The sequence below is a fragment of the Dactylosporangium sp. NPDC006015 genome (assembly GCF_040614215.1).
GTDB lineage: Bacteria > Actinomycetota > Actinomycetes > Mycobacteriales > Micromonosporaceae > Dactylosporangium > Dactylosporangium maewongense.
The window spans coordinates 57,672-169,932 of record NZ_JBEXUD010000006.1 but is presented as its reverse complement, the minus strand read 5'-3'; the positions used below and the strand labels follow the sequence as shown (position 1 = coordinate 169,932).

108 protein-coding genes and 2 pseudogenes (1 of these 110 running past the window's edge) are annotated in these 112,261 nt (G+C 73.1%); 43 read left to right on the top strand and 67 right to left on the bottom strand.

Annotation, left to right across the window (positions count from 1 at the left end; all coding sequences use genetic code 11):
* Positions 1–556, bottom strand: partial view of a hypothetical protein gene (locus ABZ321_RS13190; protein WP_354891039.1) — the 5' end (the start) only. 599 nt of this gene lie to the left of the window's left edge; only the first 556 of its 1,155 coding nucleotides appear in the window; the start codon lies at positions 554–556; its stop codon lies beyond the left edge, outside the window.
* A gap of 105 nt (positions 557–661) precedes the next feature.
* Complete coding sequence (locus tag ABZ321_RS13185) at positions 662–844, bottom strand: hypothetical protein (protein ID WP_344504802.1); 183 nt, start codon at positions 842–844, stop codon at positions 662–664.
* 66 nt (positions 845–910) lie between these two features.
* Between ABZ321_RS13185 and ABZ321_RS13180 the strand changes: the two genes are divergently transcribed.
* Positions 911–1,369, top strand: coding sequence for a MarR family transcriptional regulator (locus ABZ321_RS13180; protein WP_354891038.1), 459 nt, complete (start codon positions 911–913; stop codon positions 1,367–1,369).
* Positions 1,370–1,397: 28 nt separating this feature from the next.
* On the opposite strand, the gene ABZ321_RS13175 is transcribed toward ABZ321_RS13180, so the two are convergent.
* The 4 genes and pseudogenes from ABZ321_RS13175 to ABZ321_RS13160 all read right to left on the bottom strand — a co-directional run bounded on the left by ABZ321_RS13175 (position 1,398) and on the right by ABZ321_RS13160 (position 5,132).
* On the bottom strand, positions 1,398–3,251 hold the full coding sequence (locus ABZ321_RS13175) for a carbohydrate-binding domain-containing protein (RefSeq protein WP_354891037.1): 1,854 nt from the start codon (positions 3,249–3,251) through the stop codon (positions 1,398–1,400).
* Between the two features lie 194 nt (positions 3,252–3,445).
* Positions 3,446–3,757, bottom strand: a pseudogene (locus ABZ321_RS13170) (VTC domain-containing protein); the annotation flags it as partial.
* 5 nt (positions 3,758–3,762) lie between these two features.
* The gene (locus ABZ321_RS13165) at positions 3,763–4,359 is read right to left on the bottom strand and encodes a DUF4956 domain-containing protein (RefSeq protein ID WP_354891036.1); all 597 of its coding nucleotides are present in this window, start codon (positions 4,357–4,359) and stop codon (positions 3,763–3,765) included.
* Between the two features lie 17 nt (positions 4,360–4,376).
* Positions 4,377–5,132, bottom strand: coding sequence for a GtrA family protein (locus ABZ321_RS13160; protein ID WP_354891035.1), 756 nt, complete (start codon positions 5,130–5,132; stop codon positions 4,377–4,379).
* Positions 5,133–5,611: 479 nt separating this feature from the next.
* Between ABZ321_RS13160 and ABZ321_RS13155 the strand changes: the two genes are divergently transcribed.
* A complete protein-coding gene (locus tag ABZ321_RS13155) occupies positions 5,612–7,012 on the top strand; it encodes a DUF1996 domain-containing protein (RefSeq protein WP_354891034.1) in 1,401 nt (466 codons plus the stop codon).
* 104 nt (positions 7,013–7,116) lie between these two features.
* On the opposite strand, the gene ABZ321_RS13150 is transcribed toward ABZ321_RS13155, so the two are convergent.
* The 3 genes from ABZ321_RS13150 to ABZ321_RS13140 all read right to left on the bottom strand — a co-directional run bounded on the left by ABZ321_RS13150 (position 7,117) and on the right by ABZ321_RS13140 (position 10,948).
* A complete protein-coding gene (locus tag ABZ321_RS13150) occupies positions 7,117–8,697 on the bottom strand; it encodes a beta-1,3-glucanase family protein (protein WP_344504796.1) in 1,581 nt (526 codons plus the stop codon).
* Between the two features lie 191 nt (positions 8,698–8,888).
* The gene (locus ABZ321_RS13145; protein ID WP_354891033.1) at positions 8,889–9,950 is read right to left on the bottom strand and encodes a GGDEF domain-containing protein; all 1,062 of its coding nucleotides are present in this window, start codon (positions 9,948–9,950) and stop codon (positions 8,889–8,891) included.
* 179 nt (positions 9,951–10,129) lie between these two features.
* Positions 10,130–10,948, bottom strand: coding sequence for a PIG-L family deacetylase (locus tag ABZ321_RS13140; protein ID WP_344504794.1), 819 nt, complete (start codon positions 10,946–10,948; stop codon positions 10,130–10,132).
* A 59-nt stretch (positions 10,949–11,007) separates the two neighbouring features.
* Here ABZ321_RS13140 and ABZ321_RS13135 point away from each other — a divergent pair, with 59 nt between their 5' ends.
* Both ABZ321_RS13135 and ABZ321_RS13130 read left to right on the top strand, forming a co-directional pair.
* Positions 11,008–12,129: a glycosyltransferase family 4 protein gene (locus ABZ321_RS13135; protein ID WP_344504793.1), complete on the top strand. Its 1,122-nt coding sequence runs from the start codon at positions 11,008–11,010 to the stop codon at positions 12,127–12,129.
* Positions 12,130–12,214: 85 nt separating this feature from the next.
* Positions 12,215–12,919, top strand: a pseudogene (locus ABZ321_RS13130) (phosphatase PAP2 family protein); the annotation flags it as partial.
* Between the two features lie 462 nt (positions 12,920–13,381).
* Here ABZ321_RS13130 and ABZ321_RS13125 read toward each other — a convergent pair.
* Complete coding sequence (locus ABZ321_RS13125; RefSeq protein WP_354891032.1) at positions 13,382–14,452, bottom strand: lysylphosphatidylglycerol synthase transmembrane domain-containing protein; 1,071 nt, start codon at positions 14,450–14,452, stop codon at positions 13,382–13,384.
* Positions 14,453–14,632: 180 nt separating this feature from the next.
* Positions 14,633–15,433: a TIGR02452 family protein gene (locus ABZ321_RS13120; protein WP_344504791.1), complete on the bottom strand. Its 801-nt coding sequence runs from the start codon at positions 15,431–15,433 to the stop codon at positions 14,633–14,635.
* 93 nt (positions 15,434–15,526) lie between these two features.
* Here ABZ321_RS13120 and ABZ321_RS13115 point away from each other — a divergent pair, with 93 nt between their 5' ends.
* The 4 genes from ABZ321_RS13115 to ABZ321_RS13100 all read left to right on the top strand — a co-directional run bounded on the left by ABZ321_RS13115 (position 15,527) and on the right by ABZ321_RS13100 (position 17,888).
* Positions 15,527–15,778, top strand: a complete 252-nt coding sequence (locus ABZ321_RS13115; protein ID WP_344504815.1) for a DUF6343 family protein — start codon at positions 15,527–15,529, stop codon at positions 15,776–15,778.
* A gap of 278 nt (positions 15,779–16,056) precedes the next feature.
* On the top strand, positions 16,057–16,620 hold the full coding sequence (locus tag ABZ321_RS13110) for a hypothetical protein (protein WP_354891031.1): 564 nt from the start codon (positions 16,057–16,059) through the stop codon (positions 16,618–16,620).
* Positions 16,621–16,895: 275 nt separating this feature from the next.
* On the top strand, positions 16,896–17,639 hold the full coding sequence (locus ABZ321_RS13105; protein ID WP_354891030.1) for a class F sortase: 744 nt from the start codon (positions 16,896–16,898) through the stop codon (positions 17,637–17,639).
* 24 nt (positions 17,640–17,663) lie between these two features.
* Positions 17,664–17,888, top strand: a complete 225-nt coding sequence (locus ABZ321_RS13100; protein ID WP_354891029.1) for a hypothetical protein — start codon at positions 17,664–17,666, stop codon at positions 17,886–17,888.
* 1 nt (position 17,889) lies between these two features.
* Here the strand turns inward: ABZ321_RS13100 and ABZ321_RS13095 are convergent, their stop codons facing one another.
* Positions 17,890–18,834: an EcsC family protein gene (locus ABZ321_RS13095; RefSeq protein WP_354891028.1), complete on the bottom strand. Its 945-nt coding sequence runs from the start codon at positions 18,832–18,834 to the stop codon at positions 17,890–17,892.
* An 86-nt stretch (positions 18,835–18,920) separates the two neighbouring features.
* Positions 18,921–19,382 carry a MarR family transcriptional regulator gene (locus tag ABZ321_RS13090; protein ID WP_344504786.1) on the bottom strand — a complete coding sequence of 154 codons (462 nt, stop codon included), beginning with the start codon at positions 19,380–19,382 and terminating at the stop codon, positions 18,921–18,923.
* Between the two features lie 74 nt (positions 19,383–19,456).
* On the opposite strand from ABZ321_RS13090, the gene ABZ321_RS13085 reads away from it, so the two are divergent.
* Positions 19,457–20,716 carry an NAD(P)/FAD-dependent oxidoreductase gene (locus ABZ321_RS13085; RefSeq protein ID WP_354891027.1) on the top strand — a complete coding sequence of 420 codons (1,260 nt, stop codon included), beginning with the start codon at positions 19,457–19,459 and terminating at the stop codon, positions 20,714–20,716.
* A 41-nt stretch (positions 20,717–20,757) separates the two neighbouring features.
* Positions 20,758–21,879, top strand: a complete 1,122-nt coding sequence (locus ABZ321_RS13080; RefSeq protein ID WP_354891026.1) for a serine hydrolase domain-containing protein — start codon at positions 20,758–20,760, stop codon at positions 21,877–21,879.
* A 16-nt stretch (positions 21,880–21,895) separates the two neighbouring features.
* Here ABZ321_RS13080 and ABZ321_RS13075 read toward each other — a convergent pair whose 3' ends face one another.
* Genes ABZ321_RS13075 through ABZ321_RS13065 form a run of 3 tightly spaced genes read right to left on the bottom strand, consistent with a single transcriptional unit; the run spans position 21,896 to position 24,267 of the window.
* Positions 21,896–22,627, bottom strand: coding sequence for an SDR family oxidoreductase (locus ABZ321_RS13075; protein WP_354891025.1), 732 nt, complete (start codon positions 22,625–22,627; stop codon positions 21,896–21,898).
* A 9-nt stretch (positions 22,628–22,636) separates the two neighbouring features.
* Positions 22,637–23,563 carry a glutathione S-transferase C-terminal domain-containing protein gene (locus tag ABZ321_RS13070; RefSeq protein ID WP_344504783.1) on the bottom strand — a complete coding sequence of 309 codons (927 nt, stop codon included), beginning with the start codon at positions 23,561–23,563 and terminating at the stop codon, positions 22,637–22,639.
* 5 nt (positions 23,564–23,568) lie between these two features.
* Positions 23,569–24,267: an SDR family oxidoreductase gene (locus ABZ321_RS13065; protein WP_344504782.1), complete on the bottom strand. Its 699-nt coding sequence runs from the start codon at positions 24,265–24,267 to the stop codon at positions 23,569–23,571.
* Between the two features lie 85 nt (positions 24,268–24,352).
* Here ABZ321_RS13065 and ABZ321_RS13060 point away from each other — a divergent pair, with 85 nt between their 5' ends.
* Genes ABZ321_RS13060 through ABZ321_RS13050 form a run of 3 tightly spaced genes read left to right on the top strand, consistent with a single transcriptional unit; the run spans position 24,353 to position 26,109 of the window.
* Positions 24,353–24,952, top strand: a complete 600-nt coding sequence (locus tag ABZ321_RS13060) for a TetR/AcrR family transcriptional regulator (protein ID WP_354891024.1) — start codon at positions 24,353–24,355, stop codon at positions 24,950–24,952.
* Positions 24,949–25,284 (top strand): DUF1330 domain-containing protein, encoded by a 336-nt coding sequence (locus tag ABZ321_RS13055; protein WP_344504780.1) that lies wholly within the window; start codon positions 24,949–24,951, stop codon positions 25,282–25,284. The genes ABZ321_RS13060 and ABZ321_RS13055 overlap by 4 nt, the downstream gene beginning before the upstream one ends.
* Before the next feature lie 30 nt (positions 25,285–25,314).
* Positions 25,315–26,109, top strand: coding sequence for an SAM-dependent methyltransferase (locus ABZ321_RS13050; protein ID WP_344504813.1), 795 nt, complete (start codon positions 25,315–25,317; stop codon positions 26,107–26,109).
* 67 nt (positions 26,110–26,176) lie between these two features.
* On the opposite strand, the gene ABZ321_RS13045 is transcribed toward ABZ321_RS13050, so the two are convergent.
* The 4 genes from ABZ321_RS13045 to ABZ321_RS13030 all read right to left on the bottom strand — a co-directional run bounded on the left by ABZ321_RS13045 (position 26,177) and on the right by ABZ321_RS13030 (position 28,698).
* Complete coding sequence (locus tag ABZ321_RS13045) at positions 26,177–26,383, bottom strand: hypothetical protein (RefSeq protein ID WP_354891023.1); 207 nt, start codon at positions 26,381–26,383, stop codon at positions 26,177–26,179.
* 77 nt (positions 26,384–26,460) lie between these two features.
* Positions 26,461–27,687: an Ig-like domain-containing protein gene (locus ABZ321_RS13040; RefSeq protein ID WP_354891022.1), complete on the bottom strand. Its 1,227-nt coding sequence runs from the start codon at positions 27,685–27,687 to the stop codon at positions 26,461–26,463.
* A gap of 87 nt (positions 27,688–27,774) precedes the next feature.
* Positions 27,775–28,131, bottom strand: coding sequence for a DUF427 domain-containing protein (locus ABZ321_RS13035; protein ID WP_344504777.1), 357 nt, complete (start codon positions 28,129–28,131; stop codon positions 27,775–27,777).
* Positions 28,132–28,152: 21 nt separating this feature from the next.
* Positions 28,153–28,698, bottom strand: coding sequence for a TetR/AcrR family transcriptional regulator (locus ABZ321_RS13030; protein ID WP_344504776.1), 546 nt, complete (start codon positions 28,696–28,698; stop codon positions 28,153–28,155).
* Positions 28,699–28,791: 93 nt separating this feature from the next.
* Between ABZ321_RS13030 and ABZ321_RS13025 the strand changes: the two genes are divergently transcribed.
* The 5 genes from ABZ321_RS13025 to ABZ321_RS13005 all read left to right on the top strand — a co-directional run bounded on the left by ABZ321_RS13025 (position 28,792) and on the right by ABZ321_RS13005 (position 32,723).
* A complete protein-coding gene (locus ABZ321_RS13025) occupies positions 28,792–29,997 on the top strand; it encodes an MFS transporter (RefSeq protein ID WP_354891021.1) in 1,206 nt (401 codons plus the stop codon).
* Between the two features lie 95 nt (positions 29,998–30,092).
* A complete protein-coding gene (locus tag ABZ321_RS13020; protein ID WP_344504774.1) occupies positions 30,093–30,284 on the top strand; it encodes a hypothetical protein in 192 nt (63 codons plus the stop codon).
* 17 nt (positions 30,285–30,301) lie between these two features.
* On the top strand, positions 30,302–30,970 hold the full coding sequence (locus ABZ321_RS13015; protein ID WP_354891020.1) for a VOC family protein: 669 nt from the start codon (positions 30,302–30,304) through the stop codon (positions 30,968–30,970).
* On the top strand, positions 30,970–31,770 hold the full coding sequence (locus tag ABZ321_RS13010; protein WP_354891019.1) for an alpha/beta hydrolase: 801 nt from the start codon (positions 30,970–30,972) through the stop codon (positions 31,768–31,770). Before ABZ321_RS13015 ends, ABZ321_RS13010 begins: the two co-directional genes overlap by 1 nt.
* Positions 31,767–32,723 carry a hypothetical protein gene (locus ABZ321_RS13005; RefSeq protein ID WP_354891018.1) on the top strand — a complete coding sequence of 319 codons (957 nt, stop codon included), beginning with the start codon at positions 31,767–31,769 and terminating at the stop codon, positions 32,721–32,723. The genes ABZ321_RS13010 and ABZ321_RS13005 overlap by 4 nt, the downstream gene beginning before the upstream one ends.
* Here the strand turns inward: ABZ321_RS13005 and ABZ321_RS13000 are convergent.
* Positions 32,683–33,651 (bottom strand): NAD(P)-dependent oxidoreductase, encoded by a 969-nt coding sequence (locus ABZ321_RS13000; protein WP_354891017.1) that lies wholly within the window; start codon positions 33,649–33,651, stop codon positions 32,683–32,685. The genes ABZ321_RS13005 and ABZ321_RS13000 overlap by 41 nt on opposite strands.
* Positions 33,648–34,940, bottom strand: a complete 1,293-nt coding sequence (locus ABZ321_RS12995) for an enolase C-terminal domain-like protein (protein ID WP_344504769.1) — start codon at positions 34,938–34,940, stop codon at positions 33,648–33,650. Before ABZ321_RS12995 ends, ABZ321_RS13000 begins: the two co-directional genes overlap by 4 nt.
* A gap of 63 nt (positions 34,941–35,003) precedes the next feature.
* Between ABZ321_RS12995 and ABZ321_RS12990 the strand changes: the two genes are divergently transcribed.
* Positions 35,004–35,900 (top strand): ROK family protein, encoded by an 897-nt coding sequence (locus ABZ321_RS12990; protein WP_344504768.1) that lies wholly within the window; start codon positions 35,004–35,006, stop codon positions 35,898–35,900.
* Here the strand turns inward: ABZ321_RS12990 and ABZ321_RS12985 are convergent.
* Complete coding sequence (locus tag ABZ321_RS12985; protein ID WP_354891160.1) at positions 35,894–36,487, bottom strand: DUF4291 domain-containing protein; 594 nt, start codon at positions 36,485–36,487, stop codon at positions 35,894–35,896. The two genes, ABZ321_RS12990 and ABZ321_RS12985, sit on opposite strands and share 7 nt — an antisense overlap.
* Between ABZ321_RS12985 and ABZ321_RS12980 the strand changes: the two genes are divergently transcribed.
* Positions 36,481–36,804 (top strand): MazG nucleotide pyrophosphohydrolase domain-containing protein, encoded by a 324-nt coding sequence (locus tag ABZ321_RS12980; protein WP_354891016.1) that lies wholly within the window; start codon positions 36,481–36,483, stop codon positions 36,802–36,804. The genes ABZ321_RS12985 and ABZ321_RS12980 overlap by 7 nt on opposite strands.
* 480 nt (positions 36,805–37,284) lie before the next feature.
* Here the strand turns inward: ABZ321_RS12980 and ABZ321_RS12975 are convergent, their stop codons facing one another.
* On the bottom strand, positions 37,285–38,307 hold the full coding sequence (locus tag ABZ321_RS12975; RefSeq protein WP_354891015.1) for a LacI family DNA-binding transcriptional regulator: 1,023 nt from the start codon (positions 38,305–38,307) through the stop codon (positions 37,285–37,287).
* Between the two features lie 157 nt (positions 38,308–38,464).
* Here ABZ321_RS12975 and ABZ321_RS12970 point away from each other — a divergent pair, with 157 nt between their 5' ends.
* The 7 genes from ABZ321_RS12970 to ABZ321_RS12940 are packed head-to-tail and all read left to right on the top strand — an operon-like array spanning position 38,465 to position 45,082.
* Positions 38,465–39,787, top strand: coding sequence for an extracellular solute-binding protein (locus tag ABZ321_RS12970; RefSeq protein WP_344504764.1), 1,323 nt, complete (start codon positions 38,465–38,467; stop codon positions 39,785–39,787).
* Between the two features lie 4 nt (positions 39,788–39,791).
* Positions 39,792–40,715: a sugar ABC transporter permease gene (locus ABZ321_RS12965; RefSeq protein WP_344504763.1), complete on the top strand. Its 924-nt coding sequence runs from the start codon at positions 39,792–39,794 to the stop codon at positions 40,713–40,715.
* Positions 40,705–41,562 (top strand): carbohydrate ABC transporter permease, encoded by an 858-nt coding sequence (locus tag ABZ321_RS12960; RefSeq protein ID WP_354891014.1) that lies wholly within the window; start codon positions 40,705–40,707, stop codon positions 41,560–41,562. The genes ABZ321_RS12965 and ABZ321_RS12960 overlap by 11 nt, the downstream gene beginning before the upstream one ends.
* Positions 41,559–42,671, top strand: coding sequence for a Gfo/Idh/MocA family oxidoreductase (locus tag ABZ321_RS12955; RefSeq protein ID WP_354891013.1), 1,113 nt, complete (start codon positions 41,559–41,561; stop codon positions 42,669–42,671). The genes ABZ321_RS12960 and ABZ321_RS12955 overlap by 4 nt, the downstream gene beginning before the upstream one ends.
* Complete coding sequence (locus ABZ321_RS12950) at positions 42,668–43,504, top strand: sugar phosphate isomerase/epimerase (protein WP_344504759.1); 837 nt, start codon at positions 42,668–42,670, stop codon at positions 43,502–43,504. The genes ABZ321_RS12955 and ABZ321_RS12950 overlap by 4 nt, the downstream gene beginning before the upstream one ends.
* A gap of 31 nt (positions 43,505–43,535) precedes the next feature.
* Positions 43,536–44,090, top strand: coding sequence for a sigma-70 family RNA polymerase sigma factor (locus ABZ321_RS12945; RefSeq protein WP_344504758.1), 555 nt, complete (start codon positions 43,536–43,538; stop codon positions 44,088–44,090).
* Positions 44,087–45,082, top strand: a complete 996-nt coding sequence (locus ABZ321_RS12940; protein WP_344504757.1) for a hypothetical protein — start codon at positions 44,087–44,089, stop codon at positions 45,080–45,082. The genes ABZ321_RS12945 and ABZ321_RS12940 overlap by 4 nt, the downstream gene beginning before the upstream one ends.
* Here the strand turns inward: ABZ321_RS12940 and ABZ321_RS12935 are convergent.
* Entirely contained in the window at positions 45,051–45,755 is a 705-nt protein-coding gene (locus ABZ321_RS12935) for a copper homeostasis protein CutC (protein ID WP_354891012.1), read from the bottom strand. The genes ABZ321_RS12940 and ABZ321_RS12935 overlap by 32 nt on opposite strands.
* Before the next feature lie 102 nt (positions 45,756–45,857).
* Between ABZ321_RS12935 and ABZ321_RS12930 the strand changes: the two genes are divergently transcribed.
* Together ABZ321_RS12930 and ABZ321_RS12925 are read left to right on the top strand one after the other, a co-directional pair.
* The gene (locus tag ABZ321_RS12930; protein ID WP_344504755.1) at positions 45,858–46,847 is read left to right on the top strand and encodes a LacI family DNA-binding transcriptional regulator; all 990 of its coding nucleotides are present in this window, start codon (positions 45,858–45,860) and stop codon (positions 46,845–46,847) included.
* Between the two features lie 28 nt (positions 46,848–46,875).
* Positions 46,876–47,787 (top strand): fatty acid desaturase, encoded by a 912-nt coding sequence (locus ABZ321_RS12925; RefSeq protein ID WP_354891011.1) that lies wholly within the window; start codon positions 46,876–46,878, stop codon positions 47,785–47,787.
* Between the two features lie 3 nt (positions 47,788–47,790).
* Here the strand turns inward: ABZ321_RS12925 and ABZ321_RS12920 are convergent, their stop codons facing one another.
* The 11 genes from ABZ321_RS12920 to ABZ321_RS12870 form a co-directional block, all read right to left on the bottom strand.
* Entirely contained in the window at positions 47,791–48,738 is a 948-nt protein-coding gene (locus ABZ321_RS12920) for a DUF916 domain-containing protein (protein WP_344504752.1), read from the bottom strand.
* 72 nt (positions 48,739–48,810) lie between these two features.
* A complete protein-coding gene (locus ABZ321_RS12915; protein WP_344504751.1) occupies positions 48,811–50,019 on the bottom strand; it encodes an Ig-like domain repeat protein in 1,209 nt (402 codons plus the stop codon).
* A 143-nt stretch (positions 50,020–50,162) separates the two neighbouring features.
* Entirely contained in the window at positions 50,163–50,927 is a 765-nt protein-coding gene (locus ABZ321_RS12910; protein WP_354891159.1) for a phosphate ABC transporter ATP-binding protein, read from the bottom strand.
* Between the two features lie 79 nt (positions 50,928–51,006).
* Positions 51,007–52,056, bottom strand: coding sequence for a sortase (locus ABZ321_RS12905; protein WP_354891010.1), 1,050 nt, complete (start codon positions 52,054–52,056; stop codon positions 51,007–51,009).
* Positions 52,053–52,760: a hypothetical protein gene (locus ABZ321_RS12900; protein ID WP_354891009.1), complete on the bottom strand. Its 708-nt coding sequence runs from the start codon at positions 52,758–52,760 to the stop codon at positions 52,053–52,055. Before ABZ321_RS12900 ends, ABZ321_RS12905 begins: the two co-directional genes overlap by 4 nt.
* An 83-nt stretch (positions 52,761–52,843) precedes the next feature.
* Positions 52,844–53,938, bottom strand: coding sequence for a hypothetical protein (locus tag ABZ321_RS12895; RefSeq protein ID WP_354891008.1), 1,095 nt, complete (start codon positions 53,936–53,938; stop codon positions 52,844–52,846).
* A 104-nt stretch (positions 53,939–54,042) separates the two neighbouring features.
* Positions 54,043–56,685 carry a hypothetical protein gene (locus ABZ321_RS12890; RefSeq protein ID WP_354891007.1) on the bottom strand — a complete coding sequence of 881 codons (2,643 nt, stop codon included), beginning with the start codon at positions 56,683–56,685 and terminating at the stop codon, positions 54,043–54,045.
* Positions 56,682–58,277: a phosphate ABC transporter substrate-binding protein PstS gene (gene pstS, locus ABZ321_RS12885; RefSeq protein WP_354891006.1), complete on the bottom strand. Its 1,596-nt coding sequence runs from the start codon at positions 58,275–58,277 to the stop codon at positions 56,682–56,684. The genes ABZ321_RS12890 and pstS overlap by 4 nt, the downstream gene beginning before the upstream one ends.
* The gene (gene pstA, locus ABZ321_RS12880) at positions 58,267–59,790 is read right to left on the bottom strand and encodes a phosphate ABC transporter permease PstA (RefSeq protein ID WP_354891005.1); all 1,524 of its coding nucleotides are present in this window, start codon (positions 59,788–59,790) and stop codon (positions 58,267–58,269) included. Before pstA ends, pstS begins: the two co-directional genes overlap by 11 nt.
* On the bottom strand, positions 59,787–60,809 hold the full coding sequence (gene pstC / locus ABZ321_RS12875; protein WP_344504742.1) for a phosphate ABC transporter permease subunit PstC: 1,023 nt from the start codon (positions 60,807–60,809) through the stop codon (positions 59,787–59,789). The genes pstA and pstC overlap by 4 nt, the downstream gene beginning before the upstream one ends.
* A complete protein-coding gene (locus tag ABZ321_RS12870) occupies positions 60,806–61,357 on the bottom strand; it encodes a hypothetical protein (RefSeq protein ID WP_354891004.1) in 552 nt (183 codons plus the stop codon). Before ABZ321_RS12870 ends, pstC begins: the two co-directional genes overlap by 4 nt.
* Positions 61,358–61,579: 222 nt before the next feature.
* On the opposite strand from ABZ321_RS12870, the gene ABZ321_RS12865 reads away from it, so the two are divergent.
* Positions 61,580–62,299 (top strand): peptidylprolyl isomerase, encoded by a 720-nt coding sequence (locus tag ABZ321_RS12865; protein WP_354891003.1) that lies wholly within the window; start codon positions 61,580–61,582, stop codon positions 62,297–62,299.
* Positions 62,300–62,308: 9 nt separating this feature from the next.
* Positions 62,309–62,692: a VOC family protein gene (locus ABZ321_RS12860; protein ID WP_354891002.1), complete on the top strand. Its 384-nt coding sequence runs from the start codon at positions 62,309–62,311 to the stop codon at positions 62,690–62,692.
* Between the two features lie 233 nt (positions 62,693–62,925).
* Here the strand turns inward: ABZ321_RS12860 and zwf are convergent, their stop codons facing one another.
* A complete protein-coding gene (zwf, locus tag ABZ321_RS12855; RefSeq protein ID WP_344504737.1) occupies positions 62,926–64,446 on the bottom strand; it encodes a glucose-6-phosphate dehydrogenase in 1,521 nt (506 codons plus the stop codon).
* A 298-nt stretch (positions 64,447–64,744) separates the two neighbouring features.
* Between zwf and ABZ321_RS12850 the strand changes: the two genes are divergently transcribed.
* A complete protein-coding gene (locus ABZ321_RS12850; RefSeq protein ID WP_344504736.1) occupies positions 64,745–65,203 on the top strand; it encodes a hypothetical protein in 459 nt (152 codons plus the stop codon).
* A 36-nt stretch (positions 65,204–65,239) separates the two neighbouring features.
* Here the strand turns inward: ABZ321_RS12850 and ABZ321_RS12845 are convergent, their stop codons facing one another.
* The 3 genes from ABZ321_RS12845 to ABZ321_RS12835 all read right to left on the bottom strand — a co-directional run bounded on the left by ABZ321_RS12845 (position 65,240) and on the right by ABZ321_RS12835 (position 71,370).
* Positions 65,240–66,136: an acyl-CoA desaturase gene (locus tag ABZ321_RS12845; RefSeq protein WP_354891158.1), complete on the bottom strand. Its 897-nt coding sequence runs from the start codon at positions 66,134–66,136 to the stop codon at positions 65,240–65,242.
* Between the two features lie 97 nt (positions 66,137–66,233).
* The gene (locus ABZ321_RS12840) at positions 66,234–67,580 is read right to left on the bottom strand and encodes an FAD-binding oxidoreductase (RefSeq protein ID WP_354891001.1); all 1,347 of its coding nucleotides are present in this window, start codon (positions 67,578–67,580) and stop codon (positions 66,234–66,236) included.
* 58 nt (positions 67,581–67,638) lie between these two features.
* The gene (locus ABZ321_RS12835; protein WP_354891000.1) at positions 67,639–71,370 is read right to left on the bottom strand and encodes a BTAD domain-containing putative transcriptional regulator; all 3,732 of its coding nucleotides are present in this window, start codon (positions 71,368–71,370) and stop codon (positions 67,639–67,641) included.
* Positions 71,371–71,496: 126 nt separating this feature from the next.
* Between ABZ321_RS12835 and ABZ321_RS12830 the strand changes: the two genes are divergently transcribed.
* The 5 genes from ABZ321_RS12830 to ABZ321_RS12810 all read left to right on the top strand — a co-directional run bounded on the left by ABZ321_RS12830 (position 71,497) and on the right by ABZ321_RS12810 (position 75,567).
* Positions 71,497–71,865 carry an Mth938-like domain-containing protein gene (locus tag ABZ321_RS12830; protein ID WP_344504729.1) on the top strand — a complete coding sequence of 123 codons (369 nt, stop codon included), beginning with the start codon at positions 71,497–71,499 and terminating at the stop codon, positions 71,863–71,865.
* Between the two features lie 43 nt (positions 71,866–71,908).
* Complete coding sequence (locus ABZ321_RS12825) at positions 71,909–72,406, top strand: shikimate kinase (protein ID WP_354890999.1); 498 nt, start codon at positions 71,909–71,911, stop codon at positions 72,404–72,406.
* Positions 72,407–72,444: 38 nt separating this feature from the next.
* A complete protein-coding gene (locus tag ABZ321_RS12820) occupies positions 72,445–73,743 on the top strand; it encodes a hypothetical protein (RefSeq protein ID WP_354890998.1) in 1,299 nt (432 codons plus the stop codon).
* A gap of 112 nt (positions 73,744–73,855) precedes the next feature.
* Positions 73,856–74,944 carry an LLM class flavin-dependent oxidoreductase gene (locus ABZ321_RS12815; protein WP_354890997.1) on the top strand — a complete coding sequence of 363 codons (1,089 nt, stop codon included), beginning with the start codon at positions 73,856–73,858 and terminating at the stop codon, positions 74,942–74,944.
* Positions 74,941–75,567, top strand: a complete 627-nt coding sequence (locus tag ABZ321_RS12810) for an FMN reductase (RefSeq protein ID WP_344504725.1) — start codon at positions 74,941–74,943, stop codon at positions 75,565–75,567. Before ABZ321_RS12815 ends, ABZ321_RS12810 begins: the two co-directional genes overlap by 4 nt.
* Before the next feature lie 153 nt (positions 75,568–75,720).
* Here ABZ321_RS12810 and ABZ321_RS12805 read toward each other — a convergent pair whose 3' ends face one another.
* The 3 genes from ABZ321_RS12805 to ABZ321_RS12795 all read right to left on the bottom strand — a co-directional run bounded on the left by ABZ321_RS12805 (position 75,721) and on the right by ABZ321_RS12795 (position 78,999).
* Complete coding sequence (locus ABZ321_RS12805) at positions 75,721–76,782, bottom strand: hypothetical protein (RefSeq protein WP_354890996.1); 1,062 nt, start codon at positions 76,780–76,782, stop codon at positions 75,721–75,723.
* Positions 76,783–76,808: 26 nt separating this feature from the next.
* On the bottom strand, positions 76,809–77,699 hold the full coding sequence (locus tag ABZ321_RS12800; RefSeq protein ID WP_354890995.1) for a hypothetical protein: 891 nt from the start codon (positions 77,697–77,699) through the stop codon (positions 76,809–76,811).
* Positions 77,700–77,883: 184 nt separating this feature from the next.
* Entirely contained in the window at positions 77,884–78,999 is a 1,116-nt protein-coding gene (locus tag ABZ321_RS12795; protein WP_344504722.1) for an SPFH domain-containing protein, read from the bottom strand.
* Between the two features lie 79 nt (positions 79,000–79,078).
* On the opposite strand from ABZ321_RS12795, the gene ABZ321_RS12790 reads away from it, so the two are divergent.
* The gene (locus ABZ321_RS12790) at positions 79,079–79,759 is read left to right on the top strand and encodes an NUDIX domain-containing protein (RefSeq protein ID WP_354890994.1); all 681 of its coding nucleotides are present in this window, start codon (positions 79,079–79,081) and stop codon (positions 79,757–79,759) included.
* Here ABZ321_RS12790 and ABZ321_RS12785 read toward each other — a convergent pair.
* From ABZ321_RS12785 to ABZ321_RS12740, 10 genes are all read right to left on the bottom strand, one after another.
* Positions 79,738–80,523 (bottom strand): ABC-2 family transporter protein, encoded by a 786-nt coding sequence (locus ABZ321_RS12785; RefSeq protein ID WP_344504720.1) that lies wholly within the window; start codon positions 80,521–80,523, stop codon positions 79,738–79,740. The genes ABZ321_RS12790 and ABZ321_RS12785 overlap by 22 nt on opposite strands.
* A 1-nt stretch (position 80,524) precedes the next feature.
* On the bottom strand, positions 80,525–81,310 hold the full coding sequence (locus ABZ321_RS12780; protein WP_354890993.1) for an ABC-2 family transporter protein: 786 nt from the start codon (positions 81,308–81,310) through the stop codon (positions 80,525–80,527).
* The gene (locus ABZ321_RS12775; RefSeq protein WP_354890992.1) at positions 81,307–82,311 is read right to left on the bottom strand and encodes an ATP-binding cassette domain-containing protein; all 1,005 of its coding nucleotides are present in this window, start codon (positions 82,309–82,311) and stop codon (positions 81,307–81,309) included. Before ABZ321_RS12775 ends, ABZ321_RS12780 begins: the two co-directional genes overlap by 4 nt.
* A gap of 99 nt (positions 82,312–82,410) precedes the next feature.
* Positions 82,411–83,082 (bottom strand): transglutaminase family protein, encoded by a 672-nt coding sequence (locus ABZ321_RS12770; RefSeq protein ID WP_354890991.1) that lies wholly within the window; start codon positions 83,080–83,082, stop codon positions 82,411–82,413.
* Positions 83,079–84,236, bottom strand: coding sequence for an acyl-CoA dehydrogenase family protein (locus ABZ321_RS12765; RefSeq protein ID WP_354890990.1), 1,158 nt, complete (start codon positions 84,234–84,236; stop codon positions 83,079–83,081). The genes ABZ321_RS12770 and ABZ321_RS12765 overlap by 4 nt, the downstream gene beginning before the upstream one ends.
* A gap of 1 nt (position 84,237) precedes the next feature.
* Positions 84,238–84,612, bottom strand: a complete 375-nt coding sequence (locus ABZ321_RS12760; RefSeq protein ID WP_344504715.1) for an ectoine synthase — start codon at positions 84,610–84,612, stop codon at positions 84,238–84,240.
* 4 nt (positions 84,613–84,616) lie between these two features.
* Positions 84,617–84,898, bottom strand: a complete 282-nt coding sequence (locus ABZ321_RS12755) for a hypothetical protein (protein ID WP_344504714.1) — start codon at positions 84,896–84,898, stop codon at positions 84,617–84,619.
* Positions 84,895–86,364, bottom strand: coding sequence for an AMP-binding protein (locus ABZ321_RS12750; protein WP_354890989.1), 1,470 nt, complete (start codon positions 86,362–86,364; stop codon positions 84,895–84,897). Before ABZ321_RS12750 ends, ABZ321_RS12755 begins: the two co-directional genes overlap by 4 nt.
* Positions 86,361–87,362, bottom strand: a complete 1,002-nt coding sequence (locus ABZ321_RS12745) for a DMT family transporter (protein ID WP_354890988.1) — start codon at positions 87,360–87,362, stop codon at positions 86,361–86,363. Before ABZ321_RS12745 ends, ABZ321_RS12750 begins: the two co-directional genes overlap by 4 nt.
* Positions 87,359–88,726: a TrpB-like pyridoxal phosphate-dependent enzyme gene (locus ABZ321_RS12740; RefSeq protein ID WP_344504711.1), complete on the bottom strand. Its 1,368-nt coding sequence runs from the start codon at positions 88,724–88,726 to the stop codon at positions 87,359–87,361. Before ABZ321_RS12740 ends, ABZ321_RS12745 begins: the two co-directional genes overlap by 4 nt.
* Positions 88,727–88,904: 178 nt before the next feature.
* Between ABZ321_RS12740 and ABZ321_RS12735 the strand changes: the two genes are divergently transcribed.
* The gene (locus ABZ321_RS12735) at positions 88,905–89,393 is read left to right on the top strand and encodes a GNAT family N-acetyltransferase (RefSeq protein ID WP_344504709.1); all 489 of its coding nucleotides are present in this window, start codon (positions 88,905–88,907) and stop codon (positions 89,391–89,393) included.
* Positions 89,394–89,565: 172 nt separating this feature from the next.
* Here ABZ321_RS12735 and ABZ321_RS12730 read toward each other — a convergent pair whose 3' ends face one another.
* Together ABZ321_RS12730 and ABZ321_RS12725 are read right to left on the bottom strand one after the other, a co-directional pair.
* Positions 89,566–91,809, bottom strand: a complete 2,244-nt coding sequence (locus ABZ321_RS12730; protein ID WP_354890987.1) for a HEAT repeat domain-containing protein — start codon at positions 91,807–91,809, stop codon at positions 89,566–89,568.
* Between the two features lie 8 nt (positions 91,810–91,817).
* On the bottom strand, positions 91,818–93,110 hold the full coding sequence (locus ABZ321_RS12725; RefSeq protein ID WP_354890986.1) for an FAD-binding oxidoreductase: 1,293 nt from the start codon (positions 93,108–93,110) through the stop codon (positions 91,818–91,820).
* Between the two features lie 46 nt (positions 93,111–93,156).
* Here ABZ321_RS12725 and ABZ321_RS12720 point away from each other — a divergent pair, with 46 nt between their 5' ends.
* A complete protein-coding gene (locus ABZ321_RS12720; RefSeq protein ID WP_344504706.1) occupies positions 93,157–94,542 on the top strand; it encodes a PLP-dependent aminotransferase family protein in 1,386 nt (461 codons plus the stop codon).
* 13 nt (positions 94,543–94,555) lie between these two features.
* Here the strand turns inward: ABZ321_RS12720 and ABZ321_RS12715 are convergent, their stop codons facing one another.
* From ABZ321_RS12715 to ABZ321_RS12685, 7 genes are all read right to left on the bottom strand, one after another.
* The gene (locus tag ABZ321_RS12715) at positions 94,556–95,596 is read right to left on the bottom strand and encodes a LacI family DNA-binding transcriptional regulator (protein ID WP_344504705.1); all 1,041 of its coding nucleotides are present in this window, start codon (positions 95,594–95,596) and stop codon (positions 94,556–94,558) included.
* A gap of 96 nt (positions 95,597–95,692) precedes the next feature.
* A complete protein-coding gene (locus ABZ321_RS12710; RefSeq protein ID WP_354890985.1) occupies positions 95,693–96,994 on the bottom strand; it encodes a DUF1996 domain-containing protein in 1,302 nt (433 codons plus the stop codon).
* Positions 96,991–99,099, bottom strand: a complete 2,109-nt coding sequence (locus tag ABZ321_RS12705; RefSeq protein ID WP_344504703.1) for a discoidin domain-containing protein — start codon at positions 99,097–99,099, stop codon at positions 96,991–96,993. The genes ABZ321_RS12710 and ABZ321_RS12705 overlap by 4 nt, the downstream gene beginning before the upstream one ends.
* A gap of 291 nt (positions 99,100–99,390) precedes the next feature.
* The gene (locus tag ABZ321_RS12700; RefSeq protein WP_344504702.1) at positions 99,391–99,951 is read right to left on the bottom strand and encodes a GNAT family N-acetyltransferase; all 561 of its coding nucleotides are present in this window, start codon (positions 99,949–99,951) and stop codon (positions 99,391–99,393) included.
* A complete protein-coding gene (locus tag ABZ321_RS12695) occupies positions 99,948–100,793 on the bottom strand; it encodes a hypothetical protein (RefSeq protein WP_354890984.1) in 846 nt (281 codons plus the stop codon). The genes ABZ321_RS12700 and ABZ321_RS12695 overlap by 4 nt, the downstream gene beginning before the upstream one ends.
* Complete coding sequence (locus tag ABZ321_RS12690; protein WP_344504700.1) at positions 100,790–101,290, bottom strand: SigE family RNA polymerase sigma factor; 501 nt, start codon at positions 101,288–101,290, stop codon at positions 100,790–100,792. Before ABZ321_RS12690 ends, ABZ321_RS12695 begins: the two co-directional genes overlap by 4 nt.
* Before the next feature lie 31 nt (positions 101,291–101,321).
* The gene (locus tag ABZ321_RS12685; protein ID WP_354890983.1) at positions 101,322–101,702 is read right to left on the bottom strand and encodes a MerR family transcriptional regulator; all 381 of its coding nucleotides are present in this window, start codon (positions 101,700–101,702) and stop codon (positions 101,322–101,324) included.
* A gap of 62 nt (positions 101,703–101,764) precedes the next feature.
* Between ABZ321_RS12685 and ABZ321_RS12680 the strand changes: the two genes are divergently transcribed.
* Together ABZ321_RS12680 and ABZ321_RS12675 are read left to right on the top strand one after the other, a co-directional pair.
* The gene (locus tag ABZ321_RS12680; protein ID WP_354890982.1) at positions 101,765–103,078 is read left to right on the top strand and encodes an MFS transporter; all 1,314 of its coding nucleotides are present in this window, start codon (positions 101,765–101,767) and stop codon (positions 103,076–103,078) included.
* 10 nt (positions 103,079–103,088) lie between these two features.
* A complete protein-coding gene (locus tag ABZ321_RS12675) occupies positions 103,089–104,333 on the top strand; it encodes a PQQ-binding-like beta-propeller repeat protein (protein ID WP_354890981.1) in 1,245 nt (414 codons plus the stop codon).
* A 6-nt stretch (positions 104,334–104,339) separates the two neighbouring features.
* On the opposite strand, the gene ABZ321_RS12670 is transcribed toward ABZ321_RS12675, so the two are convergent.
* The 5 genes from ABZ321_RS12670 to ABZ321_RS12650 all read right to left on the bottom strand — a co-directional run bounded on the left by ABZ321_RS12670 (position 104,340) and on the right by ABZ321_RS12650 (position 111,587).
* Positions 104,340–105,008: a hypothetical protein gene (locus ABZ321_RS12670; protein ID WP_344504696.1), complete on the bottom strand. Its 669-nt coding sequence runs from the start codon at positions 105,006–105,008 to the stop codon at positions 104,340–104,342.
* A gap of 195 nt (positions 105,009–105,203) precedes the next feature.
* Complete coding sequence (locus ABZ321_RS12665; protein ID WP_354890980.1) at positions 105,204–107,888, bottom strand: glycoside hydrolase family 3 N-terminal domain-containing protein; 2,685 nt, start codon at positions 107,886–107,888, stop codon at positions 105,204–105,206.
* 192 nt (positions 107,889–108,080) lie between these two features.
* Positions 108,081–109,406, bottom strand: coding sequence for a pectate lyase (locus ABZ321_RS12660; RefSeq protein ID WP_354890979.1), 1,326 nt, complete (start codon positions 109,404–109,406; stop codon positions 108,081–108,083).
* 98 nt (positions 109,407–109,504) lie between these two features.
* On the bottom strand, positions 109,505–110,611 hold the full coding sequence (locus tag ABZ321_RS12655) for an LCP family protein (RefSeq protein WP_354890978.1): 1,107 nt from the start codon (positions 110,609–110,611) through the stop codon (positions 109,505–109,507).
* A 31-nt stretch (positions 110,612–110,642) separates the two neighbouring features.
* Positions 110,643–111,587, bottom strand: coding sequence for a sulfotransferase (locus tag ABZ321_RS12650; protein ID WP_354890977.1), 945 nt, complete (start codon positions 111,585–111,587; stop codon positions 110,643–110,645).
* A gap of 97 nt (positions 111,588–111,684) precedes the next feature.
* On the opposite strand from ABZ321_RS12650, the gene ABZ321_RS12645 reads away from it, so the two are divergent.
* Positions 111,685–112,110, top strand: a complete 426-nt coding sequence (locus ABZ321_RS12645; protein ID WP_344504691.1) for a hypothetical protein — start codon at positions 111,685–111,687, stop codon at positions 112,108–112,110.
* Positions 112,111–112,261 lie beyond the last annotated feature (151 nt).

Below are 112,261 nucleotides of genomic sequence, written 5' to 3'. Positions count from 1 at the left end.
GCCAGGCCGCGCCGGCGGTCGATCCGGCGGACGCGGGGGTGAAGCGGGTCCCGCCGGTCATCCGTACAACGGCGATGATGGCGCCGGCGAGCACCAGCACCGCGACGATCACGGTCAGCGGGACGCCGGCGCGGGACCGCTGCGGCGCCGCGTAGAGCCCGCGCGGCGGACCCGGCGCCGGGGACAGCGAGACGGGCGGCCCGGAGACCGGCGCCCCAGGGACCGGCATGCCGTACGGCGGCCCTGAGTCCGGCGAGCCGGAGACCGGTGGGTCGGAGATCAGTTGGTCCGGGGTCAGTGGGCCGGAGATCGGTGGCCATGAGGCCGGCACGGCGGCGTCCTGGGCGTCCTGGGACGGCGACCAGGCGACCGGCGGCCACGAGACGTGCGGCGGGGGCAGCGGCGGCAGGCCGTGGGCGTCCGGGATCGGACGCGGCTCAGGCGCGGCGACGGCCGGCTCGGGGTTGGGCGGTGCGGGCCTCATCGAGAAGCCGCAGTTCGCGCACCGGATCGCGGCGGCGTCGTTGCCCGGAAAGGCGCAGATCGGGCACGTCATGCCACCGAGCGTATTGACGGGCACACGGCCGGCGACACCTCCGTCGGGGCCGACTCGACTGCCGACGGTCGGGTGCGGGTGGCCGTCAGGACGCACCCATTCGTGTCACGACTGCCCCTCGGCGCGGCGTGCGGCGGCCTCCTTCTGCCGGGCGCGAAGCTGCTTGTACTGCTCACGGGCCTCGGGGTGCCAGCCCTGGATGGCGCCCTCCACGGTCGCCGGGCCGAAGATCTTGAAGAAGAACTCGCCGAACCGATCTTTCGGTGTGCGCTGCGACCGCTTGAACATGCCCGAGACCCAATCGCTTGGTGTGCCAATAGTTGGTGTACCAATCGTCAGTGTACACTCGATCTCGTGACCGACAACCTCGAGGATCCGCTCGCCCTGGAGCGCCAGGTGTGCTTCGCCCTGGCGGTGGCCTCGCGCAACGTCATCGCGCTCTACCGGCCGCTGCTGGAGCCGATGGGCCTGACCCACCCGCAGTATCTGGTGATGCTGGCGCTGTGGCAGCGGGCGCCGCTGTCGGTCAAGGAGCTCAGCGGCCTGCTCCAGCTCGACCCGGGCACGCTGTCGCCGCTGCTGAAGCGGCTCGAGGCGGCCGGGCTGATCAGCCGGCAGCGGGCGCGCGACGACGAGCGGCTCCTCGCGGTCACGCTGACCGCCGAGGGGCAGGAGCTGCGGCGGCAGGCGGAGCTGATCCCGCCGGCCGTGTTCGCCCGGCTCGGCATGCCCCTCGACGACCTGCTCCAGCTGCACGCCGCGCTCACCAAGGTCATCGAGGTCACCCAGAAGGAAGGGCCGGACGCCTCCTGAAGCGGAGCGCGCCCGGCCTGCCGCCCGCCTAGCGGCCGCCCATACCCCCGCCGGCCGGTGCCTGACCGGCGGTGACCGCCACGGCCAGGGTGGCCGAGCCGAGCGTGCCGCCCTGGGCGAGGCCGCCGGTGGAGGTGCCGGTCGAGGTCCCGCCGGTGTAGATCTTGTACTGGCTGCCGCCGGCGATCCCGGGTGCGGAGTAGACGAGGTTCTGGGTCGCCTTCGACGTGACGAACGTGGCGACCACCTTCCCCGAGCCGTCGACGACCTGGACGGCGGTGCCGGCGGCGACGGTGCCCGTGAAGGTCGCCGACAGCCAGCCCTGCGGGGAGTCGGTGCCGGGCGCGACCACCATGCCGGAGCTGCCGGCCGCGGCGAGGACGCCGCCGCTGATCGTGAAGCTGCCGTTGACGTCGAGGGCGCCGTTGCCGCGCTGGGTGGGGCCGTTGACGACGAGCGTGCCGCCGGTCATGGTCGCGGTGCCGTTGGAGTCGAACCCGTCGCCGCCGGCGTCGATGACGAGGGTGCCGCCGGTGATCGTGGCCGTGAAGTCGCCGACCTCCTCCCCACCGCCGCCGCCACCGAAGCCCCCGCCGCCGCCCTGCCGCCCGCCGGGCCCGCCCTGCGCACCCGTGCCGCCGCCAGACGAGTCGCCGCCGGATGAGCTGCTGGAGGAGCCCGAGGCGTTGAGGCCGTCGTCGCTGGAGGTGACCGACACGTCGCCGCCGTTGACGGTGATGTGCGCCGACTCGAGGCCCTCGTAGGACTTCGCGACCTTCACCGTGCCCTTGTCGATGACGAGGGCCGTCTCGCCGTGCACGCCGTCGTCGCCCGCGGACAGGGTGAGCGTGACGCCGTTGAGGTGCACGGCGCCGTCGCTGTGCACCGCGTCGTCGGCGGCGTCGACGGTCGCGGTGCCGCCCTCCAGCACGCTGATCACGCCCGACTTCAGGCCCTTGACGGACGTGTCGCCGGCCTTCGCGGCGCTGCCGCCGCCCGCGGTGACCGTGATCGTGCCGCCGGTCTGGACCAGGTCGGTGGTGGCGTCGACCCCGTCGCCTCCGGCCGTGACCCGCAGCGTGCCGCCGCGCACGGCGACGTAGCCGGCGTCGGCCTTCTCGGCGTTGTCGGCCTTGAGCCCGTCGCCGCCGGCCCGCACGGTGATCGTGCCGCCGGTGACGACGAGGTAGTCCTTGCCGCGGATGCCGTCGTCCACGGCGTCGACGGTGACGGTGCCGCCGGCGATGACCAGCCCGTCCTTGCCGGTGATCGCGTCGTTGCCCTTGCCGTGCACGGTCAGCGCGCCGGACCCGGCGATCGTCAGGTCCGCGGCGCTGTACAGGGCGGCGTTGACGTCGGCGTCGTCCGCGTACGTGGTGGCGTCCGACAGCGTGTTGGTGCTGCCGTCGGCGAGGATGACGACGACCTGCCCGGCCGCCGTCGCCGCGATCGCCGCGCCGCCGGAGTTGCTGATCGTGGCGCCGTCGAGGACGAGCTTGACGGTGGCGTCGCCCGCGTCGACGACGATCTGCCCGTCGGCGAGGGTGCCGGTGATCCGGTACGTGCCGCCCGCGGTGATCGTCACCTTCCCGCCGTCGACGGTGACGCCCTTGTTCGCGGCGACGGAGGCCGACGAGCCCGACAGCGTGATCGTGACCGCGTCGGAGGCGCTCCAGGCTGTGTCGGATTGATGGACGGCGGTGTTCGCGGCGAGGACCGCGGCCGCGCTCTGGGTGGCGTCGGCGGTCGCGGCCGCGGCGGCCGTCGACTGGGTGGTGCCACCCGACCCGGCCGAGGAGCCGGAGGAGCCGCAACCGGCGAGGGCGGCGGTGGCGAGGACGGCGGACGCGACGGCGGCCAGTACACGGGAACGGATGCGCATCTCAGGACTCCCGGGTGGAAGGGGCGGAAGGGAAGTGCCGGCGCAGCGTCTGCGTCCAGCGGTTCGCGGGCAGTTCCGGCCGCAGCGCGGCGAGGCCGGTGGCGTACTTGGACATCGGGCAGGACCCCGCCGGTGTACGGCGCCCGCTCCTTCACCGTGGTGCCGCGTGGCCCGCGGGTCTTCACCTCGACGAACCGCCCGCCGGTGTCCACGTAGGTGCGGACCCGCACCTTGAAGCGGCGGCGCCGGCGGTGCGCGGCGGCGAGGTAGCTGTCCAGGCCGGGCGTGTCGAAGTAGTCGGAGCGGTAGCCGAACCGGCGCCGGCCGCCGATGTCGAGGACCTTGGCGGTGCCGGCGAGGCGGCGCAGCACCCCGGGGAGCCGGTCGGCGGGCAGGAGGTACTTGCGGTCGACCCGGGTCTGCAGCGACGCCTGCCGCACGAGCTCGTCCAGGCCGATCGGGTCGAGGTGGTCAGTGCCGTGGTCAAGGACGTCGGTGCCGAGCATCGTGGTCACACCGTCACCCGCTCGACGTTCCGCTCGACGTTCGGCGCGGCGCCGGACGCAGTGCCGGTGACGTACCGGACCTCGACGAGCGTCGTGTCGTTGACCAGGTCGACGTGGCGGACGGTCAGGTTGACCACCCGGCCGCCGAGCCGGCCCTCCAGGTGGGCCCGCAGCGCGGTCTCGTCGGTGTGGGCGCGGTCCAGGTGCATGGTCTGCTGGCGGTACCGGCCGAACAGCCGCGGATGGTCGGCGACGAACAGCCCGCCGATGACGAGCGCCATCAGCCCGGCGGTGAGCCAGCCGACCGTGGGGCTGAGCCCGGCGAGCAGGCCGAGCGCAAGGGCGGCGAAGTAGTAGGCGATCTCGTGCTGGGCGATCTCGTTGGAGCGCAGCCGGATGATCGACAGAACCCCGAACAGGCCGAGGCCGAGGCCCGCGCCGACCGACGACGAGCCGAGCACCATCGAGGTGGCGAGGACGCCGAGGTTCACCCCCAGGAACGCCACGACGAGGTCCCGGCGGTGGTGGCGGGGAAAGTACACCCCGAAGGTCAGTACGGCGATGGCGACCAGGTCGACACCGATGATCATCAAGTCGTCCACGGGAGATCCTTCATCCTTCAGTTCGTGACGCGTTCATCAAGCCGGGCGGGTCTGTGCGCCACCTGTGAGGGCGCTGTGCTGCGGCTCCCGAACACGAACCGCTGCTGCGTGACGTAGCTGACGGCGAACAGCACCGCCTCGGTGGCCACCTTCGCGGGCAGCAGCGGCAGGCCGGCCCGCACGAGCGTGGCGAGCACCAGGTAGTTGGCGACCGCGAGGACGGCGACCAGCGTCCAGTACCGGCGAGCCGCCACGGGAAGGGAGGACCGCCCGCCGCCGAAGACGAGACACCGGTTGACCGCGAAGTTGGTGGTGGAGCTGACCGCCCGGGCGGCGAGCACCGACGGCAGCAGCGCGCCGGTCGCCGCGTGCAGCGCGAACAGCACCGCCGCGTCCACCACCCCGGCCAGCATCGACGACCCGGCGAACCTGAGCAGCGGCGCGTACACGCGGGCCGAGTCGACGAGCGGGCGGAAGTGCGACGACGCGTTGCGCTCTAGGTAGGACGACGCGTTGCGCTCCAGGTAGACGGTCGCGATCGGCACCTGGTCGACCGGGTGGCCGTCGCGGGCGGCGAGCAGCAGGGCGCGCATCTCGTAGTCGAACCGCTCCCCCGGCACCTCCCGCAGCCACCCGAGCAGCTCCCGCGGGTAGCCGCGCAGGCCGGTCTGCGTGTCCTGGACCCGGCTGCCGGTGACGGCCGCGAAGCACACCCTGGTCAGCGCGTTGCCGACCCGGCTGCGCAGCGGCACCGGCCCGGTGAACCACCGCACGCCGAGGGTCGTCCGCCGCGTCCGCCGTACGTGCGCCGCGACCCGCAGGACGTCCTCGCGAACACCGCGTCGTTGTCCGCGGCGATCCGCGACGTGTTCTCCACGATGTTCGTCCCGGATACGGACCGAACGTGTGCCGACCTTCCGCGTTCGCTGCGACCCCGCTGTGTCTGTCGTCCCTGCGACCGGAAGCGCCGCTCCTTCGCAAGGACGCGCTGTGGAGAGCGCTCCCTCGACACCGAGGTGAGGGGTGGTCGCGGCGCGTGGGCGGTCACACACGCGTACGGGCTGCGGGAAAGCGGATTCTTGGAGAGCGCTCTCCCATTTGTCGGAATCCATTGACACCGATCCCGTACGAGGTTCACTGTGAAACCACAGAGAGCGCTCTCTTGCAAGATCATTCGCTGGGCCCGCTGCCACAGGCCCGGTGCCGGCCGGGCCCCGCCCCCGGCCGTTCCCGCAGAACCGGAGGACCCGTCATGTCCCGTAGTGCCCTCGCGGGCAGAACGCGGCTGCGCACCTTGGTGCTCGGTGCCGCGCTCACCGCGCTGGTCGGCACGTTCCTCACCGCCCAGGCCCTGCAGTCCGCCGACGCCGCCGAGACCCCGCTGTCACAGGGCCGGCCGGCGACGGCGTCCTCGACCGAGAACGGGGGCACCCCCGCCTCCAACGCGGTCGACGGCAACACCACCACCCGGTGGTCGAGCGCGTTCAGCGACCCGCAGTGGCTGCAGGTCGACCTGGGCGCGACCGCCACGATCACCAAGGTCGTGCTCAACTGGGAGGCCGCCTACGCGCGCGGCTTCACCATCCAGACGTCCGCGAACGGCACCTCGTGGACGACGATCAACACCACCACCAACGGCACGGGCGGCGTGCAGACGCTCACCGTGAACGGATCCGGCCGGTACGTGCGGCTGAACACCACGGTCCGCGCCACGCAGTACGGGGTGTCGCTGTTCGAGTTCCAGGTGTTCGGCACCGGCGGGGTCCAGCCCACGCCGACCGGCAGCGCGTCGTCCGGCGCCGGCTGGATCAAGATGGACCAGGCGAAGTGGGCCGCGCAGCTCGCGCAGTTCAACGCGATGACCATGCACCCGGCGCCCGCCAACGCCGTGCGGGTCTCGGAGTTCAACGCCGCGTGCACCTACAGCCACTCGTTCAAGGACGACCCGATCGTCTTCCCCGGCCTGCCGGGCGCGTCGCACATGCACAGCTTCCTGGGCAACCGCGGTACCAACGCCAACACCACCACCGAGTCGCTGCTGGCGAACACGTCGTCGAGCTGCGGCCCGGCGCTCGACCACTCCGCCTACTGGATCCCGACGCTGTACGAGCGGGGCGTGGCAATCGAGCCGCGCGGCGTGACCGTGTACTACGGCTCGCGCCTGCAGGACCCGACGAAGACGGTGCCGTTCCCGCAGGGCTTCCGGATGATCGCCGGTGACGCCAAGCGGCAGGTGGCGACCCCGTCCGGCGCGCCGGGCCAGTTCTGGTGCGCGGGTCCGGGCGGCGAGATCGGGCGCAGCGCCGACGGCAACTGGCCGATCTGCGCGCAGACCGCCAACCTCACCTTCCAGCTCGTCTTCCAGGACTGCTGGGACGGGATCAACCTGGACAGCCCCGACCACAAGTCGCACGTGTCGACCAACCTGGTCAACGGGCAGTGCGGCGGGGCGTTCCCGGTCGCGATCCCGAACGTCTCCTTCGTCATCGACTACAACACGCACGGCAGCGCGGACGGCTACACCCTCGCGTCGGGCATGGCGTCGTCGATGCACGGCGACAACTTCTTCGCCTGGGACAACGTGGCCCTCGGCCAGCGGGTGAAGGACTGCATCGTCCAGAAGGCCAAGTGCAACACCGCCGGCACGTTCTGACGACCGTCCGGCGACACTGACGTTCCACGGGTGAGAGACGTGGTCTCGGCTGGCGGGCCGGGACCACGTTCCCCCTGTCAGGTGCGCGCGGCTACGCGGAGGACCTAGCCCCGGCGCCACTTCTGGTTGGAGCTGCCGGTGCACGTCCACTGGATGAGCTTCGCGCCGTCGGCGCTGTTGAAGGACTGGATGTCCAGGCACTTGCCGGACTGCAGGTTCACGATGTCGCCCGCGGCGTTGAGCGTGAAGCGCTGCGCGCCGGTGCCGTTGCAGGTCCAGATCTGGATCTTCGCGTCGTTGGCGAGGGACCCGGCCGCGACGTCCATGCACTTGCCGCCGGCCTGGATGGTGTCGCCGACGAACGTCCAGTTCTGCGCGCCGGTGCCGTTGCAGGTCCACATCTGCAGCTGGTTGCCGTCGGTGAAGTTCGACGACGGCACGTCGACGCACTTGTTGTTCATGTTGCTGATGATGCGGTTGCCGGTCGGCTGCGGGTTGCCGCCGCCGGTGAACGAGGTGAGCACGATGCCGGCCGCCCGCGGGTCGCCGTCGTGCACGAGGGACTCGAAGGCGCCCACGTCGTCGAAGGGGAAGGCGTACGCCTTGCCGTCGACCATGTTCGCGTGAATGATCTTGGCGTACTGGTTGGTCGGGTTGTTCTTGTAGAAGTCCGCCGCGTTGGTGCTGGGCTGGGTGTCGATGGTGCCGAGCGTGCCGCGGTTGAGCGCGGCGCACAGCGTGCGGGAGATCGGCCCGACGACGAGGTCGTTGGGCGCGGCGAGGCGGCCGGCGCAGCCCCACACGTCGGCGCTCGTCGGCCGCTGGAACGACGCGACCTGCTGGCCGGCGGAGTTGGTGAAGTTCATGGTCGTGCCGGAGACCCGCCCGAAGTACTTCGTGTTCGGCTGGTCGCCGAAGGGCACCACGGTGAGGGTCTTCGACGCGTAGGCGCCCCACGCCGAGTTGATGTAGGAGTCGAGGTACGTGGAGCTGAGCCCGCCCGCCTCGGCCGCCTTGCCCGGGGCGAGGACGCGCAGCACGGTGCCGTCGCCGCGGGTGTAGATCGAGCCGCCCCAGCCGGCCTGGTTCCGGATGCCGTTGATGACGGCGTCGCGGCCGCCGGCGACGAGGTCACCGGTCCGCTTCGTCGCGCCCGTGGCGCCGGTGACGGTCACGGCGTGCGGCACCGCGAACATGTCGACCTGCGAGCTGTTGAGCCACAGGCCGGAGTCGTTGTAGGTGAACTCGCTCCAGTCGAAGAGGATGTCGCGGTTGGAGTCCCCGCCCGCCCACGGCGCGGGCTGCACGAGCCCGTCCGGGGTGAGGTAGAAGTTGATCCGCTGGCCGAGGGAGAAGTACACCCGGCCGGACAGCCCGCGCGGGATCTGGATGACCTTCGAGCCGCCGTTGCCGGGGCCCGCGATCGACACGTCGGGAGCCGGGGTCGGCGGGAGGCCGCCCGCCGGCCAGTTGTTGAACGTGCCGGCCGAGTTGACGTAGCCGAGCCGCCCGGTGCTCAGGTTGACGCCGAGCACGTAGAGGTAGACGGCGTCGCCGCGTCCGGTCGAGTTGGTGACGGTCATGGGCAGCAGGTTGGGCCCGATCGCCTGCGCGGCGGTGCCGGCCGTCAATATGGCCGGTACCGCCAGCAGGAGGGTTGCGGCTGCGCGCAGCAGCCTTCTCATGGTGCGCAAGGTGGCTCCTCGGTTCCGCTGGACAGCCCCGGTCGCGCCCGGTGGCGGCCGGGCAGGGCCGTCGCGACGTTGGGTTCGCCATGCGCCCAGTACCGAATCTGTGAAGATTCTTAACTGAGAGCGCTCTCACAGCATCGGGTCGAGATCGGAACATGTCAATAGTCGCGGGACTGGCCGGGTGGCTACCTGTTCGGGACGTGCGACCGCCGGCGCGGGGTGGCCTCCACGGTCGAGACCCGGTCCCGGCCGCGGACCTTCGCGTCGTACAGGGCGCGGTCGGCGGCGGCGAGCAGCGCCTCCGCCTCCGTGGCGCCGGACCGGGTGGACGCGAGGCCGATGCTCAGCGTCGGCAGCCCGTCGGGCAGGTCGGTGATCCCGGCGACCGCGGCCCGCACCGCCGCCGCGATGCGCCGCGCCACCGGCACGCCACCCTCGACGATCACGGCGAACTCGTCGCCGCCGAGCCGGGCCGCGACGGCACCGTCCGCGGCCGCGTCGCGCAGCGCCGCGGCGACCTGGACCAGGACGGTGTCGCCGGTCGCGTGCCCCCACGTGTCGTTGATGGTCTTGAAGTGGTCGACGTCGACGATGAGCAGGCAGTGCTCGGCGGCGGTCGTCCGGGCCGCGTCCAGCGCGGTGGCGAGGTCACGGTCGAACGCCCGTCGGTTGGGCAGGCCGGTCAGCGGGTCGGTGGTCGCCTGCCGCTCCAGCATCGTGACGAGCGCTTCCTCGCGGCTGCGCAGCTTCGTCACCACGACCGTCAGCACGCAGTACGCGGTGACGAGGGCCGCGACGTCGGTGAGCCCGACCCCCACCGGCTGCAGCGTGAACGTCACCGCGGCGTCGGTCACGCTCGCCGCGGCGAGCAGCGCGTACGCCACGTCCTTGCGCAGGAACGTCGCGGCGTAGATGAGCGGCCACAGATAGTACAGGTGTCCGCTGACGCTCACGTCCTCGGTGGCGAGATTCAGCCCACCGATGATCGCTACGCCGAGTATCGGCACAGCGACCCAGAACGGCTCCGGAACCCGCTGCGGAACCAGCCGGCAGCACGCCCCGGCGAAGATCATCGCGCCCGCGGTGATCACCGTCGCGACGATGCCCGCGGCGCTGCCGGCGAAGCCGGGGACCAGCAATGCGCAGGTCCCGACCACCGCGCCGCCGAGCATGAGGAAGTACGCGACGGCGCGCGTCGCGGCCGCCCTGTCCCGGGCGAGGATCATCGACCGGCGCGGTTCCCCCACCCCGGCAGATTCGGCATCCGGGCCCCGCATCTGAGCACAACGTGACGATCAGGGGGTGTGCCTACCCCCTGCGTCGGCTGCGGACCACCTACAATTCCCCAGCGGTTCGCTGATCGTTGGGTTGCGGACGCAAGGGGCGATCGACGATCGGGGGCGCATTGCCTGCTCGGGGAAACGGGTCACCTGCCGTCCCGCAGACCGGCGAACACGTCGTCGATCAGGGGACGGCCGGGTGCCCGGCCGTGCTGGACGAACCACTCGCGCCCCATCAGCAACCGGAACAGCGGCCGCGGCAGCTTCTGCAGGATCTCCAGCGTGCGCCGTCCGGTGTCGGCGCCGGCCTGACTGGCGTGCGCGGCCATCGACGCGCGCTTGGCCGGGGCGTAGCGGCGCACGTCGACACGGTGCGTGATGCGCTCCGGGTCGGCGAAGGTGCCGGCGAAGCGCGCCGGGTGGAAGTCCGCCGGCACGCCCGGCAGCCAGTGCACGGCGCGCAGCACCCGCTGGAGCAGCCGCCGGTCGACCGTCGCCTCCAGCACCACCGGCGTCCCGGCGAGCTGCGCCGCGAGGGTCCCGACCCGGTGCACCTGCACGTGGTCGGGGTGGCCGTAGCCGCCGGCCGGGTCGTAGACGGTCAGCACGTCCGCGCGCTCCTCCGCCAGCAGCGCGGCCAGCCGCCCGGCCGCCTCCCGGGGGTCCGCGTCGGCGAACGCGCCGGCCGCCCCGGACGGCGCGTCGGCCATCCCGGAGTCCTCGTAGTCGAGGCACTCGACCCGGGCACAGCCGAGCGCCTCCGCCGACGCGTGCAGCTCGGCCAGGCGGCGCCGCGCGAGGGGCCCCTCCGCGAGCACCGCCGAGGACGCCAGCCCGGCCCCTCCGGCGGTGGCGACGACGAGGACCACGCGGTGCCCCTCCGCGGCGGCCCGGGCGAGGGTCCCGGCGGTCAGCAGCGCCTCGTCGTCGGGATGCGCATGAAACGACACCATCGTGTACGGCACCGGCCAATGCTCCCATCTCTCCCGGGACGTCGGCCGTCACCACCTCGGAGCCGCAGTTCATGAGAATCGCGCACGTCACCGACTTCTACCTTCCCCGTCTCGGCGGCATCGAGATGCACGTGCACGACCTGGCCCTCCGTCAGCAGGCGGCCGGCCACGACGTCGAGATCGTCACCACTACGCCCGGCACCTCCGCGGACGACGGTGAGCTGCGGGTGCACCGGCTGTCGGAGCGGCTCTTCGTGCTGCCCGCCGAGGTGCGCCCCGGCGTGCTGCGGGCGGGCCGTTCGCTGCTGCTGTCCGGCCGGTACGACGTGCTGCACGTCCACGCCGGGCCGGCCTCGCCGCTCGCCTTCGCCGCCGCCGGGCTCGCCGAGCACGTCCCGACGGTCGTGACGATCCACTCGCTGCTGTCACACCTGGAGTACGCGTTCCGGGCCCTCGACGGCGCCGCCGGCTGGTCGCGCTGGCCGGCCGTGTGGACGGCGGTCAGCGACGTCGCCGCGGAGCCCCTGCGGCGCCTGGTGTGGCCCGCGCAGGTGCACGTGCTGCCCAACGGCATCGACGCCGACCGGTGGCGGATCCAGCCGCACCCCACCGACCCGCGGGGCGTGCTGGTCGTCGCCGTGATGCGCCTGGCCGCCCGCAAGCGCCCGCTGCAGCTGCTGCGGATGCTGCGCCGGGCCCGGCTGGCGCTGCCCGGGACGACCGGCCTGCGGGCGGTGATCGCCGGCGACGGCCCGCGCCGCCCGGCGATGGAGCGCTACCTGCGCCGCCACGGAATGGCCGGATGGGTGAGCCTGCCCGGTAGGCTGTCCCGGTCGCAGATCAGGTCGCTGTTCGCGCAGGCCGACCTGTTCGTCGCGCCGGCGATCCTGGAGTCCTTCGGGATCGCGGCGCTGGAGGCCCGGTGCGCCGGGCTTCCCGTGGTCGCGCGGGCCGAGGGCGGAATCGGCCATTTCATCACCGATGGCAGGGAGGGTGTCTTGGTCGACAGCGACGCCGCGATGGCCGACGCGATCGCCGCGCTCGCCACCGATCCGGAGCGGCGCGGCCGTATCGCCGCGCACAACCTGGCGACGTCGCCACCGGTCGCGTGGCCGGACGTCCTCGCCCGGACCACCAGCATGTACGACCTGGCCGCCGCGGCGCACCACGCTCCGATCGGCGCGCGCGCGTGACCGGGCCGGAGCGCAGCGGAGTGCCCGGTCACCATTGGCACAGTGCCGGGTCGCGCCGACTCCGGAGCGCAGCGGAGGCGGCGGCGTGACCCTGAACCCCGTTACCGAACGTCCCACCACCGCTCCGGTCACCCGGCGGCGCCGCCCCAACATCCTGGGCGAGCTGCTGATCGTGGTGCTGCTGGTCAAGGTGTACGACCTGATCCGCTCCCTGGCCGCGGTCCGGGAGGCGCCCGCGCACCGGCACGGCGCCGAGGTGCTCTCGATCGAGCGGCTCCTGCACCTGGACTGGGAGCTGGCCGCCAACCGGTGGCTGACCGACCACCCGCCGCTCGCCCTGGCCGCGGTGTACTGGTACCAGTTCGCCCACATCGGCGTGGCGCTCGCGGCGCTCATCTGGTGCTACATCGCCGGGCCGGAGCTGTACCGGCCGATGCGCAACGCCCTGGTCATCACCAACGTGACCGGGATGACCGTCTTCTACCTGCTGCCGGTCATGCCGCCGCGGCTGATGCCCGGCGGCGGCTACGTCGACACGATCCGCGAGGCCGGCTTCAGCCTCGACCACGGCGGCCAGGTGCCCGCCGACCAGTACGCGGCGATGCCGTCGCTGCACCTGGCGTGGGCGGTCTGGACCGCGAGCGTCGCGGCGGCGCTCCTGGCGGCCCGCGGGCTGCACAGGTGGCGGGCGCTGTGCTACCTGTACCCCACGACCACCGGCGTCGTCGTGGTCGTCACCGCCAACCACTGGGTCCTCGACGTCGTCGCCGGGGTCGCCGTCGGGCTGGCCGCGGTCGCGCTCGCCCCGGCGCTGCCGCCGTTGCCGGACCGGCTCACCACCTGGCCGTCGCGCGTCTGGCGGTCGTGGCGCGGCGGTTCGCCGTCCGGCACGCCGTCCTTGCGCGGCGGGTCGACGTCCGGTGCGCCGGAATCCGTGTCGTTGCGCGCCGGCGCGCCGTCTGGCACACCGGACTCCACGTCGTTGCGCGGCGGGTCGACGCCCGGTGCGCCGGACCGGGCGCCGTCGTGGCGTGGCGCGTCGCCGGACTCCGCGGCGCCGGAGCGGGCACCGTGGCGGCACGAACCGTCGGACGCGGCGCATGACCGGACATCGCGGCACGCAGCGCCCGACCGGACGCCGTCGCGGCGGGACGCGTCGTCAGACTCCGCGGCACCGGGGCGGACACCGTGGCGGCACGAACCGTCGGACTCCGCGGCGCACGACCGGGCAGCGGCGCGGTCGGTCCCGGTGTCAGATGATGCGGCGGCGCAGCAGGACCGCCAGGACGAAGGCACTGGGCAGCAGCGGCACCCACACCGTGATCAGGCGATACCCCACCACCGCACCGAGCGCGACCGCGGAGGAGACGCCGATCGCGGTCAGGCCGGCCAGCATGGCGACGTCGAGCGCGCCGATGCCGCCGGGTGACGGCACGAACGCCGACAGCGTCGACACCACCAGGTAGAGCACGACGGCCGTGCCGACCGTCACCGCCACGCCCAGGCTGCGCAGCACCGCGTACAGGATGATTGCGTGCAGCAGGGGCGTGGAGAACGACCCGAGCCAGAGGGCGGCGGCCCGGTAGGGGTCGCGCAGCACGCCCCAGAGGCGGCGCAGCTCCTCGCCGACCCTGCGCCCCGCCCCGGCCGCCCGCTCCGCCATCCGGCGGCGCCACGCCGGGCGCACGGCGGCCGCGAGGCCCGCCGCGAGCGCCAGACCGCAGACGGCGAGCAGGATCCAGCCGGCCGGCCCGGCGGCCCGCGCCACGGAGTCGCGCCACGACCCGGGCACGTGGATGCCGCGGGCGAGCGACGGGCTGATCGCGACGGCCACCACGAGCAGCAGCGTGTGCGTGACCGCGCCGACGAGCGTGTTGAGCCCGACGGATCCGACCGCGGCGCCCGGGCCGAGACCGTGCTTGCGCAGGAACCGGATGTTGATGCCCATCCCGCCCGAACCGGCCGGCAGCACGTGATTGGCGAACGATGCCGCCACCTGTACCGCCAGCAGCCGGCCGACCGGCGGCCGCAGCGACATCGAGCCGATCTGCGTCACCGTGCCGGCCACCCAGATCGACGCGGTGCCGAGGGCGGCGACGACCAGCCAGGCGCTGTTGGCCCGGGCAAGCCCGGCGGCGCCGGCGCTGACGGTCGACCAGTGCGTGACGCCGAGCACCACCACGGTGACCGCGACGGCGATCGCGAGCAGCATCCGGGGCAGCGACGAGCCCAGCACGCTGCTCTTGCCGGTCTCCTCGGTGGCCTCGGCCGCCTCGGTCGCCACGGTGTCCGGCGCGGCGTCCTCGCAGGCTGCCTGGTTCACGCTCATTCCGCTCCTACCGCTCGTGCGACCGACGGAACATACCTGACGGGCCCCTGGGCGTGAATCGGCCCAATTCCTGCATTGCGCCTGATCCGGGCGCCAATTCTACAGATGGCCCGTTGCTGCCCACGGTCGCGGACCGACCCGCACCGGCCTGGTGAACGCATGGCAACTCCCCTGCTACCCGCCGAAGACGGCCGCGAAGGCCGCGCGGACCGGGGAGCCGCTGACCCGGTCGTACACGGCGAAGACCACCTCGTCGAACCGGTCGACCTCACCGAGCGCGGCGGCGAACGCCCCGGCCACGTCGGCCGGCTCGTTGCGGAACACCCCGCAGCCCCAGCCGCCGAGGATCAGCCTGCGGTGACCGTACGCGGCCGCGACCGCGAGGACGCGACGGGCCCGGCGGTGCAGGATCGCCGGGACGTCGCCGGCGTCGCCCGGCTGGTTGCGCAGGATCGCGCCCAGGTTCGGCGCGGCGGAGGTCAGGAACGCGGCGCGGTGCGGCACGTCGAGCAGCCGGCCCTTGTCGTCGCGGAACACCGGCACGCCCGGCGAGTGGATGACCCGGTCGCTGTAGCGCAGGTCCCGCTGCTCGCGGTGGAACGCGTAGAACTCGGGCGCCGCCCGCAGGCACGGGTACAGCGCCGAGGCGCGGGCCAGGCTCTCCTCCTGCGCGACCGCGCCGCCGAGGAAGCCGCCACCCGGGTTCTTCGCCGACGCGAACACCAGGCACGCCACGTCGTCGCCCAACCTTCTGGCGGCGGCCAGCGTCGACTCGCCCGTGACCGCGATGCTCGCCTTCGTGGGCCCGCCCTGCGGCGGCGGCAGGGTCTCGTCCGGCAGGTACAGCGTCGTCCCGGCGACGGCGGCCCGCACCGCCGGGCCGATGTCCACGACGCCGCCGGCCTCGGTGCGGTACTCCCCCGCCTCGGCGATCGCGACGGTCTGCCGGGCGATCTCCCGCAGCCTCCCGCTCATGCCGCGGGCCTCTGACCATGTGTTGGCACCCGGCCACGGTACCGGCCGGGCGCCAGCCGGTTGGGCCGCTCCGGAGACGGGTACGTGACTGGTATGCCTCTCGACGCGCAACCGCCGCGGCGGAGGGGGACCGTTGGGCACCCCTACAGCCCGCTGAACCTGCGCCTGGTGCTGGCCACGTTCGGCCTCGTCACCTCGATCGCCTTCGCGGTGCTGCTCTTCCGCGCCCACCTGCCACTGCCCGCGTGGGCGTTCGTGGTCCTCGCCGCAGTCGCCGCTGTCGACCTCGTCGTCGTGCAGCTCCGCCGCCGGGCCCGCGGCGGCCACCACTCGCTCTTCGAATAGCCCCGGTTGATCCATCGACGCCGCGGGCATAGGTGAGCCATGCCATGGATCGTGTGGGTGCTGGTGGGTGCCGTGTCGCTGCGCGCCGGGATCGGGCTCCTGGTGCTGTGGGACCGCCGCGCCGCGGCCGCGCGCCGCTCCCCCACCGCAACCGGCTGACCTCGGGCGCGGCTCGCCCACCTTCGGGCGACAGGTGCTATCGACCGGCGGTTATGCCACGCTGACGGTTGGGTACCACCCACCACACGCCCGGCGACGCCGCACGGAGGGATGGCTCGATGTCCACACCCGTGAGGCGATCACACGCCCGGCGCCCCCTCGCCGAGCGCCGCATGGTGGCCGCGGTCCTCGCGGTCGCGCTGCTGGTCCTGTTGGTGCTGCTGCTGTCGTACTGCGTGGCGAACCGCACCAACCGCAACGGCGCCGCCCCGGGCACCACCCCGACCGCGTCCCACACCGCCTCCCCGCCCGCCCCCACCCGAACCGGTTCCCCGACAGGCACGAGCGGCGCAGGCAGCACCTCGACGACCGCGGGCGGCAGCTCCAAGGCCCCCGGCGGCGCGACGGGCGGCGCGACCGGCAACGCAACGGGCGGCGCGACCGGCAGCTCGGCAGGTGCGGCGAGCGGCAACTCGGCGGGCGTGACAGGCAACTCGACGGCCACCGCCACCGGTGCCGGCTCGACAGGCGCCCCCGCAACTCCCAGCGGCGCCCCCGGAACAGGCGGCGGCGGAGGCCTCGGCATGCGCAACCCTCTTCTCGCCGGCACGGGCATAGCCCTGCTCCTCATCGCCGCGGCCCTGACCGTCTTCCGCCTCCGCCCGGCTTCCGGCTGGCGCTGATGCACCCCGAACCACCCACCACCCCGACGGATGCCACCGCCCCACCCCGGATAAGTCCGGGCGCCAGCGCCGGACCTATCCGACATTTCGGATTTGTCCGGGGAGGGAAGACGGAGAAGGCATCCGCCGCGCAGAACGGAAAGGCGGAGAAGGCATCCGCCGCGCAGAACGGGAAGGAAGAGAGCCCCGCCACCCAGGACAGCGCGAAGGACGGCACCGCAGCGGAGGGCGCTGTAGGGCGGGTTGTCGGGCGGGGGCGGGAGCGGTGGGCAGCGATGGAGGACCGGCGGCGGAGGCGGGTCCTCGACGTCGTGACCGCTGTCTGTGCCGTGGCCGGGCTCGCGCTCGTGATCGTCGGGGCGGCGCCGGCGGAGGAGCCGCAGCGTCGCACCGAGCAGGCCGCCGCGGCAGCCGATCAGGAAGTGCTCGGGCCACCCGGGCCCCGCGTGTCCGTCCGAGCGACGGCCGCGGCCTCCAACACCACCACCGGCGCCGCGTCTGGCTCCTCACCAGCCCCCGGGACAGGGGCAGGCGGGGGCGGCACGGCGGTGGGGATGGGGTTCTCGGTGCCCGTACACCTCGAGATCCCGGCGATCGGGGTCAGCACGGCGCTCATGGGGCTCGGGCTCAACCCTGACGGGACGATCGAGGTGCCGCCGCTGCGGGCCAAGGCGCCGGCGGGGTGGTACCGGCAGCTCGCCGCGCCCGGGGAGGTCGGGCCGGCGGTGGTCCTCGGGCACGTCGACACGAGGAGTGACGGGCCGGCGGTGTTCTACCGGTTGCGGGACCTGCGGCCGGGCGACGAGGTCAGCGTGCGCAGGGCCGACGGGCGCACGGCGGTGTTCGGGGTGGACCGGGTCGAGGAGTATGCGAAGGCGCAGTTCCCGTCCGACGAGGTCTACGGCGCGGTCGACCGGCCGGTGCTCCGGCTCATCACGTGCGGTGGGACGTTCGATCGGCTGCGGCGGTCGTACCGTGGCAACGTCGTCGTCTTCGCGACGCTGCGCCGGGCCGGGTGAGGGCGTGACCGTAGGGTCTGCAGGATGTTCGCGACGATGTTCGTGGCCGCGCTCGTCGCGGTGGTCTACTGCGTCCTGATCGCCCGGCACCTGATGGTGGCCAAAGCGGAGCGCGGTGGGCAAAAGCACGACGTCGAGGCCGCGGCGGCCCGGGAACTGCTGGACGGCACGATGACCAGGGCCGAGTACCGCGCGACGATGGAGTCCGTCGCGCGGCAGGCGGGGCACCTGATCAGGGTGCCGGAGTGAGTCAGATGCGCTTCGGGGCGGGCGGCAGCTGCATCGGCGGGCGTTGCATCGGCAGCGCCGGGCGGCCGTAGAGCTCGATCGCCTTCTTCGCGAGGGCCTTCGTCGCGCCCGCGTTGGCGAAGCTGCCGAGGATGATGGCGGCGCCGGGGACGATCTTCGCGAAGATGCGCTTCGCGGCCTTGACGCCGGCCATCTGGGCGAGCTTGAGGCCGAGGGTCAGCAGCATCTGGTTGATCGGCCGGCGCTTGTCCGGCAGCAGCGCCCCGATGCCCTCCCGGCCGCGCGCGACCTGCAGCGCGGTGCGGGCCGTCTGCGTGTACTTGTGCACGCCCTGCAGGACGAGCAGCTCGGTGGCCCGTTCGGGGTCGGCCGGGTCGTGCCCGTACGCGACGGCGATGAGCAGCACCATCTTCGCCTGCGTCCAGGCGAGCACGCCGACGTCGAGCACCGCCCCGGCCAGCCCCACGGCGCCGGAGACCGCCCCGGAGAGCCGGGCGTGGTTGGTGTACCGGTATGCCACCATGCTCGCGATGGCCTCCGGCGGGGCGCCCGGGTTCTGGGCGCGCAGCTTCTGCAGTTCGAGGACCATCTTCGGCCCGATCCTGGTGACGGCCTCGAGCGCGAGGTGCTCCGGCGCGTACTCGGGGTCGGCCCGCATCTTCTGCCACAGCCCCGGTGGCGGCCCGTCGTCGACACCGTCGGGCGACGGCTGCGAGGGCTGCGGCCCGGGACCCTCGTCGCCGGGCACCCACGGCGGACCCGGGTCGACCATCGGCGCCCGCGGCGGCCCGCCGTCGTCATCGATCCCCGCTGCGCCACCAGCAGAAGCCGCGGAAGCCACGAAAGGCGCGGAAGGCGCGGCGTTGGACGCCCAGATCGGGGCAGGGGGAACGGCTTGCGAGGCGCCGTCGGCGTGGTCGGGGGTCTGCGGCGGCACGTCGGTCACACGAAGACTGTAGGAGATCCACGCAAACAGCGCGCGGACCGATATCCGACCGCACCCGCGCCGCTACCAGCGTCCGCGCCCGCGGGTCACTCCGCGAGCCGGGCCGCGTGCCGGTGCTGTTGTTCGGTGGCGAACGACATGAACTCGACCATGTGGCGCAGCGTCGCGTCGTCGTACCGGGCGAGGTGCTCCTGCCCCTCGGCCACGATCGGGCCATAGATCTCCGCGACGACCCGGTGCGCGTGCGGCGTCGGGTGGACGGTGACCCGGCGGCGGTCGGCGGAGTCGCGCTCGCGGGTCACGTACCCGGCGCGCTCGAGCCGGTCGATCGCCGTCGTCACGCCGCCCGTGGTGAGCCCGGCGGCGGCCGCGAGCTCCCCCGGGCTGAGCGGTGACGGCGCGAACAGCAGCTCCAGGCAGCGCGTGTCGGTCCGGTTCAGCCCGAGCCGGTCGGCGACGCGCTGGTCGAGCACGTCGACAGCGCGCTGGTACGCCTGCATGACCTGGCCCAGCTCGGCGAGCAGATCGGCGCGTGCGGTCGTTCCCACTTGCCGATCGTACGGGATCCCTCGTACGCTAAGACACTAGAAAATCTAGCTACTCGACAATCAAGGAGTATCGGATGCGCGTGATCGTGATCGGTGGCGGCACCGGCGGCATGTGCCTCGCGCACGGCCTCCGGCGGGCAGGGGTGGACGTGCGGGTCTTCGAGCGCCACCGGACGCGGACCGACGGGCTGCACGGCTACCGGGTCGGCATCGACCCCGACGGCAGCCGGGCGCTGAAGGCGTGCCTGCCCCCCGACGTGTACGACCTGTTCGTCCGCACCTGCGCGCGACCGCCGGAGACGTTCGCGTTCCTGGACGAGCGGCTGCGCCGCACGCTCACCGTGCCGCTGCGGACACCCACCGACGACGTCAACGACGAGAAGTCCGTCAGCCGGATGACGCTGCGGCAGGTCCTCTACACGGGCATGACCGACGTCGTCCGCTTCGGCAGCGACTTCACCCACTATGAACAGACCGAAACCGAAATAACGGCATATTTCGCTGACGGCAGCTCGGTCACCGGCGACCTGCTCGTCGGCGCCGACGGGACCAACTCGCGGGTGCGCGCCCAGAAGCTGCCGCACGCCCGCGTCGAGGACTCCGGCGTCGTGGCGATCGGCGGGAAGGTGCCGCTCACCGGCGAGACGCGGGCGCTGCTGCCCGAGGGCGTGTTCCCCGGCATCGGCCTGGTCCTCGCCCCGCGGGGCATGGCCTGCATCCTGCACGTCATGGAGTTCCCGTGGGGCCCCGGCGGCGGCTCGCCCGTGCCCGGCGACCCGACGGTCGACCACGTCAACTGGGGCGTCTCCGCGCACCGCGACCGCTTCCCCGCGGACGTCACCGGCCTCGACGGCCCGCGGCTGATCGCGCAGACCCTCGCCATGACCCCGCGGTGGAGCCCGGCGCTGCGGCGGCTCTTCACGCTCACCGACCCCGCCACCTGCTTCCCGATCAACATCCGCACGTCGGTGCCGGTGCCGGCGTGGCCGACCGACCGCGTCACGCTGCTCGGCGACGCCATCCACACCATGACCCCCGGCCAGGGTGTCGGCGCCAACACCGCGCTGCGCGACGCCCACAACCTCGTGCGGGCATTGACCTCCGGAAGCCGTTCGCCGCAGGTGTACGAGCGGCAGATGCTCGACTACGGCTTCGCCGCCGTGGCCGCCTCGAAGGCCCGCACCGGCGGCGACCAGCTGGTCCACCGGCCGGTGATCGGGCGGCTGGCCCTGGCCGGCCAGCGGGCGTTCCTGCGGACCACCGACCGGGTCCCGGCGCTGAAACGGAGGTTCGAGGCTTCGCTGTACACCACCCGCGGCGGCGACAGGGAGTAATTCGGGGCGCGTGCCGTCGGGGCGCCGGTAGGGTGCGGCGCGTGACAGACATCGTGCGGGGCAGCGTCGCACCCGGGTTCGAGGCGGTCCGGTCGGCGTTCGAGGACCTGTTCAGCTCGGGCGCGGAGACCGGCGCGTCGGTCGCGGCCCACGTGGGCGGCGCACTCGTCGTCGACCTGTGGGGCGGCTGGGCCGACACGGCGAGGACCCGCCCGTGGGAGCCCGGCACGCTGTCGACCGTGTTCTCCGCCGGCAAGCCGGTCGCCGCGATGGCCGTGCTGCGCAGGATCGCCGACGGCAGGATCGACCTGGACGCGCCGATCGCGACGTACTGGAAGGCGTTCCCCCACCCGTCCGCCACCGTCCGCCACGCCCTGTCCCACCAGGCGGGCCTGCCCGCGGCCCGCTCGGCCGCCACCGCTCCCCTACCGCCGGCCGGCGGCGACCCGCACCCCGGTTCCGCCGCCTTCCCCCTTCCGAACATTTCCGAAATTCTCGACAGCTCCCGGTTCGCGGCGGCGATCGCGGCCACGCCGCTGGAGTGGGAGCCGGGGACGGCGTTCGGGGAGCACGCCCTCACGTACGGCACCATCCTCGGCGAGATCCTCCTCGGCGCCACCGGCGAGACGGTCGGCGAGGTCGTGCGCACGTTCGGCCTCGACGTCCACTTCGGACTGTCCACCGCGGACGGCGCCCGCTGCGCCGAGGTCGAGCACGCCACCCCCGACTGGCCCGAGCGCCAGCTGTCCGGCCACGGCGAGCTCTGGTCCCGCGCGCTCGGCCCGGTCGAGCTGCTCGCCACCGACGTCGTCAACGGCCCACTCTGGCGCACCGGCGAGCTGCCCGCCGTCAACTGCCACGCGACCGCCCGCGGCCTCGCCGCCTTCTACGAGGCCCTGCCCCGCCTGCTGCCCGCACCGCTGCTCACCGAGGCGCTCGGCCCCCAGGCGGTCGGCGTCGACCGGCTCCTGGAGGAGGACGCGACCTGGACCCTCGGCTGGCGCCGCGACGGCTCCTGGTTCGGCATGGGCGGCATCGGCGGCTCCTCCGCCGGGCACGACGAGTCGCTGGGCTACAGCCTCGCGTACGTCACCCGCCGCCTCGGCGACCACGGCCGCGGCGACACCATGTACGACACCCTCGAGGCCATCCTCCGCGGGTAGCCCCCGCGAAGGGGCGTCAGCGGCCGCCGGCGACGCGGATCGTGGTGCCGGTGGCGTACGACGCGGCGTCGCTGAGCAGCCAGGCGATCGCCTCGGCGATCTCGGCGGGCTCGCCGGGGCGGCCGAGCGGGAGGTTCGGGCCGGCCTTCTCCGCGCGGTCCGGGTCGCCCGAGACGGCGTGCATCTCGGTGCGGATGATGCCGGGGGCGACGCCGTTGACGCGGATACCGGCCGGGCCGAGCTCCTTCGCCAGGCCGACGGTCAGCGTGTCGACGGCGGCCTTGGTGGCGGCGTAGTGGATGTACTCGCCGGGGCTGCCCAGCGTGGCGGCGCCCGAGGAGACGTTGACGATCGCGCCGCCGCGGGGCAGGACGCGGGCGGCCTCGCGGGCGCACAGGAAGGCGCCGACGAAGTTGACGTCGACGACGCGGCGCAGGTCGGCGGTGCGCAGGTCGGCGAACGGGCCCATCGGGGACGTGACGGCGGCGTTGTTCACCAGGCCGGTGACCGGGCCGAGCTCGGCGGCGGCGGTCGCGAAGAGCCGGGCCACGTCCTCCTCCACCGACGTGTCGACCTGCACGGCGACCGCGTGGCCGCCGGCGGCCGCCACGGCGGAGACCACGGAGGCGGCCGAGGCGGCGGACTGCTGGTACCCGACGGCGATCCGGTGCCCGTCCGCGGCGAGCCGGACGGCGGTGGCGGCGCCGATGCCCCTGCTGCCGCCCGTGATGATGGTGATCTTCTCCACCACGGCAGCTTAGGCGAGCGAGGCCCGGGTGTGGGGCAGCCGCCAGCCGGACAGGTCGGGGCCGAGGGGCACGACGCCCGACGGGTTGATGTCGCGGTGGACCTCGTAGTAGTGGCGCTTGATGTGCTCGAAGTCCACCGTGTCGCCGAAGCCCGGGGTCTGGAACAGGTCGCGCGCGTAGTCCCACAGGACCGGCAGCTCGGTGAGCTTCTGCCGGTTGCACTTGAAGTGCCCGTGGTAGACCGCGTCGAACCTGACCAGCGTGGTGAACAGGCGGATGTCGGCCTCGGTGATCTGGCCGCCGACGAGGTACCGCCGGGTCGACAGCCGCTCCGACAGCCAGTCCAGCCGGGCGAACAGCCGCTCGTAGGCGGCCTCGTAGGCCTCCTGCGTGCCGGCGAACCCGGCCCGGTACACGCCGTTGTTGACGTCCTTGAAGACCAGCGCGTTGACCTCGTCGATCTCCTCGCGCAGCGCCGGCGGGTACAGCTGCGGCGAACCGGGCCGGTGAAACTCCGCCCACTCCGTGGAGAGGTCCAGGGTGATCTGCGCGTAGTCGTTGGTGACGACCTGGCCGGTGGTGACGTCGACGACGCACGGCACGGTGATGCCGCGCTCATAGCCGGGGAAGCGGGCGAAGTACGCGTCCTGGATGCGCTCGATGCCGAGCACCGGGTCGCGCCCGCCCGGGTCGAGGTCGAAGGTCCAGCTGCGCGGGTCGTGCGTCGGGCCGCAGACGCCCATCGAGAGGACGTCCTGCAGCCCGAGCAGCTCCCGCACGATGATCGCCCGGCTCGCCCACGGACAGGCCCGGCTCACCACCAGCCGGTAGCGGCCGGGCTCGACCGGGTAGCCGTCCCGTCCGTCGGCGGTGATGCGGGTGGTGATGTAGTTCTGGTCCCGCTTGAACTCGCCCGTCGACCGGTATGCACCCATGCGTCCTATGCTGCCACCCGCGCGTACCGCTCGCCCGGCTCCGCGGTCAGCGACCGCTTCGCACCGCGGGACGTGTCGTCGGCGAGGACCTCGTCGCGGTCCTGCTCGATCGCGTCGAAGACCTGGACCGCCACCGCGTCCGGGCTGATCTTCGGGGCGTCGACCGACGCGGCCATGTCGGTGTCGACGTAGCCGACGTGCAGGCCCGTGACCCCGATGCCGCGCGGCGCGAGCTCCAGGCGCAGCGCGTCGCTGGCGGACCACAGGGCGGCCTTGGTCGCGCTGTACGACCCGCCGAGCGCCACCCACGACAGCGCCGAGTGCACGTTGACGATCCGGCCGCCGCCGTTGGCGAGCAGCTGCGGCACGAACGCTCGGGTGACGTTGAGCGGGCCGTAGAAGTTCGTCTCGAACTCGCGCCGGATGTCCACCAGGTCGCCGGTGACGTAGCTGGCGCCGACGTAGATGCCGGCGTTGTTGACCAGGACGGTGACGTCGCCGGTGCGCTCGGCTGCCCGCCGCACCGACTCGGGGTCGGTCACGTCGAGCGCGACGGCCTCGACCCCCGGCGCGGTCACCGTGCGCGGGTCGCGGGCCGCGGCGTACACCTTCCGGACGCCCCGCGCCTGCGCCTGCGCCACCAGGGCCTTGCCGATGCCCCGGTTGCCGCCCGTCACCAGCACCACTGCCTGCTTGAGATCCATGTCCGCGCTCCCCTCCGACCGGGCGGAAACCGATCGGTTTCCGCTCCCGATGGCAACCATAAACCGATCGGTTTACGATTGGGGTGTGACCTCTCCGACACGGGACCGCCTCTTGCGTGCCGCCGCCGACCTGTTCTATGCGGAGGGTGTCGGCGCGGTCGGCGTCGAGCGCCTGTGCCAGACCGCGGGCGTGTCGAAGCGGTCGATGTACCAGCTGTTCGCCACCAAGGACGACCTGGTCGCCGAGGCCCTGCGGGTGCACGGACCCGCCACCGTCGCGCGCTACTTCGCCCCCGAGGACACGGCTCCGTCGCCGCGCGAGCGGATCCTGCACGTGTTCACGACGCTGGAGGAGCAGGCGGGCTCACCAGGCTTCCACGGGTGCCCGTTCGCCAACACGACGATCGAGCTGCACGACGCGTCGCACCAGGCCAGCCGCGTCGCGCTGGAGTTCAAGGAGCAGCTGGAGGGGTACTTCCAGCGCCAGGCCGCCCTGCTCGGCGCCCCGGACCCGGGGCAGCTCGGCACGCAGCTGCTGATGCTCTTCGACGGCGCCTCCGTCCGCGCCGTCATGCGCGGCGCGGCGATCGGTGACGTCGCCAGCCGTACCGCGGCCATGCTGCTGGACATGACCTCCGGGGTAATCGACCCGGCTACCTCCGGCGGGCGAGGATCGGGGGCATGACGGCATACGCGCTCGCGCACCTGCACACCCCGACGATCAACGAGGACGTCCTGGTCTACCTGGAGCGCATCCAGGCGACGCTGGACCCGTTCGGCGGCACGTTCATCGCCCACGGCCCCGACGTGGAGGTCCGTGAGGGCGACTGGCCCGGCACGGTCGTGGTCATCGCCTTCCCAACGCTTTCCGCCGCCCGCTCCTGGTACGACTCCCCCGCCTACCAGGAGATCCTGCCGCTGCGCACGGACCACATCGCCGGCTCCGCGATCCTGTTCGACGGGGTCCGCCCGGGTCACGACCCCGCGAAGATGGCCGCCGCGATCCGGGCCTCCTGACAAAGGGCGTATACAGTTTGGCGCGTGTCCATGGACCGGATCGACACCAGCGTCGCCCACCCCGCGCGGCGGTACAACTACTGGCTCGGCGGCAAGGACAACTTCGCCGCCGACCGCGCCTCCGCCGACGCGATCGCCGCGGCCTGGCCGAGCGCGCCGATCGCGGCCCGGGAGAACCGGCGCTTCCTCGGCCGCGCGGTGCGGTTCCTGGCCGGCGAGGCGGGCATCCGCCAGTTCCTGGACATCGGCACCGGCCTGCCGACCGCCGGCAACACGCACGAGGTCGCCCAGGCGATCGACCCGTCGGCCCGGGTGGTCTACGTCGACAACGACCCCATGGTCATGGTCCACGCCAGGGCGCTGCTGACCAGCGCCCCCGAGGGCAGGACCGCCTACCTGGAGGCGGACCTGCGCGACCCGGGCCGCATCCTCGCCCACCCCGACCTGCGGGCGACGCTGGACTTCACCCGGCCGATCGGCCTGATGCTCGTCGCGGTCCTGCACTTCATCCACGGCGAGGGCGCCGGCGCGCCGATCGTGCGGGAGCTGCTCGCCGCCCTGCCCGAGGGCAGCTACCTCGTGGCCAGCAACGCGACGAAGGACTTCCTCCCGCCGCAGATCTCGCAGGTGTACGACCGGATGCTCGCCGCCGGGCAGACCGACATCTGGCCGCGGACCGAGGCCGAGTTCGGCGCCCTGTTCGACGGGCTGACGCTGGTCGACCCGGGCGTCGTCGCGGTGCACGAGTGGCGCCCCGACACCGCGCCGGACCCGGCACTGACGCCCGCGGACGTGTCCGTCTACGGGGCCGTCGGCAGGCTGTAGCCCTTCTTCCCGATCCCGTCGAGGAGGCGGTCGAGCCCCGCCGGCCCTCGCCACGGCGTGAGCGTGGTCAGCGTTCGTGCAGGGTGTCCACGTCGGCGCCGTGGTCGAGCAGGAACCGCACGGCCCGGTCGAGGTCGGCCTGCCGGAGCACCAGCGCCCCGACCCGCGTCTTACGGGCCGGCTGCGCCCCGCGGTCGTACACGTCGACGCCGCGCGCCCGCACCTCCAGCCGCCACCGCCCGTCGTCGGTGACCAGCACCCGCATCCCCCGCACCGCATGATTCTGGTGCCGCTAGGACCCGATTCGCCGCCCAAATCGCAAAAATCGGATTTGCCGGACGAAGCGGCGGGTCACCACTGGGCGTAGGGGACGTTCCAGTCGCCGAGGCCGTCGGTGAGCTGCAGGTTCTTGGGGGTGTTGCGGACCTCGACGACGTCGCCGACGTCGAAGGTGTCGTAGAACCACTTGGCGTGGTCGGGGGCCACGTTGATGCAGCCGTGGGAGGTGTTCTCCTTGCCGTGCTTGGGGATGTTCCAGTCGGCGAGGTGGACGTACTCCCCCGAGAGCGAGATGCGGCACGCCAGCCGGATCTTCTCCTCGTAAAAGTTCGGGTCGTTCTTGTTGGTGACGCCGTAGCTGGCGGAGCTCATGGTGACCAGGGGTTCCTTGGTCATGAGGACGTGGACGCCGCTGGCGGTGAGGTAGTCGATCTTCTCGCCCTTGGAGCCGACGGTGCCCTTGCCGCCCCTGCCCATGCTGCAGGGGATCCGGCGGACCATCTGGCCGTCGATGTAGCACTCCATCTGCTTGGTGTTGGAGTCGGCGATGGCGATGCGCGACTTGCCGATGGAGAAGCCGGCGGAGGCGTTGGTGCCGCCGTAGACGCCGTTGCCGATGTCGACGCCGAGGAGGTTGGCGTTGACCTTCACGGTGGTGCCGGGGGCCCAGTACTTCTCGGGGCGCCAGTGGGCGCTCTGCGCGCTCACCCAGTGCCACTTGCCCTCGACCTCGGGCGAGGTCGTCACCTTCATGGCCTGCTCGACGGCGTCCTTGTTGGTGACGGCCTTGTTGAAGAAGACGATGACGGGCTGGCCGACGCCATACGTGTTGCCGTTCTTCAGCGCGAGCATCGGGTTGGCCTGGAACGTGATGGACACCGTGCTCGCGGGCTTCAGCGTGGTGAAGGTCGCGGTCTGGTTGACGGCGGCGCCGCCCGCGTCGACACCGGTGACCGTGACGGTGTAGGTCTGCCCGTAGGCGAGGGCGCCCGTCGACTGCCAGCCGTGCTTGTCCTCGGCGAGCGTGCCGGCCAGGTTCTTGCCGCCCGCGGCGACCGTGACGGTGTCGAGCGTGCCGTTCTCGATCGCGACGGTGACCGGGCTCGACGGCGCGACGTCCTTGCTGTCGGCGGCGGGCGTGATGGTGACCTTGGCCGGCTGGGCGCCGCCACCGCCCCCGCCACCCGCGCCGCCGGTCGAGCCGGCGTCGGTCTTCTTCGGCGTGTCGGAGCACCCCGCCAGCACCGCGGCGGTCGCGACTCCCGCACCCGTGACCAGCACCCTACGACGACTCAGCATGTCTCGTCCCTCCCCGCCCGCGAACGCTACCCACACGAAGACGTCTCGCAAAACCCTTCGCGTTGCACACGACAGTGAGGAATTCGGCTATTCCACGGTCAGCTCGACCTGGTTCGGGTAGAAGGCGACCCGCTTCGCGATCGGCTCGACGGCCGGATAGGGCGTCTCGTAGGTCCAGATGACGTTGGTCAGCTCACGGTCGGGGGTGACGACGCTGTAGTACGACGCGTCGCCCTTGAACGGGCAGTGGGTCTGGTGCTCGGTGCGCCGCAGCAGCGACTGGTCCACGTCGCCCAGCGGCAGGTAGTACACCGGCGGGTAGGTCGACTCCTGCAGGGTGAGCGCGTCGGTGGTGTCGGCGACGGTGACGCCGTCGACGCGGACCGTCACGCGCCGGCCGGTCGGCGTGACGGTGATCGGGTGGCTCGCATCGGGGATCTTCATGGTCCCGACCCTAGCTCGCGGTCAGGCGGCCCGGCCTGTCGCGAGCAGCCGGTCGACGCACCGCTCGGCGAGGCCCGGGTCGGTGAGCGTCCAGGGCAGGAAGATCACGCGGTAGATGATCGGGGCGACGACCAGGTCGACGATGTCGTCGGCGGCGAACGGCGCGCCGGACCGCGAGGCGAGGACGACGGCCTCGGCCCGGCGGTTGCGCAGGCAGTCGGACTCGGTCTCGCCGGCGGAGGCGGCCCCGCCCCGCAGCAGGGCGGCGTTGACGGGCTTGGCGTAGTGCTCGACGATCTCGCCGGCCCAGGCGACGAGGTCGGCCCGCAGCTCGCCGGTGTCAGGCAGCGGGCGGGTGGGGTCGAGCCGGTAGGTGGCGATGTCGTTGAGCATCGTCGGCAGGTCGCCCCACCGCCGGTAGATCGAGGTCGGGTTGACGCCGGCCCGCTCGGCGACCATCGGGATGGTGACCCGCTCGGCGCCGCGCTCCCGCACGAGGTCCTCGACCGCGGTCCTGATCTGCGCGAGCACCGCGGCGCTGCGACCGCCGGTGCGCTTCTCGGGCATGTGACGCTCCTAACGCAACGATAATTGCTTTAAGCGGCGCCGGAGCGCGTAGCTTCAGCCTAACGCAGAGATTTTTGCTTTAGGGGGTACGCCATGACCACCACCGCTCTGGCCAGACCGTTCACGCTGCCCGCCGGGGTCGCGTTCGCCGGCACGGGTCTCGCGTTCGCGTCGCTCTACCTGGCGGCCGGCGCGCCGACGCCGCTGCTCGTGCTGTTCGAGCGGGAGTGGGGCTTCGCGCCGTGGGTGCTCACCGTCGCGTTCGCCGCCTACGCGCTGGGGCTGCTCGCGGCGCTGCTCGTCGCCGGCTCGCTGTCCGACCACGTCGGCCGCCGCCCCGTGCTGGTCGGCGCGCTCAGCGTCGAGGTCGTCGCGATGCTCATGTTCGTGTTCGCGCCGGGCATCGGCTGGGTGATCGCCGCCCGCGTCGTGCAGGGCGTCGCGACCGGCGCGGCCAGCAGCGCGTTCACCGCCGCGCTCGTCGAGCTGGCGCCGCCGCACCGCAAGCGCCTCGGCACGGTCGTCGCCGGCGCGGCACCCGCCGGCGGACTCGGCCTCGGGGCGCTGCTGACCGGCACGGCCGTGCAGTTCACCGGCTCGGCAAACCTCATCGTCTTCGGCACGCTCGCCGTCATCATGGTGCTCGGCACGCTCACCGCCGCGCTGTCCGGCGAGACCGTGACCCGCCGCGCCGGCGCGCTCGGCTCGCTCAGGCCGCGGGTGACGGTGCCCCGGGCGGCCCGCCGCGAGTTCGGCGCCGCGATCCCCGTGCACCTGGCCAGCTGGATGTTCGCCGGGCTGTTCATGGGCCTCGCCCCGACGATCGTCCGCGACATCTTCCACCTCGACAGCGGCCTGCTCAACGGCGCGACCGCGTTCCTGCCGCCCGCGGCCGCCGCAGTCGCCGGCTACGCCCTCGGCCGGCAGCACCCGCGCCGCACGATCCTGCTCGGCGGCACCGCCGTCCTGCTCGGCGCCACGGTCGTGCTCACCGGCATCGTCGCCGTCGCGCTGCCGCTCGTCTGGATCGGCGGGATCGTGGGTGGCGCCGGGTTCGGCGCCACGTTCTCCGGGGCGCTGCGGGCCGTCGGGCCGCTCGCCGAGACACACCAGCGGGCCGGCCTGTTCGCGGCCGTGTTCATCGTCGCCTACCTGTCCTTCGGCGTGCCGGCGATCGTCGCCGGGCAGCTCGTCGCCCCGCTCGGACTGCTCACCACGGTCCTGCTGTACGGCGCCGCGATCCTCGCCGCCGCGGCGGCCGGCCTGTTCACCCAGTGGCGGCTCACCCGCCCCGCGTGACCCGTCGGGTGACCGGTCCCGCGCGGAAGCTCTTCAGAGCGGGGCGGCGGTGCCGATGTGGACACGACCAGCCCGGCGAGCAGAGGAGACACGGCATGGACGTCGGCTCGATCGCATCGTCCATCACCTGGAGCGTCCCGGCCGCCGGTCGCGGGGTCGACCCCGCCGCCGCCCAGGCACAGGTCAACGCGCAGGCCGACACGCTCAGCGCGCTCATGGGCACCAAGCACAACACCGCGGTCGCGGCCGGCCTCTCCGACGGCAAGGGCGTCGACATCTACCTGTAGGGACTAGATTCGGTCGGATGAAGCGGCAGGAGATCAGCGACGCCGTCGTCGACGTCGGATGGCGGTACGTCCTCGGCACGATCATGACCATGGTGCCCGTCGGATCGGTCGGCCAGGCCGCCGAGGTCGCGGCCAGGTGCACCGCCGCCGCCGGCGACGACGCCGACCGGCACCTGTGGCTCGACCTGCGGGCCGACCACGTCCTGCTCACCCTCCAGAGCCTCGGCGAGGCCGCGGTGACGCCCCGTGACATCGAGCTGGCCCGGGCGCTCACCGGGTCGCTGCGGGAGATCGGCCTGAGCACCGTGCCCGCGACCGGCCGGGCCGCCCAGCTCATCGAGGTCGCCGTCGACGCGATGGACATCCCGGCGGTCCGCCCGTTCTGGAAGGCCGTGCTCGGCTACGAGGACGAGGCCGGCGGCGAGGGCGACACCGGCGCGCCCGTCGTCGACCCGCACCGCCTCGGCCCCGCCGTCTGGTTCCAGCAGATGGACAAGCCGCGCGTCGAGCGCAACCGGATCCACCTCGACATCAGCGTCCCGCACGACGCGGCGGCGGACCGTATCGCCGCCGCCCTGGCCGCCGGCGGCGTCCTCGTGTCCGAGGCGGCCGCCCCCGCGTACTGGATCCTCGCCGACGTCGAGGGCAACGAGGTCTGCGTCACCACCTGGCAGGGCCGCGACTGATGCGCGAGGACGCCATCGCCGAGCTGCGCCGGGGCGGTCGCGAACGGGCCGCCCTGCGCCCGGCCGGGCCGCCGGTGCCGGTGGAGGACGGCACCGTCGACGGGGTCGGGATCCGCAGATACGAGCAGCGCGGCCCCGACACGGTCGTCTTCGCCCACGGCGGCGGCTTCGTCCTCGGCGACCTCGAGACCCACGACGCCTTCGCGCGGCGGATCGCCGAGGCCACCGGACGGACGGTCGTCGCCGTGGACTACCGGCGGGCCCCGGAGCACCCGTTCCCCGCCGCGTTCGACGACGTGCTCACGGTGCTGGACGCCGTGCTCAAGACCCGGCCGGACGGCAGGGTGGCGCTCGCCGGGGACTCCGCCGGCGGGTTCCTCGCGATCCTGGCGGCCCTGGCCAGGCGGGGACGGGTCGACGGGCAGCTGCTCGTGTGCCCGGTCGCGGAGGTCGCGCTCCCCGCCACCAGCCGCAGTGTGGCCGAGAAGGGCGCCGGCTTCGGCCTCGACGTCGCGCAGCTGCGGGAGTGGATCGGCTGGTGGGCGCCCGGGGCGGCCCCGGACCCTCTCTCCGAGGACCTCACCGGCCTGCCCCCGGCGCTCGTCGTCACCTGCGAGCACGACCCGCTCCGCGACGGCGGCGACCAGTACGCCCAGCGCCTCCGGCAGGCCCGGGTGCCGGTCGTACACCGGACGGAGCCCGGACTCGAACACAACTTCGCCCAGTCGGTGCACCAGTCCCCCGCCTGCGCTGAGGCCGACGCCCGCTGGCTGCGCGACGCGGCCGGGATCCTGCGATGAGCCGGGTCGAGCGGCACGAGCGGGTGTCCTCGCGGCTGGCGCTGCTCAGTGACGCCGCGGTCGCGGCGATGCTGGACGACGCGCGGCCGGACGCCGTCGGCATCGGCGGGCACACGGCGACGCTCGACGTCGGCGGGGTGCCGGTGTTCGTCAAGCAGGTGCCGGTCACCGAGCTGGACCTGGCACACCCGCACTCCACCGCGAACCTGTTCGGGCTGCCGATGTACTGCCAGTACGGGGTCGGCTCGACCGGCTTCGGCGTGTGGCGGGAGCTGGCCACGCACCGCGTCACGACCGGGTGGGTGCTCGCCGGGCGGCACCCGGCGTTCCCGCTGCTGCACCACTGGCGGGTCCTGCCGGCGGGCTTCGCGTGGGAGCGCGTCGACATCGAGGAGCGGGTCGCCTACTGGGGTGACGCGCCGTCCGTACGACTCCGGCTGACGCAGCTCCAGGACGCGCCGGCGCGGCTGGTGCTCTTCCTCGAGCACCTCCCCCGGACCGTGCACGAGCACCTCAAGGAGCGGCCGGAGGCGGCGCCCGACGTCGACGTCCAGCTGCGGGACGCGATCGCGTTCATGAACGGCGCCGGGCTGTGGCACTTCGACGGGCACTTCAACAACATCCTGACCGACGGCCGGCAGGTGTACCTCGCGGACTACGGCCTGGCCCTGCACGAGGGCTTCGACCTGACCGCCCCGGAGCGCGCCTGGCTGCGCGAGCACGCCGACTACGACCTGCGGTACACCACCGGACACCTGGCCACCTGGCTGGCGGAGGAGTTCCGCGGCGACGCGGACCGCGCCGCCGTGCTCCGCGGCGAGGCGCCGTTCCTGGGCCCGGCCGCCGCCGCTTCGGTGATGCGCCGATATGCGGACCGGGCCCTCGTCACGACCGCGTTCTTCCAGGAGCTGGTCACCGGGGCGAAGACGGCGCCGTACCCCGTGATGGCGTGAACCCGAGCAGCCGCGACGCGGCGCCGGTGTCGATCGGGACCCGCCGGCCCGGGATCGGCGACCGGACCGGCACGCCCGGGTGGTAGGTGGCGATCAGCTCCTCGGTCGGTGTGTCGCAGAACGTCTCCGGCGCGGCGACGAAGCACCGGTGGAACCCCATCAGCGGCACGGTCGCGGCCAGCCACGCGGCCTCGGCGGCGTCGTCGACGTGCAGGTACGCCCACGAGTTCCGGGCGCCCTTCGCCGGGTCGGCGCGCAGGTCGGCGGCCGCCTTCGCGAGCCGGTCCGTGTCGCCGGTGAACGGGAACCGCAGCGCGACGACGTCCATGCCGTCGCGGCGGTGGAACATCTCGCCGGTCAGCTCGTCGACGAGCTTCGACAGCGCGTACGGGTCCTCGATCCGCGGCGGGGCGGCCTCGTCGAGCGGGTAGTACGGCGGGTGCAGGTCGTGCGGCGAGAACGGCATCCCGAGCAGCGCGTAGCTGCTGGCCAGGACGGCCCGGCGGACGCCGCGGCGGGCGGCCTCGTCGAGCACCACGAACGTGGCCCGGGTGTTGCCGCCGAACACCTCCAGGCCGGTGCCGAGGGTCGGCGCGGGGATCGCGGCCAGGTGGATGACGGCGTCGACCGGCGCGTCGAAGGCCGCCGCGACGACGTCCGGGTCCCCGGCCGATCCGATGACCACGTCGACGCGGCCACCGGCCCTGTTGCGCGCCTCTGGGGCGCCGGCCGTCCCGGCGCCGGAGCGGCCGCCGCCGTCGACCCCGGTACGTGCGTCCGGGGCATCGGCGGTACCGACGCCGGAAACGACATCAGGGAAGGTGACGGGCTCCAGGGACAGGGCGACGACGTCGGCACCGGCGGCGCGCAGGCGGGCGACCGTGGCGCGGCCGATGTTGCCCCCGGCGCCCGTGACGACGATCCTCACGGCGCCTCCAGCGAGCCGTCCGGGCGGCGGACGACGGCGGCCCACCGGTCGAAGAGGAACTTCGTCGGCGGGTACTTCGCCGCCTCGGCCTCGTCGACGTCCACGCCCCAGCCGGGCCGGTCCGACGGGTACATGTAGCCCTTGGTCACGTCGGGGCAGCCGGGGAACACGTCGTGGGTGGCCTCGTTGTACTCGTGCGACTCCTGGAACCCGAACGCGTGGCTGGAGATGTCGACCGCGAGGTTCGCCGCGACGCCGACCGGCGACACGTCCGCCGGGGAGTGGAACGCGGTCCGCACCCCGCACAGCTCGGCGAGCGCCGCCAGCTTCCGCGTCGGGGTGAGCCCGCCGACCGCGGACGTGTGCAGGCGGATGAGGTCGACGCCGCCGTCGCGGATCAGCCGGGCCGCGTCGGCGACCGAGCTCACCTGCTCCCCGACCGCGAGGGGCACCGGCGACGCGGCGCGGATCTCCGGCAGCCGGTCGTAGAGCTCCGACGGGATCGGGTCCTCCAGGAACGACAGCCCGTAGGGCTCCAGTGCCCGCGCCAGGACGACCGCCTGCTTCGGGGAGAGGCGGCTGTGGACGTCGTGCATGAGGTTGACGCCCGTGCCGAGCCGCTCGCGGGCCGCCTCGAACAGCGACGGGGTGCCCCGCAGGTAGCGCTCCGGGTCCCAGCCGTCCGGGTTCGGCGAGTCCGGGTAGTGCCCGCCCGTCCCCGCGTGGCCGTAGCTGCCGAGGCCGGGCTCCGCCCGTTGGAGGCGGATGCAGCGGTACCCGAGGGCGATGAGGCGCTCCGCCTCGTCGAGCACCTCGCCGGTGTCGGCGCCGGACGCGTGCGTGTAGACCTCGACGCCGCCGCGGACCCGCCCGCCGAGCAGCTCGTGCACCGGCAGCCCGGCCCGCTTCCCGGCGATGTCCCACAGCGCCTGGTCCAGGCCCGACAGGGCGTTGTTGAGGACCGGCCCGTTGCGCCAGTACGACGAGAGGTGCACCGTGCGGGTGATGTCCTCGATGTCGGCCGGGTGCCGCCCCACGGCGAGGGGGCCGACATACTCGCTGACCGCCGCCGCCACCGCCGCGTAGCGCTGGGTGAACGTCGCGCAGCCCAGCCCGTACAGCCCCGGCTCCGTCGTCTCGACCTTGACGACGACCAGCGGCAGGCCCTCCGGCGCCGTGACGATCGGCCGGACCCTGGTGATCCGCAGGGCGTCGCGGGCCGGCCACGGCGGCACGGACTCGGGCAGGCCACCGTCCGGACCGAGCAACCGGTTCGGGTCGTGTTCCACGGCTTCCCCCTTCGGCGGTGGTAGCTCATGATCCGTCGATCATGGGTGCGCTAACGTTACGCCGTGCACTTGCCCTCTTCCGACGCCGACACCCGGCCGATCTGGGTCCTCGAGGTCGGGGGCAGCCACGTCACCGCCGCCGGCGTGCTGCTGGACGACCGGCAGGTGATCCAGCGGCAGCGCCACCCGCTCGACCCCACCCTGTCCGCCGACGGCATCGTCGACGCCCTCGCCGGCGCCGCGAAGCTCCTCGACCCGCAGGCCGGTGACCGCTGGGCGATCGCGATGCCGGGCCCGTTCGACTACCGCACCGGCGTGTCCCTGCACGAGGGCGTCGGCAAGTTCGACAGCCTGCACGGCCTGGATCTGCGCGCCGCGCTCGCGCTCGCCATCCCGACCACACCGGACGCCTTCACCTTCGTCAACGACGCCGACGCCTTCCTGCTCGGCGAGTGGGTCGACGGCGCCGCCAAGGGCGCGTCCCGCTGCGTCGCCATCACCCTCGGCACCGGGATCGGCTCCGCGTGGCTCGCCGACGGCAGCGTCGTCACCACCGGCCCGACCGTCCCACCCGACGGCGAGGTGCACTTCTGCACCATCGACGGGGTCGAGCTGGAGGACGTCGTCTCCGACCGTGCGCTCATCCGCGCGTACCGCGAAGCCACCGGCGTGGACGTGGACGGCATGCGGGGCCTGGCCGCCCGCGCCCGCGAGCTGGACGCGGCCGCCCAGACCGTGATCGACACCGCGTTCGGCGCCCTCGGCCTGCTGCTGACGGAGTGGCTCACCCGCTTCGACGCCGAGGTGGTCGTCTTCGGCGGCTCGATGACCGGCGCCTGGGACCTGATCGAGCCGGCGCTCGCCCTCAACCTCCCGGCCCGCCCCGTGTCGGACACGGAGCACGCCGCCCTGATCGGCGCCGCCTGGGCCGCCGCCCACCCGGACGCCGCCGCCTACTGATAGGGCCGCTCGGGCGGCAGCAGGGCCGCGGCCTCCTCCAGCGCGCGGGCCTCGACCAGGGCGTGGATCTCGTGCACCAGGGGCGTGACGTCGCGGATCCCGACGGTCCACTCGTCCACGTACCGGTGGACGGCTGCCCCGCTCAGGCCGAGCTGCAGCGAACGGTGCTCCAGGGGGCGCAGGTGCAGGTCGCGCTCCGGGTCCCACTGGACCCGGACGGGGCTCGTGCGCAGGGCCCGCGACCAGGCCTCGCGGCTCTCGTGAAGGTCCGGCACGTAGTGGCTCAGGCACGCCTCCGCGACGGCCGCGTCGAACCCATCGCGGCGCAGCCGGACCGCCAGCACGCGCTCCTGGCCTTCCTTGGTGGCCCAGCCGCTGCGGTACATCATCCACAGGAACGACGGCTTGACCCAGGTCATCCTGTCGCGCTTGAACGGCGGCACGAACCGCTGCGCGTCCAGGGCCGGCAGCGCGATCGCGGGGCTGTAGGCCTGGTAGACGGTGATCGTGTCAGCGTCGAAGACGGCGCGGACGGCATGACGGTCGGGCACCTGGAGACCGTAGAAGGTTAGGGTGCGGTGTGTCATTCGCATTGAACGACCTGCCCTTCACCGCCGCCGACGTCGCCGCCCACCTGGACGCGGCCGGCTTCACGGAGTCGCCGCAGCTGCGGCAGACCCTGGCCCTCGCCGAGGAGGTCGGCGAGTTCGTCGGCGCGGTCCGCCGGCACGCGGGAATGGCCCGCCGCTCAGGCCCCTTCAGCGACGTCGAGGAGGAGCTCGCCGACGTCGTGCTGACCGCCTTCGTCACCGCCCACACCATGGGCATAGACCTCCGCCAAGCCTTGGAGAAGAAGCTAGCCGTCATCTACTCCCGAGGCTGGAAAGACCCCACCAACGCCTAGCCCCGACCCTCCGCCACGCACGCGACAGACGTTTCCGTGTGATCCGGAAGACTTCGTGCTGCCATAGCGACACAAAGTCTTCCGGATCACGAGAACCAGGCGCCCGCGGAATGATCCCGAAAGCTTTCGGTGACCCCGGCTACCAGAACGATTCGGGATCACGGGAGGGCCCGACGCCAACTCACGCGCCGGGCCACCCCGACCTCCGTTTCCGTGATCCGGAAGACTTTGTGCTGCTATAGCGACACAAAGTCTTCCGGGTCATGAGGAACCCCCACCCCAGCCACCGCGGAGGGCAACCACCGGATGGGCGCGGATGCGCAATCCGGCCGCGCGAAGCGCTGGCTGTGCGAGCGCAGCGAGCATTGGGGGTCCGGGGTGAGAATCCCCCGGCGGGCCCCGCCGCGGCAGCGGTGGGGAGGCGAGCCCATTGCGAAGCAACTGGCGGGAAACAGCGGGGAGGCGAGCTGTAGCCGAAGGCTACTGGCGGGAAACAGCTCCGGTGGAGCCGCGGACCGTGAGGTGGACGGGCAGCATCACCGACTGGCGCATTGCAGGGGCGGACGGGTCGAGGCGGGACAGGAGCATCGACACGGCGACCCGGCCCGCCTGCTCGATCGGTGCGGTGAGGGTGGTCAGCGGCGGGTGGCAGAAGTCGGCGCCGAAGATGTCGTCGCAGCCGACCACGCTCAGGTCCTCCGGCACCCGGACCTCCCGCTCCCGCAGCCGCTGCAGGATGCCGATGGCGAGCAGGTCGTTGAAGACGATGCAGGCGGTCGCGCCGGTGTTGAGGACCGCGTCGGCGGCGGCGGAGCCGGAGCGGCGCCCGGAGGGGAAGGGGCCGACGCGCGTGAAGGTCAGCCGGTGCCGGGCCGCGACCGCCCGGACGGCGTGCCAGCGGGCCTCGTTCGGCCAGGAGCGTTCGGGGCCGGAGACGTAGGCGATGTCGCGGTGGCCGAGGGAGATCAGGTGCTCGGCCGCCTGGCCCATCCCGGCGGGGGTGTCGATGATCGCGCTCGGCACGCCGCGGACGTTGCGGTTGATGGTGACCAGGGGGATGTCCTGGGCGAGCGCCGCCAGCGCCCGGTCCGGCAGCCGGGACGCGGCGAGGATCGCCCCGTCCAGGGAGCGGCGCATCTTGTGCAGCAGCTCCACCTCCAGGTCGCCGGAGTCCTCGGTGTCGATCAGCAGCTGTGCGTAGCCGGCGGCCTTGAGCTGCATCTGGGTGCCGCGCAGCACGCCGAAGTAGAACGGGTTCGTCACGTCGGAGACGAGGACGGCGATCGCTCCGGTACGGCCCGAGCTCAGCGCCCGCGCCTGTGAGTTCGGCACGTAGCGCAGCTCGCGGGCCGCGGCCTCGATCCGCTCCCGGGTCGCCGGGTTGACCCGGCCGGGGTTGTTCAGGGCGCGCGACACCGTCGACGCGGCGACCCCCGTGGCCGCGGCGATGTCGTTGATGGTGACGGGCCGGTCACCGGAGCCGAACTGATGCGCACGGGGCATGGGGATGAGAAAAGCAGATGATGGCAAACGATGGCAAGCGGTTGCCACCACAAAGACGGCGCTGATAGCGTCCGCCCCCAAGCAGCAATGAAAGATGCCCGCCAGCAGCAACGATGCGCTCCGTCACACCCCCAGTGAACGAGGAGTGGACACCCCCATGAAACGCGTTTCCATCATCGCCGCGAGCCTTCTGCTCTTAGCCGCCTGCGGAGGCGGCGGCGACGACAAACCGGGCGAAACGGGCCTCAACGGCGCCGGCAAGACGCTCAACGTGCTCGTCCAGGCCAACACGATCTACCCCGACCAGCAGCGCGCCTGGTTCACGGAGATCAACGACAAGTTCAAGGCGCAGACCGGTGCCGAGGTGAAGTTCGAGACGTTCGCCTCGCCCAACGACGAGCTGACGAAGATCCAGACGTCGGTGCTGTCCGGTCAGGGCCCCGACATCTACTCCCTCGGCACCACGTTCACCCCGACGGCCTACGCGACCGGGGCGTTCCTGGAGCTCAAGGACGACGACTGGAAGAAGCTCGGCGGCAAGGACGCGTTCCTGCCCTCGACCCTCGGCATCTCCGGGCCCGACGCCGAGCACCAGGTCGGCATCCCGTTCACCAGCCGGCCGTTCGTCATGGCCTACAACACGGAGCTGCTCAAGGCCGCCGGCATCGACAAGCCGGCGACGAGCTGGGACGAGCTGCTCGTCCAGGCGAAACAGCTGACGAAGGGCGACACCTACGGGCTCGCGGTCGCCTACGCCGACGGCTTCGACCCGTGGAAGTTCATCTGGGCGATGAGCGTCCAGGCGGGCAACCCCCTCGTCAAGGACAAGAAGGCGTCGCTGAACGACCCGGTGACCTTGAAGGCCTACCAGACCTATCTCGGCTGGCTCGCCACCGACAAGGTCGTCAACCCGGCCGCCGTCGGGTGGAAGAACGCCCAGGCGATCGCCGACTTCGGCGCCGGCAAGGCCGCGTTCCTGCCGATGGTGTCCGCCACGTCGAAGGTCACGCTCGACAAGTCGTCGGTCGCCGGCAAGTACGCCTACGCGATCATGCCGACCGTCCCGCCGGGGCAGACCAGTACACCAGGCGTCGGCGCGACCAGCATCCTGTCCGGTGACAACCTCGTCGTGGCGAAGTACACGAAGAACAAGGACCTCGCCCTCGCGCTGGTGAAGCTGCTGACCAGCCCGGAGCAGCAGGAGTCGTACTACAAGACGTTCGGCGAGCTGCCCACGAACGCGACCGCGGCGAAGAAGCTGCAGGCCGACCCGGCCCTCGCGCCGATCATCGACTCGGCGTCGAAGGCGAGCGGCACCCCGTTCAACGGCGCGTGGAGCCAGGTGCAGCTGGCCCTCGTCAACGTCGTCGTGCAGTCGATCCCGGCACTGAAGGACGGCAAGCTGGACGAGGCGAAGCTCAAGCAACTGATCGCCGACGGCCAGAAGGCCGCGCAGGACGCGCTGGACAAGAGTAAATAGATTCATGGCGATCGAAACTGCCGCACCGCCGGCGGCCCGGGGCACCACGCCCGGGCCGCCGGCCCGCCGCCGCCCCCGGCACCGTCCACTGTGGATGCTGACGCCGGGCGGGGTCCTGCTCGTCCTGGTGATCCTGGTGCCGCTCGGCGTCGCCCTCACCGTGTCCCTGCTCGACCTCGACCAGTACACGCTGCGCGAGTGGACCGGCGCGCCGTTCATCGCCCTCGACAACTACGTCGAGGCGGTCACCGACACGCCCCTGCCGCACGCCATCTGGGTCTCCGTCGGCTACTCGGCGCTGGTCACCGTCGCCACCCTGCCGATCGGCCTCGCCGCGGCGCTCGCCACCCAGCAGCGGTTCAAGGGGCGCGCCCTCGTCCGGTCGGCGTTCCTCATCCCGTACGTGCTGCCCGCGTTCGTCGTCGGCACGGTGTGGCGCACGATCCTCATGCCGTCCGGCCCGGCGAACTCGCTGCTCGGCGACGGGCGCCTGTGGCTCAACGGCCCCGACAGCTACTGGACGCTCGTCGTCGTGCAGCTCTGGACGTCGTGGCCGCTGCTGTACCTCCTCGCGGCGTCGGGCCTGCAGAGCATCGCCGAGGAGGTGCACGAGGCGGCCGCGCTGGACGGCGCCGGCTGGTGGGCGAAGCTGCGCCACGTGGTCTTCCCGCACCTTCGCGGCGTCCTCGCCCTGGCGCTCATCATCGCGTTCCTGCACAACCTCAACAGCTTCACGCTGCCGTACGTGCTGTTCGGGGTGCCCGCCCCGCACGACGTCGAGGTGCTGCCCGTGCTGACCTACGTCGAGAGCTTCCAGAACTTCCGGTTCGGGCTCAGCGCCGCCATGGCCGTGCTGTCGCTGGTCCTGGTGGCGATCCCTCTGTCGGTGTACCTGCGCGCGGTGAGGCTGAACCAGCATGAGGACTGACGTACAGCGGCTCCTGCCGAGAAGCATGCAGGCGGTGGTCATCGCGGTCCTGCTGGTGTTCGTGCTGACGCCGGTGCTGTACATGCTGTTCGCGTCCGTCAACGACGACCTCGCCGTCGCCCGCGGCGCGTTCTGGCCGAAGAGCCTGCACCTGGACAACTACAGCAAGATCTGGTCGACCGTCGACCTCGGCGCCGGGCTCGGCAACAGCGTGGTCGTCGCCGGCAGCGTCGCCGTGGTGTCCGCGCTCGTCGCCGTCGCCACCGCGTACGTCCTCGTGCGGTTCCAGTTCCTCGGCCGCGGCCTGATCCTGCGCGGTCTCCTGGCGCTGCAGTCGATCCCCGGCACGCTGATGCTGCTGCCGGTGTTCGTGCTGTTCGCGAACCTGTCCGCGGTCCTCGGCGTGCAGGTCATCGGCACCCGGTGGGCGCTGTTCGTCACGTACCTGACGTTCGCGCTGCCGTTCTCGACGTGGGTCATGGTGACGTACCTGCGGGGGCTGCCCGCGGAGCTCGACGAGGCCGCCCGCCTCGACGGCGCCTCCTCCTGGCGGATCCTGCGCTCGATCATCATCCCGCTCAGCTGGCCCGGCCTCGTCGTGGCGAGCATCTTCGCGTTCCTCCTCGGGTGGAACGACGTGCTGTTCGCCTCCGTGATGACCAACCCCGACAGCCGCACCGTCGCGGTGGCCCTGCAGGTGTTCGGCGCCACCCAGGAGGGTGGCGCCATCCCGGTCTACGGGCAGCTGATGGCCTCCGCGCTGATCTGCGCGCTGCCGGTGGTGGTGTTGTACCTGGTGTTCCAACGGTTCCTGGTCGGCGGCCTGACCGCCGGGGGAGTGAAATGACAGACCTGATCAACGTGGCGATCGTCGGCAGCGGCATCATCGGCGGCAACCACGCCGACGCGATCCTGCGCCATCCCCGACTACGGATCGTGGCCCTGGTCGACGCGGTCGACGCCGCGAACGCGGCCCTGGCCGCCCGGATCGACCCGCCGCCGTCCTGCCACCGCACCCTGGGTGCCGCGCTCGCCGCGGAGCGGGTGGACCTCGTCGCGATCTGCACGCCCAGCGGCCTGCACGTCGAGGCCGCCGAGGAGACCCTGCGGGCCGGCGCGCACCTGCTCGTCGAGAAGCCCCTGGACGTGTCGCTGCCGAAGGCCCGCGCGTTCGCGAAGGTCGCCGCGGAGGCCGAGCAGCGCGGGCTCGTCTGCGCCGTCGTCAGCCAGCACCGGTTCGACCCGGCGATGGTCGCCGTGCGGCGGGCCGCGCGCGAGGGCCGGCTCGGCCGGCTCACGTCCGCGGTCGTGTCCATGCCATGGTGGCGGGACCAGGCCTACTACGACTCCGCCGACTGGCGCGGCACGTGGGAGTTCGACGGCGGCGGCGCCGTCGCCAACCAGGGCATCCACCTCGTCGACCAGATGCTGGCGCTGCTCGGCCCGCCGGTCGAGGTCACCGCCCGCACGACCCGGATCGCGCACGAGCGGATCGAGGTCGAGGACCTCGCCGTCGCCACGCTCCGCTTCGCCGGCGGCGCGCTCGCCGTGCTGCACGCCAGCACCAGCGCCCACCCCGGCCTGCCGGTGCGGCTGCAGCTGCACGGCACCCGCGGCTCCGCCGTGCTGCACGACGACCAGCTGGAGTACTTCCACAGCGCCGACACCGGGGAGACGGCCGCCGACCTCGTCGGCGCCGAGGACCTGTACGGCGCGCCCAAACCGGCGGACGGCTTCGTCGTCGGGCACCTGCGCCAGTACCAGGACCTCGTCGACGCCATCGACGAGCGGCGGCTTCCCGGGGTACGGGTCGCGGACGGCCTCCTGGCCCTCGCCACGGTGCGGGCCGTGTACGTGGCGGCCACGCTCGACCGGCCGGTGCTGTTCGACCAGGTCCTCGACGGCGTCCACGACGACGTGCAGCCGGTGGTTTCGACACAGGAGGTTCAGGCGTGAGGTTCTCGGTCTTCACCGCATCGACGCCCGACTGGGCGCCCGACGAGGTCGTGCGGCACCTCGCCGCGCAGGGCTGGGACGGCGTCGAGTGGCGCGTCGTCGACCAGGATGACGCCGACCAGCCCGGCTTCTGGAAGGGCAACCGGGCCACCTGGCCGCTGACCGGCCTGGAGGCTGCGCTGCCGGAGATCGCCGCCCTCACCCGCGGCGCCGGCCTCGAGTTCTCCGGTGTCGGCGGCTACGCGCGCAGCTTCGAGCACGACGACGTCGCCCGGCTCCTCGCCGCCACCGCGATCCTCGGCGCGGGCCGGGTCCGGGTCACCATGCCGCTGCTGTCCACCGGCCGCTACCCGGACCTGTTCGACGCCACCCGCAAGGACCTCGAGTGGGCGACCGGGCTCGCCGAGCGGCACGGCGTCACGATCCTCATCGAGCTGCACCACGAGACGATCGTGTCGTCGGCGTCCGCCGCGATGCGCCTCGTCGACGGGCTCGACCCGCGGCACGTCGGCGTCATCCACGACCTCGGCAACCTCGTCATCGAGGGGCACGAGGACCACCGCGCCGCGTTCGAGCTGCTCGGCCCCTACCTGCAGCACGTCCACGTGAAGAACGTCGCGTGGCGGCCCGTGGACACCGCCGCCGACGGCACCGTCACCTGGGCGCACGACTGGGCGCCGCTGCGGACCGGGCAGGCGCACGTCGGCCGCTACCTGGCGGCGCTCACCGCGCACGGCTACGACGGCTGGGTCACCGTCGAGGACTTCTCCACCGCCGTGCCGCTGGAGCAGCGCACCGCCGACAATCTCGAATATCTGCGGAGCCTGCTGTAACGCCTTCCGGGGACGCGACATAGAACGGGGTATGGACGACGCAAACGACCGCGACGCCGGCTGGTTCCGGGACGTGTACGCCCGGCACTACGCCGACGTCGTGCGCTACGGCCTGCGCCGGCTCGACGGGACCGCCGCGGCGGAGGAGCTCGCGCAGGAAGTGTTCCTCGTCGCCTGGCGGCGGCGCGGGGAGGTGCCCGAGCCCGCGCTGCCCTGGCTGTACGGGGTGGGCCGCCGGCTGCTGGCCAACCACCGCCGGGCGCGCCGGACGGCCCCGGCGCCAGGTGCCCTCGGCGACCACCCGGCCGCCGACCGGCACGACGGCCTCACCGAGCTCCTCGCGGTCCGGGCCGCGCTGACCCGGCTGTCCGACGACGACCAGGAGATCCTCCGGCTCGTCGCGTGGGAGCAGCTGTCCGTCGCGGAGGCGGCGCTCGTCCTGAGCTGCGGCGTGACCGCGGCACGGGTCCGGCTGCACCGTGCCCGGCGCCGCCTCACCGTCCTGGTCGCCGACACCCCAGCCCCTGCGCCTGCACCTTCCTCTGCCCGTCCCCCCGCACCTACCCGAACGGGAGGAACCCGATGACCGAGCGCACCCTCGACCTACTGGCCGCCGCCGACCCCGCCCGAGACGCTCCGGTCGGCCCCGGCGACGTGGAGACGCTGCTGCGGCTGGCCTCCAACGACGTCACCAGCTACGAGCTGCACCTTCCCGACCGCCGCCGGCGGCGGGCCCTGGCCGGGGTCGCGGCCGCCGTCGCGGTCGTGGCGGTGACCGGGGCGGCCGCGGCCGTCGTGCTCGACCGGGCCCCGGCCAACCGTCCCGTCGCGCCCAGGGTGTGGCCGTCGGACTGCCTCGCCGAGCTGGCCGCGGGACTGCACGCGGCACCGTATGAGGCAACCACCGGCCAGTACGAGTACGTGCGAAACGCAGGGCGCTTCAGCGACAGGGCGCCGATACCTGGCGGGGTCGCCTGGGTGTACTACGTGGGGGAATATTCCACCTGGACCACCGCCGACCGCCGGAATGTGCGTCAACGCACCGTCACCGAGTCGGTGACGTTCGCCGACGACGCGTCGCGGGCCTACTTTCAGAGCCACCCGGAGCGGATGCGGACGGTCGGCACGACCGTCGTCGACGTGCTCCAGGGCGTACCCCCGGAGTTCATGGGGACGAGCTCGCCCCCGCCCCCGGAGTCATTGATCGACACCCTCGACACCACGGGAAGCACCTTCCGACCGGCGCTGGTGCTCTCCAGGGCCTCCGGGACGTACGGGACTCGGGTCCTGGACGTCGCGACCCGGTCCGCGTTGCTGAGGTTCATCGCTGCCGCCGACGGCGTCGTCTGCGCGGGCGAGGCCACCGACCCGACCGGCCGCCGGGGCGTCGCCGTCACAGGCCCGCTCGACAGTGCCCTGGAAGTGGGCCCGTTAAAGCACGGTGTCAACCGGATCATCGTGGATCCTTCGACCGGCGATCTCCTGGCAGCAGGTTACGCCGACGGCACCGGCACCATCTGGTCGAACGTCTACCTCGAGCGCGGCTTCACCGACTCCCGGCCCGCTGTGACCCAGTGACGGGCGTGTCCAGGGTGAGGCGCAGGTCGCGCACCAGGAAGGGGCCGACGGGGGTCGTCCAGGTGCCGCCCTCGCGGACCGCGCTGCCGGAGTGGAAAGCGGTCACGCCGGCCGCCCGCAGCGGGGCGACGTGCTCGTGCCGCAGGCCGCCGCCGGCGAGGACCTGCGGCCGGGTGGGGGCCTCCGCGAGGAGCGTGGCGAGGCCGTCCGGCAGGCCGGTCGGGGCGCCCGAGGTCAGCACGGCGTCCAGGCCGGGCAGACCGGTGATCGCGGCCCAGGCGGCGTGCCGGTCGGCCGTGTGGTCGATCGCCCGGTGGAAGGTCCACGGCGCGCCGTCCAGGACCTCCAGGACCTCCAGGACCGCGGGCAGGTCCACCGCGCCGTCCGGGGTGAGGAAGCCCAGGACGAACTCGGCGGCGCCGGCCGCCCGGAGATCCTTCGCGGTGCGCCGCAGGGACCGGAGATCGCCGGCGGCGAAGCCCGCGGCGGTGCGCACCATCACCCGGACCGGCAGGCCGGCGGCCGCCCGGACCGCCGCCACGGTCGCCGGCGCCGGGCTGAGGCCGTCGGCCGCCATGTCGCTGACCAGCTCCACCCGGTCCGCCCCGCCCTCCAGCGCCAGCCGCGCGTCCACGGCGTCGAGGGCGATGACCTCCAGCAACGGCCTGATCATGAACCAATCGTGCCAGCGCCGTCCCCGGACCTGCCCGTACAGGGCCGCCGAGGTGTCCAGCGGCACACCCCGGGGGGTGGCGGGGGCGCTAGGGTTGGTGCGGTGCAGCACAAGCGCCCCACCCTGGACGACGTCGCGCAGGCCGCCGGGGTGTCCCGGGCCACCGTCTCGCGGGTCATCAACGGCAACCCGCGGGTCGCGGCGGACGTCCGCGAGCTGGTGGACCGGGCCGTCGAGCGGCTCGGCTACCGGCCTGACCCGGTCGCCCGGGCGCTCGCCCGCGGGCACGGTGACGTCGTCGAGCTCATCGTCATCGACGACGAGCCGACGTGCTTCGGCACCAACCCCTACTACGGGCGGGTCGTCGCCGGGATCGTCGACGGGCTGCGGCGGTCCGAGGCGCAGATGCGCGTGCACGTCGTCGGGCAGGCCGACGCGCCGCGGCTGCTCGACCGCGTCGCGCACACCGTGAGCGCCGGCGCGATCCTCGTCAACGTGCCCGCCCCGCTCGCCGCCGCCTTCCACGCGGTCTGCCCGCGCGTGGTGTCGATGGGGCGCACCGCGGCGCCCGTGCCGTCGATCGTGCCGGACAACACGACGGGCGCGTACGCGGCGGTCCAGCTGCTGCACCGCAACGGCCGGAAGCGCATCGCGGCCGTGCCCGGGCCGGAGCACATCGCCGACGCCGTCGACCGCCGCGCGGGTTACCTCGCCGCGGTCCGCGACGCGGGGCTCGAGCCGATCACCGGCGAGGCCGGCGAGTTCAACCGGACGTCGGGCGCGGAGATCACCCGGCGGCTCCTGGCCGAGCACCCGGACATCGACGCGCTGTTCGTCGCGTGCGACCTGATGGCCTCCGGGGCGCTGCAGGCGCTCGCCGCCGCGGGCCTGCGGGTCCCGGACGACGTGGCGGTCATCGGCTTCGACGACAGTCTCATCGCCACGTGTACGACGCCGCCGCTGACCTCGGTCCGCCAGCCGGTCGAGGAGATGGCGGCCGCCGCCACCCGGGCGCTGCTCGGCGGGGAGACCGGGCCCGGCTGGCACGGCACGTTCCCCACCACACTGACCGTCCGCGACAGTTCAGGCTGAGTTCTCCTACCGGCGCTACCTTTCGGGCATGGCTGCCCGTCAGACATTGATCTCGGGGGTACTGACCACCGCCGCCGCCGGCACGCTCGTGCTGCAACTGCTGATCCTGCCGGTGTGGCTGCTGCCCGCCGACCCGCGCTGGGGCTGGCTGCTCGTCCCCCTCGCGCTCACCACCGTGCCGCTGTGGTCGCTCATCCACGAGGGGATCCACGGCACCCTCCTGCGCGACCGGACCTGGAACGACCGCCTCGCCAGGGTCCTCGCGACCGGCTACGGCGCCCCGTTCTCGCTGCTGAAGGCCGGGCATCTGCTGCACCACCGGTACAGCCGCACCCGCCGCGAACGGACCGAGGTCTACGACCCCGCGGTCACCACCTGGCTCGCCGCCGCCCGCGGCTACTATCCGCGCCTGCTCGGCGGCCTCTACGTGCTGGAGGCCGCGTCGGTGGTCCTCGCCGCCGTGCCCGCCGCCGGGTGGCGGTGGCTGGTGCGCCGCACCGACTCCCTCGACTCCGTCACCGGGCTGCTCTTCGAGCGGGTCTCGAAGCGGGACACGCTGCGCCGCTTCCGCGTCGAGTCCCTGGCGGTGGTCGTCACCTACGCCGGCTCGGCCGTGGGCTACGGGCGGCACGCGTGGATGCTCGCGGTCGCCGTCGGCGGGCGGGCGCTGCTGGTGTCGCTCGCCGACAACGCCTACCACTACCGCACGGAGCTGGAGCACCCGCTGGAGGCGATGAACCTGTGGCTGCCCCGGCCCCTGGAGCTGTTCGTGCTGGCGTTCAACCTGCACAGCGTGCACCATCGGCACCCGGGGCTGCACTGGCACGAGCTGCGCGGCGCCTTCCACGCCGAGGCCGACGAGTGGCATCTCGGCTGGGGCACCGCCGTCGTGCGGCAGCTGCGCGGGCCGATCCCCGAGTCGGCCCTGCGCCGGCGGTGACGGTCAGGCCCGCAGCAGGCGGCGGCGCAGCCGCCAGCGGACGACCAGCGCGACCGCGCCCAGCACCAGGACCAGCAGGCCGACGAGCCCCCACGGCGACGCCCACACGGCGGCGCTGCGGCTGGCGATCGGCAGCCGGCCCTCCTTCGCCTCCGCGTTGACCGTCACCGCGGCCGTCAGGCGGCCCAGCGACATGACGCCCGGGATGCGCTTCTGGACGCTCAGCTCCGCGCCCGGCAGCATCTCCGGCACCGTGATCTCCTCGCTCTCGCCGAGGGAGACGCCGAGCAGGCCGCTGGCGCGGACCTTGGCGGTGCCGTGCACGCGGACGTTGCCGGCGTTCTTCAGCCGGTACGTGACGACCAGGTCGCCGGTGCCGAACGGCAGCGCGGGCGAGCCGTAGACGACGTTGAGCGAGGACACCTGCACGAGCGGCTGGACCGGGCCGGCGACCCGCAGGTACATCCGGGCGGCGATGCGGCGGTCGACGTTGACCTGCTGGCCCTGCGGGTTCGTCTGGCGCTCGATGACCGAGGCGACGATCCCGCCGGCGTGGTCGCCGGGTGTGGCGTTGGTGGGCACGCGGAGCGTGAAGGCGATGTCGGCGCGCTTCTTCGGCTGCACCGTGTAGGACTTCGGGGTCAGGTCCGTCCACGAGCCGATGTCGTTCGGCTGGGTCGTCCCGGTCAGCAGCGCGAAGGCACCGTCGGGCGCGGTGAACGCGTCCGTGGAGTAGACGGTGAAGGTGATCGGGGCGTCGCTGAGATTGCTGACGCCGACCATGTCGGTGATGACGTCACCGGGCTTCGCCTCGAAGTCGTAGGCGGCGCGGCCGTTCGGGCCCTCCGGACCCGACGGGGTCACCGCCCAGCGCAGGCCGTCGCCCTCGCGCGCCCCCGCGGGAGCGGGCGCTACCAGTACCGACGCGGCAACCGCCAAGACGAGAAGCATTCGACGCACGGGAGACCTCCTACGACGCAAGGGTGCGGCCCGTGAGGACCGCACCCTGCTTGGATGAACCGATCAGGCGAGCGTCAGCGTCAGGGTGGCGCTGTACGCACCGGGCGCGACGTTGTCCGGGATGACCAGGGTCAGGCCGGCGCCGCACTCGAACGTGCCGGCGCTGCTGCCGACGTTCGACTTGCACAGGGTCGACGGGCTGCCGAGCCCCGTCGCGTTCGTGCCGGTGACCACCGCGCCGGAGCCACTGACCTTGACCGAGGACGGGGTCCAGCCGAGGTTCGTGCCCGGGATGGTGCTGGTGGCACCGGTGAAGTCGCTGACCTGGCCGACGAGGTTCCACCCGGCGTTGGTGCCGCGCAGGTCCACGACGGTGGCCTTGTTCAGGTTGCCGGTCGCCTGGCCGCCGACGGAGCCGCCGGTCAGCGCGACGGTGGTGCCGGCAACGTTGAGCGAGAACTGGCCCGGCGCGATGTCACCGGTGATGGTCTGCTCCTTGGTGATGGAGCCGGCCGGCGCGGTGATCGTGTAGGCCAGGTTCGCCGACGTGGAGGCAAGGTACGCCGCCGAGTCGGGCGTGTACGTCGCCGAGAGCGAGAACGCGCCCACCGGCAGGTTGTTGACCGAGAGGGTCGCGGTGCCGTTGACGACCGGCGCGGTGCCGATCGCGGTCGCGCCGCGGTTGAACGTGACCGAGCCGGTCGCCGCGGCCGGGGCCACGGTCGCGGTCAGGGTCACCGGGGTGCCGGCGACCTGCGGGCTCGCCGGGGCGGCCGCGAGGGTGGTGGTGGTCGGCACGGCCGGCTCGGCGCCGCCCTTCACCTTCCAGTTCTCACCCGTGACCGTGATGACCGTGCGGAACAGGTCCGGGTGGTCACCGGTCGACTCGCCGGTGCACAGCACGGCGATCTCGTAGTCGCCGTTGCTGAGCGCGGTGCCGCCGTACGCCGAAACCATGGACCGGTTCGCGTCGAGCGTGAACGCGGCCTGGTCGTAGTTGGCGGCGTCGCCGACGCGGGCGAGGTTGCGGTAGTCGCCGCTGCCGACCTTGCCGATCTTCAGACCCGCGTTGGTGCCGTAGTTCGCGGGGCAGGCCGCCGACGTCAGCGCCGACAGCGCCGGGTTGGTGGTGGTCAGGCCCTGGGTGGGCGTGAGCGTGAGCGTGCCCAGGTCAGCGGCGTTGGCCGGGGCCGCGGCGAGGCCGACGACCGCCACGGAGGCCGCGGCGGCCACGACGACCGCCCGGACCAGCAGGGACTTCGGACCCTTCATGAATCACTTCCTCTACTCGAAAGAGGCGCTCTTGCGTTGCTCGATCAGGTTTTCGGCGCGGCGTTTCCCAGCGGGCAGGCCAACTCATACGCCGGACATGCGCAAAGCGAATTCGAGGTGTCGCCCGTTCCGAAACGGCGCTTTTATCCGAAGCGGCCGTGCACGTAGTCGGCGGTGCGGCGGTCCTGCGGGGTGTCGAACATCGCCGAGGTCAGGCCGTGCTCGACGATGACGCCGGGGGTGCCCTGCTCGGCGAGGAAGAACGCGCAGTGCTGCGACACCCGCTGCGCCTGCTGCATGTTGTGGGTGACGATGACGATGGTGACCTCGGTGGACAGCTCGCCGATCGTCTCCTCGATCCGCCGGGTCGAGGTCGGGTCCAGCGCGGAGCACGGCTCGTCCATCAGCAGCACCCGCGGCCGCACCGCGAGGGACCGGGCGATGCACAGCCGCTGCTGCTGGCCGCCGGACAGGGCGCCACCGGGCGAGCGCAGCCGCGTCTGGACCTCGTGCCACAGCCCGGCCTTGCGCAGGCACTCCTCGACGAGGTCGTCCTTGGTGCGGCGGGACGCCCGCACCGCGGTGAGCTTCAGCCCGGCCAGGACGTTGTCGTAGATGGACATCGCCGGGAACGGGTTGGGCTTCTGGAACACCATGCCGACGTGCCGCCGGGCGTCGGTGATGCGCCGCGACGGGTCGTAGAGGTCGTCGCCGTCCAGCAGCACCTCCCCGGCGAGCTCGGCGCCGGGCACCAGCTCGTGCATCCGATTGAGGATGCGCAGGAACGTCGACTTGCCGCAGCCGGACGGGCCGATGAGCGCGGTGACCTGCCCCGCCGGCATCCGCAGCGAGACGCGGTCGAGGACCTTGTGGCCGCCGAACCACGCGGAGATGTTCCGCGCGTCCAGCTCGGCGGTCGTCGGGGAGTCGACGGTGGACGGGTCGAGCGTCGTGCTCGTCACGGCAGGGCCCTCGCAATCGGTGTGGTCACAGGACGTTCGGCAGCAGCCGGACGGCGACGTCGGACGTGGCGGTGCCGATCACGGCGAGGACGGGGACGCCGACGACCCACGCCTGCACGCCGCCCCAGCGCCGCCGCGCCCAGGTGACGCCAAGACCCGCGGCGAGCAGCAGCTGCCCCCACAGGACCAGCGGCATCCAGGCCGAGTCGTCGCCGGCGAGCACCTTCTCCGACGCCGGCAGCTGTGCGTACCCGAGCTGCCGCGGCGGCGCCGGAACCGTCTCGGTGCCGTTGTCGAGGTCGGCGTCGACCCGCACGACGTCGGACGGGAAGAACATCGTCCCGGCGGCGGTCATCAGCGTGACCCGGCTGCGCCCGGGCGCGACCGGCGCCGGGGTCAGGTCGCCGGCGTGCCGCACGCCGAGCACCACGAACGTGAACTCGCCCTGGCCGGTGACGACCTCGACCCGGTCGCCGGAGTTGAGCCGGAACAGCCCCGCGAACGGGGCGCCGTAGGCGGCGTTACGGCCCATGATGACGCTCGTGCCGGCCTGGCCGGGCAGCGGCGTGTCGCGGCGGTGGCCGGGGCCGGACTGCATGACGCCGGCGGTGGTGCCCTCGAACACGACCTGCTGGACGCCGAGCGCGGGGATGCGCAGCACGGCGACGGGCGTGCCGAGGGGCAGCAGCTTGCCGTCGGGGCCGATCTGGCCGACGGGCGCGGTCGCCTCGGCGAGCGCGCCGCGGAAGTCGGCGTACGCGGTCTGCTGCACCCGGCCGTACCCGAGCTGCGACAGCAGCGTCACGTGCAGCGTGAAGCCGACGAGCAGCACCGCGAGGATGCTCAGCCCGGTGCCCGCGATCCGCAGCCCCGACGCGGGCTGGTCCGGTGGCGGGACCACCCTGTCCGGTTTCTCGATCCTGTCGGTCCGGTCGGGCTCCTCGAACGTCACGTCGATCGCCGGCTCCGCCGGCGGGATCATCACGGTGACCGCGGAGGCGCCGCCCACCCAGGTCATGTACTGCGGCGTGCCGTCGGTCGCGCCGCCGCCTCCGCCGCGCTCCGGCTCGCTCATGCCAGCCGCCGCCGGCGGACGAGGCGGACGATCAGGACACCGGCGGCGACCAGACCGAGGCCGATGGCCGCGGTGCGGGCGACCGCCGAGCCGGTGCGCGGCAGGCCGCCGCCGGGCGTGCCGGTCGGCGACGGCGAGGCGCTCGTCGCCGCGGGGTCGACCTGCATGTTCAGGGTCTGCTTGTTGCCGCTGCCGCCGGGCCCGCCGGTGGGCCCGGCGGTCGGGCCGGTCGTGGGGCCGGGGCCGCCACCGCCCGCGGTCCAGGTGGTGCCGGCGACCCGGATCGTGGTGCTGAAGACGTCGGGGTGGTCGCCGGCGCTCTCGCCGGTGCAGACGATGACGAGCGTGTAGTCGCCGTCGGTGATCGGCGTCGTGCCGAAGGCGGCGCGCATCGACCGGTTCGGCCGCAGCGTGGGCGGCACGGCGTCGTAGTTGCCGTCGTCGCCGACCCGGGTCAGGTTCGCGAACTGCGACGTGCCCGCCCGCGCGATGCGCAGGCCGGCGTTGGTGCCGTAGTTCGCCGGGCAGGCCGCCGACGCGGTCGCCGTGGCGAACATCGGGTCGGTGTCCACGCTGCCGGTCGCCGGCGTCACGGTGATCGAGCCGAGCGGCGCGGCGTGGGCCGGGGCCGTCAGGGGCCCGGGCAGGGTCACGGCGGTCACGGTGACGGCGGCGGCCACCGCGGCGGTTCGGCGCAGGCGCATGGGGAGATCCTCGTCTCGACAGGGATGGCCGGGCGTCCACAGTGGACGCCCGGCCGGTTGGCCTTACAGGGGGGCCGCGGTGCTCAGGACGCGGCCTTCAGCGAGGTCGAGCCGCAGACACCCTCGAACAGGGTGGCGCCGGCCGTGGTGCGGAAACCGAACCCGAAGAGCTCGATGACCGACTGGTTGGCGCAGACCGCGGACGTGGCGCCGACGAACGTCTGCGCGATGACCGGCTCCGCCAGGCGGCGGGTCGGGACCACGTTGTAGACGTCACGGATCAGCTGGGGACGGAAGTTGATGTTGAGCTTGCCGTTGACGATCGGCTGGAGGCCGTTGACGCGGCCGATGCGGGAGGTGCCGCGCCGGTCCTCGACCACGACGCCGGTCTGGGTCGCGATGGTGGCGGCGTTGCCCTGCGCGATGAACTGGCCGACCGAGAACGGCATGATGTAGTCGTTGTGGCCGGCGAGGACCCGGGCGTCGTGCTCCTGGATCGCCGCGCCGTTCACCGTCTGCACGATGCACGGGTAGTCACCGTTGGCGATGTCGGCCTCGGCGATGCCCATCTTGCTGAGCCAGAAGGACCGGGTGCCCGAGCCGGACTGGACCAGCAGCGGCTTGACCGGCACACCGCTGACGACCGTGGTCAGGCAGCGGTAGATGCGCTGCAGCTGCACGAAGGTCAGGCTGGTCGGCAGGTCGCTGTCGGTGTTGACCGCGAACGACACCGCGTCCACCCCGAACGGGATGTACGTGTAGTTGCCCGTGGTCTGCGGCGAGGAGCCACCGCCGTAGCTGGAGGAGCGGGCGAAGTCGATGCAGCCGGTGACGTTGACGCCCTGGTAGACGTTGCCACCGTCGTTCTCGGACGCCTTGAGGGCGGTCCGGCCGGCGCCGGAGCCGTCGGGACGGTTGAAGTCGCAGCCGGTGGTCTTGGTCTTGATCAGGCCGGCCGGGCGGGCGTCGTAGGACGCGATCACCTTCGAGCCGCCGCTGGTGACGGTCTCGCCGAGACCGTTCAGCACGTCCTGGGTCGTGTCGGAGCCGACGCCGGCCAGCTGGCGGTACTCGCCGGCCGGCGGGTTGGCGGCGGCGGGTGCCGCGGTGACCGTGAGGGTGACAGCGGCGACCGCGAGGCCGAGGCTGACAGCCCGTCCGAAGGTCAGCACCTTCATGCGTTTCCCCTTCTGCTTCAGGGTTTGCGAGGGTCGAGCGTGGTCATCATTCGCAGGCGGTTCGTGCGGGGCCGGTCGCCAACATGTAGGCCGGATGAACAGGCTCACCGGCGTTCGCGTCGGCGGGCCAGCCCGGTCAGCACGGGGCCCGCGGCGGCCGCGAGCAGCCCCGCGCCGAGGATCATCGACAGCAGGTACCGCTGCGCCCACTCGACGGGCTCCGGATCCGTGGCCCGGGCCGCCGGCACCGGCGCGGCCGACAGGCTCGGCCGGGCACTGGTCGGCGCGGCCGACGGCACGGACCCGCGGGCGGGCAGGGTGCCCCCCGTGACCGGCGCCGCGGTGGTCGTGGTCGCCGCGGGTGCCGGCGGCGCCGTCCAGCCGCGCCTGACCATCTCGGCGGCGCTGCGGGCCTTGGCCTTCAGCGAGTCCGGCAGCGGCACGTACCCGGGCGGCAGGTTCCCGACGGAGACGCCCTCGTTCTGCCCGTCACCGGCGGCGAACTCGATGAGCTTCGCGTACGCCTCCCGCAGCGCCTGCCCGCGGCTCGGGTCGACGGCGGCGTAGGTGAGCATCGTCAGCGGGTACGCGCCCGGCTTCTTCAGCGCCGGGTCCAGCGCCAGGACGTCGGGGTTGGCCGTCGGTCCCATCGCCGCGACCGCCGCCTGCAGGCTCTGCTTCGTCGGCGTGACGTAGGCGTTCAGGTCGGTGGGGTCGCTGCCGTTGAGCAGGCTCGCCGAGTACAGGCCGAAGCGTGCCGCCGACGCCGAGTCGGTGATCGCCATGACCCACCGGTTGCCCTTCGTCTGCGGCGCCGCCCGCTTGAGCGTGACGATCTGGTGGTCGCTGCTCTGGTACTTCGCCTCGTCGAACTCGACCTCGGAGTGGGTGTCGGCCTTCAGCGTCTGCTGCGCCCCGTCGGTCATCGACGACGTGTAGGGCTGCTTGTTGAAGATGCACACCTTCAGCTCCGGCACCAGGTCCGGCCGCGGCTGGCTGCAGGTGGGGTCCGACTTCGGGAACCGGTCCGGCACCACGCCGTCGAGGCCGAAGTCTTGGTAGAACGAGTTGACCTTCATGTGGTACGTGACGCCGGTGACCGGGTCCTTGTGCTCCGGGTCCGGGACGCCGGACAGGAAGTCGCGGGCGGCCTTGTCGGCGAGGATCCAGCCCCACACCGCCCGGTTCGCCGCGGAGCCGCCCAGCGGCACCATCACCGGCTGGATGTCGCGGTTGGCCCGGGAGAACCGGAAGTCGGGGTTGATCGTGATGAACTCGGGGTCGGCGAGGATCGTCCGGTAGTTGTCCTTGAGGTGCTCGGCCTTCGACCCGTCGGGGATGTCGCGCTGGTAGGAGGAGGTCAGCAGCTTCGCCACCAGCTTCGGGGTGAGCCGCATCCCGTTGACCTGCCTGGCCCGCAGCAGCTCCTCCTCCGGGTTCGTCGACCCGGGGTTCACCTGGTTGTCGATGGTGAACGCGACGACGACCGACGACAGGGCCACCGGCGCGTGCACCGGCGGCGGGCCGCCCGGCACGCCGACCACCGGGCTCGAGGTGAACCCGAGCCCGGGCGAGTTGTCGCCGCTGCCGAGGACCGCGCTGGACGTCTCGTCCTCCGACGTCGGCGTGTAGCCGTACACGTTGCCGGTCCTGCCGCACAGCGCCGGCTGCCACGCCTGCATCGCCGGCGCGGCCATCTCCGAACCGACCGTCGCGCGCTCCGCCTGGTCGATGGGGCACGGCGTCTGCACCGACCGGAAGTCCAGCCGGACCGCGATGCGGTGCTTCCAGTGGGTGGCGGCCAGCGGCGAGCCGTTGACGGGGGTGTCGCTGCCGGCGAGCTCGCCGCCGGTCAGCGGGTCGTGGTGCCCGCGCGGCACGATCACCAGCCAGCACGGCTGGATGACGCCGCCGGAGTCCGGCAGTCCGCAGCCGAGGTGCGGCGCCTCCATGTCGGTCTGCGCCTCGAACACGACCCGGCCGGTGCCGTCGCCGGCGGTGTAGCCGTAGGGGATCTCGTTGGTTTTGTTCTTGTCGAAGTACTCGGACATGATGACGTCCGAGCCGGTCGTCTGCGGGTCGAGGTTCCCCGGGTAGGGGTCGCTCTTGCCGCCGTGGCCGATCCGCGTGCCCTTGACCGAGCGGAACGGCGCGATGACCGCGTCCGGGGGCAGCGTCTCGGCCGGGTCGGGCAGGCCGTTGATGCCCACGGTGCGGATCGTCCCGCCGCCGGGCGCCTTGTCCCCGCCCCACACGGGCGTGTCCAGCAGCGCGCCGAACTGGCACGTCTCCCGCCCCCACAACGGGTCCTTCGCGGCCCCCTCGTGGAACGGGTCCGGCGCGTCGGGGTCGCCCCAGCACTGCATGAACGCGAACACGTTCTGGCCGATCGTGGCGTCGGGGGTCGACGGGGCGTTCTTCCAGGAGATGGTGATGCCCTGGTTGCCGAGGTCGCGGGTCTGCGACACGGTGATCTCGGTGCCGTCGAAGTCGCCGCCGGCCTCGCCCGGCTTCACCGTGATCGTCTTCGCCGACGACGTCGGCACGTCGACGCCGAGCGGCGGGACGAACGTGTCGCCGGCGGTCGCGGTGGCGCCCCGCACGAGCGTGGCGAGCAGCAGCACGCCGACGACGCCGGCGCCGGCCAGCCGGCGCTTCCACACCGCCCGCGCCGCACCGCGTGGCGGCGGCAGGTCGTCCGGTGCCGGCTGTTGCCCGGTGGTTCCCGTGGCGACCGTGGCGCTCATCGCCGGCCGCCGTCACGGTCGCGCCGGCCGCCGAGGGACCGGGACAGCATCGGCGGGCCGAAGATCAGTCCGATCAGCAGCGCGCCGGCGACGATCATCAGCGCCCGGCGCAGCCCCCAGGTGCCGGCCTGGTCCAGCGACACCGGCACGCCGGCCACGTCGTTGCCGCCGGCGGCTCGCGCCGCGTCGAGGGTCTCGCCGGTGTCCGGGTCGACGACGGCGGCCGAGGCCGACGCCGAGGCCGACGGGCCCGCGGTCGCCGTACCGCCGGTCCCGCCACCGCCACCGCCGCCACCGCCGCCGACGGTCGTGGGGCCGGCGCCGCCGGTGCCCGTGGTGCACTGGTCGCCGCTCTGGACGTTGTCGCACTCCGGCGGGTACGGCGCCGTCGTCGCCAGCGCGTTCTCGCCGTTGGGGCCGAACGTCGGGTTCTGGCACTTCGTCACGTCCCACGGCGACGCGGCGCTGCCCGGGATCCGCGCGACCTGCGCCGCGGCGGCGTCCACGAGGTTCCTCGGCAGCGGCGAGTACCCGAGGTCGTCCACCTGGGCCTGCCCCTTGCACAGGAAGTAGTGCGCGAACTCCGCGAGGGTGAAGCCCTTGTTCTCGTTCATCTGCATCCGCAGGTCGGTCGGCAGCACCATGTACGAGTAGGACGACAGCGGGTAGGTGCGCTTGTCTTCGTTGGTGTAGACGTTGTCGAGGTTCTGGGTCAGGTCGGCGTTGATCGTCGCGTGGGTCATCGCCACCGCCACCGCCGTGTCCGTCGGCTCGACGAAGTACCCCTTCTTGTTGAGCACCTTCACCACCGGGAACTTGGCGGTCTTGGCGTAGGAGTACTCGACGTAGGTGATCGCGCCCTCGTACCGCGGCTGCGCGACGTAGCCGGAGACGCCGTTGGACCCGCTCTGCCCGATGTTCTTGCCGCTGATCACGGGGAAGTAGGAGGTCAGCCCGCACGGGCTCTGGTTGCGCCCGACCGACCGGCAGAACTCGCCCCAGACGTCCTGGTGCTGCTTGCTGAGCCAGAGCGTGAACTGGGCGCTGGTGCCGGAGCCGTCCGAGCGCACCACCGGGATGATCTTCCGGTTGGGCAGGGGCAGCTTCGGGTTGTCCCGCTTGATCTGCGGGTCGTCCCAGAACGTGATCTTGTTCGTGAAGATCTTCGCGATCGTGTCGCCGGCCAGGCGCAGGTTGGTGACCCGCTTGCCGCCGATGGTCAGGTTGTACATGAACGAGGTGCCGCCGGCGACGATCGGCATGTAGGCGTAGCCCCGGCCGGTCGGCGGCGAGTCGATGTCGCGGGTGGCGCTGTCGGGCATGCCGTACGGGATCTCGGAGATGCCGAAGTCGACCTTGCCGTTGGCGAACTGCTTGCGGCCGTCGGTCGAGCCGGTGTCGGCGTAGGACACCTTCAGGCCGAACTGGGTGACGTTGCCGATCCACGCGCGCAGGGCCGGCTGGCTCCAGGTGGAGCCGGCGCCGGCGATCTGCACCTTGATGGGTGCGGCGTACGCGGGGTTCGGCTGCGCCGCGATGGCCAAAAGCCCGAGGACGACCCCGGCGGCGGTCTTGGCGACGCTACGGAACATCGGACATCTCCTTGTCGGGATCCGCCTGCGGGCGGCTCTGGGACGGTGCACCGTCGAGGTCGGCCTGCTCGCGGCGCTGGAACCGCTTGACGTCGAGGGCGGATGCGACGGCCCGGCGCCTGAGCTGCCCGGGGGACAGCTCGCCGGGCCCGCGGCCGCCGATGATCCGGGCCGCCACGAAGAGCACCAGGACGAGCAGCATGAGCACCGCGCCTGCGCCGAAGCCGCGCATGATCATCTCTTCCTGCGGGAAGCGCACGCTGTTGAACACCAGCAGGGGCAGCGACACCTGCGGGCCGGCCGCCGGGTTGAGGGCCATGAACTGGGTGAACCCGGCGGTGATGAGCACCGGCGAGGTCTCCCCGATGCCACGCGCGGTGCCGAGGATGACGGCGGTCGTCAGGCCGGACCGGGCCGTCGGCAGGACCACGTGCCAGACGGTGCGCCACTGGGAGGCGCCCAGCGCGAACGACGCCTCCTTCAGCGTCCCGGGCACGAGCCGCAGCACCACGTCGGAGGCGCGGATGATGATCGGCAGCGTCATCACCGACAGCGCGATCCCGGCCGCCAGGCCCGACTTCTGCTGGTCGAGCGCCAGGATGAGGCCGGCGTAGACGAACAGGCCGGCGACGATCGACGGCAGCGCCGTCATCGCCTCGACGAGCGTGCGCACGAACCGGCTGAAGCGGCCCGGAATCTCGCCCAGGAACACCGCGCAGGTGATGCCGAGCGGCACCGACAGCGTCAGCGCGATGCCCATCTGCTCGAGCGTGCCGACGATCGCGTGCAGCGCCCCGCCGACGTTCAGCGGGCTCGTCGGCTGCACGACGCTCATGTCCTCGATCCAGAAGTTGACGTGCACCAGCGCCGGCCAGGCCCGCCAGAAGGTGAAGCCGACGACGACCACGAGCAGCAGCAACAGCAACATGCCGACGCCGGTCATGACCGCCGCGGCGATCCGGTCGCGGATCGCCGGCCCGTCCTCGGTGAGGGACGTCAGCAGCCCGAGGAACGCCAGAAACGCCAGGAACGTCACGACGATGAAGCCGAGCACGCCGTCGAACGGGGCGATCTGGCCGAACAGCAGGGCGGTGAACGCGAGCGCGGCCAGCAGCGCGCCGGTCACATTGAGCCGGTCGAGGCGCCGGCCGGCGCGCAGCTCGCGGCGCCGCTCCTCCCCCGGGGCCGCCTCGGGCAGCGGGCGCCGCACGAACGTGAGGGCCGTGTCGGGGCGCGCGTGCCGCGGCCCCCCATCGGCCGCCTTCACCGGACCGGCTGCCCGGGTCGCGGTGTCCGGCTCGCTCCGGGTCCCGTCGGGCTTCGTCAGGTCGACGCGGGTCCGCTCGATCGCCGCGGCAGCGTGCTCCTGGTCTTGCGCGTGCCCGGCGGTCGCGGTGGCGTGGCCCTGGTCCTGCGCCTGATCAGCCGCCGCGACGGCGTGGCGGTGCGTCTGCCCGGCCTCCGGGGTCGTGTCCGGCTGTCCGGCCGTCCGGGCGGTGTCGGTGGAGGTCATGTGCCGGCTCCGGAGCGGGTGCGGCCGATGACGATCGACGCGGCAAAGTTGACCAGCAGGGTCATCAGGAACAGCGCGAGGCCGGCGGCCATCAGCGCGGAGACGGCGAAGTCGGCCGAGTCGCCGTAGCGCAGCGCGATCAGGGACGACACCGAGATCGCGCCGGTCTGCAGCACGTGCCACTGGATGTCGAACACCGGCGAGATGATCATGTAGACGGCGATGGTCTCGCCCAGCGCCCGGCCCAGGCCGAGCATCGAGCCGCCGATGACGCCGCCCCGGCCGTACGGCAGGACGACGGTGCGGATCATGCCCCAGCGGGTGCCTCCGAGGGCGTAGGCACCCTCCCGCTCCCCGATCGGCGCCTGCGAGAAGACCTCGCGCGAGATCGAGCAGATGATCGGGGTGACCATCATCGCCACGACCGTCCCCGCGACGAAGCTCGACGCGGTGAACACGGTGATGCTCGACAGCGGGTTGGCCGTGTCGTAGTCGGCGACCTCGAAGATCGGGATCCAGCCGAGGTACGTGGCGATCCACCGCGACAGGTGGATGATGTTGGGCTGCAGCAGGAACACGCCGAACAGGCCGTAGACGACGCTCGGCACGGCCGCCATCATGTCGACCAGCGTCACCAGCATCCGGCGCATCCGCCGCGGCGCGTACTCGCAGATGTACAGCGCCGTGCCGACCGCGACCGGCACCGCCAGGACGATCGCGATCCCGGCGATGATGACCGTGCCCGGCACGACGGCGGCGATGCCGAAGCTCCCCTCCAGCGGGTCGGGCTCCCACCCCTTGGTCGTGAAGAAGCTCCAGCGCACCACCTTGAGCGCGGTGACCGCCCGGTACGCCAGGAACGACCCCACGAGCAGCGCCACCAGCAGCACCATCGCGCCCGCACCCCGAGCGACGCCGCGGAACACGCGGTCCGCCGGGGACGGGCGCCACTTCAGCGGGCGCGGCGCGTCGGCCTCCCCGGCGCCGGTGGCCTCGGAGGGCGCTTCGACGACCGTCATGCCGGCGGGTTGCCGGGGGTCGCCCGGTACATCAGGCGGGCGCCCTGGGCCCGCACGTCGCGCTCCCCGAGACGGGGGCGGTCGGCGTACGGGCCCCGGGCGCCCCGCGGCGCCGGGCGCGGCGGGAGGACCGCCGTGTCACCGCCGGCGCCGAGCACCAGGGGATGACCGCCTCGGACACTGCGGGTGCCGGCCACCACGACCGCCGCCGGCACGGCTTCCAGGAAGCGCTCGAGGTTGTAGTGGCATTCCCTTGCGCGCAGATAGGAACGACTGGACATTCCGACGGTGCTGCCGTCCAGATCCACCCGCCAGACCCACTGCCCGCTGGACTCCACCGCGGCGACCGCGCTGCTCGCGCCCGCGAACCCGGCCCGCAGGTGCAGCACCGCGTCGCGGCAGGCTCCGTAGGTCTCGAACAGCCTTGCCGCTCTGCCCAGCGGCCGGTTGTTCGGCGAGACCAGCATCCAGGTCGTGGCCTCGGCTACCGTGCCGTCATCGGCGGCCGCCGCGGCCAACGCTAAGAAGACGAACCTCGATTGTTGCACCAGCTACCCCTTCGTCCACCCGGCACGCCCACCCTCTGGGACACACGCTCGGGACAGCGCATGTCCAACAGGCGCGGCCGTGTGCGCACGCCGGACATGCAAGAGGTGAACAACGGGAAGGGGCACTGCCGCTGCTATGCCGCCGATCCGTGCCCAAACGGGCATCGGCCTTGACGCGGTACATCGACATCCGTTAGACCTCTAAAAGATTCCCAATCTTCGATGGAGGACAACGTGGTCCGGATCCGTGCCGTCGTGGTCATGCTCGCGGTGGCGGCGTTCGCCGTCGCACCCACACCCGCCTCGGCCGCCGCTCCCGGCGGACCGACGACCGGGCCGTGCGCGTACACCCCGACACCCGACGACCCGGCGGTCCGGCCGGTGCCACTGCCCCGCGACCCGCGGCACACGCCGTCGCGCGGCACGGTGACCGTCACGCTCTTCACCAACCTGGGTCTGATCCCGCTGACCCTGGACCGGGCGCAGGCGCCGTGCACCGTGCAGAGCTTCCTGCACCTGACCCGGCACGGCTTCTACAACCGCACGATCTGCCACCGGCTGACGACGTACCCGACGCTGAAGGTCCTGCAGTGCGGCGACCCGTCCGGCACCGGCGAGGGCGGCCCGGGCTACAAGTACAAGGACGAGCTGCCGACCGACCTGCCGCCGGCCCCGACCGACCCGACCGGCGCCCGCAAGGTGTACGCCCGCGGCGTGCTCGCCATGGCCAACGCCGGCCCCGACACCAACGGCAGCCAGTTCTTCCTCGTGTTCGCCGACTCGGCGCTGCGCCCCAACTACACGATCTTCGGCAGCGTCCGCCCGCTCGGCCTGCACACCCTGGACCGGATCGCCGCGGGCGGCGTCGCCCCCACCGACGAGGACCCGGCCCCGGTCGACGGCGCCCCGGCCCTTCGTACCTCGATCCTCCTGGCGGCGTAGATTCCCGCTGTGGCTCACTACAGCAGGCTGTACACCATCGTCCTGGACGTGCCCGCGGCCGACGAGGACACGACCGTCACGTTCTGGCGGGGCGCGCTCGGCGCCCCGCTGGAGCGCGTCGGCGAGTACCCGGACTTCCACGGCGCCCGCATCCCGGGCCACGACCTGGTCCTGCTGACCCAGCGCCTCGGCGACGGCACACCGCGGGTCCACCTGGACTTCCACACCGACGACCTGGAGGCCGAGGTCGCCCGCCTGGAGTCACTGGGCGCGACCCGCCTCGACCGCCACGACCGCTGGTGGACCATGCGCGACCCCGCCGGCATCACCTTCTGCGTCGTCGTCGACCCCCCAGGCACCCTCAACGCCACCAACGCCACCGAATGGCCCTGACCCCGTTTCCATGATCCGGAAGACTTATTGCTGCCATAGCGACACAAAGTCTTCCGGATCATGAGAAACCCCCACCCCAGCCACCGCGGAGGGCAACCACCGGATGGGCGCGGATGCGCGATCCGGCCGCGCGAAGCGCTGGCTGTGCGAGCGCAGCGAGCATTGGGGTCCGGGTGAGAATCCCCGGCGGGCCCCGCCGCGGCAGCGGTGGGGAGGCGAGCTATAGCCGAAGGCTACGGGCGGGAAACAGTGTTGCGCCAGGCGCGCCCGCTGCGTTCGATGAGGCGGTTGGCCTCGGTGGGGCCCCAGGAGGCGGCCTCGTACGTCGGGATCGGGCCGGTGTCCTCGGCCCAGCGCTCCAGGATCGGGTCGACGATGCGCCAGCACTGCTCGACCTCGTCGGAGCGGATGAAGAGGGTCGTGTCGCCGATGAGGGCGTCGAGCAGGAGCCGCTCGTAGGCCTCCGGGGACTCCTCGCGGAAGGTCTTGTCGTAGGAGAAGTCCATGCTCGCCGAGCGGACGCGGAACGAGTGGCCCGGGACCTTCGCGCCGAAGCGCAGGGCGATGCCCTCGTCGGGCTGGATGCGCAGGATGAGGGCGTCGGGCTGGAGCTCGGTCAGCTGCCGGTTGGGGATCGGCAGGTGCGGCGGGCGCTGGAACTGCAGGGCGACCTCGGTGACCCGGCTCGGCAGGCGCTTGCCGGTGCGGACGTAGAACGGCACGCCGGCCCAGCGCCAGTTGTCGACGTCGAGGCGCAGCGCGGCGAAGGTCTCGGTGCGTGACAGCGGGTCGACGCCGGGCTCCTCCCGGTAGCCTGCCATCAGCTCCTCGCGGGAGCCGCCGCGCGTGTACTGGCCGCGGACCGCGATGTCGTCGATGGCCCGCCCGCTGGGCAGGCGGATGGCCTGCAGGAGCTTCACCTTCTCGTTGCGGACCGCCTCGGCGCTGAACGACGCGGGCGGCTCCATCAGCGCGAGCGCGAGGACCTGCAGCACGTGGTTCTGCACGATGTCGCGCATCGCGCCGGCGTGCTCGTAGAAGCTGCCGCGGGTGCCGACGCCGAGCGTCTCCGCGACGGTGATCTGCACGTGGTCGACCCAGGTGCGGTCCCAGATCGGCTGGAAGATGGCGTTGGCGAAGCGCAGCGCGAGCACGTTCTGGACGGTGTCCTTGCCCAGGTAGTGGTCGATGCGGAAGACCTGCGACTCGTCGAACGCGGCGTGCACCGTGGTGTCGAGCTGCTTCGCGCTGGCCTCGTTGTGCCCGTACGGCTTCTCGATGACCAGCCGGGCGAACGACCCTTCGCGGGCGCGGTGCAGGCCGGCGCCGGCGAGGCCGTTGATGACGAGCGGGAACGCCTCGGCAGGCGTCGACAGGTAGAAGATCCGGTTGCCGGCGGTGCCCCGGTCGCGGTCGAGGTCGTCGAGCACGGTGGCGAGCCGCTTGTAGGTCTCCGGGTCGTCGTAGCCGCCGGCGATGTACCGCACGGCGCCGTTGAGCTGCGGCATGCCGGACAGGCCGCGGTCGCCGAGGACGGCGTGGATGAACTGGTCGTCGTCCATCGGCGTCCGGGCGACGCCGACCACGGCGAACTGCTCGGTGAGCCGGTTGTGCCTGGCGAGGCTCTCGATCGCGGGGATCAGCTTGCGCCGGGTGAGGTCACCCGAGGCGCCGAAGATGACGACGGTCGCCGGTGGGGCGTGCCGGTCGTCGGACTCCTGCGGGATGGTGACGTGCTCACTGTCGCTCAGCATGGATGCGCGCCTCTCCTCGGACTGCCGCCGTGACACTACGAGTCAACCGCCGCGCACAGCAACGATTCCAGAACGTGACCGGCGTCTCGCGAATCCCACCCTACGGCCCTACAAGCGTTTGCATGACCCTCGATCGCCGCCGAGCGTCCCATCCACCGGGACGCAGGACCCTCATCGAACACAGGAACAACACTGGGCACCACCCAGGCGGTCGGCTGGTTACGGGCCGCTCCGGCGGGTACCTTTAAGTAGTCAAGAGCATTCGGAGAGTAATCGTGTCGCAGGACGGGGATGCGCGATGTCGATCACACCGGTAGCAGCCACCACCACCGGTCTCACCGCGACCCAGGTGCAACAGAACCGCCAGATCGATCTGGTCGACCAACAGCGCCTGGACGACCAGCGGACCCAGGACCGGGCGCAGGAGCAGCGGCTGCAGGACCAGCGCCTGGAGGACCAGCGCAGGATCGACGACCAGCAGGCGGTGCGCCAGGATCTGGTGCGCCAGGACCAGCGCCGCGCCGACGACCTCCAGCAGGCCCGCGACGACCAGTACCGGATCGAGCAGCAGCGGCTGCAGGACGACCGCCGGCTCGAGGACCAGCAGCGGATCCAGGACCAGCTGCGGCTGGAGGACCAGCTGCGGCAGCGGGCGGAGGACGCCCGGCTGCAGTTCGAGCGGACCAACGACGCCTCGCAGCGCCTGACGACCCAGACCAACGGCATGTTCAACGGCCGGGTCGACGTCTACCTGTAAGACGTCCACCTATACAGACGGCTATCCGTACGGCGGCTACCTGGCGACGGCGAGGCGGGCCAGGCGCTCCGCGGAGGGCCACCGCACGTCCCACGCCCATCCGGCCCGCTCGAAGAGCCGGATCAGCGCCGCCGACACGTCGATCTGACCGGGCAGCACGCCGTGCTGCGCGCTGGTCGGGTCGGCGTGGTGCAGGTTGTGCCACGACTCACCCATGCTGAGGATCGCGAGCGGCCAGAAGTTCGCCGACCGGTCCCGCGCCGCGAACGGCCGCTCGCCGATCATGTGGCAGACCGAGTTCACCGACCAGGTGACGTGGTGCAGCGCCGTGACGCGCACCAGGCCCGCCCAGAAGAACGCGGTCGCCGCGCCCCACCAGGTCCAGGTGGCCAGGCCGCCGATGACCGCCGGCAGGGTCAGCGTGAGGATCGTCAGCGGGCCGAAGAGCCGGTGCACGAGCCGGATGTCGCGGTCGGCGAGCAGGTCGGGCGCGAAGCGCTGCTGGTTGGTGAGGCCGCGGTCGAGGACCCAGCCGAGGTGCGCGTGCCAGAAGCCGCGCACGAGCGCCGCCGGGCCGGTGCCGAAGAGCCACGGCGAGTGCGGGTCGCCTTCCTTGTCCGCGAACGCGTGGTGCCGGCGGTGGTCGGCGACCCAGTGCAGGATCGGCCCCTGCACCGCCATGCTGCCGGTGACGGCCAGGGTGATCCGCAGCCACCGGCGGGCCTTGAACGCGCCGTGGGTGAAGTACCGGTGGAACCCGACCGTCGCCCCGAGGCACGTCACGGTGTAGAAGGTCACCGCGAGCGCGACGTCGAGCCAGGTGAGCCCCCAGCCCCAGGCGAACGGGACGGCGGCGACGAGCGCCAGGAACGGCACCGTCACGAACGCGTACACCGCCACCTGCGCGGGCAGCGGGCGCCTTGCGGCCAGCATCGGAAGTGCCACGCCCGCCACGCTAGGCGGCCACGGTGACGGGCACGCCGCGCGAAGGATGCCAATCGACGACCGCCAGAATGCCGGTCGGCGACGGTCAGATGGCGTGGTTGGCGACGAACAGCCCGGACGGGTCCACGGCCGCCCTGATCGACCGCAGTCGGTCCCACGTGGCCGGTGGGTAGGCGGATGCGACCGAGGTCGGCCCCTCGACGAAGTTCAGCAGCTGCGCGCCGGTCGACCACGGCGCCATCGCCGACACGACCCGTGCGGCGTCCCGCACCGCCGCCGCGCCGATCGCCGGCGTGGCCGCGATCCCGGCCGTGTACAGCGCGAACGACCCGTCCAGCGACGGCAGCGCGCCGGCGCCCGGGGCGGGCCGCCCCAGCGCGCCGCCGAGGTGGCGCAGCTCGGCGGCGACGAGCAGGGACGTGCCGGAGTCCGGGCCGGCGACCGCCAGCAGCGCGTCGGCGGCGGCGGGCGGCAGGTCGCCGAGCAGCGCCGACCTCGACACCGTCGGTGTCGGGCCCTCCGGGTCCAGGTGCAGCCGGATCAGCGACGCGGCCGGCGCGTCGTCGAACGTGTCCAGGAACGGCCGCAACGCCCGCAACGGGGCGACCGTGGAAGGGCCGGCGGCGCCGAGCACGGCCCCGTCGATCACGATCAGCCGGCGGCCACGCAGGGCCGGCGGGAGCTGCGGCATCGGCGGGACCCGCAGCAGCCGCAGCGCCGTCGTCGCCTCGTCGGGCGCGGTCGCGGCCCAGTCGAGCCACGCCGGCAGCACCCGCGCGGCCTCGCGCCAGTCCCAGGCGAGCAGCCCCGCGTACGCGGTCCGGACCGGGAACAGGTCGAACTCGACGGCGGTGACCGCGCCGAAGTTGCCGCCGCCGCCGCGCAGCGCCCAGAACAGGTCCGCCTCGGTGGTGGCGTCGGCCCGCACCAGGGTGCCGTCGGCCGTGACCAGCTCGGCGGCGGTGACCGCGTTCGACTGCAGGCCGAGCGCGCGGGCGTACCAGCCGAGGCCGCCGCCGAGGGTGTAGCCGGCGACACCCACGTCGGGCGACGAGCCGTGCAGCGCGGCGAGCCCGTGCGGCGCGGCCTGCTCGACCACGTCGATCCACAGCGCGCCGGCCTCGGCCCGGGCGGTGCGGCCGGTGATGGTGACGCCCGTCATCGCGGACGTGCGCAGCAGGACCACGTCGTCGAGCGGGCCGAGGGCCGCCGCGCTGTGGCCGGTGCTCTGCACCGCGACCCGCAGCCCGGCGGCGGCCGAGGCGCGGACCACCGAGGCGACCTCGTCGGCGTCGGCCGGGAACGCGACGGCGGCGGGCCGCTGGTCGACCGTGACGTTCCACGGGGTCCGCGCCGTGTCGTACCCCGGGTCGCCCGGGAGGTGCACCGCGCCGCCGCACAGGCCGCGCAGTGAGTTCGCAACAGTGGTCATGGCGTACACCCTGCGGCCGCGCCCTTGGAGCGAACTTGCGGCAGACCTGAGACCTGCGTCAGACGTGCGCGCGCAGCTCCGCGAGGGTCGTGACGCCCAGCTTGCGGCGGATCGCGGCGAGCGTGTCGCTGACGGTGTGCGGGGTCAGGAACAGCGCCTGCGCGATGTCACGGTCGTCGGCGCCGCCGACGGCGAGGGACGCGATGCGCCGCTCGCCGGTGGTCAGCGTCACGGACGGCTCCGCGGGCACGGTCTCGCCGAGGCCGGTGAGCGCGGCGGCGACGACGGCGCGCAGCGGGGCGGCGCCGCACTCCTCGGCGAGGCCGAGCGCCGCGCGCAGCGTCGCCGGGTCGCGGTCGAGCTCGCCGAGCGCGAACAGCGCCCGCGCGTGCTCGAGGCGCGCGTGCGTGCCGGCGAGCAGCTCGACGGCGGCCACGAGCTCCGCCCGGTCGCCCCGCAGTGCCCCGACGGCCCGCAGCGACCGCCCGACGCCCTGCGGCGCCCCCCACCGCCGCATGCCCGCCAGATCCGCCGACACCAGCGAAAGCGCCTCGGACGAGCGCCCGAGCGCGGCCAGCGCGGTGGCCCGCAGCGACCGCTCCTCGTACCACAGCGGGTTGCCGGCCGCCCCCACGTCGAGCAGCGCGAGCGCCGGCTCGAACGCCCCCTCGGCGATCAGCAGGGCCGCCTCGGCCTGCCGGAACAGCCGGATCCCGTCGCCGACCCGCGGCCGGCCGCGGTGCTCGTCGACGAACGCGCGGGCCTCGGCCAGCTCACCCCGGTCGACGAGGGCCCGGACCAGGCACGCCTCGCCGTAGGAGATGCCGAGCGCGGGCGCGCCGCCCCAGCGCAGGCTCTGCTCGTTGGCCGCGATCAGCGAGGTGCAGGCCTCGGGCAGGTCGCCGCGCAGCCACTCCCGCCACCCGCGCCACAGGTGCGCGGCGAGCACGGTGAACAGCGACCCGCGGGTGTGCCCGAGCGTCAGCGCGTCGTCCCAGAGGGTGCCGGGATCCTGGTCGGCGCCTTCCAGCACGACACCCGCGATGACCCAGAAGAGCCCCGGGTCGCCGCGCATGAGGATGCCGTCGGCGAGCGCGAACCGGGCCAGCCGCACCGCCTCGTCCAGGTCCACCCCGCGGGCCATCAGCTCCCAGGCGCGGCACGCGGCGAGCATCCGCGCCCCGAGCCCGTCGCCGGAGATCACCGGCACCTCGGCGGGGAACGAGTCCGGGGCCCCGCTGTACATGTATGCGGCGATGCGTTCCAGGGCCTGCATCCCCTGCCGCTCGTCGACGAACCCGGCCGCGAGGCGCGCCGACGCCCGCCGCGCGAACTCCGGCGCGTTCCCCTCGGGCCCAGCGAAGATCAGCGTGTGGATGAGCATCCGTGCCACCGCGGCGAACGTGACCGGGTCGGTGATCGGGTCGTCGTACGCGGCCCGCAGGTGCGCGATCGCCGCCGGACCGTCGTTGAGGGTCTCCACCTGCCCGAGGGCGAGCAGCACCGCCGGGCGCTGCGGCGGCGCGGGCGGCTCGGCCAGGGCCCGCCGCAGGTAGGTCGCGGCGCCCTCCGGCGCGCCCCGGTGCAGCGCCGTGTCGGCCGCGCCCCGCAGCACGTCGACGACCCACTGGTCGGCGCGCTCCGGGATCTGCAGCAGGTGCGCGGCGACCTGCTCCGGTGCCGCGGACAGCCCGCTGAGCACGCGGGCGGCCCGCTCGTGGTGCAGCTGCCGCTCACCGGGCGGCAGGTCCTGGTAGACGGCGTCGCGGACGAGCGGGTGCACGAACCCGACCGGGTACTCGTGCCGCACCACCTCGGCCCGCGCGAGCGCCGCGACGGCGGCCGCGGCGGTGGGCTCGTCGACGCCGGCGAGCGCGGCGATCGTGGGCAGGCCCGCCCCGTCGCCGAGGACCGCGATGGCCCGGGCGACGGCGGTGCTCGCCGCCGGCATCCGCCGCAGCCGGATGAGCACCATGCTGGACACGGCCCGCGAGCCGATCGCCGTCACCGTGCCGGCGTGCGCGTCGGTGGGGCGCACGCCGTTGGCCTCCAGAGCCCGCAGCAGCTGGCGCAGCAGCAGCGGGTTGCCGGACGTGGTGCGGTGGCACGCGTCGACGAACCGCGGCTCGGCGCCGTCGCCCAGCCGCTGCCGCACGAGGTCCGCGACGCCGGCGGCGCTCAGCGGGCCGGGCCGCACCGGCGCGGCCGCCGGGTCCAGCTGCAGCTCGGCGAGCAGCGCCTCGTCGTCGTACTGTTCCCCGGTCCGCAGCGTCGCGACGAGCAGCACGGGCAGCCCGTCGAGGCGGCGCACCAGGTACGCGAGGAACCGCAGCGAACCGGTGTCGCACCACTGCAGGTCGTCGACGACGATGGTGACGGGCCTGGTCGCGGCGACGTTCGCGGTCAGCCAGTAGAGCCCGTGCAGCGCCGCGAACGTGTGGTCGCCGCGCTCGCCGTCCATCGCGAGGTCGAAGACGGACGCGGCGCTCGCGGCGGCGCCCGCCAGGAGCCGTTCCCGCTCGGCCGGGTCGGTGAGCAGCGCCTCGAACAGCTGCCGCACGACGCCGAAGCCGAACTCCTTCTCCAGCTGGCTGCCGCGCGCCGTCAGCGTGAGCGCCCCGTGCCCGTCGGCGATCCTGCGCGCCTCCGTGAGCAGCCGGCTCTTGCCGATCCCGGCCGGGCCCTCGATCATCGCCAGCCGCGGCACCCCACCGAAAGCGTCGGCCGCCGCCATCCGCAGCTCGGCCACCTCCGCGTCCCGGTCGACAAGGTGCTCGTCCGGCGTTTTCCGTGTCTGTACCGCCACCGGGTCGACCCTCGGCGCCGCGCCGGCCGGACCGGTGGCCGCCGCGTGCACATCGGACCGGTGCGCCGGCGCGCCCTCGCCCGCCGTTTCCCCTGCCACCGGATCGCTCGTGGCGCCCGCCCCTGCCGGTGCGCCTCGTTCCACCGGCGTGCCCTGGCTTGCCGGCGTGCTCCGGCTTGCCGGCGTGGTCGGCGCGGCCGGGGCGTCGAGGGACTCCGACTGGGCGAGCACCTCGGCCTCCAGCGCGCGCAGCGCCGGCCCGGGGTCGACGCCGAGCTGCTCCGACAGGGTCTGCCTGGCCCTGCGGAGCGCGGCGAGCGCATCGCCCTGCCGGTGCGCGCGGTACAGCGCGAGGACCAGCAACCGCCAGCGCTGCTCCCGCAGCGGCTCCTCCGCGACGAGCGCCTCCAGCTCGGGCACCAGCAGCGCGCTGTCGCCCAGCGCCAGCCGCGCCGCGAGCAGCTGCTCCCGCGCCACCTCGCGCAGCTGGCGCAGCCGCGCCGCTTCCGCCTGCGCCCAGGTCTCGTCCGCGTACTCCGCGTAGGCCGGCCCGTGCCACAGCCGCAGCGCCGCCTCGAGCAGGTCCCGCTGCGCGGCCGGGTCCGCGGTGCCGAGCGCCTCGGTGACACCCCGGTCGAAGCGCCACGCGTCGACCGCCCCGGCGTCCAGGGTCAGCGCATAGCCGGGCGGCCGCGACACGATCACGTTCCCGCGCGCCCGGGCCGTCGCACCGGGCTCCAGCCGACGGCGCAGGTGCGACACGTAAGCCTGCAGCGCCCCGGCCGCGTTCGCCGGCGGCTGCCCGCTCCAGACACAGTCGATGAGCCGGTCGGTGGGCACGATGTCGCCCCGGTTGACCACCAGCACCGCGAGCACCGCCCGCTGCCGCCGCCCCCCGAGGTCCACGACCTCCCCGTCGACCGTCGCGGTCATGTCTCCGAGCACACTGACCCACAGCCTGCCGGACAGCGGCGTGACCTGCACCGACCCTCCCCTGCCCGCACCCGTGCCGAGCGATCAACGTACCGCGCTCCGCCCGGACACATCCTCAGCCGTCTGGCGTACTTTCGAGGCTGGTCGTTGCGGCACTGGATCGGGGAGGTTTCCGTCATGCAGGCACGTTCTCCGCGGATCGTGGATGTGAGCTGGGGCAGGATCGAGGTGGAGGAGGTCGGCGTGGTGAAGGACCTCAAGGTCTGGCCGGGTGGCGGCCGGGCCTGGGACTGGGGCGAGACGGGCACCCGGCACTCCCCCGGCGTCCAAGTCGCCGACGTCGAGGAGCTCCTGGAGCACGGCGCGACGGTGGTCGTGCTGTCGCTCGGCATGGACGAGCAGCTCGGCGTCCCCGACGCGACGGTCGACGCCCTCGAGGCGCGCGGCATCGAGGTACATGTGGAGGAGACCCGGGAAGCCATCGACGTGTATAACAGTCTGGTGGGGTCGGCGGCGGTCGGCGGGTTGTTCCACAGCACGTGTTGAGCCGGGAGCGAATCGGGGGCAGCGGGTGCGGCGGGTGTCGGTGGTGGGCAACTCCGGATCGGGCAAGTCGACGCTCGGCAAGGCGCTCGCGACGCGCCTCGGGGTGCCGTTCGTCGAGCTCGACGCGATCCATCACCTCCCCGGCTGGCAGCCGATCGACGTCACCGCGTTCCGCAAGCAGGTCGGCGAGCTCGCCGACGGCGACGGCTGGGTCATCGACGGCAACTACAGCGCCGTCCGCGACCTCGTCTGGGCCCGCGCCGACACCGTCATCTGGTTCGACCTCCCCCGCCGCACCGTGATGCGCCAGGTCCTGTGGCGCACCCTCCGCCGCGCCGTCACCCGCCAGGTGCTGTGGAACGGCAACCGCGAGCCCCTCGGCAACCTCTTCCGCCTCGACCCCCAGAAGTCCCTCCTGCGCTGGTGCTGGACCCGCCACCACGTCTACCGCGACCGATACACCCGAGCCGCCACCGAACGCAAGGACCTCGTCTTCATCCGCATCGCCGCCCACCAGGACGCCGCCCACCTCCTGCCCTAGGCCCCGCCAGCCCAGGGGGTCGCCGGTACGGTGCTGGCGTGCTGACACGGGCGTGTGGTCATGTCGCGAGGGCTTCGCCGGTGCGCGTGTGCCCGCACCTGGTGCGCGTGGCGGAGGACGACGTGCCGAGCCTGGTCGGGCTGCTGACCGGCGAGGCGCTCGCCTACGACCTGGCGTGCGAGGCTTGCGGCGGCGCCGACGGGCCCGTCGCGGTGGCCGAGGTCTGTGAGGGCTGCGTCGACCGGCTGCTGGAGGACGACATCACCGCGTGGCGCGGCCAGCCCGGCATCCTGGAGCGGCCGGAGCCGGTGGACGCGACCGTGCTGCGGTGGCCGGTGCCGCGGCGGCTGGGCGAGGTGATCGACCTGGCTCCGGTGCACGACGCGGCCACCTCGACGTGGCTGGCGCTGACCGCCCGCGGCCGGATCGTCGAGCTGGAGCCCGACGCCGGCCGGGTGACGGTGCGGGCCACCGTCAAGGTCGCCCGCGAGCCGGGCCACAGGCCGTGGATGGGGCATGCGCTGCGTCCGCGGTTACACGTCTCCGCCTGTGGCCGCTTCGCCGCGGTGGTCCACGACTACGGACGGAACGGGCGGGTCGTGGACCTCGCCCGCGGCGCCCGGACGATGACACTGGACGGCGGGGCGTACCGGCCCGACGCGGTGCCGTTCTCGGCGGCGTTCGCGGTGGTGGCCGGCCGCCCGGTCCTGGTGCACCGCACCGCGTGGAACCGGCTGGACGTCAGCGACCCACGGACCGGGGACCTGCTGACCCGCCGCGAGTTCGAGGCGGTGGCGGGCCCTGACGGCCGGCCGGCGCACCACCTGGACTACTTCCACGGCCGGCTGCACGTCTCTGCCGGCAGCGCGGCGATCGCCGACGACGGCTGGGTCTGGGGAGCGGCCGGGGTACCGCAGGTGTGGAGCCTGCGGGCGTGGCTGGACGGCAACGTGTGGGAGTCCGAGGACGGGCCGTCGAAGCACGCGCTGTGTCAGCGCTGGTACCACTGGGACGCCGGGATGTGCTTCGTCGGTGACACCACGGTGGCGGTCAGCGGGATCGGAAACGTCGACGAGGCGATGCTGGCCGGCGTGCGGATGTTCAGCGTCGCGTCCGGGACGCAGCTGACCGCGTTCGCCGGGCCGGCCGGGACGTTGCTGTCCGACGGGCGGCGGCTGTACTCGGTGCAGGGCAGCGCGACGCACGTGTGGGACCCGGTCACCGGCCACCGCACGGCCACGATCGCCGGGTTCGCGCCGACCTGCCTGCACCGGGGCACCGGGGAGCTGGCGGGGATCGCCGACGGGGTGCTGCTGCGGTGGCGTACGGGACGGTGAGGCGTGCGTTACATCGCGGGGCGGTGGGGCGTGCGATAGTTCACCGGCGGAATGTTTGACTCGGCAGCTATGTTCTACTGCGCGTCAGACCCAGGAGCTTGGAGCGTGCGAGATGCAGTTCGGAGTGTTCACCGTCGGTGACGTCACCCAGGACCCGACGACCGGCCGGGTGCCGACGGACGCGGAGCGGGTCAAGGCGATGGTGACGATCGCGCTCAAGGCGGAGGAGGTCGGGCTGGACGTGTTCGCGCTCGGCGAGCACCACAACCCGCCGTTCGTGCCGTCGTCGCCGACCACGATGCTGGGGTGGATCGCGGCGAAGACCAGCACGCTGCAGCTGTCGACCGCGACCACGCTGATCACGACCAACGACCCGGTCAAGATCGCCGAGGACTACGCGATGCTGCAGCACCTGGCGGACGGCCGGGTGGACCTCATGATGGGGCGCGGCAACACCGGGCCGGTGTACCCGTGGTTCGGGCAGGACATCCGCAACGGGATCGCCCTCGCGGTGGAGAACTACGCGCTGCTGCGCCGGCTGTGGCGTGAGGACGTGGTGGACTGGGAGGGCAAGTTCCGCACCCCGCTGCAGGGCTTCACGGCGACCCCGCGCCCGCTCGACGGCGTGCCGCCCTTCGTGTGGCACGGGTCGATCCGCAGCCCCGAGATCGCCGAGCAGGCCGCGTACTACGGCGACGGCTTCTTCGCCAACCACATCTTCTGGCCCAAGGAGCACACCGCTCGCATGGTGGGGTTGTACCGGCAGCGCTTCGAGCACTACGGGCACGGCTCCGCCGACCAGGCCATCGTCGGCCTCGGCGGGCAGGTGTTCATGCGGAAGAACTCGCAGGACGCCAAGCGGGAGTTCCGGCCGTACTTCGACAACGCCCCCGTCTACGGGCACGGGCCGTCGATGGAGGACTTCACCGCGCAGACCCCGCTGACCGTGGGCAGCCCGCAGGAGGTCATCGACCGGACGCTGTCGTTCCGCGAGTACGTGGGCGACTACCAGCGCCAGCTGTTCCTCCTGGACCACGCGGGCCTGCCGCTGAAGACCGTCCTGGAGCAGCTCGACATCCTCGGCGAGGAGGTCGTGCCGGTGCTGCGCAAGGAGTTCGCGGTCGGCCGGCCCGCGCACGTGCCGGACGCCCCGACCCACGCCGCCCTGAAGGCGCGGCAGACCGAGAAGGTGGAAGCGTGAAGCGCCTCGTGGTGATCTCCGCCGGGCTGAGCCAGCCGTCGTCGACCCGCCTGCTCGCGGACCGGCTCGCCGCCGCGACCGTCCGCGAGCTGGGGGTGGACACCGACGTGCGGGTGGTGGAGCTGCGCGACCACGCGCACGCGATCACCGACCACCTGCTGACCGGCTTCCCTGCGCCCGCGCTCAAGGACGTCCTCGACGCGGTCGCGGCCGCCGACGGCGTGATCGCCGTGTCGCCGATCTTCAACGCCTCGTACAGCGGCCTGTTCAAGTCGTTCTTCGACGTGCTCGGTGACGACGTGCTCGCCGACAAGCCGGTCCTGCTCGGCGCGACCGGCGGCACCGCCCGGCACTCGCTCGCCCTGGAGCACGCGCTGCGCCCCATGTTCACCTACCTGCACGCGGTCGTGGCGCCGACCTCGGTCTTCGCCGCGACCGAGGACTGGGCCGGCGGCGGCGACGCGACGCTGCACCGGCGCATCGACCGGGCCGGCCGCGAGCTGGCCGAGCTCGCCGGCCGGCGCGAGTCGCCGGTGGTCGCCGACCCGTTCGCCCTGACCACCTCGTTCGACGCGCTGCTGTCGGGCCAGGGCCGCGCGGTCACCGACGACCTGCGGCGCTGACCCCGGCCCCGGGCGAAGGCCAAGGTCAGGGCCGCGCGGTCACCGACGACCCGCGGCGCTGACCCCGGCCCCGGGCGAAGGCCAAGGCCAGGAACAGGGCCGCGCGGTCACTGAAAGCCCCGGCCAGGGCCGCGCGGTCGCCGGGCGGCGGTGCTAGCCCTTGGCCTTGCCCCGGCGCCGGGCGGTCCGGCGCCGGGCGGCGGCGGCCGGTTTGGCCTTCTTCGCCTTGCGCCGCGGGACGGTGGCCTGCCAGCGGCGCTGGCGGAGGATCTTCTCGAACCGCTCGACGAGCCGCTCGCGCTCCTTCTTCGTGCAGCCGAGGTCCTCCGGCTCGAGGTGGGCGATCCGGTCGGCGATGACGGCGGCGGTGGCGTAGCGGGCCCAGGTGGGCTTGCGCCGGGCGAGGTGGCGGGCGTAGGCGGCCAGCACGAACCGCGCCGGCGGGTAGTCGGCGAGCGTCATGCCCTGGCCGGACCCGTCGGCCATCGCCCGCAGCAGCGCGCCGGCGTGGTCGAGCAGGGCGTCGTCCACCTCGTCGGCGATGATCGCGGCGTGCAGGTGCGCGGCGGTCGCGACGGCGCCGGCCGTCACCGCGTCGAGGTCGTCGCCGGCGCACGCGTGGCGCAGCAGCCAGTCGCGCACCTCGGGCAGGACGGCGACGGTGCACAGGGCCTCGACGGCGTGGACCCGGCCCCAGCCCGAGGTGCGGGCGGCCAGCCACAGCAGCGCCTCGATGCCGGCGGGGCCGCGGTGGCGCAGCGACTCGGCGGCGAGCTCGCCGAACTCCGCGGACAGCAGCCCGATCGTGCGGATCAGCTCGATGTCCTTGTCCGAGGTGGTCGCCTCGGTGCCGAGCAGCGCCAGGCCGACGGCCACCTCGCGCCGGTCGACGCCGAAGCGCACCAGCCACCGGCCGGTCCGGCGGACGCGCTTGCGCCCGGCCCGCAGCGCCGCGGCGGCGACGTGTTCGTTGTCGGCGGTCGGGACGTACACCTCGTCGAACGCCCCGACGAGCGCCCTGGGCGCCGCGGCCGGCGAGGCGAAGTGCGCGTCGAGGATCGCGGCGACGTCCGCACCGACCCGCCGCGCGTCGCGGCCGATGCCGGTGCGGGGGCGCTGGTCGTCGGGGAACGGCTCGCCGCCTGCGGGCAGCGGGTCGTCCTTGCCCTGGCGGTGCAACAGGACCGCGTGGTCGTGGAGCCGTTCACGGATCATGCCCGCAGATGGTGTCACACCACAGGTCACATGACGAGACGCAGTTTTCTGGCGGCGACGCCGATCGTGACCCGCTGCCCCCACGACAGCTCCAGGCGGTCGGCCTCCAGGCCGTCGGCGAACACCACGAGTCCCTCGCCCTCGCTCGCCAGCTCCAGGGTCTCGGCACCGTCGAGGCGGCCACTGGTCAAGGTGACACCGGTCGCCGGCGACGGCCACGCCTCGCGCACGAACCAGGTCAGGGCCGCCTCGCCGGGGGCCGGGCTCGCCGGCGCGTCCGCCCGCTGCCGGGCGATCGAGGAGCACCATCCGGTGGCGCCGGTACCCGTTCCGACGACGACGCCGGACGACGAGTGCCGCTCCCGCGCTCCGTCCGATGTGGACAGTGTGTAGCGCGCCGACTGGTGGGTGACGTGCCCGAAGTAGACCTCGTTGAGGCCGAGGAGCTCCTGGCCGTCGTCGAGCGCCGCGGACACCATCGTGCGCTCCTGCGCCGGCAGGCCGGGCAGGTCCCGCAGCAGCCGCTTCAGTGCCTGCGGCTGGTGGCGCACGAGCACGCCAGGGTTCCTGTCCGGCGCCGGGTCGACCCCGATGACGGGCTGCCCGTCGAGGTACTTCGCGACGTTGGCGACGAGACCGTCCTGCCCGACGGCGACGACGACGTCCTCGGGCGAGAACAGGAACCGCGACAGGTCGCCCCGGTCGAGGTGCCCCCTCCGCCAGTCCGCGGGGACGGCCGCACCGGCGACGGTGAGCGCCGCCTGCTGCGCCGCGTGCCGGGCCGCGACCTCGTCGAGGTCCCTGCCCCGCTGCCGCAGGAAGTACGCGGCGGCGGCGCGGGTGCCGTGCCGGGCGAGCAGCTCGTCGAGCTCGCTGCGCCGCGACACCAGCACCACCCGTGGCGCGAGTGTGCTCACGACGGCCCTGCCCATGCGCTCATGACGAGCCCCTCTCCAATGCTGGCAAGCGGTGCGGGGCCGGCGGCTCAGCCGGTGCTCGATGCGACGATGCGGCGGCGGACGAGGCGGCGGTGGCGGGGCCGCAGGATCCGGTGCGACGCGGACCAGCGGCGGGCCATCACCGTCCGGCTCGACACGGCGGTCACGCCGGGCCGCCGAGGGAGCGGCCGCCGCCGAGGCGGTCGACGAGGCCGGTCAGCACGTCGGGGGTGACGGTGAGCTGGCCGATCTCGGGCAGGTTGCCGGCGAGCTCGCGCAGCGCCAGGGCCTGCAGGACGCCGGGTGCGAGGTCCCGGTAGGCGGCCAGGCGCGCGGCCTCCGCCTCGGCCTCGGCGAGCCCGACGGCGCGGACGCCCTCGGCCCGGGCCTCGGTGCGAGCCCGGTCGGCGTCCGCGTCCGCGGCCGCCGTGACCTTCAGGCGCTCGGCGTCGGCGAGGGCCGTGATCTTCGAGCGCTCGGCCGCCGCGGTGGCCGCGACCTGCTCGCGCTCGGCGACGGCCTGGGCCGCGACGAGCGCCGCGGCGGCGTCGACCTCGGCCTTGCGGCGGGCGTTGGCGCCGTGCTGCTCGACGAGCGCCTGCTCGCGGCGGGCCAGCTCGATCTTGTTCTGCAGCTCGTTCTCGGCGATCGCGCGCTCCTGCTCGACGGCGCGGGCGCGGCGGGCGTACGTGGCGCGGTCCGCCTCCTGCTGCACGGCCTCGCGGGTCGGCGTCTGCAGGGCCCGCTCCAGGTCGGGCTCGGGGCGGATCGCCACGACGCGGGCGCTGACGACGCTGACGCCGGTGTCGGTGAGGCGCGGGTCGCCGCCGAGTGCCTGGCTGACGGCCTCGCGGACGGGCGCGATCCCGGCGGTCAGGGCGTCGGTGAGCGGCAGCCGGGCCAGCAGGTCCAGGGCCGGCTGCTGGGCGAGCTCGGCCAGCAGCGTGGCCACCTGGTCGAGCGGCTGCCCGCGCCACGCGCCGGACCGCGGGTCGACGGAGAAGTCGAGGCGGGCGGCGGCGACGTCGGGGGCGCTGATCCGGTAGGTGACCGTCGCCTGCACCGTGACGTCGGCGAAGTCGGCGGTGCGGGCGTGGAACAGCAGCGGCAGCTCGCGGTCGTCGACGGGGACCTCGGACAGCACGGCGGTCAGCGGCCGGTAGTAGAACGACTGGCCGATGCCCTCGTGCCGCACCTTGCCCTTGACGTGGTGGCGGACCCACGAGGTCGGCGCGCCACGCAGGTGGCGCAGGAAGAAGCGGGTGGTCACGTCGGCCATGTCGGCACTCCCAGGATGAGTTATCGTCGTCTTGACGATAACCGTCGTCGCCCTTTCTCGTCAATGTGGTGATTAATACATGACGTTCGCCGTGACCGTCGATCTGGTGATGCTGACGATCCGCGACGGCGCGCTCAGCGTGCTGCTCATCCGCCGGGCGATCCCCCCGTTCCAGGGCGGGTACGCGCTGCCCGGCGGCTTCGTGCTGCCGGACGAGGACCTCGGCGAGGCCGCCGAGCGGGAGCTGGTCGAGGAGACGGGCCTGCGCGGTGCGGGGCACCTCGAGCAGCTCGGCAGCTACGGCGCGCCCGGCCGGGACCCGCGCGGGCGGGTCGTCACCGTCGCCTACCTGGCGCTGCTGCCCGACGCGCCAGCGCCGCGGGCCGGCAGCGACGCCGCCGCCGCGGACTGGGTGCCCCTCGAAGGGCTGGCGGGCCTGGCCTTCGACCACGACCGCATCCTGGCCGACGGGGTCGAGCGGGCCAGGGCCAAGCTCGAGTACACGCCCCTCGCGGCCGCCTTCTGCCCGCCCGAGTTCACCATCGCCGAGCTGCGGCAGGTGTACGAGGCGGTGTGGGCCACCAGGCTGGACCCGCGCAACTTCCACCGCAAGGTCACGTCGACCGAGGGGTTCGTCGAGGCGACGGGTCGCAGCACGGCCGGTGAGCGGGGCCGCCCCGCGCAGCTGTTCACGCGCGGGACGGCCCCGGTGCTCCACCCTCCGCTGCTGCGGAAGGGTCAGTTGCCGGCGCTCTCGTAGCGGCGCAGGCCGCGCGAGAAGACGAACCACGCCACCGTCAGGCAGTAGGCGGCGACGAGCGGCGTCAGCAGGCCCACCCACGCGGAGCTACCGCCGAGCAGGAGGCTGACCGGGAAGAAGCTGACGAACGCGAACGGCAGGGCGAAGCCCAGCGCCGCCTTCAGCGCCAGCGGATAGATGGACAGGGGGAAGCGGGCGAGGTCGCCGACCTGGTGCACGGCGAACGCGAACAGCGGGCTGGGGCTCTGCATCCAGAACGACACCGCGTTGGTCGCGAGGTTGATGGCGACCTTGATGGCGATGGCGGACACCAGCACCACGACGGCGACCGCGACCCGGCCGGCGGTCCAGTCGATGTCCAGGTGGGTCAGCGCCCCGCCGAGCATCAGCCCGCCGGTGACGATGTTGGACAGCCCGTTGATCCCGATCTGCATGCTGCTGACCTGCAGGACGATCGGGTACGGGCGGACCATCATGTAGTCGAGGTCGCCCTGGTTGATCTGCCAGGCGAGGTTCCACATGCCCTCGAAGAACAGCGAGCCGACGCCCTCGGCGATCGCCACCATCGCGAACATCGCCACGACCGCCCAGAACGACCAGCCGTTGATGTGCGGCACCTTGGCGAAGATCGCCGCCAGGAACGCGACGTTGACGACCTGCATGACGACCGTGCCGGCCATCATGATCCAGAAGTCGCTCTCGTACTCCAGCAGCGAGCGCAGGTGCGCGCCGAGCAGCCTTACGTAGAGCCGGACCGTGCGCATCTCAACCCCCGTTCACGGTCAGCCGGCGCAGCCCCCGCCGGAACAGCAGCCGTGCGCCGAACCACATCGCGAGGACCCAGCCGAGCTGGGTGGCGACCAGCAGGACCGCGTGCGACCCGGACGCCTTCCCGATGAAGATCAGCGCCGGCGTGGAGGTGAGTCCGGCGAACGGCGACCACTGCGCCGCCGTGGCCAGCCAGCCCGGGAAGTACACCAGCGGCACCAGCGCACCGGACAGCAGCCCGGTCAGCGCCTGCCTGGCCCACATCACGCCGACGAAGTTCTCCGTCCAGAAGCAGGCGAGCGTGCTCAGGTACGACACGGCGAACTTCAGCGGCACGATCAGCACCATGCTGGCCGCGAACAGCGCCAGCATCGGCCCCGGCGGCGTGTCGAGCGCCCCGCCGACCGCGACGGTCACCACGACGACCACCACCACCGCCACGACCTCGATCCACACGCCGCCGACCGTCTCGGCGAACCTGGCCCGCTGGTAGTCCACCGGCTTCACCAGGTCCAGCGCGACGAGCCCGGACCGGATCCGGTGCGACATGCGGAAGTCGACGAACGCGCCGACGAGGGCGCCGGAGGCGAACGCGACCACCAGGTACGCGCGCATCTGCGGCCACGCGAACCCGCCGACCGGGCCGTCGGCGAGCAGCACCCGCCAGACGGCGAGCAGCGCGATGAGCTGGAACGCGACGCCACCGAGCGACAGCAGGAAGTTGGCGCGGTACGCCAGCGCGCTCAACGCCGTCGCCCGGGCGTGGGCGAGATACGGCTTCATGAATGGAGCACCAGTTCCCCGCTGTACACCCGCCGGATGACATCCTCGATGGACGGCTCGTCGACACCGAAGTCGACGAGGTTCGCCAGCGGCGCGAGCGCCGTGACGACCTGTCCCGCGGTCATCGCGAACCGGTCGAACCGCACCGCGAACTGCGATGGCGTCTCGCCCGGCTCGATCGTCGCGCCCGGCAGCGCGGCGCGGACGTCGTCCAGCGGCACCGCCGTCTCCGTCTGCACGTTGAGGATCCGCTCGCGGGCGAACGCGTCCTTCACCGCCTCCAGGTCCCCGTCGAAGATGATCCTGCCCTCGTCGATGATGACGAGCCGCCGGCAGAACCCTTCGATGTCGCCGAGGTCGTGGCTGGTCAGCATGACCGTGGTGCCCTCGTCGCGGACCGTCCGGAAGAACTCCCGGACCCGGTCCTTCACGGCGAGGTCCAGCCCGATCGTCGGCTCGTCCAGGTACACGACCGGCGGGTCGTGCAGCAGCGCCGCGGCGAGGTCGGCCCGCATCCGCTGCCCGAGCGACAGCTTCCGGCCCAGGACCGGCAGCACCTCGCCGAGCTCCAGGACGTCCTCGAACCTGGCCATGCGCTTGCGGAACGTGCCGTGGTCGATGCCGTACACGTCGCGCAGCACCGCCAGGGACTCCGACACCGGCAGGTCCCACCAGAGCTGCGTCCGCTGCCCGAACAGCACCCCGATCCGGTGCGACATCGCGATCCGGTCCTTCTGCGGCGACAACCCGTCGATGCGGACCTCGCCCGAGGTCGGCATCAGGATCCCGCTGAGCAGCTTCACGGTCGTCGACTTCCCGGCGCCGTTCGGCCCCACGTACGCGACGGCCTCACCGGCCTCGATCGTCAGGTCGACGTGATCGACGGCGGTCTTGTCCACGAACCGCCGCACGAAGAGATGTTTGACGGCCCCCCGCAGCCCCGGATCCTTGTCCGGCCTGCGGAAGACCTTGGTCAGTTCTCGAGCCTCCACAAGTGCCATCGCCGGAGCCTAGTATTTCTTCGCGATCCGGATTAACCCGTTTTCCGCCGGCGGACTGTGGCGCCCGTCGCTGTTTCCCCCTGGTGCCGGCCGTGGTCCCTACGGCGCCTCGGCGATCAGCGAACCGGACGGGGTCGTGGACGCGCTCGACAGGAACTTGGGGTGCTTGCTGCGCATGGTCGAGATGACCAGGTCGAACGGCACGTCGTCGAAGTCGCCGTAGAACTTGAGGAACTCCATGTGCCGGTTGCCGTCGCCGTCGAACGGGTGGTAGAGGCTGTCGGCACGGCCGTCGAACTCCAGCGGCGCCATCCCGTAGAGCTTGCACAGCAGCTTGTTGAACACCGGCGTGGCCCTGACCCACCGCCCGTCCAGGTGCACCGTGGTCAGGCTGTGGAAGAACACGTCACCGCCGACGAGGTCGCGCAGCCGCGGCGAGGCGAGGTGGTTGCGCACGTCGCCGTAGGTGATGCGGCTGGGGATGCCGGCCGCGCGCACCACGGCCGCGTACACGATGGACTTGTGCAGGCAGAAGCCGCGGCCGCGGCCGATGACGGCGCCGGCGGTCAGGCCGGCGCGGCTCAGGTCGGCGTGGTAGACGTCGTACAGGATGCCGTCGCGCACGGCGTAGTAGAGCCGGACCGCCTTGTCGACGTCGGTGGCGCCCTCGTCCAGGCCGGCCAGGGCCTTGGCGGCGAAGCCGGCCACGACGGGGTGGTCGTGGTCCAGGAAGTACGTGGGCCGGGTGAGCCCGGTCAGGTTCGCCGTCATGACACCTCCAAGGGGCGGTGCAGGCCCATCAGGGCGGCGAGCCGCTCCCGCTGGATCTCCGACGTGCCGGAGTAGATGGTGCCGGACACCGAGTTGCGCAGCTCCTTCTCCAGCCCGTACTCCGTCGTGTACCCGTAGCCGCCGAAGATCTGCACGGCCGCGAGGGCGGAGCGCACGTTGCTCTCGCTGACGATCAGCTTGGTGCGGGCGATGTCGGTGGTCACGTTGCCGCCCGCGGCCAGCTTGCGGGCGGTCCCGTAGAGCCACATGCGAGCGGTCTCCACGTCGGTGCCCATGTCGACGATCCGGTGCGAGATCGACTGGTAGTGGCCGATGTGCTGGCCGAACTGCCGCCGGGTGCGGGCGTACTGCACGCAGCGGTCGAGCCGGTGCCGCATCTCGCCGAGGTTGACGACGAAGCCGCAGAGGATCTCCCACTTCATCACCGCGTCGAGGATCAGCAGACCGGCGCCCGGCGAGCCGACCAGGTTCGCGCGGGGCACCCGGACGTCGTCGAGGAACAGCTCGGCCAGCGGCGAGGTGCGCAGCCCCATCTTGTCCACCGACCGGCCGACGCTGAGCCCGGGGGTGCCGCGCGGCACCAGGAACGTGCTGATCGCGGCCGGGTTGCCGAGCTTGCCGGTGCGGGCGTAGACGAGGATGACGTCGGCGATCGGGCCGTTGCTGACGAACGCCTTGCTGCCGTTGAGGACGAAGCCGTCGCCGTCGGGCACCGCCGTGGTGCGCATCGGGGTGATGTCCGAGCCGCCCGCCGGTTCGGTGACGGCGTGCGCCCCGATGACGCTGCCGGCGCAGACGTCCGGCAGGTACCGCCGCTTGAGCTCGGCCGAGCCGAACCGGTGCAGGGCCACCCCGGTGCTGACCAGGTGGGTCACCGCCGAGAAGCTCAGGCCCCCGTCGCGGCACGCCGTGCCGAGGGCCTCCAGCGCGTACATCGTGGTCGGCAGGTCCTGGGCCAGTCCCCCGTACTGTTCGGCGAACGGCAGTCCGAACAGTCCCAGCTCGGCGAGCTTCTTCCAGCCTTCGGTGTCGAAGGTGCCCGCCGCGTCGCGTTCGACGTGGTCGGTGCCCAGCGTCGCGGCGACCGCGAGCACGGCGTCGTGCAGCTCCTGTTGTTCCCGGGACCAGGCCATCTCAGTACTGGGAGTACTCGTCGGAGTCCAGCGAGTGGACCTCGTCGCCGATCAGCGGCGGGTTGAAGACGCTGATCAGTTCGAGCTCGCTGTCGGGGTCGGCGATCAGGAAGTGCGCGTCGTGCGCGTCGAGGGCGTAGATGACGCCGGGGGTGATCTCGAACTCCTGGCCGTCCGCGGTGACCACCCGCCCCGTGCCGCGGATGCACAGGCACGCCTCAAGGTGCCGGCGGTACTGCAGCCGCGACTTGGTGCCCGGGCGCACCGTCGTGTGGCAGACGGTGAAGCCCATCTTGTCGGCCTCCAGCAGGTACCGGCGGCTCAGGCCGTTGCCCCAGTCGACCGTCTTGGCCTGGCTCTGGTCCCGGACGATCATGGAGTCACTCCTTCTCTGCCGCTAAGGCGGCGTCGCGGACCCGGGTGTTGCGGGCGATGAAGCGGTCGACCGCCGCCACCGAACGGAAGTCGTCGGGGTTCAGGTCGATCTGGTCGAGGGCGACGGCGTACCGCTCGCTGACCCAGCCGACCAGCTCCAGCAGGCTGAGGCTGTCGACGACTCCGTTGTCGAGCAGGTCGTAGTCGCCCGGCAGCTCCGTGGCCGGGGTCCCGGGCAGGTACCGCGTCACGAGGTACTCGCTGATCTCGCGCTGATGGCTGCTCATACGGTCAGTTCCTTCTTCAGGCGGGCGCGGTCGACCTTGCCGGTGACGCCGACCGGCAGCGCGACGCTGCGCAGGTCGAAGACCGCGGGGATGGCGGCGCGGGTGAGGCGTTGCGCGCACCAGGTGCGCACCTGCAGGCCGGTCAGCCCGGAGGAGCGGGGGCGCACGACGGCGGTGATCCTGGCCCCGGCCGCGGCGTCGGGCAGCGCGACCACGGCCGCCTCGGCGACGTCGGGGTGGGCGAGCAGGACCTGCTCGACCTCCTCCAGGCTGATCCGCACGCCGCGGACCTTGACCTGGAAGTCGGTGCGCCCGACCAGCACGAGCCGGCCGCGGTCGTCGCGGGTGACCAGGTCGCCGGTGCGGTACCAGGCGTGGCCGTCCCGGACCGGAAAACGGTCGCCGGCCAGGTACCCGACGGCCTGGAACGGCGTCGACACCACCAGCTCGCCCATGCCGGGCCCGTCGAAGGGCTCCCCGTCGTCGCCGGTCAGGTGAGCGTGCACGCCGGGGAGCGGCGCCCCGAGCGGCAGCGGCTCGCCGTCCCGGGCCTCGTCCGCGCCGAACGTGTGGATGAAGCTGTCGTTGGTCTCGGTGCAGCCGTACACGTTGTGCAGGACCGCCGCGGGGAACAGGTCCGGCAGGGCGGCGCGCAGCGCGGGCGGCGTGTGGTCGCCGGTCAGCACGACGTGCCGCACGTCCGGCACCGCGACCCCGCCGTCCGCGGCGGCGGCTGCGGCTGCTGCTGCTGCGGCGTCCAGGAGCAGCCGGTAGAACATCGGCACCGCCTGCACCACGTGCGGCCGGGCGGTGGTGACGAGGTCCAGCAGGTACGCGGGGTTGGCCGCCCGGTCGGGGTCGACGAGCACGACGGTGCCGCCGTGCCCGAGGGTGGCCCACACGTCGAGCAGGCTCAGGTCGAAGTTCAGCGGTGCGTAGCTGAGGACCCGGGTGCCGGCGCCCAGCTCGAACGTGTCGGCGGCCCAGCCGGTGAAGCGGCCCAGCGCCGGCCCGCCCAGCGGGACGATCTTCGGTACGCCGGTCGAGCCGGACGTGGTCAGCATCAGGCAGGTGTCCGGCGGCAGGGCCGGCGCATCGCCCGGGACCGGCGCTGGGGACCAGTCGAAGGCGCCGTCGCCGGTCGCTTCGGCGACGCCCGCGCACCCGGCCCGCTGGACCAGGCTGCCGGCCACCTGCGCGCCGAGGTCGACGGAGAGCAGCAGCACCGGCCGGTCGGCAGCGAAGCAGGCCAGGATCAGGGCGATGGTCTGCGGCGACTTCGCCGCGTGGACCGCGATCGGCTGCCCCGCCGGCAGGTCCAGCTTGTCCAGCGCCACCACGGCGGTCTCACTCGCGGCGATGAGCTCGGCGAAGGTGGTCCCGCCGCCGCGGTACGACACGGCGGTGCGCTCCGGAGCGAGCCGGGCCGCGGCGTACACGGCGTCGGCCAGCGCACGCCCGGTCATGAGGCCTCCCGGCCGGCGGGTGCGGCTTCCGCGACCGGCTCCCCGCCGCGGGAGGGCTCCCCGCCACCGGAGGGCTTCGCATCACCGGCGACCTCCACGTGACCGGACTGGGTCCGCCAGGCGCCGGGCCGCAGCTGGTCCTCACCGAGCAGGATGCTCGCCACGATCACCACGCCGCCGACCAGCACGTTCCAGGTGATCGCCTCGCCGAGGAACACCGCGCTGAGGATCAGGCTGATGAACGGGACCAGGTAGTTCACCGCGGAGGCGCCGGTCGCGCCGATGTCGGCGATCAGCCGGTTGTAGAGGACGTACGCCAGGCCGGTGCCGAACACGCCGAGCGACACGATGCTCAGCACCACGTGCCAGCCGACCGACGACGGGGTGTGCCAGCCGAGGAACGGCTGCAGCACGGCGAGCAGCACCGTCGCGACGAGGGTCTGGGCCGTCGCCGACGAGATCGGCGGGATGCCCCGGTCGGACAGGAACTTGCGGACGAACACGGCGTGCGCGGCGTAGATCCCGGCGACGGCCAGGCAGGCCAGCTGGCCGCCGATCGTGCCGCCCAGCTCGGACCACGGCGCCATCACCAGCACGATCCCGGCGAACCCGAGGATCACCCCGGCCGTGCGCCGCACCGTCGCCCGCTCGCTGCGCAGCTGCACGGTGGCCAGTGCGAGGGTCAGCAGCGGGGTGGCCGCGGTGAGCACGCCGGCCATCGAGGCGCTGGTGCGCTGCTCGCCCCAGGCCAGCAGCAGGAACGGGGCGACCATGCCGAGCACGGTGGTCACGGTGATGTGCACCCACACGAACCCGAACCGTGGCAGCCGGGACCGGGTGACCGCGGCGATGAGCACCAGGACCGCCGATCCGAGGACCAGGCGGCCCAGCACCTGCTGGCCCGGGCTCAGCTCCTCGCCGGCAAGCTTGATCAGCGGGTAGCTGGAGCCCCAGATGATCCCCAGGGCGACGAACTGCAGCGCGCTGAGCCCCTTCACGACGCCGCTCCGGCCAGCACCGGGATGCTGTTGCGCCCGATCTCCAGGGCCTGCGGGTCGATGCTGTCGTCGGCGAGCGTGCCGCCGAGGTATCGCTCGTACGCGCTGAGGTCGAAGTTGCCGTGCCCCGAGAGCCCGAACAGGATCGTCCTGGTCACGCCCTCCTCGCGGGCGCGCAGTGCCTCGTCGACCGCGGCGCGGATCGCGTGCGTCGACTCGGGGGCCGGCACGATGCCCTCGGTCCGGGTGAACAGCACCCCCGCCTCGAAGCAGTCCCGCTGGCGCAACGCGACCGCCTCCATCAGGCCCTCCTCCACGACCCGGCTGACCAGCGGCGCGATGTTGTGCGCCCGCAGGCCACCCGCGTGCACGGGCGGCGGCACGAACCTGTGACCCAGCGTGTGCGTGCGGGTCAGCGAGGTGAGCCCGGCGGTGTCGGAGTAGTCGTAGGCGATCCGGCCCTGCGTCAGCGACGGGCACGCCGCCGGCTCCGCCGCGATCAGCCGTACGTCCGGCCCGCCGTGCAGCCGCGCGCGCAGGAACGGGAACGCCAGGCCGGCGAGGTTGCTGCCGCCGCCCGCGCACGCCACCACGATGTCCGGGTAGTCGCCGGCCCGCTCCATCTGCACGATGGCTTCCTGGCCGATGACGGTCTGATGCGCGCACACGTGGTTCAGCGCGCTGCCGCGCGTGTAGCCCCACCGCGGGTCGGCGAACGCGACCTGCAACGCCTCCGACTTCGCGACGCTCAGGCTGCCCGGGAAGTCGGGGTTCTCGTCGAGCACCGCGCGCCCGGCCTCGGTCTCCGTGCTCGGGCTCGGCGTGCAGCTCGCCCCGAACATCTGCATCAGCGAGCGATGGTGCGGCTTCTGCTGGAAGCTCACCCGCACCATGAAGACCTTGGCCGCCATGCCGAACAGCGACGCCGCGAACGAGATCGCGCTGCCCCACTGCCCGGCCCCGGTCTCGGCGATCAGACCCGACTTGCCGGCCCGCTTGTTGTAGTACGCCTGCGGGATCGCCGAGTTCGGCTTGAAACTGCCGGTCGGGCCCACGCCCTCGTACTTGAAGTAGATCCGCGCCGGCGTGTCCAGCGCCTTCTCCAGATTGCGGGCCCGGATCAGCGGCGTGGGCCGCCACTGCGCGTAGAACTGCCGCACCTCACCCGGGATCTCGAACTCCGGCTCCCGGCTGAGCTCCTGGTCGACCAGCGCCTCCGGCATCGTCCGCAGCATGTCGTCACGGGTCACCGGCTCGCCCGTCGCCGGGCTCAGCGCCGGCGCCACGTAGTCGAGGTCGGCGGCCATGTTGTACCAGGTCTCGGGTATCTCCGAGGGGCTGAGATCGAAACGTACCGCCTCCATCGAGGCCGCCTCTCCGCACAGTGGACACAGTGGACACTGAGTTGCGGTGGCCACGCCCCCGAAGTCGCCGCCGATGACCCATGGTCGGCACCGAACCCCCCGCGAAGGTAGGGATTGCGGCCGATGTTTAGGGGAAGCCCCAGTGCCCCCCGGCCGGACACGTGCGACCGTGACCGCCATGATTCGTGAAGTCACCGCCGACGACCTCGGCCTGCTCCACTCGCTGGTGCTGGACATGGCCGCCAGCGAGGAGGCGACCGACCAGATCAGCACCGACGAGGCCGAGCTCGGCCGCGCCCTGTTCGGCCCCGCACCCGTCGCCTGGGCCCACCTCGCGATCGACGACAAGACCGGCGACGTCGTCGGGTACACCCTGTGGGCGCTGGTCTACAGCACCTGGCGCGGCACCGCGATCCACGTCGACGACATCTACATCCGCGAGGACGCCGTCGGCACCGGCGTCGACACCGCCCTGCTGAGCACCGTGGCCGCGGTCTGCGCCGAACGCGGCTACCGCCACATGCAGTGGTGGGGCCGGCCCACCAACGACCCGGTCGACGCCTACTACCGCTCGATCGGCGCCGAGATCCCCTCCGTGCTCGGCGAGGACATCGCCATCTACCGGCTCACCGGCGCGCCGCTCGCCGACCTCGCCAGGCAGGCCTGACCCCGCCCATCAACGCAGACCGTCGCCAAGAGACCGAGGCCGTCCACAACCTGGACGGGGCTCCGGGGACCTGCCCTTACACAACCTCCGCCGCGTGGCCACCGGCACGGCCGGTGGCCCGTCGTGTCCGGCGCCTGCCACGCCCTGCTACCGACCGCTGCCGTCCACCACGTCAACCGCCGTCGGCGGCCGTGAGCACCTCGCGCGGCGCCGGCCCGCCATGGATGCGGTGGACGGCGGACCTGACGGTGGCGACCGCATGCTGGTCCCAGCTGACCGGGTCGTGCCGCGGCCCGTCGGTGCCCGGCCTGCGGTCCCGGTCAAGGAACGCGACCATCGCCGGGACCGCCGGCGCCGCCGCCGGACCGATGTCGGCCAGACACCCGACGACCGTCCCGTGGCCGGCCCCGAACAGCGGCGCCCACGGAACCCCGTCAACAAGCTCGGTCAGGACCGGCAGCGCGCCGGACGCGTCCGCGGTGCACCGCCAGAGGGCGTTCGCGGCCTCGGCCCGGGCCCACTCGAAGGAGTCGGTGAGTCTGCCGCGGATCACCGCCTCGTGCCCCGCGGCGGCGGGACCCATGTCCGCGAGCAGCGACAGCGCCGTCACGTCGGCCAGTGGGACGACGGCGAGCCGGGCGAGGGCCGCCGCGGTCGCGCTGGTCTCCTCACCGGTGATCCGCCACCGCGCCCAGAGCAGGGTGCCGAGGGAGTCCGGCGCCGTGCCGTCGGCGAGCCGATCCAACGCAAGCACCACGACGCCGGCGGCAAGCCGATCCAGTGCAGGCACCGCGACGCCAGCGGCAAGCCGATCCAACGCGGGCACCGCGACGCCAGCCGCCGGCCCGATCCTGCCGAGCGCCGTGGCCACGGCCTTGTGCCCGGACGCATGGCCGGCCGTCCGGTCGAACTCCGCGTCGCCGAGCAGGCGGGCGAGCGCTTCGGCGGCGTCCGCGGCGTCCTCCCGCCAGCTGGACAGCCCGGCGACGAGGTCCTGCCGGACGTGCCGCCAGCCGTCGGTGTCGCCGGCGGTGAGCCGGTGCACGACCGCGGGCAGCAGCGCGGCCGCGTGCGGCCGCATCAGGTCCAGCAGCCGCTGTGGCGTCCTGTCCATCCAGATCCACCCTTCCGGCAGCGCGCAGGTGCCGGCGGTGAGCAGGTCGATCAGCGGCGCGACCGCGCGGGCGTCGCCGCGGTGGGCGAGGGTGAGCGCGGCCCATCCCCGCAGCTCCGGATCGTCGTCGTGGTCGAGCACGGTCGCGACCCGGTCGGCGACCCGGTCCGGGACGGCGCCGCACCGCGCGAGGCGCGAGCCGGCCGCCGACCGCACCGCGCGGCTCGGGTGGTGGAGACACTCCGCGAGCAGCTCGAGCATCGCCCCCGTCCCGTCCCGCCACATCCTGACCTGCCGTGCCGCCGCCTCGCACGCCGACACCACGACCGCCGGATCCTCGTGCGTCGTCAGCGCCGCCGTGAACCGGCCGGCCGCCTCGCGCCCCTCCGCCGCCGGCCGGCCCACCGGATCCGGCCGCAGCGGGAACTCGTGCGTGTCACCGAGCAACGCCACGAGCCACGCGCCCATGCCGTGGTCCAGCTGCTGGCTCACCCATGGCACCCGCCGCATCCAGGCCTCCGCGGCGCCGGCCCCGGCCAGCAGCAGCCGCAGCAGCGGCTCCGGCGGCGCCGCCGGGGTCGCGCACAGCCAGGCGAGCCCGGCCGCGAACCGCACGTCGAGCGGATGGACCTCGCCGCCCCACAGGTCCCCGGCCCAGGCGACGACCTCCGCAGCGTCGCCGTGGTCGAGGGCCAGCTGCGCGACGGCCAGCACCAGGCAGATCCGCACCACCGGGTCGGCCTCCACCGCCAGCCGCCCGCGCAGTGCCGCCGCCACCTCGGGCGAGCCGGCCGGTGACACCGTGGCCAGCGCAAACGCCGCCGTCGACCGGTTGCCGGGACCGGCGTCGTCGAGCAACGGCAGCAGCGACGGCACGCCGGCGAGCACGGCGGCGCGGGCCGCCTCGGGTGACGGGTCGCCGAAACTGTCGCCGTCGTCGGCGGCCCGGAGCAGGTCGGAACGCAAGGCCCGCCCCGACCGGTCGGAGCGGACGGCCTGAGCCGCCAGCAGCAGCAGACCCTCCCGGCCGTGGACGCCCGGACCGGCCGCCGCACGGATCAGGAACGGCACCGCCAGCGCCGCCGGCGCGCTGCTGCCACCCTGATGACACACCCTGTTCCCCAGCGTGGCGAGGCTGCGCTCAGCCGTCTCCGGATCGGGGTCCAGCAGGCCCCGCAGCAGCGCCGGCACGTCATCGGCCCTGCCATAGAAGTGCTCGAACCCGGCCCAGTCGACGTCGTCGGGCGTCGGGGAGGGAAGGGCGAGCAGCGCGGTCATCGATTGCCGCACGTCGGGTGTCATGCCGGTCATCATGCCGGCGGGGTACGACAAAAACGGGCGGCAGACGGCGGGATGTTCTGGTTCAGGTGGAAGACGTTGTCCGGGTCGTAGCGGTCCTTGAGCGCGGTCAGCCGGGCCAGCTTCGCCGGCGGGTACGCGCGGCGCACCCCCGCCGCGCCCTCGTCCCCCAGCGAGTTGACGTAGACGCCGCCGGCGAAGGGCTCGAGCAGCGCCGCCGCGGCCCGTGCCGCGGCCCGGCGGGCGCCGTCCTGAGCGGGGTCGGTCCACGAGGAGCCGGCGCCGAACTCGAACATGGTGTCGCGGTGGCCGAACGCGGTGGCGTCCTCGGCGACGTCGGCGATGGCGCCGCCGTACCCCTGCAGGCCCGCGCCGCAGTGCTCGCCGGCGGCGATGAAGGCGTCGACCGCCGCGTCGGGCATCGACTTGAGGTAGTGCGAGCGCCCGTACCGGCGCAGCGCGTGCCGGCCCGAGCTGTCCTCGCGGCGCTGCAGTTGCAGGTACGACATGGGCTGCCGCGTCACGGCGCCGCCCTGGAGGAACGCCGGGGAGAAGGAACCCGGACCCACCCAGACATAGCCGAGGGTCAGGGTGCCGGGGGCGCTCCACGCGGTGAACGTCGCCTGCCGCGGCGCGGTGAGATGCTCGTCGCGCCACCGGCGCATCGCCGCGTGCCGGGCGGCGCCGGTGAACGTCGCCTCCACGACGAGCGCCTCGGTGCCCGTGTCGTGCAGCGCGAACTCGAACCCGGTGACGATCCCGAAGTTGCCGCCGCCGCCCTTCAGCCCCCAGAACAGCTCCCCGTCGGTGACCCGCTCGACGGATCCGTCCGCCGTGACGAGCTCGTAGGAGACGACGTTGTCGCAGGCGAGACCGTGCTGCCGGGCGAGCCAGCCCATGCCGCCGCCGAGTGTGAGGCCGCCGACGCCGGTGTGCGACACGTTGCCCGCCGTGGTGGCCAGGCCGTAGCGCTGCGCCGCGTCGTCGAGGGCGCCCAGCAGCGCACCGCCCTGCACGTACGCGCGGCGCCGGGCCGGGTCGACGCTCGCCCGCCTCATCGGCGTCAGGTCGATCATCAGGCCGCCGTCGGTGACGCCGAACCCGGCCGCGCTGTGCCCGCCGCACCGCACCGAGATCTCCAGGTCCCGCTCGCGGGCGACCCGGACCGCGCCGGCCACGTCCTGGACCGTCCGGCACCGCACGATCATCGCGGGCCGGCGGTCGAACATCGCGTTCCACACCTGCCGGGCGTCGTCGTAACCGCGGTCGCCGGGCCGGAGCACCTCTGCTGTCCCTGTCGTCATGCGTCGAGCTTCCCGCCGATTGGACCCCGCGGTAAGGTCCGTTCTTGTGGCTCGTGAGAGGACCAATCCGGAGCTGCTCGTCGCGCTCGACCCCGCCGGCGGGCCGCTGCACCGCCAGCTGGAGACGGCGATCAGGACGGGCATCCGCGGCGGCCGGCTCGCCGTGGGCAGCGCGCTGCCGTCCAGCCGGGCGCTCGCCGCGTCGCTCGGTGTCTCCCGTGGGGTCGTCGTCACGGCGTACGAGCAGCTGACCGCCGAGGGGTACCTGACCAGCCGGTCCGGCGGGTACACCACGATCGCCACCGGACCGGCTCCCACGGCCGCGCCGCCACGCCAGGTCGAGCCGCCGGCCCGGATCAGCTTCGGCTACGGGCGCACCGACGTGTCGCGCTTCCCCCGCGCCGCGTGGCTGCGCTCCGTCCGGCGGGTGCTGACGACCGCGCCCACCGACCGGCTCGGCTACACCAGCGGCCAGGGCACCCCCGAGCTGCGGGCCGCCCTCGCCGACTACCTCAACCGGGTCCGTGGCACCGACGCCCGCCCAGAGACGATCGTGATCTGCGGCGGCTACGCGCAGGCGGCGAACCTGCTGATCCAGGTGCTCCGCGCGGCCGGCGCCACCCGCCTCGCCGTCGAGGACCCGTCCTCCGACGACGACGCCCGCGCCCTGGCGCTGGCGTCCGGCATGACCGTGACCGGCGTCCCCGTCGGCCCCGACGGTGTCGACGTCACGGCCCTCGCGGGGGTGGCCGCCGACGCGCTCGTGCTGACCCCGTCGCACCAGTGGCCGACCGGCGGCGTCCTGCCCGCCGCCGCCCGCGCCGCCGTCATCCGGTGGGCCGCCACCGGCGCGCTGGTCATCGAGGACGACTACGACGCCGAGTACCGCTACGACCGGGCCGCCGTCGGCGCCATGCAGGGCCTCGCCCCGGACCGCGTCGCGTACGTCGGCTCCGCCAGCAAGACCCTCGCGCCCGGCCTGCGGCTCGGCTGGATGGTCCTGCCGCCGCACCTCGTCGCCCCGGTCGTCGAGGCGAAGGTGCTCGCCGACCGCGGCTCCCCGGCGATCGACCAGCTGACCTTCGCGGACTTCCTCGCCGGCGGCGAGTTCGACCGGCACCTGCGGCGGATGCGCCCCCTGTACCGGCGCCGCCGCGACACCCTGCTGACCGCCCTCGCCAGGCACCTGCCCCGGCTCCGCCCCGTCGGGATCGCGGCCGGCCAGCACCTCGTCGCGTGGCTTCCGCCCGGCCTGCCGGAGGAAGCGGTGGAGGCCGCCGCGCTGGCGCGAGGGCTCACCGTGTACGGCGTCGGCCGCTTCCGCCTGGCCCCCGGCCCGCCGGGCCTGCTGTTCGGCTACGGCCACCTCTCCGAGCCCGCCATCGAGGAGGGCGTCACCATCCTCGCCGCCGCCCTGTCCGACCTGACCTGACGGCCCGCGCGGGTCAGGCGGAGGCGCGGAGGATCAGCTCCGGGTTGAAGATGACCGAGCGCGGGGAGCGGCCGGGTTCGCGGATCCGGGTGAGCAGGAGCTGGGCCATCTCGCCGGCCATCTCCTCGACGGGCTGGCGGACGGTGCTCAGCTGGGGGTGGCACTCGAGGGCGGCGGTGCTGTCGTCGAAGCCGATGACCGCGACGTCGTCCGGGACGGTGCGACCGGACTCCTGGATGACGCGGAGCGCACCGTCGGCCATCAGGTCGTTGGCGACGAAGATGCCGTCGACGTCGGGGTGGGAGGCCAGCAGCGCACGGGCGGCGCGCTCGCCGCCGCCGCGGGTGAAGTCGCCCTCGACGTGGGGGGCGTCGGCCTGGCCGTGGGCGGCGACGGCGGCGTGGAAGCCGGCGAGGCGGTCCTGGGCGGCGGGCATGTCGAGGGGGCCGGTGATGGTGGCGATGCAGCGGCGGCCCAGGGCGGCCAGGCGGTCCACGGCGAGCCGGACGCCGGCACGCTGGTCGACGTCGACGAAGCTGGTGTGGACGGGCCGGCCGGGCCGGCACGACAGGACACAGGGCACGCCGAGGTCGACGAGCTGACTCGGGAGCGGGTCGTCGACGTGGCTGGAGATGAGCAGGGCGCCGTCGACGTGGCCCTGCCGCAGATACCGCATGACGTGCTCGCGAGCCGGCGGGTCGGCCAGGAAGATGACCAGGTGGATGCCGAGCGGGCGGAGCACCTCCTGCGCCCCCGCGGTGACCCGGCCCAGGTAGGGGTCGGTGAACGTACGGGTGAGGAACGGCGTCTCGTAGCCGCGGTTCTCCGGCTCCGACACCACGAGCGCGATCGAGTCGGTGCGGCGGGTGACGAGCGAGCGGGCGGCGAGGTTGGGCACGTAGCCCGTCGCGGCGATCGCCCGCTCGACGGTGCGCCGCAGCTCAGGGTCGACGGTCTGCACCCCGTTGATCACGCGGGAGACCGTGGCGCGGGAGACCCCGGCGTAGTTGGCGACCTGTTCCAGCGTCGGTGGTCGCGTGTCGCTGCCCGTCATGGTTCTCACGGTAGATCGTGCCCCCGCGCGGTGAGAAAAGGGAGCCGTGGATGGACGGCGCTTGCGTCTCGTCCATCCACGGCCAGATTCAGAAACTTACGCGGTGCCGTTGGCGCCGCACTTGACTTTCAGGCGGATGCAGTACGCGACCCGGCGCTCCATCTCGGCCTGCGGCCAGGCGTTGAAGAAGTCGCCGTGCATCGTGAACCCGGCACCCGAGCTGAGCCGGATCCTCGACGGGTCACCGTTCACCGGGTACCGCAGGACCTGCCGCAGCTTGGGCACCGGCACCGGGTGGGTGGACGGGCAGGCGCCGTTGACGGGGTAGGCCATGTGGCTCTTGTGGTCGGCGGAGTCGAGGTCGCGGCCGTTCCAGCACTGCGGGAAGTCGAGGTACGACTCCAGCATCGAGTCGGCCGGGCAGTTGATGAAGTCCTTCCCCGCGCCGGACTCGTTGTGGTGCAGGCAGGACCAGCGGGAGATGGTGGTCGCGTCGGGTGCCGTCGCCTTCGCGTTGCCGGCGACGATCCGCAGCCCGAAGGGCAGCGGCTGGGTCTGCTCCCGCACGGCGTCGCTGACGCCTTCACCGAGGTAGTAGAAGGTGGTGATCACCGGCTCCTTCGCGACCCCGTCCTGGTACAGGGTGGGCACCCAGTACGAGGACTTGTCGACGGCCGGGTTGCAGTTGCTCGGGCCGTTGGCGAGGTCGTTGACCGTCGAGTTGCCGTTGGTGACGGTGCTGCCGAAGAAGCTGTGCATGTGCGACGCGCCGGGCAGGCCGGGGAAGACGATCGGGTCGTCCGGCAGCCGGTGGCTGAACGGGCAGTCGGCGAGGAACTCCGCGACCCGGACCGCGCCCGGCGGGATGGTGGTCGGGTTGTTCGTCGGCGTGCTGCCGCCGGTCCCGAACACCTGGAACTCCCACAGCGACACGCCGTACTGCGTGGCCCGCCGGGTCGTGTTCAGCTTCACGTACCGGCCGGAGCCGGACACGTTCAGCGTCTGCACGCCGCCGGTGCCGTTGACGGTGGTGTTGATCGTCGTCCACGAGGTGCCGTTGGCCGACGTCTGGATGGTGAAGTCGCGGGCGTACGCGGCCTCCCAGTTGATCACCACGCTGGTGATCGTGGCGGGCGCGCCCAGGTCGACCTGCAGCCACTGCGGGTCGCTGAACGCGCTCGACCACCGGGTGCCCCCGTTGCCGTCCACCGCGTTCGCGGCGGCGGCGCCCCCGTTCTCCACGGACGACGCCGTGACCGGCTTCCCTTGGGAAATCGGGATCTCAGCGGCGTCCGCGGAGAACGCACGGACCGAAGCGTACGTGCCAACCAGTGCGGTGAGCGCCAGCCCGATCAGGAACTTCCTGGTCAGGCCCCTCCCCAGGACCCGGCCGCTCACTTGTAGACCCGCACGTAGTCGACGTACATCCGGGACGGGAACGGCGTGGTGGCGTCGATCGGGCCCGGGAAGTCACCGCCGACCGCGAGGTTGAGGATCAGGTAGAACTGGTGGTCGTACACCCACGGACCGCGGGTCGTCTCGACCGTGTCCTTGTCGGCGACCAGGATGACCTGGTTGTCGACGCGGAAGGTCATGTGCTTGCTGTCCCACTCGGTCGAGTAGACGTGGTAGTCCAGCGACAGGTCGACCGTGGAGATCTTCTGGCCGTAGCCGCCACCGCCGTTGTAGGCCGGCGCGTGCAGCGTCGAGTAGATCTCGTTGGTGTTCTTGCCGAGGATCTCCATGATGTCGATCTCGCCGTTGTACGGCCAGGGGCGGCCGGTCAGGAAGTCGGTGCCCATCATCCAGAACGCGGGCCAGAGGCCGTTGCCCTTCGGGACCTTGATCCGGGCCTCGACCCGGCCGTACTGGGTGGAGAACTTGTTGCTGGTGTTGATCCGGCCCGAGGTGTAGTCGCGGCCGCCGAGGGTCTGCTTGCGGGCCTCGATGACCAGCGAGCCGCCCTGGATGCTGGTGTTCTCCAGGTTCGTGTAGTACTGGATCTCACCGTTCTGGCCGGTGCCGGGGTCGATCGTCCACTTGGAGGTGTCGACGTTGGTGCCGGTGTTGAACTCGTCGGACCACACCAGGTTCGTCGCCGGGAAGATCGGGTCGGCGGGGTTCGCCGGCGGCTGGACCGGCTGGCCGCCGGTGCCGTACACCTTGAACTCCCACAGCGAGTAGCCGTAGCCGTTGGAGCGCTGCGTGCCGTACATGCGCACGTAGCGGCCGGTGCCGGTGACGTTCAGGGTCTCCTTGAAGCCCTTGCCCGTCGTGGTGTTGTAGATCGACGTCCAGTTGGCGGCGTCGTTGGAGGTCTGGATCTGGTACGACACGGCGTACGCCGGGTCCCACTGCAGCACGACCTGCTTGATCTGCGCGGTCGCGCCGAGGTCGACGTAGATCCAGCCCGGGTCGACCCAGCCACCGGTCGGGTTCGTCGCCCAGCGGCTCGCCGGGTCGTTGTCGAACGCCTTGTCCGGCGTGCACGGGTTGCAGTTGCTGTCGTTCTGCGAGGTCGACGCGAAGCCCGGCTTCTTGTACGACAGCAGGACCGTGTTGCCGGGCGGCTGGCTCGGGCTCTGGCTCGGGCTGCTGCTCGGGGTGTCGTTCGTGGTGGGCGGCGCGCCCTGCACGCGGACCTGGACCTCCCACAGCGAGTAGCCCCACTGCGTGGCCCGCGCGGTGCCGTTGATGCGCACGTACCGGCCGGAGCCGGTGACGGTCAGGTCCTGCACGCCGCCGGTGCCGGTGGTCGTGCCGTAGATCTGCGTCCAGGTGGTGCCGTTGGTGGACGTCTGGATCTGGAACGCGGTCGCGTAGGCCGCCTCCCAGTTCAGGGTCACGCCACAGATGGCCTGGGTGGTGCCGAGGTCGACCTGCAGCCACTGCGGGTCGGACGCGGCGCTGGACCAGCGGGTGCCGTTGTTGCCGTCGAACGCGGACGCGGCGGGCGTGCCGGCGTTCTCCGTCGAGGAGGCGGTGGCCGTCTTGCCCTGCGCCACGTTGGCGGTGCCGCAGCCGGACGGCGTGCTGCCGCCGTACACCTGGAACTCCCACAGCGACACGCCGTACTGCGTCGCCCGGGCGGTGGTGTTGACCCGCACGTAGCGGCCGGAGCCGTTGACGGTGAGGCTCTGGTTGCCGCCGGTGGAGGTCGTGGTGGCGTAGATCTGCGTCCAGGTCGTGCCGTTGGCGGAGGTCTGGATCTGGTACGCGGTGGCGTAGGCGGCTTCCCAGTTGAGCGCCACGCGGGTGATGGTCTGCGTGGAGCCCAGGTCGACCTGGATCCACTGCGGGTCGCTGAACGCGCTCGACCAGCGGGTGCCGGTGTTGCCGTCAGTCGCGTTGGAGGCGGGGGAGCCGGCGTTCTCCGTCGACGAGGCGGTGGTGGGCTTGCCCTGCGACAGCAGGGTCTCCGCGGCGTCGGCGCGGGTCACGACCAGCACGATGTAGGTGCACAGCATCGCGGCCACCGCGGTGGCGATGGCGCCGGTGCGCATGGCGCGCCGGCCGGTCGTAAATCGTGAGAGACGTCGATGGCCGGGGGCGGGTGCCGACCAAGGCATAGGGAGCTCCATTCGTGTCGCTCGGGTGACCAGTGTGTTACGGGGTGATGAGAGAGCGCTCTCTCATCCGGTCACTGTGGACCCTTGGTCGAGTCGTGTCAATGCTTCGGCGCGAATGGGAGAGCGCTCTCCAAACATCGACTACCAGCAGCTCACGGGCCGTCAACGCTGCGTGGAGTAGTGACGAACCCTGATATGCGTGGCGCGGGGAGCGCTCTCCCCAGGTCAGGCCTGCGGGCGGCGCATGATCCAGACCGGCAGCCGGCCGTCGACGGTCAGGTGCTCGACGACGTCGAATCCGGCACGGCGGTACACCTCGACGTTGACGGGATTGGAGGTCTCCAGCAGCGCGGGCAGCCCGTCCTCCGCCGCCCGCCGCAGGGCCGGTGCCATCGCGGCCCGGGCGAGGCGCCGGCCGCGGTGCTCCGGGTGGCAGGCGAGGACCCCGAGGTACCAGCGCCGGTGCGTCGGCATCACGGCGGCGACGGCGTCCTCGTACACTGCGAACCGCCCGGTCGGCACGTGACCCGACGGCGGCGCGTCCGGCCCGTCCCACATCGCGACGGCCGCTCCCCCGTCGGCGACCCAGACGGTGCCGTGGCCGACCCGCGCGTCGAAGAGCCCGCCGGCGAGCGCCGCCGCGTCGCCTTCGAAGGTGGCGTCGTCCGGGTAGAAGAAGCGGAACGCGGGGTCGGCGGCGAACGCGGCGACGACGGTGGCGACCACCGCGTCCCGGTGCGCGGGGGTCGCCACCTCGATGACGGGCTGGGTCAGGGGTGTGGTCACGCCCAGGTCATACCACGCAGCACCGCGTCGAACCCGGATTTTCCGATCGCCGGATCGACGACCGTGATCGTGTACCAGACCTGGTGGTCGTCGGACCACCAGCCCGCCGACCGGTCGCCGGGACGGTCGTAGACGGCCGCCGTCCGGCTGCCGAGCCGCAGCGTGTGGTCGGGTTCCGAGAGGATGACGCCCGGGCTCAGGCGGTAGGCACGCAGCGCCAGGTCCGGACCGCCGGGCCGGGTGAAGCGCCACACCAGCACGCTGTGGAGCCGGACCGCCGGGATCTCGGTCCAGCCGCCGGCCGCCAGGTCGGGCAGGTCCGCGGCGCGGACCAGGACCCGCGGCTCCAGGGGCTCCCGGCCGTCCACGATGCCCCGGCCGCCGACCGCCTGGGGCAGCTCGAACGTCCGCGACGCCGGCTGGCTGTCGTCGCCGCAGCCGGCGTACGAGCCGGCGAGGTGCAGCGTGACCCTGTTGTCCGCCCACTCGACCCGGTCGTCCGCCGGGTCCCGCTCGACGCACTTGCCGGGCAGCGGCGCCGCGTACACGGTGATCCGGGTGCCGGTGCGGTCGATCCGCGCCACGTCCCACGGGACCTGCGGCACCCACGCCCGGCCCGTGGGCGCGGCCGGTCCGCCGGTGGGCACGTCGGGCGCCCCGCCGGTGGGCGCGGCGGCGAACCCCGCCAGCACCGCGAGGGCGGCGGCCACCACGGCCCCCGACCGGGCGATGCGACGTCGGCGGATCCGGCGGCGGATCCCGGCGTGCGGCGCCTGCAGCAGCGCCGGCGGTACCTCGGCGACCGCCCGTTCCAAGAGGTCGGTGACCTGCTCGTCGCTCATCGGCGCACCCCCTCGCTCAGCAGTGCCAGCAGTTGCGGATCGTTGCGCAGCGCCGCCAGGGCCCGGGCCGTGTGCGACTTGACGGTGCCGAGCTTCAGGCCGAGGGCGCGGGCCGTGTCGGTCTCGGTGAAGTCGCCGTGGAAGCGCAGCATCAGCACGGCCCGCTGCTGCCTCGGCAGCCGGGCGAGGGCACCGGCGAGCAGGTGGCGCAGCTCCACCCCCTCGAGCTCACCCCCGCCCGCCGGCAGCTCCGGCAGCCGCTCCGTCGGCAGCTCGCCGCGCCACTTGCGGCGCCACCAGCTCAGGTACGTGCTGGCGAGCATCGCCCGCAGGTACGCGTCCGGCGCGCCGTCGCGGATCCGCGGCCAGCGCCCGTACGCCCGGGCCAGGACGGTCTGCACCAGATCCTCGGCCCGGTGCCAGTCGTGCGTCAGCAGCCAGGCCGAGCGCAGCAGCCGCGGCCAGGCCGCGCTCACGTACGCCTCGAAGTCGTCCAACGGTCCCCTCCCCCGGGGCGGTCCCCTGCGGTCAACGACGCCGTCCCGGCGAAAGGTTGTCCTCCACCTTCTTGAGGTACGCGGCGATGGCGTCGCGGTTGCGCGCCAGGCACGCGATCCGCGCGTCCATCCTGTCGCGCTCGGCCGCCAGCAGCGCGATCAGCTCGTCGCTGGCGTCGGAGACCGTGATCGTGCACGGGTTGTCGGTGCACGGCAGCACCTCCCGGATGACCCGGGTCGGCAGGCCGGCGTCGAGCAGCCCACGGATCTGCTGCACCCGGTCGACGAGGTGTTCGGCGTAGTCGCGGTACCCGTTGTCCTTCCGCTCCGGCGTCAGCAGGCCCTGCTCCTCGTAGTAGCGCAGCAGGCGGGCCGGGATACCCGTCCGGCGGGACAACTCACCTATGCGCATGCTCACTCACCCTCGCGTTCCGCTTGACCTTCACATCAGTGTGAACCTCCGACGATGCGGGCATGCCACTGCTCCTGCTGTCCCTCGCGCAGTTCCTCCTGGCCCTGGACTACTCAATCGTCTACGTGGCGCTGCCCGCGATCGCCGCCGATCTGGACCTGTCGCTGACGGCCGCGCAGTGGGTGGTGAGCGCGTACGCGGTGCCGTTCGCCGGCTTCCTCCTCTTCGGCGGCCGGCTCGCCGACCGGGTCGGGGCGGGCCGCCTCTTCGTCGCGGCGACGGTCCTGTTCGGCGCCGCCTCGGTCGCCGGTGGTCTCGCCGGGAACGGCGAGGTCCTGCTGGCCGCCCGCTTCGCCCAGGGGGTCGCCGCCGCGCTGCTGCAACCGGCGGTCCTCGGCCTGCTCGGCACCCTCTTCGTCGCGCGGGCCCGGGCGCTGTCCGTCTGGGGTGCCGTCGGTGCCTCGGGTCTCGCCGCGGGTGTCGTGCTGGGCGGCGCCCTCACCCGCCTGTCCTGGCGCTGGACCTTCTTCGTCAACGTCCCGGTGACCCTGCTGTGCGCCCTCGGCGGCCTCGCGTGGCTGCTGCGCCCCTCCCCGCGCGGCGGCGCCCGGATCCCGCTGCCGGGCGCGCTGCTCGGCACCGGCGCGGCCCTCGCCGCGGTGCTGGCGCTGACCTTCCCGGGCGCCGCGCTGCTGCTCTCCGCCGTGGTGGCGGTGCTGCTCGGCGCCGGCTTCGCGCTGCACGAGCGCACCTCGCGCACCCCGCTCATCCCGCTGGCGCTGCGCCGGATCCGCAGCCTGCGGGTGGGCGTGGCGGCGACCGCGCTCTACATGGCCAGCGTCGGCGCGGAGTTCTACGTCGTGACCCTGCTCCTGCAGACGTCCCGCGGCTATTCCCCGCTCCGCGCCGGCCTGGCGTTCCTGCCCCTGGCCGCCCTGGTCACGGTGGGCAGCGCCGTGACCGGCCGGGCGGTGCGCCGGTTCGGCTCCCCCGCCGTCCTGTCCGCCGGCTTCGCCCTGGCCGCCGCGGGCCTGGCCTGGCTGGCGGCGTTCGCCGGCGGCTCCTACGCCGCCGGCCTCCTGCCGGGCCTGCTGGTCACCGGTTTCGCCCACGGCATGGTCTACACCGCGATGTTCGTCCTCGGCGCCCGCGACGTCCCGGCGGCGCACCAGTCCTCGGCGGGCGCCGTCCTGACCACGTCCCAGTACCTGGCCGGCGCGGTGACGATCGCCCTGCTCACCCTGGTCCTGACCAGCGGCTCGTTCGCGTGGGCCTTCGGGCTGACCGCCGGGGCTGCCGCGGCGGGAGCCCTGATCGCCGTCGTCGCTGTGCCCGGCTTTCGGCCGCGCGGTATCCGCGCGGTCCGTGCTGAGTGACACTGATGCGGTGATCGACCTCGATGCGCCCGGCCCGGTGCGGGCGGCGCCGGCACGCCGCCCCTGGTGGTTGCCGGGGCTGCTCGTCATGGTGCTGGTCCTGCCCGGCAGCGGTCCGATGACGGCCGACTCCGCGTCGGGGCCGCCGGCCCCGTCGGTGGTGCTGGAGGGCGACGGGATCGGCGACATGCGCGCCGACGGCGACACCCTGGTCCTGCTGATGCGGACCGCCGTGGCGGCGTACCGGATGCCGGGCGGCACCCGCCGCTGGAGCGTCCCGGTCGAGCCCGGCGCGCGGCTGCTGGCCGCCTCGCACGGCCGCGTGGTCCTCGCCGTCGAGGAGCCGGCGACTCGCACGGCCGCCCTCGTCGGCCTCGACGCCGCGACGGGCACCGAGGTCTGGCGGCGCGACGGGTCCGTGCCGTCGCCGCCGTCCGGTGAGGGCCCGCCGGGGCTGCTGCTCGCCCGCGCGGACGATGTGATCGACGGGCGCCTCCTCGGCCTCGACGTCCGCACCGGCGAGGTCCGCTGGCAGCTCGGCACGCCCTCGGTCCGCCGCGTCCTGGCGGCGGCCGGTGGCCGGCGGGAGATCGCCGACCTCGACCCCGACGGCACGCTGCTCATCCGCGACGCCGGCTCGGCCGCGGTCGTGCGCACGGTCGCGCTGCCCGGCCTCGGCGCGGTCGACGGCTTCGACGTCGCCGGCGACCGGCTGCTCGTCTACCACTTCGAGCGCACCACGCTGCTGGACAGCGCCGTGTACGACCTGACGACCGGCCGCCGCCTCTGGCAGCGCACCGCCATGGCGGCCGCCGGCGGCCTGTGGTGGTGTGGGACCCTGCTGTGCACCGGCACCGTCGGCCGGACCACGGTGGTGGACCCCGACACCGGCGACCCGCGGTGGAGCATCACCGGCTGGACCGACCTCGGCCCGTTCGGCGACGGCCTCATGTGGGCGACCGAACCCACCCCCGACACCGCCGACCCGGCGCTCGGCGCCGTCGTGCTCGACGCCACCACCGGCCGGGTCGTGCGCCGCTTCGGCCCGTGGGACGTCGTCGCCGCGCTCCCGGGGCACGCCGCCCTGGTGACCGGCCGCAACCCCGGCGGCTCGCTGGTCGCCCGCCTCGACCTCACCACCGGCGCGGTGACCGTCCTGGGCCGCACCGAGCACTGGCCGGCCCCGCCGAAGTGCCTGGCCACCGCCACCCTGCTGGCCTGCCACCGCGAGCGGGTGTCGGTCTGGCAGCTGTGACGCCGGCTACCGGTCCGCTTCGAGGGGGTACCCGTACTTCTCGGCCGCCGCGCGGACGTGACCCGGTGCGGCCGCCGGGTTGATCGCCCGGATCACCGCATCGGTCAGCGGCAGGAACGCGACGACGTGCCCGACCGCGGCCCTGGGCAGGACGACCTCGTGCACCTCCTCGGCGTACGTGCAGTACTGCTCGGCGATGTCGTCGAAGAGGACGTCCAGCAGCCACGAGCCGTCCGGGTCCACCTCGTCGTCGTCCGCGGGCGAGAAGTCGATGTCCTCCCCCGCGTGCCACCGCTCGTCACCGGCGCGCCGCCACAGGACGAAGGTGGCGTCGAGCGTGCCACCCGGGCCGCTGAAGGCGGGCTCGGCGGCCATGGCCTCGAACTCCTGGGGAAGCCCGTCGAGCAGCCCCGGCCACAGCCCGCCGTCCGTGTACCTGAACATCGACGACTCGTGGTAGACACCCCGGACGAAGGCACCCCCGCCGGCGGTGAAGACGATGTCGTACTCCTCACCGCTCCCGTTACGCATCGCCGCCGCCTCGTCACCGCCCCACGCACGGTCGTAGGTGTAGTGGTCACCCCCGACGATCGCGTCAAGCACCGCCAGCGCCTTGCACCGCCGCCGCACCACCTCAACCGCAGGCAACCGCCCGGCAGCGTCGTACACCGTCACCCCGGCATCGTAAGCCGCCGCCAACCACCGGCCTGACGAGGAAACGGATCCGCCGGCGCTGCTACCGGACACCGGCTGGAGACGCGCGCCGGCTGGGCACGAGGTGAGAACGCCGGACCGCCACGCCGGTGGACCAAGGTGGCGTGGCGGTCCGGGGAGGGGCGGGGCAGGCGGCTGCGGGAGCGACCGCGGTGCTCAGCTGACGGTGCAGGTGGCTCCGTTCACGGTGAAGGCCGTCGGGCGGGGGTTTGTGCCGGTGTACGAGCCGTTGAAGCCGATCGACACGGTGCCGCCAGCGGGGAGGGCGCCGTTCCAGGACTCGTTGCGGGCGGTGACGGCGGCGCCGGTCTGGGACCAGGTCGCCGACCAGCCCTGGGTGACGCGCTGGTTGCCGGGGAACGTGAACGCCAGGGTCCATGCGGACAGCGGGGTGCCGCCGGTGTTGCGGATCGTCACCGCGCCGCCGAAGCCGCCGCCGCCCCACTCGCTCGCCGTGTACGTGACCGCGCAGGTCGCGGTCGGGTCGGTGCCGCCCGGGGTGGTGACCGTCGCGGCCGCCGAGGCGGGGCCCGTCCGGCCGGCGGCGTCGACGGCGACGACCGTGTACCGGGTCGTGGTGCCCGGCGTGAGGCCCGTGAGCTGGTACGACAGGCCGGTGACCGTGGTCAGCAGGGTGCTGTCGCGGTACACCCGGTAGCCGGTCGGGGTGCTGCCGCTGGTCGGCGCGGTCCAGGTCAGCGTCGCCGAGGTCGAGGTGACCGCCGACACGACGGGCGTGCCTGGCTGGCCGGGCGACTCGACGGTGCCTGGCGTGGTCACGGTCACCGCGGCCGAGGCGGAGCCCGTGCGGCCGGCGGCGTCGACCGCGACGACCGTGTACCGGGTCGTGGTGCCCGGCGTGAGGCCCGTGAGCTGGTACGACAGGCCGGTGACCGTGGTCAGCAGGGTGCTGTCGCGGTACACCCGGTAGCCGGTCGGGGTGCTGCCGGAGGCCGGCGCGGTCCAGGTCAGCGTCGCCGACGTCGACGTGACAGCTGACGCGACCGGGGTGCCGGGCTGGCCTGGTGACTCGACGGTGCCGGTGTAGGTCAGGCCGAACCCGAACGGGAACAGCGGTGTCTTGCCGTCGCCGTCGTTGATGGGTTCCTGGGACGCGGTCTGCATCCAGGTGACAGGCAGCTTGCCGCTCGGGTTGTGGTCGCCGAAGAGGACGTCGGCGACGCCGGCGCCCTCGGTGCCGGGCAGCCAGGCGGCGAGCAGGGCGCGCCAGTCGGGCAGCTGCGCGGCGATGTCGAGCGGGCGGCCGGAGACGAGGACGACCACGACCGGGACGCCCGACGCCTTGAGCGTGTTGAGCGCCTGCAGGTCGGTCGCGTCCAGGCCGAGGGAGCCGGGCCGGTCGCCCTGGCCCTCCGCGTAGGGGGTCTCGCCGATGACCGCGATCGCCGCCGTGTAGGAGCCGTCGATGCCGGCGCCGGTCGCGTTGTACTGCACCGTCGAGCCGGGCGCGGCGGCGCGGATGCCCTGCAGGATCGTGGTGCCGGTGGTGGTCTGGCCGCTCGCGCCCTGCCAGCTGATCGTCCAGCCGCCGCTCTGGTTGCCGATGTTGTCGGCGCTCTTGCCGGCGACGAAGTAGCGCCCGCCGTTCTTCGCGAGGGGCAGCACGTTGCCGGTGTTCTTCAGCAGCACCTGCGACTCGCGGACGGCCTGGCGGGCCACGGCGCGGTGGGCGGCGCTGCCGACGGTCGGGGTGAACGTGCGGTCGGCGAGGGGCTTCTCGAACAGCCCGTACTCGAACTTCTTCGTCAGGATCCGCCGGTTGGCGTCGTCGATGCGGGCGGTCGTCACCCGGCCGGCCTGCACCTCGGCGCGCAGCGTGGTGATGAACGACTTCCACTCGGTGGGCACCATGACCATGTCGATGCCGGCGTTGACCGCGCGGCGGACCTCGGAGGCGGTGAACCCGGTGCCGCCCTCGATCTGGTCGATGCCGTTCCAGTCGGACACGACGAAGCCCTTGAAGCCCAGCTCGCCCTTGAGGACGGTGGTGATGAGGTAGTCGTTGCCGTGCAGCTTCTGGCCGTTCCAGGAGGAGTACGACACCATCACCGACGCGACGTTGCGCCGCACGGCCTCGGTGAACGGCGGCAGGTGCACGGCGCGCAGCTCCGCCTCGGACAGCTGGGTGTCGCCCTGGTCGACGCCGCCGGTCGTGCCGCCGTCGCCGACGTAGTGCTTGGCCGTGGCCAGCACGCCCTTGCCCTGGTAGCCGTCGATGATCGTGGCCATCTGCACGGGCAGCTCGGGCTTCTCCCCGAACGACTCGTAGGTGCGGCCCCACCGGTCGTTGCGGGCCACGCACAGGCACGGCGAGAAGGTCCAGTCGACGCCGCTGCCCTGCACCTCCTCGGCGGTGGCCGCGCCGACCTGCTGCACCAGCGCCGGGTCGCGGGTCGCGCCGAGGCCGATGTTGTGCGGGAAGATCGTGGCGCCGGCGAGGTTGTTGTGCCCGTGCACCGCGTCGGAGCCGTAGATCAGCGGGATGCGCAGCGGGGTCGCCAGGGCGCCGTTCTGGAACCGGTCGACCATGTCGGCCCAGCCGGTCGCCGTGTTCGGCGAGGGCGCCGAGCCGCCGCCGGAGAGGATCGAGCCGATCTTGTACTGGGTGACCTCGGCCGGCGTGATCGACGCGCGCTCGGCCTGGGTCATCTGCCCGATCTTCTCGTCGAGCGTCATGCGTGACAGCAGGTCCTCGACCCGGGTGGCGACCGGCAGCGACGGGTCCTCGTACGGCACGGCGGCCAGCGCCGGCCGGGCGACGGTCAACGTCGCGGCGACGAGAGCGCAGGTGGCGGCGAAGGTGATGGCGGAGCGGCGCATCCGGGTGTTCCTCCTCGGCGGCAGGGGGCTCCGACGCTAAGCCGCGGCTGCCCCCGTACGCCGGTCGCCGCCCCCGCAAGAGCACGAAATCCCTGCTCACCGCGCCGCCGGGAATGAAAGCTACAAAGCCGCACCGGCCGACGGATTGCCGTCGGCCGGTGCGGTGGTGGGGTGTGTCGAACCAGCAAAGCGTCAGAAGCCGAGCTTGCCCGCGCCCGCCTTCGCGGACACCAGGGCCGGGACCGCCGTCGCGGGGTCCGGGGCCGCGGCCCGCAGGGTCGGCACCCAGGTGCCGGCCGTCAGGTCGGGGTCGTGGCCGGCGTTGTACTCGTCGACGAGGCTGACGGCCGAGACCGGGCCCGTGCCGATCCGGGTGGCGGTGCCGACCTCGGTGATGGTGCCGGGGGCGGTGCCGCGCCAGTCGTACACGACGGACGACAGCGGGATGTCGGCGCTGCGGAGCAGGAAGTTGTTCTCCGCGTACAGCGAGGCGTAGACGCCGACGCCCCACGAGTAGCTGTAGCTGTCCTCGTCGGTGGCGTAGAAGTAGTTGGAGTAGACGTCGACCTGGCCGAAGCGGACCCGCGGCACGCGCTGGCCGACGTTGGCGAAGCGGTTGTGGTGGATGGTGACGCGGAGCTTGCCGACGTCGGCGCCGACGGTGTTCGAGGAGCCGATGAGCATCGTCTTGTCGTGGTCGAAGAAGTTGTTCCACGAGATGGTGACGAGGTCGGAGGCGCGGATCACGTCGAGGGCGCCGTCGTGGACCTGGTACGGGCGGCCGAAGTACAGCGGCTGCGTCTCGTCGGTGTTGTTGCCGTCGCTGAAGTTGTTGTGGTCGGCCCAGACGTGGGTGGAGCCGGTGACGGTCACCGTGTCGTAGAGGGAGTTCCAGTTGCCCAGGGCGCCGTCGGTCGGGTCCCACGAGGGGAAGCAGTCGTGAGCGTCCTCGAGGCGCAGGTTGCGCAGGATGACGTTGTCGACCTTCTCGACGAGCAGGTTGGCGCCGGTGATCTTCGAGCCGCCGAGGCCGACGATCGTGGTGTTGCCGCCGACCTTGATGTTGACCCGTGCGCCCTGGTTCTTCGCCGACCGCGCCCGGGCGTCCTCGAGCGGGCCGGTGGGCTTCGTGGCGCGGCCCCAGACGGCCGGGTCGTACGCGGCGAGGAACGCGTCCAGGCTGTACGCCGGGTCGGCGTAGTCGGCGCACGTGTGGCCGGCGTTGGCGTCGATCCCGCCGGACACGAAGACGATCTTCGGGGTGTCGCCGGCGACGGCCGCGGCCAGCTCGTCGCGGGTGCGGACGGTGAAGACGTGGTCGGCGTCGGCCAGCGCGCCGCCGGTGGTGCCGGTGGTGTCCGAGGCCCAGCCGTCACCGGCGGGCAGGGCCTGACGGGCTAACGCGAGTGCGGCGGAGGGCGTGCCGGCGCCTGCGAAGGCGATCGGGGCGCTGACGGCCGCGCCCGCGAGCAGTGCCGCGCCGGCGACGGCGGCGACGACGACGGTGGTCTTGCGCATGCAGACTCCAAAAGAGGCGAGGAAAGCGCATTCCTAGCGCCAACGTGCCACCCGGTACAGAGCGGAGTCAATGCTCTGCGTTTGCAGGATTGTTGCAGTCAGGACGGCTGGATGACCCAGTCCGGATGCTTCCGGGCGAACGCGTCCAAGGAATCCGAACAGGCCGCGGCGAACAGGTCGAGCGTCACGGGGTCCAGCTGCTCGAACGCCGTGCCGTTGCGGGTCGCGGCGTTGAACTGCCCGCCGTTGGTCCGCAGCATCGTCACCGCGTCGGGGCGCAGCCCGCGCAGCTGAAACATCCAGTCGGTGACGGACCGCCCGTTGCCGTCGAAGGTCAGCGACTCGCCGACCGCGGTCAGCGTCCGGTCGAGCGCGAGGGGGTTGCCCAGCACGCCGGCCGAGGTGACCCGGCGCCCGAGCGCGGTGAGCAGCTGCTGCTGGTGGCGCTGGCGGCCGTAGTCGCCGTCCGGCAGCAGCTCCCGCTGCCGCACGTAGTCGAGGGCCTCCCAGCCGGCGAAGTGGCGGCAGCCCACCTCGTACACCTGCGGCCTGACCCCGGGGATCCGCTCGGGGCGGAACGTCGGGGGGATCAGGCGGAACGGCGCGGTCTGCCGGCCCTGCGCGTCCCACCCGATGTGCACGGACACGGTCCGCACGTCGACGCACAGGTCGACGCCGCCGACCGCGTCCACGACCCGGCGCAGCCCGGCGAAGTCGATGATCGCGCCGGCGTCGAAGGCGAGGCCGGTGAGCTGCCGCACGGTCGTGGCGAGCAGCGCGAACCCGCCGGCCCGCCCGCCGCCGCCCTGCGACCCGGCCGCGAACGCGGCGTTGAGCTTGTCGGTGCCGTGCCCGGGGATCTCGACCCGGGTGTCCCGCGGCAGCGACACCAGCCAGGCCCGGTCGCCGCCCGCCGACACGTGCAGCACGATGATCGAGTCGGCGCGGGCGCCGGCCTGGTCCTCGCCGGGCCGCGCGTCGATCCCGACCAGCAGGATGTTGCGCCCCGGCTGCGCCGACGCCGGCGGCGGACTCCACCGGGGCGCCGACTCGATGGTGATCTGCCGAGGGGGAGGGCGGTCCCGCGCCGCCTCGCCGAGCAGGTCCACCTGGTCGACGGCGCCCTCGTAGTGCCGCCACGCCACGGTGCCCCCGCCGACCAGCGAGACCAGCGTGACGGCGGTGACGATCATCCCGCGCCACACACTGGAAGCATCGGCGGGCAGGGCGCGGATGTTAGGAGTCGCGGTACCCGTACCGGCGCCGCAACGGCACGGTGAAGGCCCCGGTCAACCGGCGGTGCCGCGGCGCCATCCCCCTCGTCCACTCGTCGTCGAGCCGCAGGTGGACCGCCCCGGAGCGGAACCGGACGGGGTTGCCGGAGACCTGGTGGGTGGGGCGCACGAACACCTCGCCGCGGTCGCCGACCGGCACCGCCGCGGCGGGGACGCCGCTGAGCCGGGTGACGGCCCGCAGCGTCGCGTCCGGCGCGGCGACCAGGTCCTCGTACCGGAATCGCAGGTACGGCAGGCCCGCCCGGCGGGTGATCCGCTCCGTCGCGAGGTTCCACGCCGACCAGTACAGCGCCGTGGACGCCGGGTGCATGCGGGGCATCAGCTCGCCGTTCGGCGCGTCCGGGTCCTTCTTGTGCCGCTGCCACGAGTACGCGACGGCTCGCGGGTCGCGGACGATGTGCGCCACCCGCACGTCCAGGCCGGGCGCCTGCAGCAGCGCCGTCAGGTAGGACGGGAACTTCGAGGAGTCGACGACGACGTCGGCGCCGCTGACCTTCGCCACGGCCCGGTACAGGTCGGCGAGGGCCCGGTAGTACCAGCGCAGCTCGTCCGCGCCGGGCGGCCGGGTCGGGCGCAGCACGAGCCCCGGCAGGTGCCGGGTCCGGAAGCGGCGGGACGCCTCGTCGAGCTCGCGCAGCTCGTCGTCGTCCGGGATGCGGCCGAACGCCTCGTGCAGGACCTCCACCCAGAACTCGCACGAGCGCAGCGGCGTGCCGCAGCTGCACCGCCGGTTCTGCAGCAGGCCGCGCTCCCAGAGGAACTTGATCTCACCGACGCCGACGAGGCCGGGCACCTGGTCCAGCATTCCCTCCGCGAGGGTGCTGCCGCTGCGGCCCCACCCGGCGAGGTACAGCACGCGGGTGGTCGGCGGCTCGTCGGTATGCACCTTCGTCCAACGTTGCGCCGCCATCGCGGGTTACGACCTGGTTGGACCGTTTTGCCGGGGCGTTTGACCCGCCATGGATCGTGGGTACCACGGCGTGATGCGACGCGGGTTGGTCATCGCCGCCGTGGTCCTCACCGTGGTCCTCGGCTGGGGTGCGTTCGCCTCGACCCAGCCGCCGGGCCGGCACGAGTTCCGCGCGACGGCGGTCGAGGCCGCCCAGTCGGCGCACGACGCCCTCGAGTCCGCGTATGCCGCCGGCACCGAGCTGCGGCAAGGCCGGGTGACGACGCTCTACGTGACCGTCCTGCTCGACGGCGGCACCAGGCGCACCGCCACCCGGATCGACAAGCTCGCCCACCTGCCGCCGCCGGACGACGACATGCGCGCGCTGCGCGACGAGCTCGCCCCGATGCTCACCGAGAGCATGCGGCGCCTCGGCGACACCGCCGCCGAACCCACCGAGGTCGGGGCGCTGCCGGCGCTCACCGAACGCCTGTCGGTGTTCCTGGAGCAGTACGGGTGAGGCGGTCCTTCCCTCATCACCCCGGCAGCGGCTCTCCTGGATCCTGGAACCCGCCGCCCGTGCCGTGCCGGGGCGCAACAGCAGGCGGGTAGCCTGGTCCGACGCGCGCTTCGAACCGAGATCCCGGGGTAGTGATCGCCGGTCGGGGCGA

Bases quoted from the DNA above. Each gene is read 5' to 3' on its own strand.
- ABZ321_RS13185 (WP_344504802.1), bottom strand. From the start codon at position 844: ATGTTCAAGCGGTCGCAGCGCACACCGAAAGATCGGTTCGGCGAGTTC.
- ABZ321_RS13175 (WP_354891037.1), bottom strand. From the start codon at position 3,251: ATGCGCATCCGTTCCCGTGTACTGGCCGCCGTCGCGTCCGCCGTCCTC.
- ABZ321_RS13155 (WP_354891034.1), top strand. From the start codon at position 5,612: ATGTCCCGTAGTGCCCTCGCGGGCAGAACGCGGCTGCGCACCTTGGTG.
- ABZ321_RS13150 (WP_344504796.1), bottom strand. From the start codon at position 8,697: ATGAGAAGGCTGCTGCGCGCAGCCGCAACCCTCCTGCTGGCGGTACCG.
- ABZ321_RS13135 (WP_344504793.1), top strand. From the start codon at position 11,008: ATGAGAATCGCGCACGTCACCGACTTCTACCTTCCCCGTCTCGGCGGC.
- ABZ321_RS13120 (WP_344504791.1), bottom strand. From the start codon at position 15,433: ATGAGCGGGAGGCTGCGGGAGATCGCCCGGCAGACCGTCGCGATCGCC.
- ABZ321_RS13115 (WP_344504815.1), top strand. From the start codon at position 15,527: ATGCCTCTCGACGCGCAACCGCCGCGGCGGAGGGGGACCGTTGGGCAC.
- ABZ321_RS13110 (WP_354891031.1), top strand. From the start codon at position 16,057: ATGTCCACACCCGTGAGGCGATCACACGCCCGGCGCCCCCTCGCCGAG.
- ABZ321_RS13105 (WP_354891030.1), top strand. From the start codon at position 16,896: ATGGAGGACCGGCGGCGGAGGCGGGTCCTCGACGTCGTGACCGCTGTC.
- ABZ321_RS13100 (WP_354891029.1), top strand. From the start codon at position 17,664: ATGTTCGCGACGATGTTCGTGGCCGCGCTCGTCGCGGTGGTCTACTGC.
- ABZ321_RS13085 (WP_354891027.1), top strand. From the start codon at position 19,457: ATGCGCGTGATCGTGATCGGTGGCGGCACCGGCGGCATGTGCCTCGCG.
- ABZ321_RS13070 (WP_344504783.1), bottom strand. From the start codon at position 23,563: ATGGGTGCATACCGGTCGACGGGCGAGTTCAAGCGGGACCAGAACTAC.
- ABZ321_RS13065 (WP_344504782.1), bottom strand. From the start codon at position 24,267: ATGGATCTCAAGCAGGCAGTGGTGCTGGTGACGGGCGGCAACCGGGGC.
- ABZ321_RS13055 (WP_344504780.1), top strand. From the start codon at position 24,949: ATGACGGCATACGCGCTCGCGCACCTGCACACCCCGACGATCAACGAG.
- ABZ321_RS13050 (WP_344504813.1), top strand. From the start codon at position 25,315: ATGGACCGGATCGACACCAGCGTCGCCCACCCCGCGCGGCGGTACAAC.
- ABZ321_RS13040 (WP_354891022.1), bottom strand. From the start codon at position 27,687: ATGCTGAGTCGTCGTAGGGTGCTGGTCACGGGTGCGGGAGTCGCGACC.
- ABZ321_RS13035 (WP_344504777.1), bottom strand. From the start codon at position 28,131: ATGAAGATCCCCGATGCGAGCCACCCGATCACCGTCACGCCGACCGGC.
- ABZ321_RS13030 (WP_344504776.1), bottom strand. From the start codon at position 28,698: ATGCCCGAGAAGCGCACCGGCGGTCGCAGCGCCGCGGTGCTCGCGCAG.
- ABZ321_RS13025 (WP_354891021.1), top strand. From the start codon at position 28,792: ATGACCACCACCGCTCTGGCCAGACCGTTCACGCTGCCCGCCGGGGTC.
- ABZ321_RS13020 (WP_344504774.1), top strand. From the start codon at position 30,093: ATGGACGTCGGCTCGATCGCATCGTCCATCACCTGGAGCGTCCCGGCC.
- ABZ321_RS13015 (WP_354891020.1), top strand. From the start codon at position 30,302: ATGAAGCGGCAGGAGATCAGCGACGCCGTCGTCGACGTCGGATGGCGG.
- ABZ321_RS13010 (WP_354891019.1), top strand. From the start codon at position 30,970: ATGCGCGAGGACGCCATCGCCGAGCTGCGCCGGGGCGGTCGCGAACGG.
- ABZ321_RS13005 (WP_354891018.1), top strand. From the start codon at position 31,767: ATGAGCCGGGTCGAGCGGCACGAGCGGGTGTCCTCGCGGCTGGCGCTG.
- ABZ321_RS12985 (WP_354891160.1), bottom strand. From the start codon at position 36,487: ATGACACACCGCACCCTAACCTTCTACGGTCTCCAGGTGCCCGACCGT.
- ABZ321_RS12975 (WP_354891015.1), bottom strand. From the start codon at position 38,307: ATGCCCCGTGCGCATCAGTTCGGCTCCGGTGACCGGCCCGTCACCATC.
- ABZ321_RS12970 (WP_344504764.1), top strand. From the start codon at position 38,465: ATGAAACGCGTTTCCATCATCGCCGCGAGCCTTCTGCTCTTAGCCGCC.
- ABZ321_RS12965 (WP_344504763.1), top strand. From the start codon at position 39,792: ATGGCGATCGAAACTGCCGCACCGCCGGCGGCCCGGGGCACCACGCCC.
- ABZ321_RS12960 (WP_354891014.1), top strand. From the start codon at position 40,705: ATGAGGACTGACGTACAGCGGCTCCTGCCGAGAAGCATGCAGGCGGTG.
- ABZ321_RS12955 (WP_354891013.1), top strand. From the start codon at position 41,559: ATGACAGACCTGATCAACGTGGCGATCGTCGGCAGCGGCATCATCGGC.
- ABZ321_RS12945 (WP_344504758.1), top strand. From the start codon at position 43,536: ATGGACGACGCAAACGACCGCGACGCCGGCTGGTTCCGGGACGTGTAC.
- ABZ321_RS12940 (WP_344504757.1), top strand. From the start codon at position 44,087: ATGACCGAGCGCACCCTCGACCTACTGGCCGCCGCCGACCCCGCCCGA.
- ABZ321_RS12935 (WP_354891012.1), bottom strand. From the start codon at position 45,755: ATGATCAGGCCGTTGCTGGAGGTCATCGCCCTCGACGCCGTGGACGCG.
- ABZ321_RS12925 (WP_354891011.1), top strand. From the start codon at position 46,876: ATGGCTGCCCGTCAGACATTGATCTCGGGGGTACTGACCACCGCCGCC.
- ABZ321_RS12920 (WP_344504752.1), bottom strand. From the start codon at position 48,738: ATGCTTCTCGTCTTGGCGGTTGCCGCGTCGGTACTGGTAGCGCCCGCT.
- ABZ321_RS12915 (WP_344504751.1), bottom strand. From the start codon at position 50,019: ATGAAGGGTCCGAAGTCCCTGCTGGTCCGGGCGGTCGTCGTGGCCGCC.
- ABZ321_RS12905 (WP_354891010.1), bottom strand. From the start codon at position 52,056: ATGAGCGAGCCGGAGCGCGGCGGAGGCGGCGGCGCGACCGACGGCACG.
- ABZ321_RS12900 (WP_354891009.1), bottom strand. From the start codon at position 52,760: ATGCGCCTGCGCCGAACCGCCGCGGTGGCCGCCGCCGTCACCGTGACC.
- ABZ321_RS12895 (WP_354891008.1), bottom strand. From the start codon at position 53,938: ATGAAGGTGCTGACCTTCGGACGGGCTGTCAGCCTCGGCCTCGCGGTC.
- ABZ321_RS12890 (WP_354891007.1), bottom strand. From the start codon at position 56,685: ATGAGCGCCACGGTCGCCACGGGAACCACCGGGCAACAGCCGGCACCG.
- pstS (WP_354891006.1), bottom strand. From the start codon at position 58,277: ATGTTCCGTAGCGTCGCCAAGACCGCCGCCGGGGTCGTCCTCGGGCTT.
- pstA (WP_354891005.1), bottom strand. From the start codon at position 59,790: ATGACCTCCACCGACACCGCCCGGACGGCCGGACAGCCGGACACGACC.
- pstC (WP_344504742.1), bottom strand. From the start codon at position 60,809: ATGACGGTCGTCGAAGCGCCCTCCGAGGCCACCGGCGCCGGGGAGGCC.
- ABZ321_RS12865 (WP_354891003.1), top strand. From the start codon at position 61,580: ATGGAGGACAACGTGGTCCGGATCCGTGCCGTCGTGGTCATGCTCGCG.
- zwf (WP_344504737.1), bottom strand. From the start codon at position 64,446: ATGCTGAGCGACAGTGAGCACGTCACCATCCCGCAGGAGTCCGACGAC.
- ABZ321_RS12850 (WP_344504736.1), top strand. From the start codon at position 64,745: ATGTCGATCACACCGGTAGCAGCCACCACCACCGGTCTCACCGCGACC.
- ABZ321_RS12845 (WP_354891158.1), bottom strand. From the start codon at position 66,136: ATGCTGGCCGCAAGGCGCCCGCTGCCCGCGCAGGTGGCGGTGTACGCG.
- ABZ321_RS12840 (WP_354891001.1), bottom strand. From the start codon at position 67,580: ATGACCACTGTTGCGAACTCACTGCGCGGCCTGTGCGGCGGCGCGGTG.
- ABZ321_RS12830 (WP_344504729.1), top strand. From the start codon at position 71,497: ATGCAGGCACGTTCTCCGCGGATCGTGGATGTGAGCTGGGGCAGGATC.
- ABZ321_RS12815 (WP_354890997.1), top strand. From the start codon at position 73,856: ATGCAGTTCGGAGTGTTCACCGTCGGTGACGTCACCCAGGACCCGACG.
- ABZ321_RS12805 (WP_354890996.1), bottom strand. From the start codon at position 76,782: ATGATCCGTGAACGGCTCCACGACCACGCGGTCCTGTTGCACCGCCAG.
- ABZ321_RS12795 (WP_344504722.1), bottom strand. From the start codon at position 78,999: ATGGCCGACGTGACCACCCGCTTCTTCCTGCGCCACCTGCGTGGCGCG.
- ABZ321_RS12790 (WP_354890994.1), top strand. From the start codon at position 79,079: ATGACGTTCGCCGTGACCGTCGATCTGGTGATGCTGACGATCCGCGAC.
- ABZ321_RS12785 (WP_344504720.1), bottom strand. From the start codon at position 80,523: ATGCGCACGGTCCGGCTCTACGTAAGGCTGCTCGGCGCGCACCTGCGC.
- ABZ321_RS12780 (WP_354890993.1), bottom strand. From the start codon at position 81,310: ATGAAGCCGTATCTCGCCCACGCCCGGGCGACGGCGTTGAGCGCGCTG.
- ABZ321_RS12775 (WP_354890992.1), bottom strand. From the start codon at position 82,311: ATGGCACTTGTGGAGGCTCGAGAACTGACCAAGGTCTTCCGCAGGCCG.
- ABZ321_RS12770 (WP_354890991.1), bottom strand. From the start codon at position 83,082: ATGACGGCGAACCTGACCGGGCTCACCCGGCCCACGTACTTCCTGGAC.
- ABZ321_RS12765 (WP_354890990.1), bottom strand. From the start codon at position 84,236: ATGGCCTGGTCCCGGGAACAACAGGAGCTGCACGACGCCGTGCTCGCG.
- ABZ321_RS12760 (WP_344504715.1), bottom strand. From the start codon at position 84,612: ATGATCGTCCGGGACCAGAGCCAGGCCAAGACGGTCGACTGGGGCAAC.
- ABZ321_RS12755 (WP_344504714.1), bottom strand. From the start codon at position 84,898: ATGAGCAGCCATCAGCGCGAGATCAGCGAGTACCTCGTGACGCGGTAC.
- ABZ321_RS12750 (WP_354890989.1), bottom strand. From the start codon at position 86,364: ATGACCGGGCGTGCGCTGGCCGACGCCGTGTACGCCGCGGCCCGGCTC.
- ABZ321_RS12740 (WP_344504711.1), bottom strand. From the start codon at position 88,726: ATGGAGGCGGTACGTTTCGATCTCAGCCCCTCGGAGATACCCGAGACC.
- ABZ321_RS12735 (WP_344504709.1), top strand. From the start codon at position 88,905: ATGATTCGTGAAGTCACCGCCGACGACCTCGGCCTGCTCCACTCGCTG.
- ABZ321_RS12730 (WP_354890987.1), bottom strand. From the start codon at position 91,809: ATGACACCCGACGTGCGGCAATCGATGACCGCGCTGCTCGCCCTTCCC.
- ABZ321_RS12725 (WP_354890986.1), bottom strand. From the start codon at position 93,110: ATGACGACAGGGACAGCAGAGGTGCTCCGGCCCGGCGACCGCGGTTAC.
- ABZ321_RS12715 (WP_344504705.1), bottom strand. From the start codon at position 95,596: ATGACGGGCAGCGACACGCGACCACCGACGCTGGAACAGGTCGCCAAC.
- ABZ321_RS12705 (WP_344504703.1), bottom strand. From the start codon at position 99,099: ATGCGCACCGGCGCCATCGCCACCGCGGTGGCCGCGATGCTGTGCACC.
- ABZ321_RS12695 (WP_354890984.1), bottom strand. From the start codon at position 100,793: ATGAGCGACGAGCAGGTCACCGACCTCTTGGAACGGGCGGTCGCCGAG.
- ABZ321_RS12685 (WP_354890983.1), bottom strand. From the start codon at position 101,702: ATGCGCATAGGTGAGTTGTCCCGCCGGACGGGTATCCCGGCCCGCCTG.
- ABZ321_RS12680 (WP_354890982.1), top strand. From the start codon at position 101,765: ATGCCACTGCTCCTGCTGTCCCTCGCGCAGTTCCTCCTGGCCCTGGAC.
- ABZ321_RS12665 (WP_354890980.1), bottom strand. From the start codon at position 107,888: ATGCGCCGCTCCGCCATCACCTTCGCCGCCACCTGCGCTCTCGTCGCC.
- ABZ321_RS12660 (WP_354890979.1), bottom strand. From the start codon at position 109,406: ATGCGCAAGACCACCGTCGTCGTCGCCGCCGTCGCCGGCGCGGCACTG.
- ABZ321_RS12645 (WP_344504691.1), top strand. From the start codon at position 111,685: ATGCGACGCGGGTTGGTCATCGCCGCCGTGGTCCTCACCGTGGTCCTC.